General features: G+C 49.7%; 113 protein-coding genes and 6 pseudogenes (1 of these 119 cut by a window edge). 92 read left to right on the top strand and 27 right to left on the bottom strand.

Annotation, left to right across the window (positions count from 1 at the left end):
• Positions 1 to 283 precede the first annotated feature (283 nt).
• From AC0YN4_RS05755 to AC0YN4_RS05745, 3 genes are all read left to right on the top strand, one after another.
• Positions 284 to 745: an NUDIX domain-containing protein gene (locus AC0YN4_RS05755; protein WP_475780097.1), complete on the top strand. Its 462-nt coding sequence runs from the start codon at positions 284 to 286 to the stop codon at positions 743 to 745.
• 224 nt (positions 746 to 969) lie between these two features.
• Complete coding sequence (locus AC0YN4_RS05750) at positions 970 to 1,674, top strand: methyltransferase domain-containing protein (protein WP_475835382.1); 705 nt, start codon at positions 970 to 972, stop codon at positions 1,672 to 1,674.
• A 2-nt stretch (positions 1,675 to 1,676) separates the two neighbouring features.
• Positions 1,677 to 2,270 carry a GNAT family N-acetyltransferase gene (locus AC0YN4_RS05745; protein ID WP_475835381.1) on the top strand — a complete coding sequence of 198 codons (594 nt, stop codon included), beginning with the start codon at positions 1,677 to 1,679 and terminating at the stop codon, positions 2,268 to 2,270.
• 71 nt (positions 2,271 to 2,341) lie between these two features.
• Here AC0YN4_RS05745 and thrC read toward each other — a convergent pair whose 3' ends face one another.
• Positions 2,342 to 3,616: a threonine synthase gene (gene thrC / locus AC0YN4_RS05740; RefSeq protein ID WP_475835582.1), complete on the bottom strand. Its 1,275-nt coding sequence runs from the start codon at positions 3,614 to 3,616 to the stop codon at positions 2,342 to 2,344.
• Between the two features lie 187 nt (positions 3,617 to 3,803).
• Between thrC and AC0YN4_RS05735 the strand changes: the two genes are divergently transcribed.
• The 20 genes from AC0YN4_RS05735 to fosB all read left to right on the top strand — a co-directional run bounded on the left by AC0YN4_RS05735 (position 3,804) and on the right by fosB (position 18,605).
• Positions 3,804 to 4,700 carry a LysR family transcriptional regulator gene (locus AC0YN4_RS05735; protein ID WP_475835380.1) on the top strand — a complete coding sequence of 299 codons (897 nt, stop codon included), beginning with the start codon at positions 3,804 to 3,806 and terminating at the stop codon, positions 4,698 to 4,700.
• Positions 4,701 to 4,955: 255 nt separating this feature from the next.
• Positions 4,956 to 5,618, top strand: a complete 663-nt coding sequence (locus AC0YN4_RS05730) for an FMN-dependent NADH-azoreductase (RefSeq protein ID WP_475779627.1) — start codon at positions 4,956 to 4,958, stop codon at positions 5,616 to 5,618.
• Between the two features lie 264 nt (positions 5,619 to 5,882).
• Positions 5,883 to 8,288, top strand: coding sequence for an RNA polymerase recycling motor HelD (helD, locus tag AC0YN4_RS05725; protein ID WP_475835379.1), 2,406 nt, complete (start codon positions 5,883 to 5,885; stop codon positions 8,286 to 8,288).
• Positions 8,289 to 8,308: 20 nt separating this feature from the next.
• On the top strand, positions 8,309 to 8,746 hold the full coding sequence (locus AC0YN4_RS05720) for a GNAT family N-acetyltransferase (RefSeq protein ID WP_475779628.1): 438 nt from the start codon (positions 8,309 to 8,311) through the stop codon (positions 8,744 to 8,746).
• 167 nt (positions 8,747 to 8,913) lie between these two features.
• Positions 8,914 to 9,519, top strand: a complete 606-nt coding sequence (locus AC0YN4_RS05715) for a TVP38/TMEM64 family protein (protein WP_475780100.1) — start codon at positions 8,914 to 8,916, stop codon at positions 9,517 to 9,519.
• Between the two features lie 2 nt (positions 9,520 to 9,521).
• Positions 9,522 to 10,004, top strand: coding sequence for a tetratricopeptide repeat protein (locus tag AC0YN4_RS05710; RefSeq protein ID WP_475835378.1), 483 nt, complete (start codon positions 9,522 to 9,524; stop codon positions 10,002 to 10,004).
• Between the two features lie 32 nt (positions 10,005 to 10,036).
• On the top strand, positions 10,037 to 11,164 hold the full coding sequence (locus AC0YN4_RS05705; RefSeq protein WP_475835377.1) for an NADH:flavin oxidoreductase: 1,128 nt from the start codon (positions 10,037 to 10,039) through the stop codon (positions 11,162 to 11,164).
• A 174-nt stretch (positions 11,165 to 11,338) separates the two neighbouring features.
• On the top strand, positions 11,339 to 11,686 hold the full coding sequence (locus AC0YN4_RS05700) for a hypothetical protein (RefSeq protein WP_475779631.1): 348 nt from the start codon (positions 11,339 to 11,341) through the stop codon (positions 11,684 to 11,686).
• A 200-nt stretch (positions 11,687 to 11,886) separates the two neighbouring features.
• The gene (locus AC0YN4_RS05695; protein WP_475835376.1) at positions 11,887 to 12,303 is read left to right on the top strand and encodes a hypothetical protein; all 417 of its coding nucleotides are present in this window, start codon (positions 11,887 to 11,889) and stop codon (positions 12,301 to 12,303) included.
• Positions 12,304 to 12,391: 88 nt separating this feature from the next.
• Positions 12,392 to 12,823 carry an NUDIX domain-containing protein gene (locus AC0YN4_RS05690; protein ID WP_475779633.1) on the top strand — a complete coding sequence of 144 codons (432 nt, stop codon included), beginning with the start codon at positions 12,392 to 12,394 and terminating at the stop codon, positions 12,821 to 12,823.
• Between the two features lie 141 nt (positions 12,824 to 12,964).
• Positions 12,965 to 13,630 carry an HAD family hydrolase gene (locus tag AC0YN4_RS05685; RefSeq protein WP_475779634.1) on the top strand — a complete coding sequence of 222 codons (666 nt, stop codon included), beginning with the start codon at positions 12,965 to 12,967 and terminating at the stop codon, positions 13,628 to 13,630.
• Positions 13,631 to 13,667: 37 nt separating this feature from the next.
• The gene (locus tag AC0YN4_RS05680; protein WP_475779635.1) at positions 13,668 to 14,120 is read left to right on the top strand and encodes an NUDIX hydrolase; all 453 of its coding nucleotides are present in this window, start codon (positions 13,668 to 13,670) and stop codon (positions 14,118 to 14,120) included.
• A gap of 15 nt (positions 14,121 to 14,135) precedes the next feature.
• On the top strand, positions 14,136 to 14,804 hold the full coding sequence (locus tag AC0YN4_RS05675) for an HAD family hydrolase (protein WP_475779636.1): 669 nt from the start codon (positions 14,136 to 14,138) through the stop codon (positions 14,802 to 14,804).
• 37 nt (positions 14,805 to 14,841) lie between these two features.
• The gene (locus tag AC0YN4_RS05670; RefSeq protein ID WP_475779637.1) at positions 14,842 to 15,342 is read left to right on the top strand and encodes an NUDIX domain-containing protein; all 501 of its coding nucleotides are present in this window, start codon (positions 14,842 to 14,844) and stop codon (positions 15,340 to 15,342) included.
• Positions 15,343 to 15,408: 66 nt separating this feature from the next.
• Complete coding sequence (locus AC0YN4_RS05665; RefSeq protein WP_475779638.1) at positions 15,409 to 15,915, top strand: N-acetyltransferase family protein; 507 nt, start codon at positions 15,409 to 15,411, stop codon at positions 15,913 to 15,915.
• Positions 15,916 to 15,934: 19 nt separating this feature from the next.
• Entirely contained in the window at positions 15,935 to 16,423 is a 489-nt protein-coding gene (locus AC0YN4_RS05660) for an NUDIX domain-containing protein (protein ID WP_475779639.1), read from the top strand.
• 35 nt (positions 16,424 to 16,458) lie between these two features.
• Positions 16,459 to 16,938, top strand: coding sequence for an SRPBCC family protein (locus tag AC0YN4_RS05655; protein ID WP_475779640.1), 480 nt, complete (start codon positions 16,459 to 16,461; stop codon positions 16,936 to 16,938).
• Between the two features lie 35 nt (positions 16,939 to 16,973).
• Positions 16,974 to 17,561: a GNAT family N-acetyltransferase gene (locus AC0YN4_RS05650; RefSeq protein ID WP_475779641.1), complete on the top strand. Its 588-nt coding sequence runs from the start codon at positions 16,974 to 16,976 to the stop codon at positions 17,559 to 17,561.
• Positions 17,562 to 17,577: 16 nt separating this feature from the next.
• Entirely contained in the window at positions 17,578 to 18,165 is a 588-nt protein-coding gene (locus tag AC0YN4_RS05645) for a hypothetical protein (RefSeq protein WP_475779642.1), read from the top strand.
• A gap of 17 nt (positions 18,166 to 18,182) precedes the next feature.
• Entirely contained in the window at positions 18,183 to 18,605 is a 423-nt protein-coding gene (fosB, locus tag AC0YN4_RS05640; protein WP_475779643.1) for a metallothiol transferase FosB, read from the top strand.
• Between the two features lie 17 nt (positions 18,606 to 18,622).
• Here fosB and AC0YN4_RS05635 read toward each other — a convergent pair whose 3' ends face one another.
• Both AC0YN4_RS05635 and AC0YN4_RS05630 read right to left on the bottom strand, forming a co-directional pair.
• The gene (locus AC0YN4_RS05635) at positions 18,623 to 18,997 is read right to left on the bottom strand and encodes a VOC family protein (RefSeq protein WP_475779644.1); all 375 of its coding nucleotides are present in this window, start codon (positions 18,995 to 18,997) and stop codon (positions 18,623 to 18,625) included.
• A 166-nt stretch (positions 18,998 to 19,163) separates the two neighbouring features.
• Complete coding sequence (locus tag AC0YN4_RS05630) at positions 19,164 to 20,570, bottom strand: sulfatase family protein (RefSeq protein ID WP_475835375.1); 1,407 nt, start codon at positions 20,568 to 20,570, stop codon at positions 19,164 to 19,166.
• A gap of 129 nt (positions 20,571 to 20,699) precedes the next feature.
• Here AC0YN4_RS05630 and AC0YN4_RS05625 point away from each other — a divergent pair, with 129 nt between their 5' ends.
• Genes AC0YN4_RS05625 through AC0YN4_RS05595 form a run of 7 tightly spaced genes read left to right on the top strand, consistent with a single transcriptional unit; the run spans position 20,700 to position 24,963 of the window.
• Positions 20,700 to 21,716, top strand: a complete 1,017-nt coding sequence (locus tag AC0YN4_RS05625; RefSeq protein ID WP_475779646.1) for a formylglycine-generating enzyme family protein — start codon at positions 20,700 to 20,702, stop codon at positions 21,714 to 21,716.
• Positions 21,713 to 22,258: a GrpB family protein gene (locus tag AC0YN4_RS05620; RefSeq protein ID WP_475779647.1), complete on the top strand. Its 546-nt coding sequence runs from the start codon at positions 21,713 to 21,715 to the stop codon at positions 22,256 to 22,258. Before AC0YN4_RS05625 ends, AC0YN4_RS05620 begins: the two co-directional genes overlap by 4 nt.
• Entirely contained in the window at positions 22,255 to 23,001 is a 747-nt protein-coding gene (locus AC0YN4_RS05615) for a ferritin-like domain-containing protein (protein WP_475779648.1), read from the top strand. Before AC0YN4_RS05620 ends, AC0YN4_RS05615 begins: the two co-directional genes overlap by 4 nt.
• On the top strand, positions 22,998 to 23,468 hold the full coding sequence (locus AC0YN4_RS05610) for a GNAT family N-acetyltransferase (RefSeq protein ID WP_475779649.1): 471 nt from the start codon (positions 22,998 to 23,000) through the stop codon (positions 23,466 to 23,468). Before AC0YN4_RS05615 ends, AC0YN4_RS05610 begins: the two co-directional genes overlap by 4 nt.
• A gap of 31 nt (positions 23,469 to 23,499) precedes the next feature.
• Entirely contained in the window at positions 23,500 to 24,006 is a 507-nt protein-coding gene (locus AC0YN4_RS05605) for an N-acetyltransferase family protein (protein ID WP_475779650.1), read from the top strand.
• A gap of 24 nt (positions 24,007 to 24,030) precedes the next feature.
• Positions 24,031 to 24,474, top strand: coding sequence for an N-acetyltransferase family protein (locus tag AC0YN4_RS05600; protein WP_475835374.1), 444 nt, complete (start codon positions 24,031 to 24,033; stop codon positions 24,472 to 24,474).
• Between the two features lie 27 nt (positions 24,475 to 24,501).
• Complete coding sequence (locus tag AC0YN4_RS05595) at positions 24,502 to 24,963, top strand: GNAT family N-acetyltransferase (protein ID WP_475835373.1); 462 nt, start codon at positions 24,502 to 24,504, stop codon at positions 24,961 to 24,963.
• 64 nt (positions 24,964 to 25,027) lie between these two features.
• On the opposite strand, the gene AC0YN4_RS05590 is transcribed toward AC0YN4_RS05595, so the two are convergent.
• Genes AC0YN4_RS05590 through AC0YN4_RS05580 form a run of 3 tightly spaced genes read right to left on the bottom strand, consistent with a single transcriptional unit; the run spans position 25,028 to position 26,983 of the window.
• A complete protein-coding gene (locus AC0YN4_RS05590; protein ID WP_475779653.1) occupies positions 25,028 to 25,516 on the bottom strand; it encodes a YhjD family protein in 489 nt (162 codons plus the stop codon).
• Positions 25,513 to 26,778 carry a DNA polymerase IV gene (locus tag AC0YN4_RS05585; protein WP_475835372.1) on the bottom strand — a complete coding sequence of 422 codons (1,266 nt, stop codon included), beginning with the start codon at positions 26,776 to 26,778 and terminating at the stop codon, positions 25,513 to 25,515. The genes AC0YN4_RS05590 and AC0YN4_RS05585 overlap by 4 nt, the downstream gene beginning before the upstream one ends.
• Entirely contained in the window at positions 26,768 to 26,983 is a 216-nt protein-coding gene (locus tag AC0YN4_RS05580) for a hypothetical protein (protein WP_475779655.1), read from the bottom strand. Before AC0YN4_RS05580 ends, AC0YN4_RS05585 begins: the two co-directional genes overlap by 11 nt.
• Before the next feature lie 101 nt (positions 26,984 to 27,084).
• Between AC0YN4_RS05580 and AC0YN4_RS05575 the strand changes: the two genes are divergently transcribed.
• A complete protein-coding gene (locus tag AC0YN4_RS05575; RefSeq protein WP_475835581.1) occupies positions 27,085 to 27,774 on the top strand; it encodes an LLM class flavin-dependent oxidoreductase in 690 nt (229 codons plus the stop codon).
• Between the two features lie 240 nt (positions 27,775 to 28,014).
• Here the strand turns inward: AC0YN4_RS05575 and AC0YN4_RS05570 are convergent, their stop codons facing one another.
• A complete protein-coding gene (locus AC0YN4_RS05570) occupies positions 28,015 to 28,200 on the bottom strand; it encodes a hypothetical protein (protein ID WP_475835371.1) in 186 nt (61 codons plus the stop codon).
• Positions 28,201 to 28,592: 392 nt separating this feature from the next.
• Between AC0YN4_RS05570 and AC0YN4_RS05565 the strand changes: the two genes are divergently transcribed.
• The 6 genes and pseudogenes from AC0YN4_RS05565 (at position 28,593) to AC0YN4_RS05540 (ending at position 33,002) form a co-directional block, all read left to right on the top strand.
• Positions 28,593 to 28,769: a hypothetical protein gene (locus AC0YN4_RS05565; RefSeq protein WP_475779657.1), complete on the top strand. Its 177-nt coding sequence runs from the start codon at positions 28,593 to 28,595 to the stop codon at positions 28,767 to 28,769.
• A gap of 175 nt (positions 28,770 to 28,944) precedes the next feature.
• A pseudogene (locus AC0YN4_RS05560) lies at positions 28,945 to 29,202 on the top strand (MBL fold metallo-hydrolase); the annotation flags it as partial.
• Between the two features lie 265 nt (positions 29,203 to 29,467).
• A pseudogene (locus AC0YN4_RS05555) lies at positions 29,468 to 30,313 on the top strand (alcohol dehydrogenase catalytic domain-containing protein); the annotation flags it as partial.
• A gap of 15 nt (positions 30,314 to 30,328) precedes the next feature.
• Positions 30,329 to 31,077, top strand: a pseudogene (locus AC0YN4_RS05550) (manganese catalase family protein).
• Between the two features lie 507 nt (positions 31,078 to 31,584).
• Positions 31,585 to 31,884 carry a WGxxGxxG family protein gene (locus AC0YN4_RS05545; protein ID WP_475779659.1) on the top strand — a complete coding sequence of 100 codons (300 nt, stop codon included), beginning with the start codon at positions 31,585 to 31,587 and terminating at the stop codon, positions 31,882 to 31,884.
• A 164-nt stretch (positions 31,885 to 32,048) separates the two neighbouring features.
• Positions 32,049 to 33,002, top strand: a complete 954-nt coding sequence (locus AC0YN4_RS05540; RefSeq protein WP_475835580.1) for an MFS transporter — start codon at positions 32,049 to 32,051, stop codon at positions 33,000 to 33,002.
• A gap of 13 nt (positions 33,003 to 33,015) precedes the next feature.
• Here the strand turns inward: AC0YN4_RS05540 and AC0YN4_RS05535 are convergent.
• Positions 33,016 to 33,159, bottom strand: a pseudogene (locus AC0YN4_RS05535) (DUF3231 family protein); the annotation flags it as partial.
• Positions 33,160 to 33,183: 24 nt separating this feature from the next.
• Entirely contained in the window at positions 33,184 to 33,672 is a 489-nt protein-coding gene (locus AC0YN4_RS05530; protein WP_475779660.1) for a pyridoxamine 5'-phosphate oxidase family protein, read from the bottom strand.
• Between the two features lie 355 nt (positions 33,673 to 34,027).
• On the opposite strand from AC0YN4_RS05530, the gene AC0YN4_RS05525 reads away from it, so the two are divergent.
• Positions 34,028 to 34,150, top strand: coding sequence for a hypothetical protein (locus AC0YN4_RS05525; protein WP_475779661.1), 123 nt, complete (start codon positions 34,028 to 34,030; stop codon positions 34,148 to 34,150).
• 462 nt (positions 34,151 to 34,612) lie between these two features.
• On the opposite strand, the gene AC0YN4_RS05520 is transcribed toward AC0YN4_RS05525, so the two are convergent.
• Genes AC0YN4_RS05520 through AC0YN4_RS05510 form a run of 3 tightly spaced genes read right to left on the bottom strand, consistent with a single transcriptional unit; the run spans position 34,613 to position 38,411 of the window.
• Positions 34,613 to 35,710, bottom strand: coding sequence for a GerAB/ArcD/ProY family transporter (locus AC0YN4_RS05520; RefSeq protein ID WP_475835370.1), 1,098 nt, complete (start codon positions 35,708 to 35,710; stop codon positions 34,613 to 34,615).
• A complete protein-coding gene (locus AC0YN4_RS05515; RefSeq protein ID WP_475779663.1) occupies positions 35,707 to 36,876 on the bottom strand; it encodes a Ger(x)C family spore germination protein in 1,170 nt (389 codons plus the stop codon). Before AC0YN4_RS05515 ends, AC0YN4_RS05520 begins: the two co-directional genes overlap by 4 nt.
• Positions 36,873 to 38,411, bottom strand: coding sequence for a spore germination protein (locus AC0YN4_RS05510; RefSeq protein ID WP_475835369.1), 1,539 nt, complete (start codon positions 38,409 to 38,411; stop codon positions 36,873 to 36,875). The genes AC0YN4_RS05515 and AC0YN4_RS05510 overlap by 4 nt, the downstream gene beginning before the upstream one ends.
• A gap of 312 nt (positions 38,412 to 38,723) precedes the next feature.
• Between AC0YN4_RS05510 and AC0YN4_RS05505 the strand changes: the two genes are divergently transcribed.
• The 3 genes from AC0YN4_RS05505 (at position 38,724) to AC0YN4_RS05495 (ending at position 40,944) form a co-directional block, all read left to right on the top strand.
• Positions 38,724 to 39,260: a P-loop nucleotide/nucleoside kinase family protein gene (locus tag AC0YN4_RS05505; protein WP_475835368.1), complete on the top strand. Its 537-nt coding sequence runs from the start codon at positions 38,724 to 38,726 to the stop codon at positions 39,258 to 39,260.
• Positions 39,261 to 39,418: 158 nt separating this feature from the next.
• Positions 39,419 to 40,219: a DUF3221 domain-containing protein gene (locus AC0YN4_RS05500; protein ID WP_475835367.1), complete on the top strand. Its 801-nt coding sequence runs from the start codon at positions 39,419 to 39,421 to the stop codon at positions 40,217 to 40,219.
• A gap of 119 nt (positions 40,220 to 40,338) precedes the next feature.
• Positions 40,339 to 40,944, top strand: a complete 606-nt coding sequence (locus tag AC0YN4_RS05495) for a hypothetical protein (protein ID WP_475835366.1) — start codon at positions 40,339 to 40,341, stop codon at positions 40,942 to 40,944.
• A gap of 41 nt (positions 40,945 to 40,985) precedes the next feature.
• Here the strand turns inward: AC0YN4_RS05495 and AC0YN4_RS05490 are convergent, their stop codons facing one another.
• On the bottom strand, positions 40,986 to 42,239 hold the full coding sequence (locus tag AC0YN4_RS05490) for an ATP-binding protein (protein ID WP_475779668.1): 1,254 nt from the start codon (positions 42,237 to 42,239) through the stop codon (positions 40,986 to 40,988).
• An 81-nt stretch (positions 42,240 to 42,320) separates the two neighbouring features.
• Here AC0YN4_RS05490 and AC0YN4_RS05485 point away from each other — a divergent pair, with 81 nt between their 5' ends.
• The 3 genes from AC0YN4_RS05485 to AC0YN4_RS05475 are packed head-to-tail and all read left to right on the top strand — an operon-like array spanning position 42,321 to position 44,343.
• Positions 42,321 to 43,274 carry a phosphotriesterase family protein gene (locus AC0YN4_RS05485; protein WP_475835365.1) on the top strand — a complete coding sequence of 318 codons (954 nt, stop codon included), beginning with the start codon at positions 42,321 to 42,323 and terminating at the stop codon, positions 43,272 to 43,274.
• A 56-nt stretch (positions 43,275 to 43,330) separates the two neighbouring features.
• A complete protein-coding gene (locus AC0YN4_RS05480; protein WP_475835364.1) occupies positions 43,331 to 43,642 on the top strand; it encodes a DUF1806 family protein in 312 nt (103 codons plus the stop codon).
• Positions 43,639 to 44,343 (top strand): PIG-L family deacetylase, encoded by a 705-nt coding sequence (locus tag AC0YN4_RS05475; RefSeq protein ID WP_475835363.1) that lies wholly within the window; start codon positions 43,639 to 43,641, stop codon positions 44,341 to 44,343. The genes AC0YN4_RS05480 and AC0YN4_RS05475 overlap by 4 nt, the downstream gene beginning before the upstream one ends.
• Here AC0YN4_RS05475 and AC0YN4_RS05470 read toward each other — a convergent pair whose 3' ends face one another.
• A complete protein-coding gene (locus tag AC0YN4_RS05470) occupies positions 44,344 to 45,501 on the bottom strand; it encodes an acyl-CoA dehydrogenase family protein (RefSeq protein ID WP_475835362.1) in 1,158 nt (385 codons plus the stop codon).
• A 181-nt stretch (positions 45,502 to 45,682) separates the two neighbouring features.
• Here AC0YN4_RS05470 and AC0YN4_RS05465 point away from each other — a divergent pair, with 181 nt between their 5' ends.
• The 4 genes from AC0YN4_RS05465 (at position 45,683) to AC0YN4_RS05450 (ending at position 49,518) form a co-directional block, all read left to right on the top strand.
• Positions 45,683 to 47,026 carry a helix-turn-helix domain-containing protein gene (locus AC0YN4_RS05465; protein ID WP_475779673.1) on the top strand — a complete coding sequence of 448 codons (1,344 nt, stop codon included), beginning with the start codon at positions 45,683 to 45,685 and terminating at the stop codon, positions 47,024 to 47,026.
• A gap of 162 nt (positions 47,027 to 47,188) precedes the next feature.
• Complete coding sequence (locus tag AC0YN4_RS05460; protein WP_475779674.1) at positions 47,189 to 47,599, top strand: VOC family protein; 411 nt, start codon at positions 47,189 to 47,191, stop codon at positions 47,597 to 47,599.
• A gap of 67 nt (positions 47,600 to 47,666) precedes the next feature.
• Positions 47,667 to 48,173, top strand: a complete 507-nt coding sequence (locus tag AC0YN4_RS05455; RefSeq protein WP_475779675.1) for a DUF4362 domain-containing protein — start codon at positions 47,667 to 47,669, stop codon at positions 48,171 to 48,173.
• Between the two features lie 70 nt (positions 48,174 to 48,243).
• The gene (locus AC0YN4_RS05450) at positions 48,244 to 49,518 is read left to right on the top strand and encodes an MFS transporter (protein WP_475779676.1); all 1,275 of its coding nucleotides are present in this window, start codon (positions 48,244 to 48,246) and stop codon (positions 49,516 to 49,518) included.
• 35 nt (positions 49,519 to 49,553) lie between these two features.
• Here AC0YN4_RS05450 and AC0YN4_RS05445 read toward each other — a convergent pair whose 3' ends face one another.
• The 5 genes from AC0YN4_RS05445 to AC0YN4_RS05425 form a co-directional block, all read right to left on the bottom strand.
• Positions 49,554 to 50,069, bottom strand: a complete 516-nt coding sequence (locus AC0YN4_RS05445; RefSeq protein ID WP_475779677.1) for a hypothetical protein — start codon at positions 50,067 to 50,069, stop codon at positions 49,554 to 49,556.
• A 60-nt stretch (positions 50,070 to 50,129) separates the two neighbouring features.
• Positions 50,130 to 50,999, bottom strand: coding sequence for an SDR family oxidoreductase (locus AC0YN4_RS05440; protein WP_475779678.1), 870 nt, complete (start codon positions 50,997 to 50,999; stop codon positions 50,130 to 50,132).
• 89 nt (positions 51,000 to 51,088) lie between these two features.
• Positions 51,089 to 51,547, bottom strand: a complete 459-nt coding sequence (locus AC0YN4_RS05435) for a hypothetical protein (RefSeq protein ID WP_475779679.1) — start codon at positions 51,545 to 51,547, stop codon at positions 51,089 to 51,091.
• A gap of 92 nt (positions 51,548 to 51,639) precedes the next feature.
• On the bottom strand, positions 51,640 to 52,164 hold the full coding sequence (locus tag AC0YN4_RS05430) for a hypothetical protein (protein WP_475779680.1): 525 nt from the start codon (positions 52,162 to 52,164) through the stop codon (positions 51,640 to 51,642).
• Between the two features lie 171 nt (positions 52,165 to 52,335).
• A complete protein-coding gene (locus tag AC0YN4_RS05425) occupies positions 52,336 to 53,400 on the bottom strand; it encodes an HD-GYP domain-containing protein (RefSeq protein WP_475835361.1) in 1,065 nt (354 codons plus the stop codon).
• A 465-nt stretch (positions 53,401 to 53,865) separates the two neighbouring features.
• Between AC0YN4_RS05425 and AC0YN4_RS05420 the strand changes: the two genes are divergently transcribed.
• The 3 genes from AC0YN4_RS05420 to AC0YN4_RS05410 all read left to right on the top strand — a co-directional run bounded on the left by AC0YN4_RS05420 (position 53,866) and on the right by AC0YN4_RS05410 (position 56,165).
• Positions 53,866 to 54,474 (top strand): N-acyl amino acid synthase FeeM domain-containing protein, encoded by a 609-nt coding sequence (locus tag AC0YN4_RS05420; protein WP_475835360.1) that lies wholly within the window; start codon positions 53,866 to 53,868, stop codon positions 54,472 to 54,474.
• Positions 54,474 to 55,232 carry a ThiF family adenylyltransferase gene (locus AC0YN4_RS05415; RefSeq protein WP_475835359.1) on the top strand — a complete coding sequence of 253 codons (759 nt, stop codon included), beginning with the start codon at positions 54,474 to 54,476 and terminating at the stop codon, positions 55,230 to 55,232. The genes AC0YN4_RS05420 and AC0YN4_RS05415 overlap by 1 nt, the downstream gene beginning before the upstream one ends.
• A 165-nt stretch (positions 55,233 to 55,397) precedes the next feature.
• Positions 55,398 to 56,165, top strand: coding sequence for a class I SAM-dependent methyltransferase (locus tag AC0YN4_RS05410; RefSeq protein ID WP_475779684.1), 768 nt, complete (start codon positions 55,398 to 55,400; stop codon positions 56,163 to 56,165).
• A gap of 182 nt (positions 56,166 to 56,347) precedes the next feature.
• Here AC0YN4_RS05410 and AC0YN4_RS05405 read toward each other — a convergent pair whose 3' ends face one another.
• Positions 56,348 to 57,055, bottom strand: a complete 708-nt coding sequence (locus AC0YN4_RS05405; RefSeq protein ID WP_475779685.1) for a FadR/GntR family transcriptional regulator — start codon at positions 57,053 to 57,055, stop codon at positions 56,348 to 56,350.
• Positions 57,056 to 57,567: 512 nt separating this feature from the next.
• Between AC0YN4_RS05405 and AC0YN4_RS05400 the strand changes: the two genes are divergently transcribed.
• From AC0YN4_RS05400 to AC0YN4_RS05280, 25 genes are all read left to right on the top strand, one after another.
• On the top strand, positions 57,568 to 58,725 hold the full coding sequence (locus AC0YN4_RS05400) for an ABC transporter substrate-binding protein (RefSeq protein ID WP_475779686.1): 1,158 nt from the start codon (positions 57,568 to 57,570) through the stop codon (positions 58,723 to 58,725).
• Complete coding sequence (locus AC0YN4_RS05395; RefSeq protein WP_475835358.1) at positions 58,722 to 59,921, top strand: CaiB/BaiF CoA transferase family protein; 1,200 nt, start codon at positions 58,722 to 58,724, stop codon at positions 59,919 to 59,921. The genes AC0YN4_RS05400 and AC0YN4_RS05395 overlap by 4 nt, the downstream gene beginning before the upstream one ends.
• Positions 59,918 to 61,147 carry a CaiB/BaiF CoA transferase family protein gene (locus AC0YN4_RS05390; protein ID WP_475779688.1) on the top strand — a complete coding sequence of 410 codons (1,230 nt, stop codon included), beginning with the start codon at positions 59,918 to 59,920 and terminating at the stop codon, positions 61,145 to 61,147. The genes AC0YN4_RS05395 and AC0YN4_RS05390 overlap by 4 nt, the downstream gene beginning before the upstream one ends.
• 19 nt (positions 61,148 to 61,166) lie before the next feature.
• The gene (locus AC0YN4_RS05385) at positions 61,167 to 62,006 is read left to right on the top strand and encodes an amidohydrolase family protein (protein ID WP_475779689.1); all 840 of its coding nucleotides are present in this window, start codon (positions 61,167 to 61,169) and stop codon (positions 62,004 to 62,006) included.
• A gap of 12 nt (positions 62,007 to 62,018) precedes the next feature.
• Positions 62,019 to 62,168 carry an L-rhamnose mutarotase gene (locus tag AC0YN4_RS05380; protein ID WP_475779690.1) on the top strand — a complete coding sequence of 50 codons (150 nt, stop codon included), beginning with the start codon at positions 62,019 to 62,021 and terminating at the stop codon, positions 62,166 to 62,168.
• Positions 62,169 to 62,189: 21 nt separating this feature from the next.
• The gene (locus tag AC0YN4_RS05375; RefSeq protein ID WP_475779691.1) at positions 62,190 to 62,654 is read left to right on the top strand and encodes a MaoC family dehydratase; all 465 of its coding nucleotides are present in this window, start codon (positions 62,190 to 62,192) and stop codon (positions 62,652 to 62,654) included.
• Between the two features lie 85 nt (positions 62,655 to 62,739).
• On the top strand, positions 62,740 to 64,368 hold the full coding sequence (locus AC0YN4_RS05370) for a response regulator (protein WP_475779692.1): 1,629 nt from the start codon (positions 62,740 to 62,742) through the stop codon (positions 64,366 to 64,368).
• Entirely contained in the window at positions 64,365 to 66,203 is a 1,839-nt protein-coding gene (locus tag AC0YN4_RS05365) for a cache domain-containing sensor histidine kinase (protein WP_475835357.1), read from the top strand. The genes AC0YN4_RS05370 and AC0YN4_RS05365 overlap by 4 nt, the downstream gene beginning before the upstream one ends.
• A gap of 66 nt (positions 66,204 to 66,269) precedes the next feature.
• Positions 66,270 to 67,970 (top strand): extracellular solute-binding protein, encoded by a 1,701-nt coding sequence (locus AC0YN4_RS05360; RefSeq protein WP_475779694.1) that lies wholly within the window; start codon positions 66,270 to 66,272, stop codon positions 67,968 to 67,970.
• A gap of 152 nt (positions 67,971 to 68,122) precedes the next feature.
• Positions 68,123 to 69,028, top strand: a complete 906-nt coding sequence (locus tag AC0YN4_RS05355; protein WP_475835356.1) for an ABC transporter permease — start codon at positions 68,123 to 68,125, stop codon at positions 69,026 to 69,028.
• A 19-nt stretch (positions 69,029 to 69,047) separates the two neighbouring features.
• The gene (locus tag AC0YN4_RS05350; protein WP_090976105.1) at positions 69,048 to 69,926 is read left to right on the top strand and encodes a carbohydrate ABC transporter permease; all 879 of its coding nucleotides are present in this window, start codon (positions 69,048 to 69,050) and stop codon (positions 69,924 to 69,926) included.
• 73 nt (positions 69,927 to 69,999) lie between these two features.
• Entirely contained in the window at positions 70,000 to 71,757 is a 1,758-nt protein-coding gene (locus AC0YN4_RS05345; protein WP_475835355.1) for an extracellular solute-binding protein, read from the top strand.
• Positions 71,758 to 71,854: 97 nt separating this feature from the next.
• Complete coding sequence (locus tag AC0YN4_RS05340; RefSeq protein WP_475835354.1) at positions 71,855 to 74,344, top strand: glycoside hydrolase family 2 protein; 2,490 nt, start codon at positions 71,855 to 71,857, stop codon at positions 74,342 to 74,344.
• 546 nt (positions 74,345 to 74,890) lie between these two features.
• Entirely contained in the window at positions 74,891 to 79,522 is a 4,632-nt protein-coding gene (locus AC0YN4_RS05335) for a fibronectin type III domain-containing protein (protein ID WP_475835353.1), read from the top strand.
• A gap of 141 nt (positions 79,523 to 79,663) precedes the next feature.
• The gene (locus AC0YN4_RS05330) at positions 79,664 to 82,567 is read left to right on the top strand and encodes a beta-galactosidase (RefSeq protein ID WP_475835352.1); all 2,904 of its coding nucleotides are present in this window, start codon (positions 79,664 to 79,666) and stop codon (positions 82,565 to 82,567) included.
• Positions 82,568 to 82,574: 7 nt separating this feature from the next.
• Positions 82,575 to 84,554 (top strand): right-handed parallel beta-helix repeat-containing protein, encoded by a 1,980-nt coding sequence (locus AC0YN4_RS05325; RefSeq protein WP_475835351.1) that lies wholly within the window; start codon positions 82,575 to 82,577, stop codon positions 84,552 to 84,554.
• Positions 84,551 to 85,858 carry an alpha-L-fucosidase gene (locus AC0YN4_RS05320; RefSeq protein ID WP_475835350.1) on the top strand — a complete coding sequence of 436 codons (1,308 nt, stop codon included), beginning with the start codon at positions 84,551 to 84,553 and terminating at the stop codon, positions 85,856 to 85,858. Before AC0YN4_RS05325 ends, AC0YN4_RS05320 begins: the two co-directional genes overlap by 4 nt.
• Before the next feature lie 136 nt (positions 85,859 to 85,994).
• Positions 85,995 to 86,552, top strand: coding sequence for a QcrA and Rieske domain-containing protein (locus tag AC0YN4_RS05315; protein WP_475779702.1), 558 nt, complete (start codon positions 85,995 to 85,997; stop codon positions 86,550 to 86,552).
• An 80-nt stretch (positions 86,553 to 86,632) separates the two neighbouring features.
• A complete protein-coding gene (locus AC0YN4_RS05310) occupies positions 86,633 to 87,529 on the top strand; it encodes a proline iminopeptidase-family hydrolase (protein ID WP_475835349.1) in 897 nt (298 codons plus the stop codon).
• Entirely contained in the window at positions 87,519 to 88,331 is an 813-nt protein-coding gene (locus AC0YN4_RS05305; protein WP_475779704.1) for an AAC(3) family N-acetyltransferase, read from the top strand. The genes AC0YN4_RS05310 and AC0YN4_RS05305 overlap by 11 nt, the downstream gene beginning before the upstream one ends.
• A gap of 262 nt (positions 88,332 to 88,593) precedes the next feature.
• Positions 88,594 to 90,381, top strand: a complete 1,788-nt coding sequence (locus AC0YN4_RS05300) for an AAA family ATPase (RefSeq protein ID WP_475779705.1) — start codon at positions 88,594 to 88,596, stop codon at positions 90,379 to 90,381.
• Positions 90,382 to 90,615: 234 nt separating this feature from the next.
• Positions 90,616 to 91,431, top strand: coding sequence for a GNAT family N-acetyltransferase (locus tag AC0YN4_RS05295; protein ID WP_475835348.1), 816 nt, complete (start codon positions 90,616 to 90,618; stop codon positions 91,429 to 91,431).
• Between the two features lie 165 nt (positions 91,432 to 91,596).
• Positions 91,597 to 92,679, top strand: coding sequence for a tetratricopeptide repeat-containing glycosyltransferase family 2 protein (locus tag AC0YN4_RS05290; RefSeq protein ID WP_475835347.1), 1,083 nt, complete (start codon positions 91,597 to 91,599; stop codon positions 92,677 to 92,679).
• A 19-nt stretch (positions 92,680 to 92,698) separates the two neighbouring features.
• The gene (locus AC0YN4_RS05285; protein ID WP_475835346.1) at positions 92,699 to 93,406 is read left to right on the top strand and encodes a glycosyltransferase family 2 protein; all 708 of its coding nucleotides are present in this window, start codon (positions 92,699 to 92,701) and stop codon (positions 93,404 to 93,406) included.
• Between the two features lie 14 nt (positions 93,407 to 93,420).
• Positions 93,421 to 94,758, top strand: a complete 1,338-nt coding sequence (locus tag AC0YN4_RS05280) for a hypothetical protein (RefSeq protein WP_475835345.1) — start codon at positions 93,421 to 93,423, stop codon at positions 94,756 to 94,758.
• 57 nt (positions 94,759 to 94,815) lie between these two features.
• Here AC0YN4_RS05280 and AC0YN4_RS05275 read toward each other — a convergent pair whose 3' ends face one another.
• Positions 94,816 to 95,490, bottom strand: coding sequence for a class I SAM-dependent methyltransferase (locus AC0YN4_RS05275; RefSeq protein ID WP_475835344.1), 675 nt, complete (start codon positions 95,488 to 95,490; stop codon positions 94,816 to 94,818).
• Between the two features lie 181 nt (positions 95,491 to 95,671).
• Here AC0YN4_RS05275 and AC0YN4_RS05270 point away from each other — a divergent pair.
• The 6 genes and pseudogenes from AC0YN4_RS05270 to AC0YN4_RS05245 all read left to right on the top strand — a co-directional run.
• Positions 95,672 to 96,307 (top strand): annotated as a pseudogene (locus AC0YN4_RS05270) (ABC transporter ATP-binding protein); the annotation flags it as partial.
• Between the two features lie 163 nt (positions 96,308 to 96,470).
• Positions 96,471 to 97,172, top strand: a pseudogene (locus AC0YN4_RS05265) (ABC transporter permease); the annotation flags it as partial.
• 76 nt (positions 97,173 to 97,248) lie between these two features.
• Complete coding sequence (locus AC0YN4_RS05260; RefSeq protein ID WP_475779711.1) at positions 97,249 to 97,962, top strand: response regulator transcription factor; 714 nt, start codon at positions 97,249 to 97,251, stop codon at positions 97,960 to 97,962.
• A complete protein-coding gene (locus AC0YN4_RS05255) occupies positions 97,952 to 98,902 on the top strand; it encodes a sensor histidine kinase (protein WP_475779712.1) in 951 nt (316 codons plus the stop codon). The genes AC0YN4_RS05260 and AC0YN4_RS05255 overlap by 11 nt, the downstream gene beginning before the upstream one ends.
• Positions 98,903 to 98,918: 16 nt before the next feature.
• A complete protein-coding gene (locus AC0YN4_RS05250; RefSeq protein WP_475779713.1) occupies positions 98,919 to 99,869 on the top strand; it encodes an ATP-binding cassette domain-containing protein in 951 nt (316 codons plus the stop codon).
• Positions 99,838 to 100,521, top strand: a complete 684-nt coding sequence (locus AC0YN4_RS05245; RefSeq protein ID WP_475779714.1) for an ABC transporter permease — start codon at positions 99,838 to 99,840, stop codon at positions 100,519 to 100,521. The genes AC0YN4_RS05250 and AC0YN4_RS05245 overlap by 32 nt, the downstream gene beginning before the upstream one ends.
• Before the next feature lie 100 nt (positions 100,522 to 100,621).
• On the opposite strand, the gene AC0YN4_RS05240 is transcribed toward AC0YN4_RS05245, so the two are convergent.
• Positions 100,622 to 101,269 carry a ThuA domain-containing protein gene (locus AC0YN4_RS05240; protein WP_475835343.1) on the bottom strand — a complete coding sequence of 216 codons (648 nt, stop codon included), beginning with the start codon at positions 101,267 to 101,269 and terminating at the stop codon, positions 100,622 to 100,624.
• A 25-nt stretch (positions 101,270 to 101,294) separates the two neighbouring features.
• Positions 101,295 to 102,017 (bottom strand): SDR family oxidoreductase, encoded by a 723-nt coding sequence (locus AC0YN4_RS05235; RefSeq protein WP_475779716.1) that lies wholly within the window; start codon positions 102,015 to 102,017, stop codon positions 101,295 to 101,297.
• Positions 102,018 to 102,166: 149 nt separating this feature from the next.
• Between AC0YN4_RS05235 and AC0YN4_RS05230 the strand changes: the two genes are divergently transcribed.
• Entirely contained in the window at positions 102,167 to 102,904 is a 738-nt protein-coding gene (locus tag AC0YN4_RS05230; RefSeq protein ID WP_475835342.1) for a WecB/TagA/CpsF family glycosyltransferase, read from the top strand.
• 10 nt (positions 102,905 to 102,914) lie between these two features.
• Here AC0YN4_RS05230 and dapA read toward each other — a convergent pair whose 3' ends face one another.
• Entirely contained in the window at positions 102,915 to 103,799 is an 885-nt protein-coding gene (gene dapA / locus AC0YN4_RS05225; protein ID WP_475779719.1) for a 4-hydroxy-tetrahydrodipicolinate synthase, read from the bottom strand.
• 109 nt (positions 103,800 to 103,908) lie between these two features.
• Between dapA and AC0YN4_RS05220 the strand changes: the two genes are divergently transcribed.
• Both AC0YN4_RS05220 and AC0YN4_RS05215 read left to right on the top strand, forming a co-directional pair.
• Positions 103,909 to 104,775, top strand: a complete 867-nt coding sequence (locus AC0YN4_RS05220) for a LysR family transcriptional regulator (RefSeq protein ID WP_475779720.1) — start codon at positions 103,909 to 103,911, stop codon at positions 104,773 to 104,775.
• A 21-nt stretch (positions 104,776 to 104,796) separates the two neighbouring features.
• Entirely contained in the window at positions 104,797 to 105,681 is an 885-nt protein-coding gene (locus AC0YN4_RS05215) for a polysaccharide deacetylase family protein (RefSeq protein ID WP_475835341.1), read from the top strand.
• Between the two features lie 10 nt (positions 105,682 to 105,691).
• Here AC0YN4_RS05215 and AC0YN4_RS05210 read toward each other — a convergent pair whose 3' ends face one another.
• From AC0YN4_RS05210 to AC0YN4_RS05200, 3 genes are all read right to left on the bottom strand, one after another.
• Entirely contained in the window at positions 105,692 to 106,483 is a 792-nt protein-coding gene (locus AC0YN4_RS05210; protein WP_475835340.1) for a Cof-type HAD-IIB family hydrolase, read from the bottom strand.
• A 69-nt stretch (positions 106,484 to 106,552) separates the two neighbouring features.
• Positions 106,553 to 107,848, bottom strand: a complete 1,296-nt coding sequence (gene murA / locus AC0YN4_RS05205; protein WP_475779723.1) for a UDP-N-acetylglucosamine 1-carboxyvinyltransferase — start codon at positions 107,846 to 107,848, stop codon at positions 106,553 to 106,555.
• Positions 107,835 to 108,653: a DeoR/GlpR family DNA-binding transcription regulator gene (locus AC0YN4_RS05200; protein WP_475779724.1), complete on the bottom strand. Its 819-nt coding sequence runs from the start codon at positions 108,651 to 108,653 to the stop codon at positions 107,835 to 107,837. Before AC0YN4_RS05200 ends, murA begins: the two co-directional genes overlap by 14 nt.
• A gap of 134 nt (positions 108,654 to 108,787) precedes the next feature.
• On the opposite strand from AC0YN4_RS05200, the gene AC0YN4_RS05195 reads away from it, so the two are divergent.
• From AC0YN4_RS05195 to AC0YN4_RS05165, 7 genes are all read left to right on the top strand, one after another.
• Entirely contained in the window at positions 108,788 to 109,789 is a 1,002-nt protein-coding gene (locus AC0YN4_RS05195) for an aminoglycoside phosphotransferase family protein (protein ID WP_475835339.1), read from the top strand.
• Positions 109,790 to 109,897: 108 nt separating this feature from the next.
• Positions 109,898 to 110,446, top strand: coding sequence for a GNAT family N-acetyltransferase (locus AC0YN4_RS05190; protein ID WP_475835338.1), 549 nt, complete (start codon positions 109,898 to 109,900; stop codon positions 110,444 to 110,446).
• A 24-nt stretch (positions 110,447 to 110,470) separates the two neighbouring features.
• Positions 110,471 to 111,082, top strand: coding sequence for a nucleotidyltransferase family protein (locus AC0YN4_RS05185; RefSeq protein WP_475835337.1), 612 nt, complete (start codon positions 110,471 to 110,473; stop codon positions 111,080 to 111,082).
• A gap of 24 nt (positions 111,083 to 111,106) precedes the next feature.
• Positions 111,107 to 111,802, top strand: a complete 696-nt coding sequence (locus AC0YN4_RS05180) for a P-loop NTPase family protein (RefSeq protein WP_475835336.1) — start codon at positions 111,107 to 111,109, stop codon at positions 111,800 to 111,802.
• A gap of 70 nt (positions 111,803 to 111,872) precedes the next feature.
• Positions 111,873 to 113,153 (top strand): erythromycin esterase family protein, encoded by a 1,281-nt coding sequence (locus AC0YN4_RS05175; protein ID WP_475779729.1) that lies wholly within the window; start codon positions 111,873 to 111,875, stop codon positions 113,151 to 113,153.
• A gap of 163 nt (positions 113,154 to 113,316) precedes the next feature.
• Entirely contained in the window at positions 113,317 to 114,861 is a 1,545-nt protein-coding gene (locus AC0YN4_RS05170) for a spore germination protein (protein ID WP_475779730.1), read from the top strand.
• Positions 114,858 to 115,343: the 5' portion of a GerAB/ArcD/ProY family transporter gene (locus AC0YN4_RS05165; protein WP_475779731.1), read on the top strand. It continues 624 nt past the right edge of the window; the window shows 486 of its 1,110 coding nt (coding positions 1–486); its start codon is at positions 114,858 to 114,860; its stop codon lies beyond the right edge, outside the window. Before AC0YN4_RS05170 ends, AC0YN4_RS05165 begins: the two co-directional genes overlap by 4 nt.

The following is a 115,343-nucleotide window of genomic DNA, read 5'->3' as shown; positions in this document are numbered from 1 at the left end:
ATCTTCTACCTACGAGCTAGCTAGAGTTAAACAAGTCAGTGAAGATGAGATCACTGTAGTGAATTTAGGGAAACGAGAACGAACAATAGAGATACCTATAGACATTTCAAAACTAATTGAAGTAAACAAGGATTACATCATTTCCTATGAAAAGAGATTCGGGGACAAATACAGACTTAAATCTATTCATCCTGCTTACAAATAACCCGATATGCAGCAGCAGTTTCAACTTTGATTGGAGTGAATCAGTTTGCCAGCGAATGTCACACACAAAATCTATACGATGTGTATGGTGCAGAACGGAACGAAAGTGCTTTTAATGAATCGACCCGATAAACGCGGATTTCCTGGCTACATAGCTCCTGGAGGCAAGGTTGATTTTCCGGAAAGTATCGTTGATGGGGCAATACGAGAAGTGAGAGAAGAGACGGGTTTGATCATAAAAGAGATCATCTATAAAGGGCTGGATGAGTTTTGCGAACCTGATCAAGGCTTACGGTATATGGTGTTTAATTATTTGGCCACTTCGTATGAGGGGGAGCTGCTCAGAAATCCACCGGAAGGGGAGCTGATGTGGGTGGAAATTGATGAAGCGCTGAAGCTGCCTATGCAGGATTGGTTCAAGCGAAGATTTCCGTTGTTCTTTGAACCGGGGACGTTCGAATTAAGCTTCGTATGGGATGAGAAAAGCGATGAAACCATAGGGCAGACGATCAAGAATTATGGCTTAGGGTTCGGAAAATGAAATCCTATACATTCGGTTATTTTCTCCTTTCCGTTGTGATTACTGTCATTTTGTTCATGATACTTGCAGTAAGCTTTCAATTTTCAGGTGACGAAGGACTTATGATTATTATTGGGATCATCGTTTCTCTTCAACTCTCTTTTCTAACGGGATGGACCATCAACAAATTAAATCAAATACAGAGTAAGCGCTAATAAAGCGCGAAGAAAGCGAGTGAATCCGCCATGTCGAACACAAATGTAGGACTCGATCTTGAACGCATTATTTTCATTGGAAGAACGTTTGAAGAATATAGCGATATCTTCAACCTTTCGAAGGAAGAACTAATGGATAATAAGATATTGGATTGTCCGTCCGGCGCGTGCTCGTTTACTGCGATTGCTAATCAGCTCGGTGGAGACGTTACAGCTGCAGATATTGCCTATTATCATCCAGTCCAATCGCTTAAAGAGAAAGGGCTTCAAGATCTGGAACACGGAATCGCGCACATTGAGAAAGTGAAACAAAATTACAAGTGGGACTATTTCGAGTCTACGGACGAGCTGCATGCTACAAGATCGAAAGCTTTAGTAGACTGCACGACCGATATGATTGCAAATTCACAACGTTATGTTGCTGCAACATTACCTCAATTACCGTTTGCAGATAAGCAATTCGATTTGACGTTATCGGCGCATTTCTTATTTATGTATGCAGATCGATTGGATCTCAGCTTCCACAAAGCTACACTTGCCGAGCTTATGAGGGTAACAAGAAGAGAAATTCGTATATTCCCACTCGTTGATCAAACCAGTGAACGATCTGAATTTGTTGACGAGCTGCTGAGTTATATACAAGAGATGGACTGGAGCTATGAGATTCAAGATACAAGCTACGAGTTTCAACGCAATGCCAATCAAATGCTGATTATTCAAGCTGCGGGAGTCTAATAATGAACTTATTTACGATTGATTGTAAGGACGTTTTATTAAGAGAATTTATAGCTGAAGATTTGGAGTCGTTTCATTCGCTGACTTGGCAGCCGGAGATCTATGAGTTCCTGCCAGGCTGGAATGCACCTCGAGAACAGCGGGAAGATTGGTTTATCAACTACGAGCTGCCAGAGAACATCGCATTTCTACGTGCTGTATCAGACGAAGATGGGGACATCGGTGAATTGCGCCTGCGTTTGGGCATTATTCATAAAGAATCGGGGGAGCTTATCGGCTGGTGCTGCACGGGAATTAAGGATGAACTGCCCGTACCTAACAGAGAGATTATGTATGCGATATCGAAGGATCATCGGGGTAAGGGGTATACGACGCAGGCAGCACGAGGGTTAATCGAGTACTTATTTGAGCAAACCGATGTAGAGGTGTTGAATGCACTAGCGCTTCTGCGAAATGAACCTTCGAATAAAGTCATCCTTAAATGTGGATTCACCTATCAGGGTATCGTTGAAATCGAAGATGAGCGATTCAATACTTACACGCTAAATAAGCAGGATTGGTCTTTTATGCAAAATAACTGCTGTCACAACCGTTAAAATTTTGAATGTAGTCGTTTTGAATGTTGGGGTTATGAGGCTGAGCTGAGATTGCCGCTCAGCCTGTTTGTCTACACCACTAGGCCATCGCCGCCGCGGCCAAGTGAAACGGAGCGGATCCCGTTTCGAAGGTGCGGGGCGCTCAGCTTCCCGTCGATATGGTATTCGCTGATGGCATCGGTATCCTTGAGCATGCTGCCGGTGAGGATGCATGCCGCCGATTCTTCTGGCGCGATGACTCCTTCACGAACAAGCTTGCGCAGCCCGGCAACGGCCGCGGCGGAAGCCGGTTCGCAGCCAATGCCGCTGCGATCGATGTGGGCTTTGGCCGCCATGATCTCCGCGTCACTGACAGCTGCGGTTACGCCCTCTGTCATATCGAGCATACGCAGCGCTTTGAGCCAGCTAGGCGGATTGCCGATATTTAGCGCAGACGCCCGCGTCGAAGGCTTCAGCTCCGGTGTGATCGTCCGAAGGGAGGCTGCTGCCATGCGGTGGAAGGGGCTGGCACCTACTGCTTGAATGACGGCTACTTTGGGTAACTTATCAATGAACCCTAGTGTATAGAGATCATGTAATCCTTGTCCAAGTGCGGCTGCGTTGCTGAGTGCGCCTCCCGGCAGGATGATCCATTCAGGCAGTTTCCAATCAAGATCATGGGCGAGCTCGAAAATAATGCTTTTCTGACCTTCAATTCGCAAGGGGTTAATGGAATTGCACACATACATGCTTTGCAGATCAGCGTTGTTGCTTAACCACTCAATCCCATCGTCATAGGTACCGCTGAACGTATTCACCGTTGCCCCATACGCCAGGGTTTGCAACACTTTATTGGGTGACACCTCATTGCTTGGAACAAGAACCATCGCCTGCTTGCCAGCCGCAGCTGCATACATAGCTAGTGACGATGAAGTGTTCCCAGTTGAGGTGCAGGCGAAGGTAGAATAGCCGAGCCACTTGCCATGCGACACGGCAACGGTCATGCCATTGTCTTTGAAGGAGCCGCTCGGATTCTCGCTTTGAGCCTTCAAGTACAGACGGCGAATACCGGCAAACTCCCTTACCGATGTTGGTTCGTACAACCCTGTATTACCTTCGTTTCTGGTCACAATTGCGGTGTTCGGCAGCTCCGGAGCAATGAGCTCCTTATACCGCCACACGCCGCTGGCCGCAGTACAGTTCCGCATCCCGCGCCGCTTATCGAATTTTCGCTTCAATCGCGCAGAATCCACCTGACTGAAATCATGAACGATTCGCAGTAATCCCCCGCATAACTCACAATGATAATGCAACGGTTTACGATCCAGCATCACCTGGGCACTACATGCTATACAAGCTCCCTGCATCATCCTGCCTCCCTTTAGCTGTTCTTTAATGTTTGTTCGCTTGTGAAGCCGCTTCATACTTCATACAATAAATTGGAATGATTAATAATTCCAATACAGAGTTTTATGGTAATCATAATTAATAGTTATGATATATATATATAGGCTTAGGTTAGCTCTGTCTCAATAGGGAGGCTCCAACGAAACGATGAACCTGTATGGACTTATTGTCTTTCACCATGTCGCTGCTTCGGGCAGCGTTACGAGGGCGGCTGAAATTCTTCGTATCAGCCAGCCAGCGGTTACCGCTCATGTGCGCAATATGGCAGCAGAAATTGGACTCACGCTGTTAGCGCCTAAAGGAAGAGGGATTTTGCTCACCGAAGCAGGCGAGCGTCTGGCAAAACACGCGGCTAAGGTATTCGCGCTTCAGAATGAGATCATGCGCGATCTCGACCTTTACTGCTCCGGTGAAGCAGGGGAGCTTCGCATTGCGGCAACCTCTTTGCCTGCGAACTTTCTGCTTCCCGAACAATTGGTTTCCTTCAGAGCCGAATGCCCAGCTGTCCAAGTCACCATGCAGACGCTGAACGCAAGCGATGCCCTTGGTGCACTTCAGCATTATAAAGCCGATATCGCTGTAATTGGTGGCGGGGGAGAGTCTCGCCCAGGACTGGAGCGGAAGCTGCTGCTGGAGGATGAGCTCTGGTTTGTCGTAGCAGCGCATCACCGTTATGCGGGGAAGCGAATAGCTTGTGCAACACTGATGGAAGAGCCATTCATTATGCGCGAACCCGGCAGTGCAGCGCGCGATAGACTACTCTCATTATGCCGCGTTCAAGGAACGAACTTGCCTAGAGCTGCCTTGCAGGTGAACGGTGTACATGAATCACTTCATGCCGCTGCGGCCGGACTTGGCGTATCATTCGTATCTTCGCTTGAAGCAAAACGAGCCGTCATGCGCGGCGAGCTGGCCCGAGTTGAAGTGGAAGGCGTGGACCTGCGCAATCCCATCGTGCTATATACGAGGGAAGGGGAAGCGCCGCCGCCTGCTGCACAGCATTTTATCCATGTGATTATGAAGCAAGTGGAGGTGATGGTCTGATCGAAGTCGTTTGTCGATGGAATGCGGACCATCATGTGCGAGGATGAATTTAATTTGCTCCATTTAACGTTCCGTTATGTACTTGCATAACGAGGAGTCCACGTTAGTTGACCGTAAGACTCACGTACTTTTTGACATTGTATCCAATAAAACTTACTGACATGCGGCGATTTGCCATACATCGTTCGTCCCCAGCCGGCACACTCTAATCAGCGTGTTCGTCAATCTAACGAAGAGGCGAGGGATCACTACCTTATGGCAAAGCTCCTGTATATTACTGCTCATCCTCATGATCACCAGGCTTCGTATAGTATGGCTGTCGGCAAAGCATTTATCGATTCCTACAAAGAATCTCACCCGCAAGACGAGGTTGAACATTTGGATCTGTACAACACCCAAATCCCCAATATCGATGCTGATGTGTTCAGTGGTTGGGGCAAGCTTGGGGGCGGGAGCAGCTTTGATAAACTGAGTTCGGAGGAGCAGCAGAAGGTAGCACGGCTGGGCGAATTGTCAGATCAGTTTGTTGGGGCGGACAAGTATGTGTTCGTCACGCCGATGTGGAACTTCTCTTACCCGCCAATTATGAAGTCTTATATTGATGCGATCTGCGTTGCGGGCAAGACATTCAAATATACGGCGGAAGGTCCTGTTGGTCTCCTGCCGGACAGATCAGCTATTCATATACAGGCTAGCGGTGGTATATATACGGAAGGTCCGGCTATGGATTTCGAAAGCGGGCATAGACATTTGTCCAAGATTATGCAGTTCATCGGCATTACGGATTTCAAAGGCATCTTCGTTGAAGGCATGGCCGCAAAGCCCGATCAGGCTGCCTCCATTAAGGAGAAGGCGATCGCAGAGGCGCAGAAGGAAGCCAAAGTATTCGGCAAGCAAACAACAGGCGCAGGGAAATAACAAACCCGAACTCCTTCCGCTACAGGTGCAGATTTCAGAGCACTTGTAGTGAAGGGAGTTCTTGTGTATACATATAAGAAGATACGGCTGTCGCCGGAACCTGATTAATTCTATAATAGTACTAACAAGAGACACTGATCAGTTCGGCGTCTCGGTGATGTAAGATATGCATCGTATCTTTCTCTACAGGCTGAAGATGAAATCGGCAGCGGCTCTGCTGATACTCGGCGGGTTGATTTTATCTCAAGAGAGGATGGGTTTAGGTTGAGTCAAGACGCGGTATGGAAGTCAGAACAAGATCGTGTAGTCTCGGTCGTCAAACAGATCGGGCAGCGGATTGAAACGCTGGAACAACAAACAGCGGATACAAGAGAAGAAATGGTCGATATTCGCAAAAACTTCTGGGATGAAGTAACCGTCAACTTCGAAGATTCGGTTGAAATGGCGGAATCCTTTGCAAGCTTGAAGCAACAGGCGGAGGTTCTCTCGGAGCGTGAACGGACGCATCGTCAAGCTGCGATGCAGCTTAAGACGCTGAGGAAGCTGAAGTCGTCGCCATATTTTGGACGGATTGATTTTCAAGAGGATGGCGAGGGTGTTGATCAAGTATACCTCGGCATAGCATCGCTTCGTGATGCTGCGGATGAGGATTATCTTATTTATGATTGGCGTGCGCCCATTGCGAGTCTCTATTACGATTATCCCCCAGGTCCGGCTCAGGTGGAGACGCCCATGGGAACGGTTCACGGAGAGCTGAAGCTGAAGCGACAGTTTGTCATCCGGGACGGGGAGATTCGCAGCTTATTTGATACAGGTGTGACAATCGGTGACGAGCTGCTGCAAGAGGTGTTGGGCAAACAGTCGGATGCAGCCATGAAGAGCATCGTCGGCACCATTCAGCGGGAGCAGAATCGAATCATCCGTGATGAGCGCAGCCGTCTGTTGCTCGTTCAAGGTGCAGCGGGGAGCGGTAAGACTTCTGCAGCGCTGCAGCGCGTGGCCTATTTGTTGTACCGGTTCCGTGGAACACTGAGCGCCGATCAAATCGTGCTGTTCTCACCGAACCCGATGTTCAACAGCTACGTTTCGACGGTATTGCCTGAGCTTGGTGAAGAAAACATGCAGCAAACGACTTTTCAAGAATACTTAGCGATTCGAATGGGAAAATCGTTCAAGCTGGAAAATCCATACGCACAGCTGGAGTACGCTCTAACGGCGGAGCAGGAAGCCGGTTATCAGGCCCGGATGGCGGGTATTGGCTTCAAAGCATCGACTGACTTTGTCGCGATAATTGAGCGGTATTTAGGTGTTCTGTCGAACGAGGGGCTGAAGTTCCGCGATGTTACTTTTCGAGATGAACTGCTTGTTTCAGCGGATCAGATTAGTGAGTACTTCTATGCGATTGATGGCTCTGTAGCGATTCCGAATCGGCTTCGCCTCGTTGCGGAATGGCTGCTCGGTTTATTGAAGGAGCGGCAGCAAGCTGCTCTGGAAGAGACGTGGGTGGATGAAGCGGTCGAGCTGCTGGATAAAGATACGTATATGAAGGCTCACCAAAGCTTGAAGCGGCAAAATCGTAAAAACAGAGAAGATACGTTCGACGATTTCGACCGGGAACGTGAGCTGCTCGGTCACTATGTCGTTCAAGAGCAGTTTAAGCCAATTCGCGCTCGCGTGCGGAAACTTGCTTTTGTCGATTTGAAGGCAGCGTATGTGAAGCTGTTCAGTGATCCTGCATTCGCAGCGAATTTGTCTGATTCCATTGGCAAGTCATTGCCTCAGGAGTGGACTCAAATATGTAAGCAAACGACATCGCGGCTGCATAATCGGACCATGGCTTATGAGGATGCCACGCCGTTCTTATACGTTATCGAGCGAATTCGTGGATTCCAAACGAATACATCAGTGCGTCATATCCTTGTGGATGAGGCGCAGGATTATACCGCTTTCCAATTTGCGTATTTGAAGCGGTTGTTTCCGTTTAGCCGTGTAACCGCGTTGGGTGATCTTAATCAATCGATTAATGCGCATGCAGCATCGGATGAGAGTACAGGTTTTGCCGCGCTTGGAGCACTGTATCCGCAGGAAGAAACGGAAACGGTGGTGCTCAAGCGAAGCTACCGCTCCACGCGTCCCATCGTGGAATTTACCAGCCAGCTCATACCCGGGGGCAGCGAAATCCAGCCATTCAATCGGGATGGCAATCGGCCGACTTTAACGGTAGCGGCTGACTATGAGGATTTGCATCGTCGCCTTAAGGCTCGCATCGTTGACCTGGTGGCAGAAGGAAACCAGACGATTGCCGTTATTTGCAAGACAGCCGTGCAAAGCGCAATCGCTTACGATGCACTTCGTGATGATGGTAAGGTCAGGTTGATTGAAAAAGAAACAACGACCTTCGAACCTGGCGTTGTCGTCATCCCATCCTACCTTGCCAAAGGGGTGGAGTTTGATGCGGTTCTGGTGTATGATGCATCTGCTGCCTCCTCAGGCTACACAAGGGAGAGCGAGCGCCGGTTGTTCTATACCGTGTGTACACGCGCGATGCATGAGCTGCATCTGTTTGCTGTAGGTAGCACACGAAGTCCGTTTCTGAGTGAAGAAGCGGCAAAATACTACGATGTTCCAGGCACTAGGTCTTCTGACAACACGCCGGTTCATACTTTATAAATGTGAAAGAGGTATTATTCGTGGATTATATACGAGCTACTACTACTGATTTGTTAGAAGAAGCGATTGCCGTACGATTCAATGTGTTTGTGGATGAGCAGAAGGTGCCTGCGGATTTGGAGCGGGATGAATACGATGATTCACCTGAAGCCTGTCATCATTTTGTCGTGAAGGATGACGGCAAAGCTATCGCAGCCGGAAGATGGAAAGAATATGAGCCAGGCGTAGCGAAGCTGCAGCGTATTGCCGTTCTGCTGCCTTACCGTGGGCACGGTATAGGTAAGAAACTAATCGAAGTGATGGAGCAGGATGCTCGCGAGTCCGGCTACACTTCATCCATATTAGGCGCGCAATGTACAGCTGAAGGCTTTTATCAGAAGCTGGGTTATGTGACGGAATCGGAAGAGCCCTTCCTTGACGCCAACATCCCGCATGTGAATATGCGCAAAGTATTCTAATACGGAAGTCATTTGACAGATAAGACACCTATAGAGAAGCCGGCAGTTGATGCCGTGTCTCTATGGGTGTTTTTTTATACTTGAAACCAGATTACCATTTCTTGCATCCTACAAATCGAATATGCGATAATCGCGAATAGAAAGCAGGTGTAGGTTCGTTGAAGCGCGTGTTGATTATCGGCGGGTATGCTTTAATTATTGCGATTGTTTGGTATAACAAAACCGAGCTTCTGAGTTGGATGAAAGAAGGGGATGCGCCGCTTCTGTTGATCATGCTGCTTGTAACCGGCCTTGCATGCATACCCATCGTCCCGTTCAGTGTTGTCATTGGAACGATGGGATTTCTGTACGGGCCTTTGCTTGGCGCACTGCTTAGTTTACTCTGTGCATGGCTTGCCGCGCTCTTCATGTATGGCTTGTTCCGTTACGCCCTTCGTGAGCGAGGGCGAGAGCTGCTTCGTCGTTATAAACTGACTGATCGCTGGACGACGATGGTGGAGCGGCACCCGTTCCGATCCATTCTGCTTGCAAGGCTGATGCCGATTCTGCCGCAAACGGCAGTGAATTTGTATGCAGCCGTTGCAGCGCTCCCATTCTTGCCCTACATGCTTGCAACTTTATTCGGCAAAATACCGGCGATGCTCATATTTGCTTTCATCGGTGATCACATTTCGGGGGATTGGCAGTCGCTGCTGCTTGTGGCAGGCATATATGTCCTATTTCTGCTCACGGTTTATGGTTCTTTTCGGTATTGGCAAGCAAGGGGGGCCTGACGATGAATGACTTACATCAAGCTATTGTGCTGCGAGAGGCAGGGCAATTAGAAGAGGCGCGTCAGCTGCTGCTTAAATTGGTGAAGAAGGACATAGACGATCCGCAAGTATGGTATCAGTGCGCATGGGCACATGATGTATTGGAGCTCGAACGAGAAGCCGTACCCTATTACCAGCAGGCGCTTGCACTTGGAATCTCTGGCAAAGACAGACAAGGCGCTTATCTGGGACTTGGCAGCACGTTTCGAGTGTTAGGGCAGTACGTGGAGGCTAAAGCGATCTTCGAGCAAGGACTCGCCGAATTTCCGGAGTGCCGAGAGCTTCACGTCTTCTATGCGATGGTGCTGTACAACTTGAAGGATTACGGCGGGGCAATGGCAATCATGATGCGAGAGCTCGCTGAGACGAGCGAGGATGCAGGTATTCGCGATTATAAGCGAGCTATTCTCTATTACTCGAGCAAGCTGGATGAAGTGTTGGACTAACCGAGTGCCACTGAATAATAAGGAGGACTAACATGACGCAATCAAACTCATCTAACCAACCAACAGACATGGAAGTGTTATTTAGACCACTTAAGCTGGGAAATTTGACTTTACCGAATCGTATCGTGATGGCACCGATGACTAGAGGGTTCTCTCCTGATGGAGTGCCGGGACAGAATGTCGCTGACTATTACCGTCGCAGAGCTGAAGGTGGCGTAGGACTGATCATCACAGAAGGCACGCTAATTAATCATCCTGCTGCGTCAAGCAGTCCCAATTATCCTAGTTTCTTCGGTGAAGCAGCGCTGCAAGGCTGGGCTCAAGTTGTCAAAGCTGTGCATGATGTCGGCGGCCTTATATTTCCACAGCTGTGGCATCAAGGTACTGTCCGACAAATCGGCAATCTTCCTAATGTGAATGCATTACCTGTTGGTCCGTCAGGACTTACTGCTGAAGGTGTTAAAGTAAATGAACCGTTGACGCAAGCGGAGATCACTGAAATTGTTCAGGCTTTTGCCCAGGGAGCTGCTGATGCGAAGAGGCTTGGATTTGATGGAATTGAAATTCATGGCGCCCACGGATATTTAATCGATCAGTTTTTCTGGGACAAAACAAATCAGCGTACGGATGAATATGGGGGAAGCCTTGTAGCTCGCACGCGATTCGCGGCTGAAATCATTGCAGCCTGTCGTCTTGCGGTAGGTCCTCATTTCCCTATCTGTCTGCGCATCTCGCAATGGAAGGTTACGGATTACAATTATAAATTGGCTGCCAATGCAGATGAGCTTGCACAGTTCTTAGCGCCATTAGTTGAAGCCGGCGTTGATATGTTTCATTGCTCTACACGCCGATTCTGGGAACCGGAGTTTGAAGGATCCGAGCTTAATCTGGCCGGATGGGTCAAGAAAATAACCGGAAAACCGACGATTACTGTCGGATCTGTTGGACTTGACGGCGAGTTCCTCGGGTCCTTTGCAGGGAAAAGTTCCGGTAATGAAAGTATCGACAAAGTGCTTGAGCATTTGGGACGGGAAGAATTTGATCTAGTTGCCGTAGGGAGGGCTATTCTTGTTGATCCAGAGTGGCCGCGGAAAATAAGAGAAGGCAGGAAGGATGAACTGCTGCCCTTTACTTCGAATGCATTACGTACATTATCTTAATCGATATGACTTCTTACGCAATCCCTTCAAGTAATGGAGGGGTTGCTTTTTTTATTCTAAATTGTGTGCATCTTTATAAAAAAGTAAAATTTTAGAATTAATTAAGTTCGAAGCTGGTGAGTTTCGTTTAGGATAGAGATATAAACTAGGTGATCCCACTGGAGGTGGAGCAGCGTGTTGAACAAGATCACGAATCCGTATATTGAAATCGTCGGTTATGCCGCATCCATCTTCACGACTGTGCTTTGGCTGGTGTTAGTTTGGAAAGACCCTTACTTCGAGGGGATGAACAAGGTTGACCCCACCGATTCCTTTCTGATGTTAGTTCTGCCCGCTTGTTTATTTGGCATTGGATTATTGCAATCTCGGGTCATCCTCATGCTCGCTGCGTTTCTTTGGAGTGTCCCGTTCAGCATTTTTATGTTATTCTCTTCCAGTATGTATGTCTTGTTTGGCGTTTGCTGCATCCTCTATTTGATTTGTGCTGTTCTTTCACGCATGAATAAGATTCGATATTGGTAGAGACGAGAGACCCAGTGAAACATTATTGCAGATCAAGACGTTGGTAGGATATAAACCGAAATGGGGTTTCCTCCCAATGGAAGGCGAGGTGTACGATGAGTCGAATCCGCAGTTTGAATCCCATACCCGATCCTTATTCGAGAAGGCGTTCGGGCATAAGTTCTAAGCGAGTGATGCGTAGTCTCGCGTCGGTTATTGTTTTGACACTTCTCGCAGTCATCCTGCTTATTCACTCCCTGTATCTATTTAATCCAGTAACGTTTCATCGAGATAATGTGACGTTATACAGCTGGTGGCATTATCCCAAATCAATGGTGATGGAAATCGCAGATATTGATAAAGCGTGGAAGACCGTAGTCGTTACCGATCCGGATGAGATTCGGCAGATTTATATGGAGCTTAAGTCTGCTACGGAAACAGAGAGTACTAGTACGAAGCAGCTAGGCAAACACTTCGTCATCACCACGCGACACGCCGGCACTTCTGGGAATGTAGGCTGGATTGATCAGTTTAGCGGATATACGGAAGGCCGTACACAGATTAATAATGGGAAGCAAGTCGTAAACGGAAGTACGCTTAAGACAATGCTGGAGATACTGATGACGGAGCAGGAGTGAGGCGGGACGATCTGTTTTAAAGGCGTGGCTGAGCAACCGTAACGATTATAAAACTCCGATTCTTATCTAGTTCGAAAAGAGGGATTCCATGCCAAAAGGTCAGGATGCTTCAGGAATCATTATCATTAATGAGCAGAACAGAGTACTGCTGGTTCGTCAAACGTATGGGAAGAAGAAATGGTCCATTCCCGGCGGCATGGTCGAAGATGGCGAATCCGCATGGCATGCGGCCGAGCGGGAGCTGCAAGAAGAAGCTAATATTAGAGTTCGCGACATGGAGCTGTCCGGGCTCTATTTTCAACCGCATAAGAACCGATACATTTACACGTTTAAGGCAGATCATTATGTTGGAACCATACGCGTAGATAATACGGAGATTGATCAGTATGGATTTTTCGATCTGGAAGCGCTGCCGAGGCCGATCTCCAGCTTCACCATTCAACGACTTAAGGATGCGATCACACATACGAAAGCTGTCTTCATAGAAGAGATGATTGATAAGTATGAGATTTTGTATTAATAGCATTGTGCAGCATTAGACTGCATCTAGCCAGTAGAACTTCTAGAATGTTATATACTTTGCAACATTGTCTCTGGATGCCCAAGGATAAGATTGATTTCATAGATTAGTTTCAATTGGACAACGATCCGGGAGGCGCCAATGCAGAATTCGATTAAAGCTGTTATTTTTGATTTGGATAATACGATTCTCGATCGAACCCGAATGTTTAGCGATTTTACGAATGCGTTCCTGGGTCATTACTTCAATCACCTTGAATCGACTCAGCCCGTCTATGACCGGATGATGGAGCTGGATCTGGATGGCTACAAGGACAGAAATGTGTTATTTGCTGAGCTGCTTGCAGAACTGCCATGGCAAGATACGCACACCCATGCGGACTTAGCAGAGTACTATAAACGTGAGTTTATCAAACATGCCATCTTAATGGATCAAGCTACGGACGTCATCTCTCACATAAGAGAAAAATATCGAACAGGGTTAATCACCAATGGGAGAAATGCCGTCCAATATGGAAAGATAGAGCAATTGGGCATTCGGGATGCGTTTGAGTTCATTCTTGTGTCGGAAGAGGCAGGGGTGAAGAAGCCGGATGCGCGAATTTTCCAAATGGCGATCGATAAACTTCAAGTGACAGCTGAAGAATGCATCTATGTCGGAGACCATCCGATCAATGATATTGAAGGAGCATCAATTGCCGGGATGCGAACGATATGGATTAGAGGCAAGCATAACTGGATAGATGATTTGAAAGCCAAACCATTACATACGATTGATCAACTCAGTGAACTGATTGAGCTTCTGTGAGGAGGACGCTGATTAATCAATCAGGGAGGACAATACCATGTTGACGTTCATTACGGAGCTTCCGACGGATTATCCGATTGGCGGCGTACATTGTGTACCCATTATGGAGAATGGCAACTTGATCATGGTTTGGGATCGTGAGGAGAAGGTGCTGACAACCGTCGGAGGCAGGTTGGAAACGAATGAGTCTTTAGATGAGGCTTTGAATCGGGAAGTGCTGGAGGAAGCGGGGATTGAACTGACCGAGCGACGGATTCCTTTTGCCAGCTGGTTCTGGAAGGAGTCTGGCGGATATACGATCTATTATTTAGTTGAGGTGAAGAGGTTTGTCGCTATGCCCGAAGGGTTCGAGAAGACGGGCTACGTGATCATGAATTTCGAAACCGCCATCGATATGATAGCGAGTATTGAAGGCAGACAGGAAAGGATTGCTATTATTCGTCGAGCTGGGGTATTGTCAGGACTGCTCAAAGAAGATGCTCAATCTTAGTTTGGAGGCGATGACGTGACGGTTAAAGCTGTTTTCTTCGATTTATTCGAAACCTTAATCACTGAATTTGAGCAGGGCAAGAGAATGTCGAATCGGAACTATGATTACAGTACGTTACTCGGCATCTCAAACGCAGACTTTAAGAAAGAGTGGAGCCTTCGCCAAGAGAAGCGCATGAATGGGCATTTTGATACGTACGAGGAAGTGCTTAGAGATATTGCGTTATCCAGAAACCTGGAGATGAATGAGGAATCTATCCGATATCTGTACCAATCCAGAATAGAAGAGAAGAGGCTCCCCTTCCATGCGATTCAAGATGAAATTATCGAACTGTTGACGGTGCTTCGCAGCCATCCAGTCAAGCTCGGCTTAATAAGTAACTGCACGGAAGAAGAAGTGCCCTATTGGCCCGATTCCCCGATATCGGCATTCTTCGATGATGTTGTGTTCTCTTTCGACGTCAAATGCAGCAAGCCGGATGCCAGAATCTATGAGATCGCTTGTGAGCGATTGAATGTGAAGCCTGAAGAATGTGTATTCGTTGGTGACGGTGGCTCGAATGAATTGGAAGGGGCATCTCGAGCGGGAATGCGCGTGTATCATGCCTTCTGGTTCAACACTTATGTGCAAAGTGATTATCGTAAACTACGAAGCCCGAAAGATCTCGTTAATGAACTTTGGTAGGCGCGCGGTTATAGTATGATCGAGAGAGGAAGTCCCCATGGAGCTAAGGCAAATGGCAACGGTGTTCTTGTTTCATGACAATCATGTTCTAATGATGAAGAAAACAAGCAGCAGGCTCTATCAGCATGAGTTTTATTCGGGGTTAGGCGGGCATCTGGAGCCAAGTGAGCTTAATGACCCGAAGACAGCCTGCCTCCGTGAGGTTCAGGAGGAGTCGGGAATTCCGGAGCTGAACATCCATGATTTGAAGCTCAGATATGTGTTGCTGCGCGTGAAGGATGGAGAGATTCGGCAGCAGTTTGTCTATTTTGGACGGACAAGCGACAGGCAATGTGTGCCTTCTGAGGAAGGCGAACTGTTGTGGGTTGAAGAGGCGGAATTGCTGAATCTCCGAACCTCCTCAATCATTCATTTCATGCTGCAGCATTACTTCGCTCATCGTCAATCCGACGAAGTCATGGTTGGAACAATCGCCTTAAACGATGAACAAGAGCCTATTATGCAATGGGCACGAATGCAGGATCCGATTGTTTTCTAGTTGTGCGAAATACCGTTACCAAACCTGGTAATGGTATATTTATTTCCGAAGAGGTGTGTGGGTCGAATGAACATTCGCGAAGCCTCGATTGATGACTGTGAAGGAATCGCCAAGGTCCACCTGGAAAGCTGGCGGACAACCTATGCCGGTTTGGTTTCCGATTCCTATTTGGCAGGGTTGACATTGGAAGGTCGTACGCGTAACCGGATTTGGACATTCAATAATCCCAATCCTGATCAAATTACGCTCGTTGCCGAAGAGGAGAACGGCCGTATTGTCGGTTTTGTCGATGCTGGGAAGAGCCGTGAGCCGGATTGGGGCTATGAAGCCGAAGTGTATGCCATCTATCTCTTGAAAGAAGCACAGGGTCAAGGCTACGGAAGCCGTCTGTTCGGCGCTGCTCGGGACGAGATGAAGTCAAGATCTTATTCCTCGCTCATGCTCTGGGTATTGAAAGACAACCCATCCCTGCAGTTCTATACTAAGCTTGGCGGTGAAGTGATCGGAAGCAAAGACATTCAAATTGGTGAGCAGTTTCTGTTGGAATCGGCGATTGGTTGGAAAACCATATAAAGGGAAGGTGCAGAGCAAGATGTCGTTTCCTATTCGAATCAGACCTACCGCTTTGATTATCGAAAATGATCATGTATTGCTTATTGAATACAGCGAACAAAAGGATCGGTTCCATTATAATCTTCCCGGCGGAGGTGCCGAGCCGGGGGAATCGGTAACGGAAACGCTGGTTCGCGAATTGTGCGAAGAAGCCAATATCGAGATCGATATTGGTCCGATCGCGTTCGTGTACGAGTTTGCACCGCATCGACAGTCGGGGGAGTATGATTCGGTAACGCCATGTCTTAATCTTATTTTTGACTGCTCGATTCAAGAGGGATCCGTGCCAAGATTGCCGGATATCCCCGATCCGACGCAGGTAGGCGTTCGCTGGGTTAGTCTTCAAGAACTCGAAACCATTACGCTGTATCCCAACATGAGTACACTTATTATCGAATACGCCCGTACGAAGAGATCCATTGCATTGGTTGAAGACCATCAATTAGAACGGTATGCTAATAACAGGTAATAACTTGACCAATTACAAAAGGAGCTGTTGGCAAAATGATTCAAACGACATTGATTGCTGAACCAGGTAAACAGGAGTATTTCATGAGCGTTACGTTCAACGCGCCGCGGGAGCTTGTTTTCAAGACTTATACCGATCCGAATACGATTGCAGAATGGTGGGGGCCAAGACGCCTAACTACGACTGTCGACCAAATGGATGTCCGAAAAGGCGGCGTATGGCGATATGTACAGCATGACAGCAAAGGGAATGAATATGCGTTTAGCGGGGTTTATCATGAGAGCGTTGCACCTGAGCGCCTTGTACAGACGTTCGAATTTGAAGGTATGCCAGGTCAAGCCGGGCTTATTGTAGTGACTTTCGAAGAGCTCCCAGATGGCAAAACAAAGCTGACGGAGCAATCGATTTTCCCGTCGCTTGCCGCCCGCGATGGCGTGCTTCAATCCGGCATGGAGGCAGGGGCGAAGGAGCTTTTTGAACGTTTTGCCGAGCTGCTGGCGAAGCTTCAAGCGTAACTTGAATGATTAACCGGAACGAGGGTGATATAACCTTGTTAGACAAATCGGTTCCTTACTTTAACATCATTATGAAGCGGTCACCGGGTAAGCCGATCGCTGAGGCTGTGCTACCGCCGGGCTATTCTTTTGTCCCTTATGCGTCTGGCCTTGAGCAGGCTTGGGCCGAAATTGAGACTTCGGTGGGGGAATTCGATGATCCCGCGGCGGCGATGGCTTATTTTCAGAACGAATATATCATTCATCCGGCGGAGCTTGCGGAGCGGTTGACGCTGCTTCAGAATCCGGACGGGCAGTTCGTTGGTACGGTCATGGCGTGGTGGAATGGCGATGGGGACGAGAGAGTCCCTTCTCTGCACTGGCTGTCGGTAAAGCCGGGCTATCAAGGATTAGGTCTTGGTCGGGCGCTTGTGTGTCAGTGTCTGCAACGGTTGCTCGAAACAGAAGGCGACGAGAATGTTTACTTACATACGCAAACATGGAGCTATCCCGCAGTCGGATTATATCTCAGCATGGGATTTGAGCTTGTACGAACGGGGAGCTTCGGCCGCTATCGGAATGATTTTGAATTGGCGGAACCTATCTTGCTCCAGCATCTGAAGGGATATCGAATAAGTGACTGAGTGAGGTGGGAGCGGGATGTTGCCATCCTTGACGATGAAAAGTGAAACGGCCTACACCTTGAATTTTCTTGTGTACATTCAAAATCTGTATCTAAACCAACGAAGCGGACAGGGCGATGAGCGCTATAAATTTCCTTTTCTTTCGGAACGAGAGATTCCGTTCTTGGCTGATTTTGAGAGGGAATTTGCGAAGGTGTGGGCGGAAGCCGCTACAGCACGTATAGCCGAGGTGCCCTTTCATGATCTGAACATGTTCAAAGCGCATCGGGAGCTGGTGTACGAGAGGCTGTTCGTGCAGGAGGAAGACAATGATCGCCACTATGACGAAATCCATCAATCTTTCCTTGCTTGGTGGAACAGCATGGCCGGGAGGTTCGCGCTGGAGAATGCTTTTGACATTCGGAGGCTATATGCAGCACTGACCACTGCTGTTCAAGCGAGCGGCTGCGAAATTCGCAAAACGTTCGATATTAGCATTTTGTATGACGCTTGCACACTAGGGGACGAAGAGGTATTTTCGTATTTTGCGATTATGCCTTATGCGGATTGCTTATTGAGAGAGGATGTCCTTGTGGATAAATTGATGGCTTGTTTACATAACTAGAGGTTGGAGAGAGAGCTATGCAGCTTGAACGTATAAATCATCTTTGTTTCTCTGTAAGCAGTTTAGAGCGTTCCGTTTCCTTCTATGAGCAAGTGTTCGGTGCCAAGCTGCTGGTGGTCGGGCGCTCACTTGCTTATTTTGACTTGTTCGGTTTGTGGATTGCTTTAAATGAAGAGCGGGACATCCCCCGAAATGAGATTCATCAGTCGTACACGCATATGGCCTTTACGATTGCGGAATCAGACTTTGATGCTTGGCTTGCGAAGCTGGAAGGGCTTGGTGCGAACATATTGCCGGGCCGGTCAAGGGAAGCGGAGGATCGTCAATCCATTTATTTCACCGACCCGGACGGACATAAATTCGAGCTTCACACAGGAACGCTGGAGGAGCGGTTGGAGCATTACCGAAACACAAAGCCGCATATGACGTTCTACACGTAGGCTGTCCCGTGACTTGATTACTGCCACTCTAGAAACTCTAGACGATTGCCGAAAGGATCAACGACATAGAATCGTGTGACGCCCTCGTCTACCCGCGCCTCATCATCGATGACATGAATCTGATTGCGGAGCAAATGATTGCGCAATTCATGAATGCCGCGAACGTGGAAGGCCGGATGCGCTTTGGTGGCGGGGACAAAATCACGCTGCACCCCGATATGGACTTGGTGGATGCCGCATTGAAACCATACGCCGCCGCGCTGTCGCAGCGGCTCAGGCTTGGGCAGCTCCGGCCAGCCGAGCACATCGGTGTAGAAGCTGCGAGCTGCTGATTCACAGCCTTCGGGTGCTGCAAGCTGAACATGGTCAATGCCTTCGTAATGGTAGGACATAGAAGGTTCCTCCTTGTCGTTGTAGCTTGAAAATGGTTTCATTCTGCGAAACTTAGTTTCAAAAATAATCATCTCAATCATAGTGGAATTCGATAAAACGGTCCAGCATAAAAAAGCTCAGCCCCGACTTGCGGAGCTGAGCTTCATAGTAACGAATGGCCTTACGCTAGTGCAGCGCCTCGTCTCCGACATCGCGCATTAATTGTTCCATCTCAAGCGTGAGCGATTTAACAATCTGCTCATAGTCCGGAGAATGGTATACGTTGCGAAGCTCGTAGGGATCCTCGGCAAGATCAAACAATTCCCATTCCGGCGGCTTCGATTCGTCGCGGGAACCTGTTGTACCGAGTGCCTCGGCGTAGTAATAAATAATCTTATAGCGCTGCGTTCTCATCCCGTAATGGGCGTACACCTCATGTGCACCGTCAAGATGCATCCAATAACGGTAGTACATAGATGTTCTCCAGTCCGCCGGTGTTTCGGCGTTCAGTACGGATCTGAAGCTGCGGCCTTGCATCGTCTCCGGGATCGGGTGGGCGGCGTAGTCCAAGAAGGTTGGCGCGAAATCGACATTCAAGATCATGGTGTCGCTGGAGGTTCCGGCTTGAATGGCCCGAGGATAACGGATCAGGAATGGCATGCGCAGCGATTCTTCATACATAAATCGTTTATCGAACCAGCCATGATCACCCAAGAAGAAGCCTTGGTCGGATGTGTAGATGATAATCGTATCGTTTGTTTCGTCTTCTTCATCCAAATAATCGAGCAAACGTCCCACGTTGTCGTCAACGGAGGCAATGCAGCGTAAGTAATCCTTGATGTACCGCTGATATTTCCACTTCTTTTCCTGCTCCGGTGTTAGCCCCGCGGGCGGTGCGCCTTTGGTATCTAGTTCATGCAGATCTTCGATGCGCATCTTTGCGTTTACGGCAGCTTGAGAGCGAGTGGCATAATCGTCGTAAAAGGTTTCCGGCTCCGGAATGTCGATGGCCTCGTATAAGTGCATATGCTTCTGATCCGGCTCCCAGTGACGATGAGGCGCCTTGTGGTGGCACATGAGCATGAACGGCCGCTCTTTATCCCGGTTCTTCAGCCAATCTAATGATTTGTCGGTAATAATATCAGTTACATAGCCGTCAACTTGCTGGGACACGCCCATCTCGATCATGACGGGATTGTGGTACTCTCCTTGGTCGGGAAGGACGCTCCAATAGTCGAAGCCGGTCGGATCGTAGTTGCCGCCGTGACCGAGATGCCATTTGCCGACAATTGCGGTTTGGTAGCCAGCCTTCTGCAACAGCTTCGGAAAGGTTGTCATGCGCCCATCGAGTGGGTCGGCGAGCGTCTTGACGCCGTTCATATGATTGTATTGCCCGGTTAGTATGGCTGCGCGGCTCGGCGTGCAAATCGAGTTGGTGCAGAAGCAATTATCCAAACGCATGCCGCCTTCCGCGATGCGGTCTATATTCGGCGTTTCATTGATTTGGCTCCCATAGGCGCTGATGGCGTGGGAGGCATGGTCATCTGACATGATGAACAGAATGTTCGGTCGTTTCGGAGTATTCGTGGTCAATTTTCATCTCTCCTATCCTCTTAGAAACGTTTCGATAGACTCAAAGGTATTGTATAATATTCCCTTGGAAGCGTCTACAACGGTGCCGATACGGGCAGACCGATTACGATATGCAAGGAGATGACAAAGATGGATGAACAACTTAAATCCTGCTGCTGTGCAAGCAGGGGTAATGTTTCCATAGTGGCTCCGGAATCCACTGCGTCAATCGGGCGCAGCGTAAGTGCGGATCAACAACAACGATTACCGGAGCTTGCGTCGTCATCGCAGGCGAACGAGAATATGGTGCTCATCCCCGGAGGGGAATTTCTGATGGGAACGGATGATGCGGAAGGTTTTGCGCAGGACGGAGAAGGTCCAATCCGAAATGTGAAGCTGGATGCATTCTACATCTCTCGTTATGCGGTTACGAATGAGCAGTATGCTCAGTTTGTGACAGCTACCGGCTATGTGACGGAAGCGGAGAAGTTCGGTTGGTCTTATGTGTTTCATCTACTGGCCACTGACGCTGTTCGTGAAGCGGCGGCTGGTTCACCTCAAGGCACGCCATGGTGGCTGGCGGTTAATGGCGCGTATTGGGCACAGCCGGAAGGACCGGACTCCAACATCCTGGAGCGTGCGGATCATCCGGTTGTGCATGTGTCTTGGAACGATGCGACAGCGTATTGCTCGTGGCGCGGAGGGCGACTGCCTACCGAGGCGGAATGGGAGTATGCGGCAAGAGGCGGTCTCGTACAGAGGCGTTACCCGTGGGGGGATTTGCTGAAGCCGGATACCGAACATCTCTGCAACATTTGGCAGGGGAAGTTTCCTATCAAAAATAATGCAAGCGACGGCTACCATGGAACCGCGCCTGTACATGCTTATAAGCCGAACGGTTACGGGCTGTATAACATGTCCGGCAACGTGTGGGAGTGGTGCAGTGACTGGTTCACTCCGCAGTATCACCGAGTTACATCGGCGGTCAGTCCTCATTATTCGAAGCCGACGCATGCGCGCTCCATGCGCGGGGGCTCCTATTTGTGTCACAAATCGTACTGCAACCGATACCGGGTAGCCGCGCGAAATTCCAATACACCGGACAGCTCTACCGGCAATTGTGGTTTTCGCATCGTTGTTGCAGGCGAGGGAGGCAATCAGCAGTGAGTGATCCGATCATTGTTGTTCCTTATGATGCAGAGTGGGTAAACGAGTTTCAGGAGATTGGTCTGCGACTGCGCGAGGCACTTGGCGAAACAGCGCTGCGAATTGACCATATCGGTTCAACGTCGGTTCCCGGATTGGCTGCCAAACCTGTAATCGATATTCAAGTTTCGGTCCGCTCACTTGAGCCGGTGGACTTGTATCGCCATGGTTTTGAACTGCTGGGTTACAAGTTCAGAGCGGATAATCCGGAGCTCACCAAACGCTATTTCAGAGAAGGAGCAGGTATGCGGCGCACGCATATCCATGTCCGAGAAGCGGGCAGTTTTGGGGAACAATTCGCCCTGCTTTTCCGCGATTACCTGAGAGTCCATCAAGATGAAGCAGACGGCTATGCGAATGTGAAAAAGAACCTGATGGCGCAATTCTCGCAAGATCGGCAGCGCTACGTCGATGAGAAAGATCCTTATATCTGGGCTATCATGCGCAAAGCCAGCGATTGGAGTCAACGTATGGGCTGGAAGCCGGGGGATTCGGATCTATGATGAAGGTTGATTTTGTAGTCTGGAGGCATTATTTTCTGCATAACCAGCAGAACTTGAGAGCGATTGATTGGGACGATTCGTATCGGCTGACGGAGGCTGAGCGAGGGTGCATTCAGAAATCCATTCAGCAGTTTCAGCTCGGCGAGAGCTCCGAAGGCAAACATCTGATTCATCAGGCGAAGCGTTATGCGGTGCGAACCGGGAATCATGATTATTATGAGGCGGTTACTGCTTTCATCCGTGAGGAGCAGCGTCATGCCAGAGACCTGGCTCAGTTTATGAGAGGTCAGCAATTGCCGTTAATTCGCGGTCACTGGGTAGATCATGTCTTTCGCAAAATGCGCCAATTTGCCGGGCTAGAGCTCTCTGTCATGGTGCTGATCACCGCTGAAATTATCGCGAAGGTCTATTATATTGCACTTCAGCGAAGCACGAGGTCGAAAATGCTGCGGGACTTATGCGATCAGATTTTGCAGGATGAGGAGAAGCATGTCGAGTTTCAATCGGAGACGCTCTACAAGCTGGGTGAGGGCAGGCTGTCAGTTATGAATCGCTCCTATAGGCTAGCCCATCGTCTGCTTCTTGAAGGTACGCTCGTCGTGGTTTGGCATCAGCATCGAAGTGTTTTTCGGGCCGGCGGGTACCGATTTCGTGACTTTCTGGCAGCGTGTCGAAAGGAATTTCGCTTATCAAGCAGCATAGCCGCCGGAATCACACAATCGGGGAGGACGTTTGAGGGATGATTCGGATTATGGAGCTGAGTGATCAGCCGCAAGCTTTTATCGATGAGGCGATTACCTATATCTGGCGTCAATGGGGTACCGAGCATAATTATGTGTTTTATCGCGACTGTATCGTTCACGCGCTGCAAGGTGATGTGGATGTGCCGAAATTTTATGTAGCCGTTGATCAGGAGAAGGAGCAGTTTATCGGCATATGCGGCGTGCTGCGCAACGATCTAATTAGCCGGCAGGACCTGTTTCCTTGGCTCGCTTGTCTCTATGTAGATCCGGGCCACCGGGGCAAAGGGCTTGGCAGTCGTCTAATGTTGCATCTGGAAGAGGAGCTTGTCGGCAAGGGTTATACGCAGCTTTACTTAAGCACGACACTTGACGATTATTACGAGCGATACGGGTGGAGCTACTTCAGCCAGGGTTATTACATGGATGGGAGCGGCACGAAAGTGTATCGCAAACAGCTAGGCGGATAAGTCTATGGCAATAGGAGGGAGAGGGCAAAGTATGATCGTGGTCAAAACGATTACACCTGAAGACGTGGAGTTGTACTGGCGATTACGGCTGGAAGCGCTCCTTGACAGTCCGGAAGCGTTCGGAGCGACGTATGAGGCATCGGTTGACACGCCGATTGAATCGGTTAGAGCACGGATTCAAGTGACCGAGGATCAGTATGTATTAGGAGCGTTCACGGAATCTGGTGACCTAGTCGGCATGGTCGGATTTCGGAGGGAAGAGTCCGTCAAAGTGAAGCATAAAGGCTTCGTGTGGGGGATGTATGTATCTCCGATCGCACGCCAGCAAGGTGTCGGACGTCTGTTACTGCAGGAGTTGCTGAACCGGGGGCGTGAGTTGGACGGGCTGGAGCAAATCAATCTCATGGTCGTTACGGGGAACGAGCGGGCGAGAGGTTTATATCTGTCGCTGGGCTTCGAGGTGTACGGCTTGGAGCGCAGAGCGCTTAAGTATAGAGGGATCTATTACGATGAAGAACTGATGGTGTATACGATCTGATTTGGATAAAGGGAGGTTATCAGGATGGTGATTGTACGTCCATATGAGTCGGAGTCGGATTTGGAGCCGCTTACCGCGCTGATGTCTGATCTGGGATCGCCGTCGACGCTTGAGGATATGAGGCTTCGAATGGCGCATATTGAGGGGAGTCCGAATTATTTTACATTTATGGCGGAGCTTGAAGGTACTGTAGTCGGGATGGTCGGTCTGAGGATGCAGTTCAGCTACGTCAGCAATGAAATTAAGACTCAAGTATCTTCGCTGGTCACTAAGAAGGAGTTCCAGGGTCGCGGCGTCGGCCGAGCCTTGCTTGCGCATGTGGAGCAGTGGGTGCAGGAGCAAGGCGGGCATTTTATCTACTTGAACAGCGGGATTAAGGAAGAACGATTGGAAGCTCATGAATTTTACAAGAAGCGGGGCTACAGTATTACGGGGTATCGGTTTGCAAAGAAGCTGCAGCGTTCGTAGAACAAATTGCGGGGGACGTAGAACAGGATGACGATTCGTCAATTAAGCGCGGATGAAGAGCTGCCGTATGAGTTGCTGCTTCTGGCTGATCCGGAACGTGCCGCGATTGATGCTTATGCTGGGAGGAGTATCTGTACGGTACTGGAAGAGGACGGACAGGTGATCGGTGCTTATCTGCTGCTCGCGACTCGGCCGAAGACAGCTGAAATTATGAACATCGCCGTGCGGGAGGACTGCCAGGGCAGAGGTCTCGGCAGGAAGTTGATCGAGCATGCCGTAGCGCAATGCAAGGAGCAGCGGTATCGCGCGGTTGAGATTGGGACGGGCAATTCGAGCATAAATCAGCTTGGATTGTATCAGAAATGCGGGTTTCGCGTGATTGGCGTGGAGACGGATTATTTCGTCAAGCATTATGCGGAGCCGATTGTGGAGAACGGGATTCCATGCCGGGATATGATCCGGCTGCGGATGGAATTGGCGTTAGTGTAGAAAGGCAGCGATAATAGCTGCCTTTTCTTACTACAATGGGTATGTTAAATGTTATTGTTAACAGTCATTTCTTAGGGGTAAGCCCGTTGAAAAGTTTCTCGAGTTGAGCGATATAGCTGCCTAAACGTGTACTAATCTCAGACCTCACTAAAAACCTCATTAATGCAAACTGATGTTCATAGCCTCGATAGTAAAATTTATAGTGTGCGGCATCGTCGACGCGTTCTTCCTCAATGACTTTAATTTGATTTCCCCTTAATTCTTTGCGGATTCCGGCCAAGTCTGAATGGATGGCATTTAACAGTGTGTTTGCTGCTGCCGCATAAATTGTCTTCAAGGAGTGGTTCGATCTCTCGATCTCAAGCCGATTGTTCTCAACCACCGTCATCATAATCGGTAAAAGTACGGAGTCACGTACCAAGATCAGTATCTGTTGAGGGACCTTCTGGGATGCTCCTTTATCAGGTTCGCTAAGCTCGTTCAGCTGATCACGATGCTCCGGAGAAATAAACTTCGTGCTCCAACGACCGTTCCCCTCGAGAAATTTGCTCATTTATAGTGCCCTCCAATTTTGTGAGCCCGCTCACGCGCCTGCCCAGATTTAAGGAGCGATGCGGCGCTTAAAATGGCCGCCTCGCCGAACCGTTCTTTGATGTTATCCTTGGTTGCGGCGAGTGCGTGCTGTCTGGGTAAGTCTTCAAACAGGTCCAGCTGGTACACGCTATTGTCTGTTAACTGGGAGAGGTCCACGGCAAGATGTGTCAATGGATTGCCGTCCCAGTACGACATAAACAGTTTCTGTGCAGCTGCGAGTATGTGATGCTCCAAGCAACTGGAACTATTCAGTGTTGTTTGGCGGCTGAAGCCGTTAGTTTTAACCCCGTCCGTTGTACCCGCACTGACAGTGACTGTTCGCCCTTTATACTTGTGGTATCGGCTTGTGCGGCATACCTCGATCACGAGTTCGAGCAAGAGCGGCTCAATGTCCTCTAAGGTTTGGTAAAGCACCCAAGGCAAAGCGCGGCCTCTTGTGACCGACTTCGGCTTGCCAAACGCTCCGGTCACGACAGGGCTAGGGTCAATGCCGCGAGCAGTCTGCCAGTAATAGATGGCCTTAATATCGCTCTGTTTGCCCATCCTCTGCTGCATCCGCCGTTTAAAGTCATGAAGCTCCATCCTGGCTAAGTCGCCAATCGTATAAATCCCCATTCGTATAAAGTGCACGGTCATGCGAGAGGCGACCATAAACATACTGCTGATCGGCAGGGGCCATAACTCGGATTCCATATTGTCGTAATCAAGTGTGAAAATCCCGTCCTGCTGCTTTTTGGCGAAATTGTCCGTTGCTGTCTTGGCTAATATCTTGGTTGGCCCACAGCCAATACGCGTCCAAACGCCGGTGGAGAGCAGCACCTTGCTTTGCATTTGGTTCGCAATCTCGAGTGGAGATCCGTAGAGCGAGACTGATCCGGTGACATCCAGAAACTGTTCATCAATCGAGAACGGCTCAACAAGCGGGGTGAATGACTTGTATATTTCCGTAATGAGCAGCGACACGTTGATATACGTCTGCATCCTTGGCCGAATCACGACGAGGTGAGGACACTTAATAACGGCTTCACCCAACCGCATGGCTGTAGAAACACCGTAAGATTTGGCAAGCGGGCAAGCAGCCAATACGATACCCGATTTACGATTGGGATCGGCGCCTACAATGACAGGCTTATTCGCATGTTCAGGATGCGAAGCCTTCTCTACCGACGCATAGAAGCTTTGGCAATCCGCCAACATGATGATCCGATCTTTAACCGACATCGCGGATCACCGGCTCGTGTGCCAAAATATTTTGCAGCTTAAACAGACGAGGTCCGCCTGATTCTAAGCAAGTTGCTCGTACATGCGTATGGGTAACGGATCGTATTAGGATTTGTCTCTTGGTTATCCGGTCGTTTCTGTCCTGATAAATGATAACTACGGCCATCCCGATATATTTGCTGAGATTTGATTGTAATGATGGCATTCCTATTCGCCTCCATACGAACGTTTGTTCTTTATTATACTACAAACATATGTTCGATATGCAAGGTGTGTTTCTGGAATTTTTCGGATTGATGACATTATATAGATAGAGCAACCGCGAAACTGGCAGATGAAGCCGTCATAATTCTTTCGGCAGTCGCTCAAGCGACAAAGAACATTCGCGTAATAAGTACCTTGTCTGTCATCAGTACGGCTGACCCGGTACGCGTATTTGAAGACTTTGCAATACTTGACCTTGAATCCGGTGGACGTGTGGAACTTATTGCCGGTCGCGGAGCTTTTTTGGAATCATTCGAGCTCTTTGGAGCGGACTTGCGAAGTTATGACGATCTATTTGAAAATAAGCTTGACCTGTTGCTGAAGTTAAATGAGCAAGAACGTGTAACCTGGAATGGTCAATTCAGATCTGCACTATTTGATGCGCAGATTGCGCCCCGACCGTATCAGTCCAAGCTTCCAGTGTGGGTTGGAGTCGGAGGTACGCCAGAGAGCGCCGCTAGAGCCGGAAGATTAGGTTTTAACCTGGCACTTGGCATATTGGGCGGAGATTCAAGAAGATTCAAGCCGTTGGTGGATATTTATCGAGCTGCCGGCAAAGCTGCGGGGCATGATTCATCGAAGCTACGGGTTTCGGTCACTGGTCACTCCTATATTGCTCAGACATCCACTCAGGCGTTGGACGAGTTTCACATCGTAACGGGAGACATCGAGAAACTATCCGGTCGCCTAGCGCAAAATCTTGAATCTATTCTTTCAAGCGCCTTCAAGTAAAATAACACTACACAATGTGCAAAACAAAACAGGTCACGATATAACCTTACAAGTGATATCGTGACCTGTTTATAGTTGAACAATATTTTGATAAGGAAGCATGCACACGGTTTGGCAAACTGAGTCATAAAATAGTAATACAATAAATTCCATTTGAGCCAAATAAGAAACAAGCCGCGGTTTTGCGGCTTGTTTCTTATTCTATCAACTAGCAAGTCTTAGCAAAAAGCAACTGCTTATTTATTCTTCGTTATGCGTGTCAATGACTTCATTTAACACAGAGGAATGCTCGTTGCTAGCTGCAACAAACTCTTGATCAACGTCATGCTGGCCTTGGATTTCTGCGGCTGCCTTGGCCTGTTGATTTAATTGTTTCTCGGCTTGCCCGATTCCGGTTGCACCTTGATGGCCACTACTGGATGTCATTATTTACTACCCTCTTTCCCTATATGCATTAAAAGCACCTATATCATGTGTAAAATTAGCCGAATGATACGTTTTTTGATGTTTATCGGTTGAAAAGAACATTGTCCGAATGTCGACGATAAAGTTTAATGATGTCATGAAATTAATAGGAAGTTCAGCACAACGGAAAGGGACAGGATATATCAAATATAAATCATATTTTATGAAGCTGCAGAGTTGCAGCTTTTTTATTTGTCCATCTGAAGTTGGACAGATACGATGGACTGCCACTAGTTCTTCATAATAACGAATGGCACGATATAACTGCTGTAACAGCCCTAAATCCTTGGAATGTATAATTAAATTAGGAATACACAATCTAGATTTAACTTTTCGAAAGGGTGAATGAATAAATGGCTAATAACAAGAACTATAATCATAACCAACATAATCGTACCGATAATAACGGACAGCGACAGAATAAAGTTCATGGTGGCGAGTTCCGAAATGGGCGTCTCAGCCAGATCAAAAATAATAATCCTGATGGTGATGCTGTGCAAAATGAATTTTTAAGTCAAAAAGAAGAATAATGGCATTAGCGTATGTTGATTGTTGGGTAAAATAAATTCATCCCATCAACTCTCCCATGAAACCGTACCAAGTATCCTACTTGGTACGGTTTTTAACTTCAATTAATTCAGTACTTTTCTACAAAATAAAATTGCTTTACAAACGCCTTAAATCACGAGAATAGAGGTAAGCAATTTGGATACTGAGATGCATTACGGAAGCGATTATCATGGTTTTCCGGTTACTTCCATACGAAGTGGAGAGGGTACCGAAGTAAGGCAAGACTTGTTCCAGCTGACGGTTCAAATCGCAAATGTGGCATTCATCGGCAATCCGGAAACAAAAGATTGGATACTGGTGGATGCTGGAATGCCGAATTCTGCAGATTCTATCATTGCAGAAGACAGGTTCGGAATCAATTCCCCTCCGAGAGCGATCGTTCTGACACATGGTCGCCATCACAGGGCATGGGAAGCCGGTGGAAGGAGAGACCTTAACAAACGGACTACGTAGACTGGCTATCAATTTCGATCAGATGGCCTTACCGAATTAATTTCTCAAAACAAGCCCGCCAATATGGTCTTCATGCCCATAGGAAACGATCATAGCCCGAATTTGTCTTGGTTCTTGAGCAAAAAGGAAATATTTAGAGGTGAGTTTCTAAAGCGTTTAATGGGAATGCTTCGGACGTTATTATCAACGGAAAAGTGGTGGAACTATGAAAGCCTTAACTTATCAAGGGATGAAAAAAGTAAAGGTTAAAGAAGTAGAGGATGCCAAACTCATTAAAGCCGATGATGTCCTTGTGCGCATTACGACAACATCCATTTGTGGTTCGGATCTGCATATCTATAATGGGGAAATTCCTAATATGCCTGACAATTTCATTATCGGTCATGAGCCAATGGGGATAGTGGAAGAGGTAGGAAAAGAGGTAACGCGTGTCAAGAAAGGTGACCGCGTGATTATTCCGTTTAATGTCGCCTGTGGTCAGTGTTGGTATTGCAACCATCAACTAGAAAGCCAATGCGACAATTCAAACGAGTTTTTACATGGTGACACAGGGGGTTATTTCGGTTATTCCGACACCTATGGCGGATACGCAGGCGGCCAAGCTGAGCTTATGCGGGTGCCATATGGTAATTTCGTTCCCTTTAAGGTTCCTGAAGACGCGGAGATGGAAGACGAGAAGATATTGTTTCTATCCGATATTGTTCCAACTGCTTACTGGAGCGTCGAAAACGCCGGAGTAAAACAAGGCGACACCGTCATTATTCTTGGTTGCGGGCCTGTCGGTCTTCTGGCTCAAAAATTCGCATGGCTTAAAGGTGCGAAAAGGGTCATTGCCGTGGATCATGTAGGCTATCGTCTGGAGCATGCTCGAAAGACCAATAAAGTAGAGACGTTCAACTTCAAGGAAACGGATAATCTTCTTGGCCATTTGCAAGAAATAACAGCAGGTGGAGCGGACGTCGTGATCGATGCAGTAGGGCTGGATTCCGAGAAGACGCTCTTGGAAAAAGTGGAAACACTGCTTAAGCTACAAGGCGGTGGACTCGGTGCAGAGGGCAATAACGACATGTATTACTACAAAGAAGAATTAATAAACAAGATTGAAGTGGATCAACCTGATCCTGCAGCTGCGAAAGTTTTGCAAGAGACTCTTGGTGGTCAGTTTGGTGAGATGCGAACAATGATGCAATATTTCTTCCAAAGCTCGAATTTCAGAGGCAAAGAGAAACAATTCCGCGATTTGCTGCGAGGTGTGTTCCTGGAGGAAATCGCTCATGTTGAGCTCGTTCAAAACACGATTAACCAACTGCTGAACGGGGCGGGAGAATCGGCACCGGGTAATGCAGGCGTTGATGCTGCACCATTGGATGAAGCGGTCAAACATGCGAACCCGCATCATTTCATCATGGGGGCAAAAAGTTCTCTTCCAGTTGATGCTGGCGGTAACCCCTGGAATGGATCTTGGGTCTACAGTCACGGAAACTTAATCAGCGATATGCTAAACAACGTCGTTCTGGAATCAACGGGGGTTTTGCAAAAAACAAGAATATATGAGATGAGCTCAAATAAGACTTTCCCTAACTACGACATCAATAAATATCCTGAATGTCGTAAATACGTGGACATGGGATATCATAATGTTCAGTTTAATTTCAGAATGGATCAGACCCGCATTGGGGAAGTGCTTAATGGCAAGTCACCAAGTCGTAATGTCAAGAATTCAGCGTAACGCCTCCACCGGTTGGATTTACAGTGCCTCAACTGCCTGACATGCCTAACGAACATAGCCCAGGTTTGGTAGATATGATGAGATAAGGAAGTTAGGCGTACAAAGGATGTGACATAACGGATGAAATGTGTATATTGTGAAAACTTGAAGCAATTCAAAGGAACAAAACATAAGTGTTATATTTGCTCTATTATAAAGACGCGTTAGTGGAATAGCCTCTAGATCCTTTAATAGTTCGTTTAATATGGTTCTAGGGGCTAATTAGTTATGGAGGAGGGGGACAGTGTTCTTCTTTAGTAATATATCAGGTAAAGGATGCTTATATAGTTTAATCATTATGTTGGTATGTTGTGGATTGTCCTTATTGATTAGTAGAGCATTTGGTTTTTCCTTCTTTCTTTTCATTCCATTTATCTTACTGCCATTTATGTTTAAAGGAAAATAGCTGCTTGTTCCGGAACCGTTCGAGGGAAGATCTCTTACTAACGTACGTATGAATGGGTTTTCTTGGTCAGGTAGATTCCGAATAAAATCTCACATCGAGGGCAAGCTTTGCATAGCAGTATAATCTAATTCAAAAGGAGTGCGGCGAAATGAAAAAGATATTCTATACATTTGTGGTTGTAAGTTGTTTTGCTTTGATGCTGGGAATGGGCATTGTGAGTGCGACTGGAACAACGACAAACGGATACGGTACTGGGGTTCGTACAAATAGCACAGATATGGCAAGGAACGATTATAACGCGACCTCAGTAAATAACGGTGGGGACTACAGAGCTACAGCTTTAGCTGATGATGACAATGACATGGACTGGGGATGGCTAGGTCTTCTTGGCTTAATTGGCTTAGCAGGACTAAGAAGTCGCAATCGTGAACGCGACGGAGCGCGTTAACACCCGCTACGACTAAAAATTAGAAGACGATGGCCGCTCATTATTGAGCGGCTTTTTCCATGCAATACATACTCAACGACTTAGCTGGTCAAGGATAAACCACACTAAACTTATAGGTTCATTTTGGTGGGGAGAATCGTTCAGGGCATTGGAGCTGCTGGTGCATTTCCGATCGTAATCCACTGGTCGGCGATATGTTTGATACCAAGGAAGAAGAAAGTAGTGGGCTTGGCATTATCGAAACCTCCAACACCTTTGGTAAAGTACTGAGTCCTGTTTTGGGTTCTGCACTTGCCCTGGTCGTCTGGTTCCTGCCACTTGCTGTAATTCCTTTCATATCCTTTATATCTATTGTTTCTGTAATTTTCCTGGTTAAAATGCCAAGTCCAAGCAGTTCGACTGATGATAGTGATTCAGTCAAGGATAAGGATAACCGGTTTAGTACGTTCGTCCGTACCACTGTATCGTTACTAGTGGAAAAAGGACATTGGGTCTACGCCATATTTGCAATTGGCTGCTTGGTCATGTTCATTATGTTTGGCTTTCTTTATGACCTATCATCCGTACTGGAAGACCATTATCGAATTCATGGCATCAAGAAAGGATTATTACTTGCAATACCCTTAAGCGCAATTTGTGGATTATCTTATGTGACTGGAAAATTCGTCGGAGAAAATAAGCACCGGATGAAGGTATTCAGCGTTATTAGGCTTATTGCTTTATTGGCAGCAATGCTGATTTGTGCGCTTGTTAATAGCAAAAGCCTGTGGTTTCTTATTTCAATGATGTTCGTAAGCGGAGGTGGCATTGGCCTCGTGCTTCCAAGTCTAGATGCACTTATTACAGAAGGAGTTGAGAAGGAGCAACGTGGAACGATTACTTCCCTGTATAGTAGCGCACGCTTCATTGGCGTTGCTCTAGGCCCATTAATTGCTTCGGTAATGATCCAGCATCAAGAATGGCTATTCTATTTATTCGCCGCTTGTGCGCTCATCTGCTCGGCTTTGGATATATTTATGCTTAAGCCGAAAGATGCAAAGAGTAAGAAAGAGATGGATAAGCAAAAGAATAAACATAGTAATAAACATAAGAAAAAGAAAGGAAGCCCGTCGTTATGACGGGCTTCATTTCTTATTTTCGACTCTCTTCAGGCTGAGGCCTATTGATAACAAAAGGAGGAGGAACAAGCCATCCCTTTTCCTTGCTTAATCGAAGGGCCTTTAATCCAATTACCGCTTTCGTGTCATGGTATTTCGCAAACAAAGCACCGATGTCTTATATGCTTCGGCTCACTGCTTACTAATTCAAATTTACGATCTGATTGATATCCGTACCTTCCGTATTTTTTCCCAACAGCCTGCTGAACAGAAACTTGGCCATCTTAAACTTGTTGCCAGTATCCCAATACTCGGCGGTTTCGGCTATTACCTTAATCAGAACGAGGTTCGGATCGTCATAGGTTGTCTCCAGCAGTTTCTCGTAAGCTACGTTCCAAAATTCTTTTATTTTCTCGGTACTGCCCACGAGTTCTGCTTGACCTCGAATGGAGACGAATGATTTACCCGCATATGAAACGTTAACCTGCCGGTTGTGAAGCAGTTCTTCAAACTTGCCGGTATCTTTCTTGGTTAGAAACCAAAGGTTACCGTCGAACTCGACATCCTGAGTCTTCATGGGACGTGAAACCAGTCCATCCTCCGATACTGTTGTTAGCATCGCTATTTCAATGTCTTTGATTAATTCACTTACTTTTGTAATCGCTTCTTGTTTGTTAGCAATTGTCTCCATAGGCAAATCCCCTTCTGTAATAATTAGTCTGAGGATTATATTCCCAAGCTCAATCACACTTTATTCATTTTAGGCAAGAACGCACCGGAAGGATCGCTGATTTTTTTCGTAAGTATTTATCATGCCATTTCTTCGTGTTTATCAGATTCTCCAGTCTCTTATTGAGATTTTTGAGTATGGACAAAAGGAAGAAAATAGCTTTGGAGCTTTCCAGCCCGAATTATTGGCTATTCTGGTAAGAAGAGTGCGATTGACACTTTGAGTGGGCGAATTGCAAAAGATGGAATTTAAGATATACACCGTACCATTGAGGAGACAGTCCATACATTCAATTTAGCAACGAGGTGTGATAATAATGAAAAAGATTCAAAAAGACGCAATGCAAATTACCGGAATTGTTCTGAGTCTAATCGGTCTTGCAACAGTTATACAGCCGCTCGCTAATCCGCTTGAACGAGAAGAACACCACTATAATTGATAGCAGGTTTTTGAAGTTCAGAATATTAGCTATGAATTTAGTCCTTTTGAAGGTTAAGTCAATTCAGTGAAGTACAATTTCTTGTTTCGGAATATACTGGTTTTTGAAGTAAAGTGCCGGTGGAAATTAGTTGGGCACGATAGAACAACAAGAACCTGATATCGCTTAAATCATAAGGCTGGAGGGGGTTGACGTACAAAAGGCCCATATAGCGGGGCTACGCCGAAGTGAACGATCAGAGCAACTGTTCGTAAGCGGGAGCAAAAAGCAAATGTACGTCAAAAAGCCGCTCCGATCGGTCGCGAGACCTTTCGGTACGGCTTTCTCATTTTCAACACCCGGCAGCAACCGCCGCTACTTGCCGTTCTCAAGAATTTCCTCGGTGCGATCTTTATACTCGTTGCTTCCTTCGATTACGATAATCTTTTTTAAGTACATCATAGTTGTATTGTTACTCTAAATTCATCTTTCTTGTGTCCGCTGTCTGAAAGCCGCCAATCCCCACATCAATAGAGGCAGACCGATCATGAAAATAGGCAGCATAATACGGACGGCGATCTTTTGCGGGAAAACAATCGAGGTTTCCACGACGTTTAGCGGAATAAACGTTACTCCGTAAGCGATGCATGCTATAATCCAGGTCATTCTCTTCCAATTACGGACGCCGAACAGTTGAGCGGAGCCGTGTCCGGATATGAACAAGTACAGCGCGAGCTTCGTAAAGACGCTCATAATCCAAATCGTAACCGCGATGGCATCCAAATTCTCGATGATTCCGCCGAGGGAGACGGCCCGCACTAGCATCATCAAGGGATAATTGTTGCTCTGGCTCACCATGGGGCCAAATGAAAGCAAGCTGGCGAAAATCGAAAGCATCGTGAACAATCCGGACACAAGTACGCCGCTCACGGCATACTTTACCGTTTTGCCCTTGGATTTCACGAAGGCGATGATCATAACCAATAAGACGCAGTCGCCGAGAAACGTGAGCGTGGGAATGGAGCCCTTCAGAATGACGAACACGCTGACATCGCCGAAGAATGGCCGAATGGACTGTAACTCCATATTATTGACCGACAGGATGACGGGGAAAATAACGCCAGCCATGACAATCGGTCCGATGACCTCGCAGCAGCGAGCGATCACGCCGACACCGTGGAGGGTTGGATATAGAATCACGGCCAGCATCATGGCGATGATGACAGACATCGGCGTTTCAGGCAATATCGTTTCGGAGAGGAAGAAAGCGAACTGCTTCAAGATCACCGTGAGCAATACGAGCCAGAAGATCATATAGAGAAAACCGATGGCTCGGCCAATCCATCTGCCGAATAGAATATCGCCATAATGTATGACCGTCATTCCCGGGAAGCGAAGAGCCGTCTTGGCGCATACGAGCGCGATCAGGAGCCCGGCTCCCGTCGCGATTAACGCCGATATCCAAGCATCCTGACTGGCGATCTGTATCGTCGGCGCAGTCGTAAGCAGCAGCGTCATCGTAATTTGCGTACTGGTCATAATCCAGAACAGCTGTCTTTCGGCTATGTTCATGTCCGTCATTGGGCGTCCTCATTCTTTCTGGTTGCTTGAATGCTCGTTTTTCCCGGCTGCCTGATGAATACGTCAACGTCAAAGTCGACCTCGACTTGCGTAAACCGTTCGTCCCAGCTGTTCATCACCTTGCGCCATTGTCCGGGATAGCGGATATGGAAAGCTTTCGCAAATCCAATGGCGTCCGTGCGGAAACGATGCTGCGCCTGCCACAAGGCGCTTCTCAGCTGCTTGGTCATATCCTCCTCGAATCGCTTACCCAGCTTTCTCAATCGATCGTCATCTTTCATGAGGTTGTAATGCGTACTGTTCATCAGGACGTCGCCGTCTACGCGTATCCGAATCGTCATCTTCCATTTTCCGTCTTGAATGCGCGGCTTCCACTTCATCCGGTAATGCCTCATTCGAATGGCGACGATGCCGCCGTTCTCTGTAACGGACATGGTCGCGAATCTGCTGAGCTGCGTATTGGTCAGCCATTTGAAGCCTTGCACATGCGGAGCATCCACGAATCCGACCAGCTTTAAATCCTTAATAACCGCCATGCCTTCAACGCTTATGATGGCCTTCTTGGTTCCGTTCGAGGCGAGCATCATTGTGGTTGCGACGGGAATAACGAATGATCCGGACTCGCCGCTGTTCAACTCCTCCACGATGTGAAGCGTCGAATGCTGCAGGGAAGGCTTTTGGGATATTTTAATCAGCGTTTCGTACGTATTGGGATCTTGGAGCGATTGAATCAATTCCTTTGCCGTTCCCTTGCAGATGAAGAGATTGGCCTGTTCCCGAGGCTGAATATCTCGAACGAGAAAATCCATCTCATCTCGTAACCCGTCCCTGGCAAGCGCCTCTCCGAAAAAATAAGCCTTGGCATGGCTCCACGAGAACCTTCTCGGCAATTGGGCTTGCAGCTCCGCGAGCGCATCCGGCACCGTTTTGCCCGTATTGGTTGCCGTGTATAGCCTGCCTTGGCCGCCACCGTCAGCGCCCCCCGATGAAGAGGGGTTCGGTATGAACACTTGAATCGTCAGAGACACCATGCCATTCTTTTCTTTATCGATCCCGGCGGAAATGATTAAAGCCATATTATTGACCTCTTCCCGATCCCAGCAACCTGTAAGGAGGAACGCGAACAGGCATGGGAGGAGCAAGCGGCGAATAGACGCTAGTTTCACTGGTCTTCCCCTTTCGCCGGCTCCCCTTGACGCTTCGAATTGCCCGGACTCGCGAAAGCGGCTGGACGCCGTTTCATAAATCCGATTGGCGCGCGTATGAGCGTATCCTTAAAGCTGTCGGTTTGTATAGGAGCGATAGGAGTCAGATATGGGACGTCGAAGGAGCGAAGGATGCATAAATGGCTAATGATGACCAAGATGCACAGGATCAACCCGTAGAGGCCGAACATGCCTGACATGATCATGATGGGAAATCGCAAGATGCGGAGCGCGATATTAAAGGCGTATTGCGGAAGCATGAAAGAAGCGATCCCCGTAATCGCGACGATCATGACCATAGGCGCCGACACGAGTCCCGCTTGAATGGCAGCCTGTCCAATCACGAGCGCGCCTACGATGCTGACCGCCGACCCGATCTGCTTGGGCAGCCGAACGCCGGCCTCGCGAAGCGCTTCGAAGGTGATCTCCATGATGAGCGCCTCCATGAGCGCGGGAAAAGGAATCTCTTCCCTGGATTGGGTGATGCGCAGCAGCAGGGTGGTCGGTACCATCTCCTGGTGAAACGTTAACGTGGCTACATACACGGACGGAGCAAGGAGCGCGAACAGGAAGAAGAGATAGCGAAGCCACCGGATCAGCGTACCGATCAGAAAGCGCTCATAATAGTCCTCCGGCGACTGCAGCATGGACCACAGGGTAGTCGGAGCGATCATGACGAAGGGCGTATGATCGGTGATAATCAGCACTCGGCCCTCCAGCATGGCCGCGACCGCCACATCGGGGCGTTCCGTCGTTTGCAGCTGCGGAAACGGGGAAAAGACGCTGTCCTCGATGAGCTCTTCGATCATTCCGCTCTCGACAATGCCGTCGATCTCGATTCGTTGCAGCCGGTGTTTGACGCTGGCTACGATCTCTTCTTTTGCGATGCCTTGCAAAAACGCGACGCTTATATTGGTCTCGGAATATCGGCCGAGCGGAAACGTATCGATTTTCAGAGCAGGCGTCTTCAGACGCTTGCGCAGCAGCGTCAAATTGACGATTAGCGTCTCGGTAAAGCCGTCCCGAGCTCCCCGAATGACCGATTCCGCTTGCGGTTCTTCCACGCCTCTTTTCTCGCAATGGATAAGCCCTAGGCTTAGCGCCCCCGGGATGCCATCTACAAGGAGAAGGGGCCGGCCGCTGAATAATTCAGGCACCATTTCTTCATAGGTAACATGCTCCTTGCTGTCCATAACAGTAAGCCAGGCACGCAATTCCGTCAGCGAGGACGCGGTGAGCGCATTATCCGGCTCCATCATTCGCTTTAACACATCGTGATCGATCGAAATGACGTCGGCAAGCCCGTTAATGTAGACGATCACAGCCTCTCGGGAGTCGGAAGCGCGGAACCGGTGATAAAGAACGTCGCCGCAGCCTTCAAACTGCGCTTGAAGCCGCGGCAATACAACGGCTAATTCCGCGGCAAGCGGCCCTCGGATCGTCGGCTCGGCTTGTACCCGTTGGCCGATGCGATCGGCTAGACTTCGTTTCTTCATCCTTTCTCGCCCTCCGTTCCCACGTTCTGGATATCCTATGTTTTGCTCTAAAAACAGTCAAATTATCCGAGTTTGGAAACGATGTACTTCTTTTGGAGTTACAAACAAAGCCAACAAAACAATTCACTTGAGTTGGGCGTGTTACTGGCTCGTTTTAACTCAGTAGGCGACGTCTACTATGGCGCCGGACTTGAGGTTGAACGAGAGACGAACTATTATTAGCATGATGAGCGGTGAAACATGGATGCCTGCTGCTTAGTAACATCGACAAAGTTGATCAACTATTAGGGTAGTTTAGAGGAGGTGTTGGGGGTGAAACCGAATATGCAGAATAGAAGCGTCATTTACTTGATTTCAGGCCCTCTTGGAGCCGGCAAATCCACGACTTCAAAAGAACTGGCACGCAAAGTCGGGCAATGCGTGTTGATTGAGGGGGATATGTTGCTTCATTTGCTCAAGGACGAGCTGCCCCTCTCATGGGAAGATAAATTACGCCTCACTTGGGATAACATTTTAGCTTTAACGAGAAATGTGATACGGGATCATATAAGCGTCGTCATCGATTTCGTCGTCGAAGATGAATTTGATTGGTTCTGCGAACAAATTGCCGACCTGGACGTAGTCCTTAAGTATATTGTGCTCCTAGCCGATCAAGAAACCATCATCGAAAGGTTGACGATTAGAGGGGATCTGGATGCTTTGGAACGTTCATTGTTTTTAATGAACAAAATGGAGCAATCGCCATCCGCAAACCGCTTTGGTTACAATACGACGGGAAGCCGGCCCACGGAAACGGCAGATGAAATCCTAAAGAATACCCGGTATCAGGTTGAGCTTAAACCATTGTAAATTCAAGCGATTGCACGCGTCCATTTAGATTTAACATCGCCTAAAGAGCCTGCAAGGTCGCAGGTTTTTGTCAGTTCTGAAGATTTATTGCTGCAGAGCAACTAATGCATAGATTCTTGCGTTAAAGGTGTAAAAAGCGACGAAGGGAAGCGTGCCCCATGAAGCGAATGACCCTTACTGTACTACTGGCTATTCTACTGTTAACGAGCTGCGGCCGCCACATGGAGCCTAGTGGCAATGTGCAAGGCGGCAACGCCAATAATTCCGTTCAAGTAACCGACAATGAAGTGAAAGGTTCCGGGACCATCGATCCGCTGAGCGAGCCAGGTGAAGTTCGCAGCTTTCTCCAAGACAATGAGATTCCGAACGGCGATATTTATTTGAAGGACGGGCTTCTCTATATCAATCTCGTCAAACCGACCGAAAGTGGCGAGCAGTTGCTTGCGGACCGCTATAAAGCGGGGACATACAAGACGGTGCGCGTTACGCATTCGATTGAGGAGCTGCAGGCAGCACAAGATAAGCTAGGCAATCAGGAGCTGTTCAGTAGACTAAACCTATATTCGACTAGTATGGATGTCATCAAAAACAAAATCACCATATCGATGCCGGATTCGAGCGAAGCTGAAGCAAAGCGAGAAATCGAGAAGCTGATTGATCCCGCTCTGATTGAATACGACATTCAAAAGCTAAGCGAGAAGCCCGACGTCGTCGGCACAATCTCGAAAATCGACAACGAGTCGCATCGCATCCTAGTTCTGGAAGACGGCAAGGCCGAGCCGAGCTACTGGTTTAGCTTCAACGATCATTCGGAGATGGTAGACAGCACCGGGCGCACAGTCACCTTTGACGATTTAAAGGAAAAGGGCAAAGTGCGGGTATGGATCAACGGCGCAGTCATGGATTCCTTCCCGGCGCAGGCGGGAACCCGCAGACTTGAGCTCGTTGCCTCGAATTAAGGCGCGGATGGATAGGGGGTCTGGTCTGCTTCAGTAATTTATGATTTTGAAGCATGGGCTGATCATTATAGTACACGACAACACTAGAGTTGTTTCTTTTAACAGATTCGGAGGGTCTAATGAAACGTCGAACTAAACGGATCAGCGCGATTATCAGTGCGGCTGCGGTTGTATTTTTATTTTACTGGCTTGTCGGCATTCCGGCCGCATGGTCGATGCAAATGGCGGATATCGCGAATAACACGGAGAAGTTTACGGATAAGCACGGTTATGCCGTTCCGGGGGAGTATTCCGTTTCCGTCGATTTGGGCGATTTGGAGAGCAACTTGGGTAAAGAGCTGTACAATGACGGGGCGCACCGCATCTATGTGATGTGGATGGATAATGTCGACTTGAAAGGTGGAGGTTATCGGATCGGATTTCGATCGGTCGGAACTTATTCGCGTAACGGAGCCTCATTAATATCAGGTACGCATCACAAGACGGTAGGCGAACATGAGTTCACCTACGATATGACTGCAAAGATGACAGCCGAATATAAGGGAAACATGTATGAAAGCGCCACGTATGGCACCGGCGGTCTAAATTTCAAGGATGGGGATGAATTTTCTTTCTATCTTTTTCCGAATGATGCGTATACGAAGGATGGGATCACGCAAGACGAAAAAGGCATTGTCCGGTTGACGGTCACGGGACTTTATCAAAATCTATGGTCCAGAAAATAGGAAGATTAGGCTAGCGATGTATAACTGATTAAGTGCCATGCCTAATCTTTAGCATGTTGCATCAACGGCAGCGTGATGAAATACGTGGTACCTTCTCCTTCTTTGCTGCGAACCTCGATCTTGCCGTTCATGCCCCGGATGACGCTGAATATTACCATGGTGCCAAGACCGGTACCCTTGTCTTTGGTGGTGTAATAGGGCGACCCTAGTCGGTTAAGCTGTTGCTCATTCATGCCGATCCCGGTATCGGCGATCGTGATGGTAACGATTTGTTTAGGCTCATTGACCATATAAGTCAAGGTCAACATGCCCCCGCCGGGCATCGCCTCGATGGCGTTCTTGCCGATATTGATGATGGCTTGTCTGAACTTAGACTTGCTGCCGTATACCGTTGCGGGGAGCTTGATGTCCGTGACGATCTCGACGTTCTGTAAATTCGCGTAGGAGTTCAGGATTTGGGATGCCTTGATAAGCGCTTCCTCCAGGACAATTGGTTCCAGCCTCTCGTTCTGCGGTTTAGCGAGCGACAAGTAATCGGAAATGATCGATTCAGCTCGGTCCAGCTCCTCGAGCGTAATGGCGGAGAACTCTTGACGCTTCCGATCGCTGAGTGCCGGATCGGACATTAATTGGATGAAGCCGCGGACGGACGTTAACGGGTTGCGGACTTCATGCGCTACGGACGCCGCAATTTCGCTGACGACCTTCATTTTCTCGGCGTGGATGATCTCGTCTTGCATCCGAATTTGAGTGTGTATCATTTCAATGATGAAGACCAACATCACCGCCATAATGCACTGAACGAAGATGATGGGCAAACTCGGAACAAACGACGCTATAAAAAAGGAAGTATTCCCTTCGAGCAGGGCATACAGATTGACGACCGTCACGCGCAAGAAGAAGCATGAACCGGCAACAAGCAGCATTCTCTTCTTAGCGCCGGCTTTCTCGTACAACCTGATTAGGATCAGCAGCAGCACGATTGTCGGCAATAGCGAAAGGAAGTAATGAAATAGATCGATATCGCCCAGAATCTGCCGGTAAGCAAGCAGACTGCCGAATAAGAGCAGCATCGTATAAAGGCCGCCGTAGAGAGAGCCAATCACGAGTGGAATACCTCTTAGGTCGAGCACAGAATCGAAGATTCTAACCGGAAAGGTCATGGTAATGATCATGGGAATCAAGAATAATACAAATACGAAGAGCGGGTGCTTGCGTTTATAGAAAGGACGGTAGAAAATCAAAGGCAGGAAGATAATGAATGCATTGAGGATGAATGCGGAATGTGAGAGCATGAGGTTGCTCCTTTTCTGTGTGCTTCCTCTTAATTTCGAGAAAAGGTCCGTAATTTCCTTCAAATTAAGGAGAGAATTTACGTGCAAGAAGCCAAATTCACGAAAAGAGGTGCTGCTGTGCTGCAAACGGTTTTAGGTCGAATTTCAGCCAAGGATGCAGGACGAATTTTAGAACATGAGCATGTCATGGTAGGGTTTGTTGAAGACGCGAAGCTTACACCGAACATGTATGACCGTGACGAGGTGGTCACATCCGTCCTTCCGTCCTTGTTAAAGTTGAAGGAAGCCGGATGCAGCACCATGGTGGACTGCGCACCGGAGTATTTAGGGCGGGATCCTTACATTCTGCGGCAGCTGTCGGAATTGTCCGGAGTCCATCTAATCACGAACACCGGATTGTATAAGAAGCCGTATTTGCCTTCATTCGTTTATGAGATTTCAGAACATCATCTAGCCGATATATGGATTCGAGAAGCGCGGGACGGTATCGGAGAGAGTAAGGTGTTGCCGGGTTTTATCAAAATCGCGCTTAATGACGGCAGGGCAATCGACGATATTCAATTGAAAATCCTCCGTGCTGCTATGCGAACTTCACTGGAAACCGGCCTGCCGATTCAGTGTCACACGATAGGCCATGATATCGCCCTGCATGCTTACGAGATTATGAAACATGCGCAATTCGATCAGGAACGGTTCATTTGGGTGCATGCACAAACCTTTAAAGTCACTGATGTTTACAAGCGGCTTGCGGAGGCAGGAGGCTGGATTTCCATCGACTCCATATTGCCGGGGACGTATGAGGAGCATGTGGATTTGTTAGGGCAGCTGCTCAACGACGGCGTTGGTGACCGAGTGCTTCTGTCACAGGATACCGGCTGGTACAATGTAGGACAGCACAAAGGCGGAAATTTGCGTCCCTATCATCACTTATTTACCGACTTCTTCCCTGCAGCGGCGGCCGGTGGTCTCGAACCGCATTGGCTCGAGCGATGCGTTACGAGTCATGCTTTTCAAGCCATGAGTAGGCGCTCCTAAACCGAATAAGGGGAGAAGTTTTATCACACATTCCTTAAAGAAAAGAGATCTGCGCCATGATGCCTATTAAAAGAATGGAAGTGGAAGCCGAGCTCCGGAACTTTGTCGGGGCGGAGGTATATATTCACAGCGAAGCGACATCGTTTATGTTTGTGCGCAACTTCAAGGTGTGGGTTACGCATGCTTTTATCGCCGGTGAAGGGTCTTTCCGCGCCGCGCTCCGTTTCGACGGCCACGGCTGGCTGCGGATGGAGGCGCTTACGCATTTCGAGGTGGACGGGCAGGGTTGTCTGCTGCTAGCTGGCTATGACGACAGAGGTCGCATGAATGTCGCGCTGCATCTAGGAAGGGAGCCGTTTCCGGAATGAGCCATGAACAAGTGCTGAAACGCAAGCTGCTTGCTGTATTCGCCCATCCCGACGACGAGTCGTTTATTTGCGGGGGTACGCTGGCGAAATATGCTGCCGAAGGCGTCGAGATCACGCTAGTGAGCGCAACGAAAGGCGATATGGGACGCCGGATGGGTAATCCGCCGTACCTTAATCGCGAAACGATGGCTGCCGCCCGCGAGCAGGAGCTGCGGGAAGCCTGTGACTGCCTCGGCATCGGCAGGCTGATCTTCTTCGGCCTCCGCGACAAAACCGTTGAATTCGAAGACGAAGCATCGCTTATCGAGCGGATTGAAGCGCTTTTCCGCGAAATAGAGCCGGATGTCGTGCTGACGTTCCATGAACGGTATGGCGGTCATCCGGACCACTGCGCGATTGGCAAGGCCGCGACGGCCGCCTTCCAGCGTTCCGCGGATAAGGGAGCGCTGTATTTCATTACGTTCGGGGACGCGCTGGAGCATCCGGAGCATTACGGACACACCAAGAACGACGTCATCCGTGTCGACGTGAAGCCGCACAACGCAGCTAAGTTAGCCGCTTTCCGCGCTCACCGCTGCCAGACCGAAATCGACGAGTGGGTATGGCAGTCCGATAAAGCCGCGCTGTCCAGGCTCGGAAAATATGAGTATTTCCTGAAAGGGAACGTCAACTCGCCGCAACGGGCTGACGATTTGTTCTGATTATGTTCCTTCGCCAAGCGCGGAAGCGGCCAGCGTCTGGATAACCGAGCTGTCCATCGGCGGGTTGTGCAAGCCGGCACGGACGTCGCGGTAATAGCGCTCAAGCGGGTTCGTGCGCGATAGGCTGGTGGCGCCGACGATTCGCATCGCGAGATCGACGACGCGGATGGCGTTGTTCGTTACCGTATATTTCGCCAAGCCGAGCTCCGGCTTCATCGCGGTTCGTTTCGTCGGTTCCTTGTCCCATCTGTCGGCCGCCGCATACAGCAGTGTGCGGGCGGTGCGAAGCTCGATCTCCATCTCCCCGATCGTTTGTTGAACGGAAGGGAGGGCAGCAATCGGTTTATCCAAGGAATTAGGCTTATAAGAGCGGGCGAATGCCAGTGCATAGTCGCGTGCGGCAAGGGCAATGCCCATATAACAAGCCGGAATATGCAGCAGCCAACCGCCGCCGTCATCCGTGCCTTTGCCGGTCAGTCGGCCGTCCGCGCCGGTGAAAGCGCCGTCCAGCACTACGTCATGGCTGCCTGTTGCGCGCATGCCAAGCGTGTCCCATGTCTCCACGATTGACACTCGGTCCGACTTATGGACAAGAAAATCGGCCGTACAATCTTCGTCCGGGAGATAGGCGGACACGACGAAACGGTCAAGAATTGGCGCCAGCGTGCTGAACGTTTTGCGTCCCGTGATCCGCCAGCCGCCGTCCGAGGCAACCGCGATCGTTTCCGGACGGCCGCCGCGGCTCGGACTGCCGGAGGACGCCTCGCTGGCGAACGTGTTAATCATCGTGCCATCCTTCACGACAGAGCGGCAAAGTGCTTCAAACGTCTCCGCCGGCCACTTTCCGGTCGTGCGCAAATGCATAATTTGGCCGAGGTGCCAGCCGACGGCAAGCGCAGTCGAACCATCCCCGTATGCAAGCCTTTCTTGCAGCAGAACGAACTCGTACAGAGAGATTTCGTCGCCACCGAAAGCCCGAGGAACGGTCAGCTTTAAATAGCCGTCCTTGCGCAGGTCGGCAAAATTATCAAATGGAAACGAGCCCTCGCGATCATACCTGGGCGCTCGCTCCGCGAAACGGGCTGCCAGTCGCTCGACGAGCGCAGCTCGATTGCGTTCTTCATCGTTGCGAATGGGGCTGTCAATGAATCGTTTCATTACGGCTCACTCCTTCTCCTCGTAGTATAACAACCTAATCAAGGATAGCGCGAGCACGTATATAAGCTGATTCATGTTCACTATGTTGAAGGTTTTCGGTTTCTGAGAATTTTGAACATTGTGGGAGAAATTACCTTTGCTATAATTAGGCTAAGAAAACCTAAGCAGCAGGTGATGAAGCATGCGTTACCAGGAATCCGTGCAGCGAGCGATTGATTATATCGAAACCCATTTAGAGGAGGAAATTGATCTCGCAGGCTTGTCAGAACGGTCCTATCTCTCTGTCGCACAATTGTACCGAGTCTTCTCCGCGCTTACCGGGCACCCGATTAAGGACTATATACGAAAAAGAAGAATGAGCGTAGCTGCCGATCACCTGAGAAACTCGAAGCGATCCATCGAGGATCTCGCATGGGAAAGCGGGTTCGAGTCCTATCACTCATTCGCAAAGGTATTCAAGAAGATTGTCGGGCTGACTCCATCAGCGTATCGCCAAGCTGACATTTATTTCAGCTTCGAACCGATTCGGTTGGAGGAACGGGTCGCTTACATGGAGGATAGGGAGCAGAGCGAACGTTTTCCGGACGTCAAAGTGATCCGGTTCATGCCGGAGAAAGTCTATGCCTACTTGCATATTTCGGAACAGAAACTGGAAATGGAGAATGAGGCTTTCCGAGTCGTTAATGAATTCTTAGTTGATTCCAAATCAGTTTCAAAGATGAGGATTTTCGGTCACAACGTCGATCTTCCGGAAACAGAAGGCAAGACGCAATTCGGTTACCAGGTGCTTGTGTTCTGCGAAGAAGGGCAAATTCGGCATCATGCTTTCGCGGAGGAGGCATTCGTCGGAGGTCTCTATGCCGTGAGAAAAGTCTCCGCCAAATCCCCGAAGATCGTTCAAGAGAGTTGGAACCAGCTGCTATCCGAATGGTTACCTAAGAGCACGTTCGAAATCGGTACGCATGCGTACGTCGAAGAATTCATCGCCTACAACGGCAAAGTTGCGCGAATGAACCTCTATCTCCCGGTACAGCGAAAGCTGCGCAACGAATCCATTGTAATCGTGAGTCTTCCGTCGACGGAAGCGTACTTCTGCAAAGAACAGGGGTTTGGGGCTCAAGAGGTCGCCGAATGTCGATTAATCGACTGGTATGGCAAGCAGTCTTCCGGCCCTAGCTGGAATGATGAAGGTTATTATTACATGTCGTACCACTATGGCGCCGGCGATTCCGAGACTTACTGGTGGGAGAATGGAATCCTTGTAAACGCTGAGGTAAATGTGCCAGAGACGGGTCTCGAGCGTAAGTGCATGGGAGCGGGATTGTATGCTTGCCGTGTATCCAAGACTTACGGACAGCTAACCGGCATACTGGATACGATGCATCGGTGGATTGCGGTTAACGCAGCGTATCGGTTCGATGAAGCCAGGCAATGGTTTGCCTCCTATCATCCATTGGAAGACGGGGATATCGAGCGGGATACGCTCGTTAACATATATATTCCAATCCTATTGATAGAGGAGTGAATTTAAGATGGGGTCTGTTACTTTGAAAACTCCAATTCGGACGGCTACAAACCAGAAAGGGTGCGAACAATGAGTCGCGATCCATTACGCACAGATATACCGAAAGACTATCGGCCGTTGATGGTACCGAAGGCTTTTAAATTGATTAGTGGAGGAAAAATCATGAAAGAACAACAGCAATCCATAGCGGAATCATTATCATCGAGTCCTATCAAGAACAAAGTCGGAAGCGTGTTCGTCCCGGTTCGGGATATAGAGAAGTCGCGCGATTGGTATTGCACGATTCTTGGGCTCAACGCAGCCGACGTTTCAATTTTATCCGGTCACCTGTGCCCGCTGCCGATGGAAGGCACCGGCCTCATATTGGATACGATGCCGCAATGGGGTGGGCAAGAGCCGGGTGGAGCACCATCAATCGAGACGCCGGCGTTTATGCTGATGACGGAGGATTTGCAAGGTTCCCTGGACTACATGAAGAAACTCGGGGTCGAGCTTGTCACGGAAATTGAGCATGACCATTGGTTCGTCGTGAAGGATCCGGACGGGAACAAGTTGATGATTTGCCGGGAATGATGCTAATGGCCGCCCCTTGCAACTTTCGCGGGAGTCTTCCCGTCGATAGGCATGAGGTGATGATCAGATGATGAGAAAAGCGGCAATTATTGGATTAGCTTTGCTGCTGCTGACGGCTTGCGGCCGAGTGGGAAGCAGCGGTCATACCGAAAGCGGTCAGACGTATGAGGCCGGAGATGATTTTCCAAAGGTGACTGAACCTTACGAACCCGAACAGGCGATACAGAACGGTGACGTTGTTAATCTGCATGGGAAATACTCGAATTTGGAGAAATGGAATCAATTTGTGAAGCATGTGAACGAAAAACAAGCCGGTCGCATGAATGTGCGGATTACCCAATATACGATTGAAGGGAGTCCGATTTTCTATGAGCTTACCTACGACGGGAAGCAGATTCATTATACGTTTGACAATAGCATGGATGCCTTCGGAAGTGATCTGGGCAGACCGAGTACGACATGTGAGGGCTTGGACACGAAGGAGAACGATCAAGGACAGTCGTTTGTTGTGCTGTCTGGCTGTGTAGACCAGAAGACGGCGGATACGTTCTACTTCGCAGCTAATGCCAAATGATCATTACGGTTGAAGGTGGCCTCTGCTTCCATTAGAATAGGAGGACATCAGCAAGAGGAAAGGCGTTCACATGTGGAAGTATACGTATCATCTATTTCGTGATCTATCTCCGGGGGTTAAGCGATTTATTGCCACGGAAAGTCTGTTTGGCATCGGGGCAGGCATCCTCAGCCTCATACTCAATCTGCATCTGCTTGATCTCGGATTCTCCAAAGGTGCAGTCGGTCAAATAACGTCGCTCGGGGCGCTCACCATCGGGCTGACAAGCTTGCCGGTTGGTCTCATCGTACAGCGTGTCGGACGCAAACGAATGCTGGTTATTGGGATGCTGCTCTCCTTTGTTTCGCTCGTTGTGTTTGGTTTCGGTACGAGCAGGGCAGCCGTCACAGCGGCGCAGCTCATCTGGTCGCTTGGGGTTACAGCCATCGTGAATTCAGAGATTCAACTGATCTTCCAATATTGCAAGAGCAAGAAGGAAGAGACGAATGCTTACTCCCTGTTATTTGCCGTATTCACGCTGTTCACGGGGATCGGCACACTGCTTGGCGGGTTTCTGCCGAACTGGATTCAGGGCAGTACGACGGTGTATCAATATGCGTTCTTCGTAGCAGCAGGCTGTTTTGCACTATCTGCGATCCTAAGAGGAATCTTATTACCGACGCCTAGCCAGGCACCGAAAGTAGGGCAAGAGAAGCAGAAGGAAGACGTGAAGGGAGAGGTCGGCAGACGGCAAAAGAAGCGGCATGCTGTTTATTTTCTGCTTGCGCTTTCGCTGCTCATCTTTAATTCCGGCTTCACCTACGGATTGCTCAGTCCGTTCTTGAATGTCATTCTGAAATTCCGGTTTGAGATGAATGATGACACCATCTCCGGTTTGCTGGCACTATCCGGATTCTTCTTCTTCATTGGCTCGATCATAATGCCGTATTTCATCGAGAAGCTGGGAAGCCGCAGAAGCTTCATCATTCTGTTTCTCTACAACATTCTGATTGTGGCGTTGATGGCTGTAGCAATTCCGGCGGCGCCATTTGCAATTCTGCTCATGCTGCGCGGGACAGGCTTTACAATGTTAAACAACCTCATAGACAGTAATTCCATGTCCGCAGTAGCCGAGGAAGACCGCAATTTATTCGCGGGCATGCGAACGGTATCCCGCAGCATCGGCAATACGATTGCTTCCTTCTGGGCCGGGTATATTCTGGCCGGCGATCATTATTCGCTGCCCTTCGTACTGACGGCGGCAGCTACGCTGCTTGGTTTTATCGGCTATACGTGGTTTATTCAAGGGATGCTGGAGCGAAGAGGGCAGAGTGATCAGGCAAGACAAGGAACGGTTGAAGCGTAAGCGAGAACACGCAAATAAACGGCAAAGGCGAACAATCAGCCTTTGCCATTTATTTGTGAATCCAGCAATTGATTCGTCTTGGATTTCATGGCCGAAACGACCATTCGCTTGTGACGAACCGCGAGAAGCAGCACTTGTGCCTGCTGCCTGTGGGAGAGTTGTTTGAAACGGTGATCCTCCTTCAAGTAAGCACGCACGATTACCCAACTGGAAGGGGTTAACCGTTTGAGCATATTCTTCGAAGAAGCAGGTTCAGCCGCAGGCGGTTTGCGGGAGAAACGCTGCAGCCAATACTGAAGGCCGGCTCCAAGCTTCGATTCATTGACGATACAAGGAGCCGTCAATTTCTTCGTATGGTTGCGCAAATATTCGTAACGGTCATTGCCGAGCAGGATTCGATATTGGCCGTCCTTACGGTCTCTCTGCACGACGATGAGATGCAGGCCATCCCACATCAAATGGCGCAAATACCGAAGGCGGGCGGTCATGCCGACTGGCAAGCCGGGTTTGATTTTGCTCAGCGGGATGTAGCGGACTGTGAAACGCATCATGATCCCCTCCCTTATTGGAGGATATGGGGGCATCCATTGTCCTAGTCCTCGCGGCATACGCTACTTGCCTTTGCGAGACAATGCAGCAAGTGTGTCCCATTGTTCATCGGTGACATCGGCTAGACCGTTGAACTGGCCTGCACCTTGCAGCCATTCACCACCGTCGATCGTTACGACCTCGCCGTTGATGTAGCCGGCGTAGTCGGAGATCAGATAAGCAGCGAGATTGGCGAGCTCCTCCGGATCGCCGACTCGCCCGAGCGGAATTCGGCTGAGCAAGCGCTGCTCAATCTCCGGCGTAGGCATCAGGCGCGACCAGGCACCTTCCGTTGGAAAAGGTCCAGGTGCAATAGCCACCTGCCGAATTCCGTGTGGTGCCCATTCGGCAGCAAGCGAGCGGGTGAGCGCAAGCACGCCGGCTTTGGCCGCGGCTGAAGGCACGACGTAGCCGGAACCGCTGGAAGAAGAGGCGTAGGTGGTCACGATATTGAGCATCGTTCCAGAGCTGCCTTGCGCAATCCAGCGTTTACCGAGTTCTAGCATCGTGTAGAAGGTGCCGTGCAGCACGGTTCCGAGCACGGCATCCACTGCACGGTGGGAGAGGCGTTCGGTTGGACTGATAAAATTGCCGGCAGCATTATTGACAAGAACGTCGATATGGCCGAAATGACCTTCAACTGCATCCATCAGCGCTTGCACGGCAGCAGGATCACGAACATCACAGCTGTGGTAGTACACAGGTTCCGCTGCAGTCCAGGCAGAGCTCATTTCCAAACTTGCTCGCTGCAGCACCTCTTCTCGGCGGCCGGAAATGGCCAGTTTAGCGCCGAGGGAGAGAAATTTGTCCCCCATCGCACGGCCGAGACCGGTGGCTCCGCCTGTAATGAGCACGACTTTCCCATTCAATAAATCAGGTACAAAAGGTCCCATAAGCCGATTCTCCTTTATATCAGACATGCGGCAATTATGGTTATAGGTATGTCAGTAGGGCAAGCGGCATGACTGCATGCGCTCCAATGTTAAGTGGCGATTTGGCGAAGCTCCGGATAGTCCTCCAAATAACCGGCATGCTTCAGCTCAAGCAGCGCTTTGCGGATCGTTGACTCATTCTCATCGGATTGATCGGATAGGGCAATAAGCTCGGCTACGCTAGTGCTTGGATGTTCCTTGCAGTAGGTGAGCAACCCTTTCGCGGACCAGGACAGTCGATCGTCCTGAAATTCGCCGATTAAATGCCGAAACACTTTATGGGAGATCAGCTTCTGCTCGGTAAGATCCTGCATGGCTTTAATGACCTGCTTAATGGTCATTCGGCCCTTGCGGGCCATGTCAGGCACGCTCAAGGATAACGAGTCTGACGCGCCGGAACTGAGCACGATGTACGTCATTTGGGCATAAATATCGAGATTGGGCATCGAGAAAATTTCTCCGGAAACCGTGAAGCTGCGCGCCGAGGCTGCAGAGGATTCTTGCGACATATTGATCTTCCTCCATTTGGCAGAATAGATGGTATGCCTATACAATACGCGCAAGCAGCCTTGAATCAGGGGTATATGAAAAGTTTCTAACCTTACTTACCGATACATTTTCGCGCGGCATTGTGAGCCATGCGGTGCAGGGCGTTGTTCGTCTTATGACGGTGCATATGCGTGATACGGATCTCAATTTCCGGGTGCTGGGCACGCAAGCGCTTAAGGATTGCATGAATGGCATCTCGAACCACGGCATAGCGAGCATCGGCAAAATAAGCCTTCGTGAGCAGCCGCTCTATGGCGTGACAATCGGTGAAAACAACGGCAGATTTGGGCATGGGATGGAGCTGTTCCTCTGTTAAGGCATGTGCAAGCCATTCCAGACTGTAATAAATCGCCTGCAGTTCGCCATAATCGGAGCCGAGCGCATAATCATATTCGAGCCTCTTAGCCTGCACGCGAAGGGTTCGGTTGAAAACAAACGTGCAGGCAACCGCATGATTATGCTGCTCGGAACCGGAGTAGTCGCAATACAGCGAAATCATGCCGGAGTTGACTAGGTTCGCTCGGACTGCCGGCGTAGAATAAGCTTGTCTGGTTAAAGCATCCATCGTAGAATCCATCGTGATTGAGCACCGCCTTTTGCATTTTCTCAGTACCGGTGAGTGGCGTTGGCACTTACAATAGTTAGCATGGACAACAAAGCTGAGGGGCAAAACCGTGTCATGTGACAAAACAAAAAAGGGACAACCGATGCAACTCCGGTTGTCCCTTTTCTCCATGTCATCCACGACCTAAGGCAAATCAAGCAGCGTCTCAAACTCCGATAGATCCTCGCTATTTTCTTTATATATTCTTCTCCAGCTCATCACGACTTCATCAATAATACTAATTAATGCGGGATCGAATTGCGTTCCGCACGCCTCTTTGATTCGTTCAATCGCATCGTTAACCGATGCGGCTTGGCGGTACGACCGGCTTGATGTTATAGCATCGAATGTATCGGCTATGCTTAATATCCTTGCTTCAAGCGGAATATCAAGACCTGCGGCTCCGGTCGGATACCCTTTTCCATCCCACCGCTCATGATGATAGAGAACGCCGGGTTTTAATTGTCCCAGACCTGGAATTTTCTCCACCATCCGGCCACCGACAACCGTATGCGACTTAATGATCTCGTATTCTTCCTCCGTTAGTTTCCCAGCTTTCGTCAGCACCGATTCGGGAATGTTAATCTTTCCGATATCATGAAGCAAGCCGGATAACCGAAGCGTCTGCATACGCTGCTTATCCTGAAACTCGGGAAGTCTTGCGGCCAGCTCGACTGCATATTTGCTCACTCGCTCGCTGTGACCGAAGGTATAGCTGTCTTTGGCCTCGATCGATACAATGAACGTTTTGACAACCTGCTCAATCGTTGTTTCCATGGAATGAATAATCAGATTAACTTGATTGTTGTACAGCTGATCCAATTGTTTCGGCAGCAAGTAGCTGAATGTTCCGACGACCACATAAAGCAGTGCCCGATTGGATATGTCGATGGAGTCAAACACGCCGCTAACGAGAGGGTGGTTCAGATCTACGCCGAGCATCATGACAAAGCCAACAGCCGAATAAACGAACAATACTCTCAAATTACCATACATGCCCGCCAGAATAGGGATGACTAGAAAATAGCCCCATGCCTCTCTGTAACCGGACCCATAATATAAGCAGCAAATGACAAGAACACTAAAGGATAGAACGACATGCTGCATAATGATCGGCTTGATTTTGATAAACCGGTTGAGCGTTAGTATAACGACCAGAATAGCAATCGGAATGAGCAGAAATTTGATCTCGGCTCTCGAATACGGCATATGGAGCAGACGAAAAACGGAATTCCATCCAATGCTTAGAAGCAAATAGATGAGTGCAATCTTCAATATGTTTAAGCTGAGATTTCGCTGATGTGTTTTGTAGTACGAAGACAGTAGTTTTTTTCGTTCGCTCAGCATACGTCCATCCCATCCGGAGTAGTAGACTCCAATTCTTAAATCATACGATCACGTACACCTGATAACCTCTATGAATACGACAAACCTTTGGTATAGTGGATATATAATCCATTTGAACTAGGAGATGATAGATGAGGAGAGAAAAGTCCTATAGCAATCGACAACCTTGAGCCATTCAATCGCAGCATGAGATATACAGATTATTAAAATCAGTGTATCACTCAGCATTCGACAATAAAAGACCAAATGCAGAAAGAAGCAGCCGAACTTTTCATACTATTTTGCTGAAATATCGTACAAAAATCCAAAATAAGGGAGATTATACTTATGAAAACATATAATCAATATTTTTACAGCGTTGCAAGAGGTAAATTACGTGAAAAAGCGATTAAGCTGCATGTCGAAAGATATATTGAAGTTGGTTTTTTTAAAAAAAACGAGAAAGATCCCTATCAAGCAAATTCTACCTATTTTACTTCGCAATCTATAGATTCGGATGAGGTGGTTGGTGTTACCCGTTTAATTTTCGAAAAGCTGGATGAGTTGCCTACTCTGCAAAACTTTCGCATATTTGACATTGAGCGAATCAAACTTCAACAGCTTGATCTGATTCGGTATGCCGAACTGAGCGCATTTACTAAATTGCCTGCACATGACGTAGCGCTTGGCTTGCTGAAGACTGCCTTGCAACATTCACTTCATATTGGCATTACCCACTGGGTTTGCTGCGTTGATGAGAGAGTCTATAATTATATGAATCGGATTTTCAAATTCCCATTCCGACTTATCGGGGAATCACGCGTCTATCTGGGCTCGAATACGATCCCATGCGTTCTCGTGCTGGATGATGTATTGAAGACGGTTAGAGAAGAGCGTCCTGCGCTATACGATTATTTAGTTGAACAGGAAACTCGCTATTTGGAGGTGCTTAATTAATGAAAGAGCAATTTACCCGTAATTTAGGCATTATGTCTGAAATCGACGTGGACAAGCTTCAGCATTCGACCATTGCGATTGCCGGCTGCGGCTGCATTGGCGGCTTCTCGGCTGAACTGCTTGCGCGTATGGGAATTGGTCGCCTCCTGTTGGCGGATCCCGACACCTTTGATATTTCCAACATTAACCGCCAGTGCGCAGCTACCTATCATACCGTCGGTATATCCAAAGTGACTGCACTGAAAAATCATCTGCTGGCTATTAACCCGGACCTGGAAATGATTGAATATCCTAACGGCGTCACGGAAGCAAATGTTGGCGAATTCGTTCAAGATGCTGATTATGTCATCGATGCGATCGATTATTTCGCCTTTCCCGATGCGGTTGCGCTGCACCGCGCAGCCCGCAGCCATGGCAAGTATATTATTACGGCAGCGGCGCTTGGGTTTGGCACTACCGTACTCACATTTGCACCGGATGGGATGACGCTCGAACAAATCGCCGGCATCCCGGAAGACATGCCGATCGAGCAGTTGATAGGCGCAACATTCCCGCCGTCCAGCTATGCGGATAAGCTGCCTTCTTACGTGACGGCTGCCCATCTCCAAGAATGGCTGACGAATAGGACGATCCCAACGATCAGCGTCGGCCAAGCCTTAGGTCCGGGTGTGCTCGTATCGCAGCTTGTTCTCCATCTGCTAGGCAGGAAGAAGCCGCTGCTTGTGCCGGAATCTTTTCAATTGCAATTTGAAATGTAGTTTTAATATTGACCAAAAATTACCTTGCGCATATAGTTGAATTAATTTAATGAAGGTGAGTGATTCTTATGCAAATGCGTCCATTCCTGAACAAAACGGTGCGGAAGGGATAATCCAAAATGAGTCCCTTTCGTGAACAATGCAAACTCATGGAGGGAAGAATCGATGTCGTATAGCTATTATGGGAAATTATGTACCGAGGTTTATGATTTAACGAAGCGGGTCGGTCAGTCTATAGGCGGCGATCTGGAATATTATCAAGAACGGCTGAGCTCTTGCAAAGGGAAAATTCTCGAAGCTATGGTGGGTTCGGGGCGCGTCATTATTCCTCTGCTGGAGGCGGGAATGCCTGTTGACGGCGTGGATTATTCACCCGAAATGCTGGCATCTTGCCGCAAACGGTGCGAAGACCGAGGGCTGAACGTCAGATTATTCGAATCCAATCTCGTAGAGCTTGACTTGCCCGATCGCTATGAAGCGATCATTATACCAGCCGGCTCGTTCTTATTAATTGAGAATCGAGAGCAATCTATTGCCGCGTTAAAGCGGTTGTATGAGCATCTGCAGCCGGGCGGCAGACTGTTGGTGGATCTATTTCTGCCGGATACTCATTTTGAAAGTGGTGGGTTCAGCGGATCATCGACCTTTCATTTGCCGGATGGGGATCTGATCACGATGGAGGGCAAGCTGCTGGAAGCGAACTTCTTTGATCAGTACAAAGTGTCCTTATTGAAATACGAGAAGTGGCGCAAGGGTGCTTTGATCGAGACGGAGCTGCAGCGTTTTGCCTTGCGGTGGTACGGCGTTCACGAGTTTAAGCTCGTGCTGGAGAGTATCGGTTTCACGGATGTGGTCGTGTCGGCAGATTACGAGTATGGCCGGGCTCCAAGTAATGGGAAGCAGAGCTATGTGTACGAGGCGATAAGGAAATAAAAGATGAGGGCTGATTCAAAAGCGGGGTTGTGGCTTTTGGAGCGGCCCTTTTTTATGGTGAGGTGAATCTTAGTCGCCGAGTTGGTGGGGGGAGTAGTGGCGGCTTATCGAGAGTCGGATGTGGCGACTCTCAGCTGCAGATAGAGGGCGGTGGATACGAAAGAGAGGGGGCATGCACCCCCTTAGTCGGTTTTCATAATGTTCGCGTAGAACTGCTTCGAGGAAGTGAACAGCCCCTTGAGTGCGGCGTTCAGCTGTTTCTTATCACGCGAGGTAAGCGCGGCGAGTATGGCGGACCGCTGCTTGACGCTGTTTTCTTTGGCTCCCGGTACGCGGAGCAGCTTCAGGCTCGTTTCTCGTCTGAGGTGAATGCTCATTTGCATCAGCTTGTTGAAGATTCGATTGTCGGAGCGTTCGCCGATGCGAAGGTCGAAATCATCAAGCAGCTGGAGAAAAGCATCCGCCTCCATATGAACCGACTCGGTCATATGGGCGAGCTTACTGTCAAGCAAAGCAAGCTCCTCCTCGGTGAGCTGTCCGGCGGCGGAAAGGTAAACCTCGGTTTCAATAAGCTGCCTAGCCGCATAAACCTCATCGAGGTTATGCTTCTCCCGATGGAACATCCATGCAATCGTGTCCGAAGGAATCGGCTCTTCCTGTTTATTCACAAAGCTGCCTTCACCCGCTTTGATGGTGATGAGGCCGATAAGTGCAAGAGCTCGAAGCGCCTCGCGGACACGCCCGCGGGTAACGCTGAACCGCTCGGCCAGATCTCGCTCGTTAGGCAGCTGCGCACCAGGCTCAAGATGACCGTTCGTAATCAGCTGCGCGATCTGCTCCATAATTTGTTCGGTAACCGTGAGTCGTTTGACAGGTTCAATCTGTATCATGAGAGGTAGTCTCCTTAATTGGCACATGGGATTGAAAATTAACATTGATGGATGATCATGGTTCGTGATACGCTGGTCTCGTGGTACTACCAGAGAACCGAGCTTGGAAAAAGCTTAACACGAAACAGAAACCGAGTAAAGAACAGCCAGTCAGCCAATTAGCCAATTAGCCATTCAGTCAGTCATCCGCAAGTTATCCAGCTATCCAGCCATCCAACCAGGCATCGAGTCATCCAGATATCGATCCAGCTATCCATCCAACCAACCAGGCATCGAGACATCCAGCTATCGATCCAACCAACCAGCCATCCAGCCATCCAACCATCCAACCATCCAACCAGTCATCCAGTCATCCAGTATCCCATTCATTAATCTCTAAATTTATATGTACTCAATCCATCAATCCATCAATCCATCAATCCATCAATCCATCAATCCATCAATCCATCAATCGTGGTACTACCAGAGTACCGCGCTATTACTAGTCAATCATGATGAAAGGTGATGACAAATTGACGACAACATTAAGAGGCATTACATGGAACCATAGCAGAGGGTATGTGCCGAAGGTGGCGACCGCGCAGCGTTTTATGGAAACGCATCCAGGCGTGGAAATCACTTGGGAGAAAAGGTCGCTGCAGGAATTCGCAGATGCTCCAATCGAGCGGCTGGCCGAGCGGTATGACCTGCTCATTATCGATCATCCATGGGCGGGTTTCGCAGCGGATAAAGGAATCCTCGTTCCGCTGGAGCAGCATGTGTCGGCGGCTTTTCTCGCCGATCAAGCGATAAATTCGGTCGGTCGCTCGCATGAGAGCTACCGCTTCGATGGTGTGCAGACAGCGTTCGCCGTAGATGCAGCGACTCCGGTAGCTTCGTATCGGCAGGATTTACTTGCGGCTTCAGACGAAGAGGTGCCGCAGACATGGGATGAGCTGTTAGCATTAGCGAAGAAGGGCAGGGTTGCTTTTGCAGGGATTCCGGTCGATACGTTAATGAATTTCTATATGCTCTGCGTCACGCAGGGTGAGGAACCTTGCAGCAACAACAGCGAACAAGTAGTGAGCGAGGAAACCGGCGTCCGAGCATTGGAGCTGCTTCGCGAATTAACGGCTCTATGCCCCGAAGAGATGCTGCAATGGAATCCGATCCGAGTATACGAAGCCATGTCCTCGGGGGATCAAATCGCTTATTGCCCGTTCGCTTATGGTTACTCCAATTACGCTCGTGTTGGGTATGCGCGGTATTTGCTTCATTTTGCCGATATGGTGTCGCTCGGTTCATACGGGCCGCTTCGGTCCACGCTTGGCGGAACGGGAATCGGCGTCTCGGCACGATGCGCGAATATCGATCTGGCGGTCGAATATGCTGCCTACATGGCTAGCCCGGTGATTCAGCGAACCGTATTCGCGGAGAATGGTGGTCAGCCTGGACACCGTGCTGCTTGGGTTGACGAAGAGCTCAATCGGCGCACGAATAGCTATTTCCAGGCTACATTACCGGCACTTGACCGCGCCTACTTGAGGCCGCGCTACAGCGGATACTTGGATTTCCAAGACCATGCGGGCGACGCGGTTCGCGATTATATCATTTCCGGCGGGCGGCCGCAGGAAGTACTAGAACGCCTTAATAAGCTTTACCGATCATCCAGAATGGAGGCGGCGAAATGAAACCATTAGAAGGGCTGCTGGTATTGGATTTCAGTCAGTTTCTGGCCGGACCTTCGGCTGCGCTGAGGCTCGGTGATTTGGGTGCGCGGGTCATCAAGATCGAGAAGCCGGGGACTGGAGAATTGAATAGGCAGCTGTCGATCAAGAATCAGATGGTGGACGGCGACAGTATGCTGTTTCATACGATTAATCGGGGAAAAGAGAGCTATGCGGCGAACTTGAAGGACAGTGAGGATGCAGCAAGTGTAAAGGCATTGATTGCGCGAGCGGATGTGCTGATTGAGAATTTTCGGCCGGGGACCATGGAGAAGCTTGGTCTTGGTTATGATGCGGTCAAGGGGTTGAACAGCGGCATCGTATATGCCTCTGTGACAGGTTATGGTCAGGAAGGACCTTGGCGGGATAAGCCCGGGCAAGACCTGTTGATCCAATCATTATCAGGACTCGCATGGCTGAACGGGAATGCGGATCAGCCGCCCGTACCTTTCGGGCTCGCGGTCGCGGACATGTTCGCAGGTGCTCATCTGGTGCAAGGGATTCTAGCCTGCCTAGTGCGCAGAGGCCGAACCGGTCAAGGGGGACGAGTGGAGGTCAGCCTTCTGGAATCCGCGCTGGATCTCCAGTTTGAAGTACTGACGACACACTTAAACGACGGCGGGGAGCTTCCCCAGCGAAGTGCGGTGAACAATGCGCATGCATATTTGGGAGCACCTTATGGGATCTACGAAACGAAGAATGGCTATTTGGCACTTGCGATGGGCTCCGTTGTGCGGCTGGGTGAGCTGTTGGCGTGCGAGTCGCTGACAGCTTTTCAAGATTCGAAGAGGTGGTTTACGCAGCGAGATGAGATTAAACAAATTCTCGTAGCACATATCCGGACGCGCAGCACCGAAGAGTGGCTGCAAATATTGGAGCCGGCGGATTATTGGTGCGCCGATGTGCTGACGTGGGAGCGTTTGTTTGCGCATGAAGGATTTAAGGCGCTTGGCATGGTTCAAGAAGTAGGGTATGAAGATGGCGGCCGCCGACTTCAGACGACGCGTTGTCCGATTCGAATCAATGGCGAGCGGCTATTCGATACGAATGCGGCACCGAAGGTGGGGGAGCACAATGCGGCAATCGAGCAGGAATTTCAACTGCGCGATGCACAGTCTCCCGAGGGACAACAGGAGCCTAACGGAGGCGAGAGAGCTTGATCGACTTCAGCAGCAAGAGCGAAACCGAGCCTGGTGCAATGATGCTTCAACGACCATTGGAAGGGATGCTCGTACTTGATTTTGGGCAGTTTCTGTCTGCTCCTTCCGCCGCGCTAAGGCTGGCTGACCTTGGCGCACGCGTGATCAAAGTGGAGCGGGCAGGCAGCGGAGATATTTGCCGAAGCTTGTATATCTCCAATATGGAGCTGGACGGAGACAGCACGCTGTTCCATTCGATCAACCGCAACAAAGAGAGCTTCGCCGCCGATCTGCGCGATCCGATCGATGCAGCCGAAGTGCATGCGCTAATCCGGCAAGCGGATGTGCTCATACAGAACTTCCGCCCGGGTGTCATGGAACGGCTGGGTCTTCATTACGATGCCGTCAAGGCGATTAATCCAGCCATTGTCTATGGAGAAATTACAGGCTACGGGAACGAAGGTCCGTGGGTAGGCAAGCCGGGTCAGGATTTGCTCGTACAATCGATGTCCGGATTGACGAATGAAGGAGGTCTCCGCCGCGGATCGCCAATGCCGCTCGGGCTCGCGGTTACGGATATGATTGCCGGTGCGCATCTGGTTCAAGGCCTATTAAGCTGCCTTGTGCGAAGAGCAGTTACCGGAGTCGGAGCGAGAGTAGAGGTCAGCTTGCTGGAATCGGCGCTTGATCTACAAGTAGAGTCGCTGACTGCGTATATGAATCGCGAAGATGAGAAGACAAAGCCGCAATTTCAGCCGGAGTCCCAGTCGCACTCCCAATCCCAATCCCAATCCTCACACATTGCCATACCTAACAGCGGCATCTATGCCACGAGTAATGGCTACGTCACTGTGCTGCCGCGGGAGCAAGAAGCAGCTGAGGCAGAAAACGATGCAAACGATGCAAACGAAGTTGCTGCAAATGCTGCAAATGCAGTAAATGCTGCATCCCCAGAATCCTACCTGCTCGCCGCCCACACCATGACGTCGCAGCAGTTAACCGAAGCGCTTGAGCCCATCGGATACGAAGCTGCAACGGTGCTGAATTGGCGGCAGCTGCTGGAGGAGGAACATGTTCAAGGGCTGAATATGGTGCAATCCATCACGCGCGGCAACGGAACCACGATGCGGACAACTTGCTGTCCGATTCGCATAGACGGCATACAGTTTAGGTCAGCGAAAGGCTCACCGAAGGTGGGCGAAGATACAGCAGCAATCCGGAAACAGTTGATGGATCCAACACCTTAAAGGAGGATGTCGCACAAAGATGATGAAAATCGACGCGCACCAACACTTTTGGCATTTGGAGAAGGTCGCTTATCCGTGGCTTGATCCTGCATTCGGCACGATTTGCCGCACAATCGAGGCGCCAGAGCTGGAACCGCTCCTTAAGGAAGCGGGCATTGATAAGACCGTAATCGTACAAGCGATGAACAGCTACGAGGATACGGAATATATGCTGCAAGTTGCGGAGGAGAAGGATTGGGTGGCCGGGGTCGTGGGCTGGGTGCCGCTCAATATCCCTGATATCGCAGATAAGAAACTGAAGCAATTGAAGCATAACCCCTATTTCAAAGGCGTCCGTCACTTAATCCACGAAGAGAAGGATCCGGACTATATCATTCGCGATTCCGTGATTGATGGTCTCCGCGTGCTTGCCTCCTACGACCTCACTTTCGATCTCGTGGCCGTATTCCCGGATCATCTCAAGCATGCTCCGCGTCTGGCCAAGGAAGTACCGAACCTCAGAATCGTCATCGATCATCTGGCCAAACCGCCCATAAAAGACAGAACGATGGGCGAGTGGGCGGAGCAGCTCGCGCGAGCCGCGCAGTTCGAGAATGTCTACGCCAAGGTGTCGGGGCTGAATACAGCCGCAGATCACGACAATTGGTCGGCCGAGGATTTGCAGCCATACATCGATTACGCTAAGGAACAGTTCGGTGCAGATCGCCTCATGTTCGGCAGCGATTGGCCGGTTGCGAACTTAGCCGGTACTTACGGCAAAGTATGGAGAGAAACGAACCGCGCTATCGCCGCTTATTCGGAAGCGGAGCGGGATGCGATCCTCGGCGGTACTGCAGCGAAATTTTATCAAATCAAATAGACCGGGAAGCATGTGCGTATACAGCGATATGGCAGTGTAATCCAAGTGAAGCCTGAGATGCTGGAGGAATTCAAGCGTCTGCATGCAGCGGTTTGGCTGGATGTGCTGGAGTGCCAAGGCGAATGGTTGGCGGACATGGAAGAAGTATTACATCTGGACTAACACTTAGGAGGAACGATTACGATGAGAAGCTTATTTTACGACGATTACGAGATTGGGACAGCAAGAAGCACGTTCGGACGCACGATCACGGAGACGGATATTGTGCTGCATGCCGGCCAAACCGGAGATTTCTATCCGCATCATATGGATGCCGAATGGTGCAAAACGCAACCGTTCGGCCAGCGAATCGCTCACGGCACGTTGGTGTTCAGTGTCGGTGTCGGAATGTCAGCAGGTGAACTGAATCCGGAGGCGTTCTCCTATGGGTACGACAAGCTGCGTTTCACCAAGCCGGTGTTTATTGGGGATACGATCTCGGTGCGCATTACCATCTCGGAGAAGCGTGATTATCCGAAACGTCCGGAATACGGCGTCGTTGTGGAACATGTGGAGGTCCTCAATCAGAATAACGAAACCGTTCTGGTCTGTGACCATCTGCTGCTGGTTAACAGAAATAAACCGGCTTCCCTATATACGGAAATCTAGCGTACAGTAGAAACGATTGACCATCTGCCAGACAAAATAGTATGGTAGGCTTGCAGCACCATCAGAGGGGCTAGGAGGCTTCTGCATGTTCAACGTCATGATTGTTGAAGACGAAATGCTCGTACGTTTGGGATTCAAAAACTCCGTGCAATGGGACAATTACGGGATGACCGTATGCGCTGATGCGGCCAATGGCAGGGAAGCGTGGGAATATTACACGAACAGCGTGCGACCGGACGTCATCATTACCGACCTTCGCATGCCGATCATGGGCGGGATTGAGCTCATCAAGAAGATTCGGGAGCAGGATGCGCAGACCCGTATTGTCATCTTGTCGTGCATGGAGGATTTTGACTTAATTCGCCAGGCCATGCAGCTTGGCATCTCCAGTTATATTCTGAAGCTGACGATGACGGAGGAGGAGATCCATCATGTGCTGATGCGTGTGCGCGAGGAGCTTGGCACGCAGATGACGCTCGGTTCATCCAAAGGGATCATCCGTAACCCGGATCTGCTGAAGGAAAACATTATCAAGAACTTCGTCTTCTACCATCTCTACTCCAAAGACGAGTTCGTTCATCATATCGATCAATTGAAGCTGCGGCTGAACCCGGAGCGGCTCATCGTTTCGATGATGGAAATCGATCATTTCGAGCTGGTGCAGACGAAATTCAATGACGAGAAGGGCGAGCTGATACGCGTTACCTTCTTGAATGTCTTGAATGAGCTGCTCGTGCAGTCGCAGCGCGGCGAGGTCGTATCCGATGAAGACAAGCGATATCTCTTCATCTTCAGCTTCCGTGATATCGCGAGCGAATATCAAATTCGCGAGGAAATGATCGGGATTATGACCCAGATCCAGAAGGTGCTGAGTCGGTTCTTCAACATTTCCGCAACGTTCGGCGTGAGCGGGATGAAGAGCGGATACGCGTCGCTGCACACGCTTTACAAGGAAAGCGAACGAGCGGTTGCGCAGAAATTCTTCTATGGCACGGAGCGATTGCTGTTTCTCCGTGATGTAGATTCCGATGCGACCGAGGAGCTCGTGCGCAGGAAGCTGCAGCAGTTTCATGAGAAATGGTCGATGATCGAAGAAGCGGCACAGAAGGATGTGGAAGCCATTGTGCAATCCTTCCTCACATCCGGTAGGCTGAGCCATGAGCAGGATATCAGGAAGCTGTTCGTCAGGCTGCTGCACTGCCCATCCGTCACTGCTTCGCTTAGCGAATCCGAAGTAACAGCGCTTGTCTCCACCTATGGGGAAGAGATGCAGAAATGCGAAACGCTGGATGAAGCAGCGACAGCTTATAGTAAATTTCTAACCGAAATCATCTCCAGAGGCGGCATCAAGAAGCAGCTGAGCAAAGACATTGCGCGTGCCGTAAGGTTCATTCAAGATCGATTCCACGAGGATATCTCCTTGCAGCAAATTGCGCAGTACTTGGAACTGACGCCGAACTACTTAAGCGTATTGTTCAAGAAAGAGCTGCAAATGAATTTCTCCGAATATCTCAACCGCATTCGCTTGGAGAAAGCGAAGGAGCTGCTGCTCGGCACCAATCTCCGATCCTATGAGGTGGCGCAGCAGGTCGGATTTACCGATGACAGCTACTTCAGCCGCGCCTTCAAGAAGCACACAGGCGTCAGGCCGAACGGCTTTCGCAGATTGTGGATCAATGACTGGACAGGCACGGCGGAGGCGGAGGACAAATGATCGCTAAAGCATCGAAGTTGAGGTTCAAGTTTAGACTCTCCGGCATCTCGCTCAAGGCACAGCTGATTTTCTCCTTTATGGCGGTTACGCTGCTTGTCCTGTCCGTCAGCTCCTATTACAGCTATAAGAAAACACTGGATATTTTCCAAACGAGAACACAGGAGACCACCTTATCGCAATTTCGTCAGATTGAAATGAATACGCTTACTTTACTCCATGAGGTGGATAAGCTGTCGAAGACCTTCCTCATGGAAACGAAGGTCCAGTCGTTTCTGCAAAGCGACAAGCTCTCGCACCTCGAATTTATTGCGCTGGAACGCGACATTATGGATCGGATCAATCAATATTTAACGACTTATAATTATTTGGATTCGGTGTATATCTTCGCTGAGAACGGCACGGTTATCGGGGGAACGCTTTCTCAGAATCAGAGTACGGCGGAGGTAGGCAAGAATTATCCGTTCTACGCTACTCCGTTGTACGAGCAAGTGAAATCCAGTTTCCCGCAAACGATCTGGACAGGCGGCTTGGAGACGATTGACTTTATGCGCAGCTCGATTCCGGATGGGCTGTCCAATTCCAGAGTCATCTCTTCGCTGCGCGGCGTCAGATGGATCGGGGGCAGTCAGATGAGCGCAGAGCTCGTCTTTAATGTGAATGAGCGGTATTTCAATTCCGGCTATGGAAGTTTGCAGAGCACGCCAGGCGGCTCCATGCATATCATTGATCGCTACGGCAAAGTGATTTCAAGCACGATTGAGGATACGATCGATCGGACGTATCCGTTCATCACCAAGCTCACGCCGGAGCATGCATTCGGCAGTTTCGCAGATAGCCGGGCCGGAACGCATGAACAAATTATTTATTATCGGATGAAAGAAACCGGCTGGACCTTGGTGAATGAGGTGCCAACCGAGCTGTATACGAAAGATATTAGCCAGATTGGGCGATTTACGGCTGCGGTCTTCCTGCTGTCGCTCATTCTGATCGTCGTCTTCGCATCGTTATGGATGGACCGCATTATGAAATCGCTGCATCAGCTGATTAAAGGGATGAAGAATGTCGGCCGAGGGAACATCGGCATGACCTTGCCGCAAGCGTCCAATAAAGAAATCGGACTGCTGATCGAGCAGTTCAACAGCATGTCTACCGGTATTCTGGAGCTGATGAATCAGAATGAGGAGACCGAGAAGACGAAGCGCCAGCTAGAGATCGAAGCGCTCCAATCGCAGATTAATCCTCACTTCTTGTACAACACGCTGAATACGGTGAAGTGGATGGCGGCTATCGCCAAGGCACCTAACATCATGGAGTGCATGACCAGCTTAGGCAATATGCTTAGGCCGATTTACTATGATCCTTCGCCACTCTGGTCGATTAAAGAGGAAATCGCGTTCGTTCAGAGTTATATCAACATCATGAATTTCAGGTACGGCGAGGAAATGAGGTTCGAGTTTGACGTGCCGGAGCAGCTGCTGCAATGCCAGACGCTCCGATTCATGATTCAGCCTTCCATCGAGAACGCGCTGATCCATGGCGAGATGCATAAAGGGGTCATTCAAATCTCGGTCTCCGAGCATGGCGGAGATTTGCTTGTCGTTGTGCATGACACATGCGGCGGTATGGCAGCGGATAAAGTGATCGAAGTCAATCGGAAGATTCAATCCCAATTGAATGGGGATCGGGCATCGAAGGGGATCGGGCTGAACAATGTGAACAAGCGGATCAGGCTGCATTTTGGCGAACGATACGGCATTGAAGTGCAAAGCAAGGAAGGGGTCGAGACGAAAGTATTCATGACCATTCCCGCGATCTATGACAGTGCGGCTTCGTGATGACCGGAATCGCGAGCAACCAACCGACTAACCAAACAACCTCACTGATTACTGGAGGCGAACAGCTTGAACCCGATATTTAGGCCGCGAATCATGTTGACGATGACGATCATGCTTGCCTTGTTGACCGCTTGCAGCGGAACCGGCGAGCCGCAGCAGCAAACGCAGGATGTGCAGACAGCAGAAAACAACGAAACTGTCGTGCCGGCCAAACAGCCGGTAACGCTTAAGGTTCAGCTGAACAGCGTAGGCAAAGATTTCGAGCATACCGAGGTGTTTAACGAGATTACGAGACAGACCGGCGTGACGATGAATCTTGAATTGTATGATGAACAGAAATTCAAGGTCGAGCTGGCGGGCGGCGATTTACCGGATATTATCCAGGTGCCGAATAAGAACATCAAGGAGCTAATAGCAGGCAATAACATCATTCCGCTGGACGAGCTGCTGAAGACGAACGGGCCTGACTTGCAGCTCCCGGTATATGAGAAAAGCTTCGAGTACATACGGAAATTCTGGAGCGATAATACGAACAAGCTGTACATGGTTCCGGTTCAAATCGGCACCAGTGATTTTGGCTTTGAGCAGCAGGTCGGTTTTAATGTGCGCTGGGATTATTACAAGGAGCTCGGGTATCCGAAGGTCGAATCCATCGACGATATGGTGAATGTGCTGGCCGATATGGTACAGAGGCATGGGACGACGAAGGACGGCAAGAAAGTGTACGGGGTCAGCATGTGGAATGACTGGGCAACATGGGGCATTCGAAGTATGGGGCTGATTACCGGAAACGGAATGTTCAACACAAATTTGATGCAGCTGATCAACACCTATACCGATACGACTCACAGTGAAATCTGGGACACCGCGAAGTTCATGTACAAGGCGCAGCAGAAGGGGATACTGGACCCGGATGCTTTTACAGCCAAATATAACGATATTGTAGCCAAAGCTTCAGAGGGCACACTGCTCTCGGCTGTCGCGACTTGGCCGTTTACACAGGTGAATGCGGATCTGCTGAAGGAAGGATCTGATAAAGGATTTGTCACGATTCCGCTGGACTGGGGATTCTCGAATGTCGGAGGCACGACGATAGCGGGCTGGAACGATCGCGCTTTTGCCATTTCGGCGAACTGCAAGTATCCGGAGCGTGCAATGGATCTCATCAATTTCCTTGTGTCCGAGCAAGGCTCGCGGCTGATTGCCAGCGGCATTGAAGGTGAACATTGGACCTATGTGGATGGCAAACCGGCGATGAAACCAGAGACGGTCACACTTGCGGCAGCCGGTGGAGACAACTGGAAGAAGACGGGAATTGGCATGATCGCCAACCAGCAAGGCCTAGCCGATTATACGAAGCTCAGCGACGGAGGAATTGTCAACCTGTTCAATACGCCTGAGGTATTCGCAACCAAGGTGAATTCGCTGAACAAGGATTATGACGAGTACTATGATGTTTCTTACCCGGCAGAGGCGTACAAGCGGCTCGTAGATCAAGGGAAAGTGAAAACGCTGTCCCATATGCCGCAGGATGTGCTGAGTGCAATGCCTTCGCCGCCGGATGACATCAAGCGCATTCAGACCAAACTCGATGAGCTGCTCGTAAAAGGAATGCCGATCCTCGTGCTCGGTTCCAAGGACGATGAAGCCTTCAAAGTCAATCAGCAGGAATTAATAGATGAATTAATAGACGCAGGCGCAGATAACTATTTCGCCTGGTATAAACGTTCCTATGAGGAAACAAAAGCACGCCTTGCAGGCGGATAAATGTTCATGCAATCATTCCAGGCTCTTCCAAAGCAGCATTCAGCTGCCGCGGGGGAGCCTATTTTAGTCCAGAAATCGTAGAAAACTTCATATTTACGTCTTTGGCGATTTCTTATACTGAGGATAGAAAAAGAGATGGAGTGATACGAGAGATGAAATTTAAAGCTAGCCGAGTCACATTGTTCATCATGGTTGTGCCGTTTATCCTCCTGGTATTCGCCTTCAACTACATTCCATTGTTCGGATGGGTATACGCGTTCTACGATTACAAGCCAGGCATTCCGTTATCGAAAACGCCGTTTGTCGGATTGAAGTTCTTCCGCTGGGCGATTGAGGAGAAGGAGGATTTGTTCCGAGTGCTCACCAATACGCTCGCGCTCAGCTTCTTATCGATTCTAGCTTCTCCGCTGTCTGTCATCTTTGCGATCATGCTGAACGAGTTGAGAAGCAAACGCTTCCGCAAAATCGTGCAAACGCTGACGACGCTGCCGAATTTTATAAGCTGGATTATCGTGTATTCCCTTGCTTTCTTCATGTTCTCCTCCGGTGGCTTGCTCAATGAAATACTGATGAAACTCCATTGGATTGATGAGCCGACGACTTTGCTTGGCAACTCCGCAGCGACCTGGTGGTTTCAAACCGGGATTACGATTTGGAAAAGCTTAGGCTGGGGCGCCATTATCTACTTGGCCGCGATAGCGGGCATTGATCCCGAGTTGTATGATGCAGCCAAGGTCGATGGCGCGGGCCGCTTTCAACGGATTATGGCCATTACGGTTCCGGGGATCATGCCAACCTTTTTCGTTCTGCTGCTGCTCAACATTGCAAGCGTTCTCTCTAACGGGGCATCCGGCTTTGAGCAGAACTTCGTCTTCTACAATTCGCTGGTAGCAGATCGAATAGAAGCCCTTGATTACTACGTCTACCGCGTCGGGATTACGACAGGCGACATCTCCTTCGGTACGGCAATCGGCATAGCCAAATCGATCATCAGCATCCTGTTATTGTTCTCCATGAACGCGCTGTCCAAGAAAGTAAGAGGCCATTCCGTATTCTAGCTGGAGGTATTGACGACTTATGAAAAATGATTCCTCGCTTGTGTTCGATGTGTTCAACTACACGGTACAGATTCTATTCACGATCATGTGCATTTATCCGTTCTACTATATCTTAATCTACTCCTTTAGTGAGCCACAGGAAGCGCTGAAAGGGGTGCTGCTGATACCTAGAGGGTTCACATTCGTCAACTATACAACAATCTTTAAGCTAGACGACATGCTGCACTCCTTCTTCATCTCCGTACTTCGTACGGTCATTGGAACCGCGCTCACGATAGCCTGTTGTTCGTGGTTTGCTTATGCCGTAACGAAGAACGAGCTGTATCTGCGCAAATATATCTACCGGTTCCTGGTCATCACAATGTACTTCAACGCCGGTCTGATTCCGTGGTATATCACGATGAAGGAGCTGGGGCTGAAAAACAACTTCCTGCTCTACATTCTGCCAGGTGCTGTTGTCGCTTATTATGTTGTGCTGCTGAAGACGTTCATCGAACAGCTTCCGCAAGCGCTGGAAGAGTCCGCAATGATCGACGGCGCCGGACATTTTAAAATCTTCACAAATGTCATCTTCCCGCTCTCCATGCCGATTGTCGCTACTATTGCCGTCTTCGCTTCGGTGGGGCAGTGGAACACCTGGTATGACAATTATTTTCTCGTATCGAGCGATAGACTGCAGACGCTGCAGTTGATCCTATACAACTATTTGACGGATGCGCAGCGTATCGTGGCAAGCAGCAGCATGCAGGATTTAAACCGAGGCATAGCCTCCAAAATATCGCCGGATTCGATTCGAATCACCATTACGATGGTGGTTACCCTGCCCGTGATGCTCGTATATCCGTTCCTGCAGCGTTTTTTTGTCAAAGGACTCATGCTTGGCGCTATCAAAGGCTAGTAAGTCCATAGCGTTGGATGTAATAGCTCATTAGAAGCTATCATCATAGAACATAATTTCAGGAGGTCATGGTATGAAGGTAAAGAAAGCACGAGGCAAAGCAGCTCTCATGCTTGCCGCAATGCTGGTTGTATTGTCAGGCTGCGGCGGCAATTCAGGTAACAATGCCAATAATACGGCTTCGACGAACACACCTGCAACGACAGAAACAGAGAACACCACTGCAGAAGCTGCGAACAACGCCGCAGCGACAGATGAGACTGCTGCCAATGCTCCGGCCGAGAACGCCAAAGCACCTATTACGTTTAAAGTACAAGTAAACAGCACGACTAAGGATTTTGAGAGCACCGAGGTATACGCCGAAATTACGAAGCAAACAGGCGTCACGATGGATCTTGAAACTTTCGATGAAGAGAAGTTTAAGGTTGAATTGGCAGGCGGCGATTTGCCGGATATCATTCAAGTGAAGAACATCAATACCTCATACTTGAAGCAGCTGATTGAGGGCAACAATATCATTCCACTTGATGATTTGGTTGCGTCGAACGGCCCGGATATTCAGAAGCCGCTCTTCGAGAAAAGCTTGGCGTACAGCAAGAAGTTCTGGAGTAACGACACAGGCAAGCTGTATGTGATTCCGGTTCAAATCGGCCAAAAGGGATGGGGCTTCGAGCAGGGGACCGGCTTCGTCGTCCGTTGGGATTATTACAAAGAGCTCGGCTTCCCGCAAGTGAAGAGCATTGATGATATGGTAAACGTGCTGGCAGACATGGTTGCCAAGCATCCGAAAACAGCAGACGGCAAGAAAGTATACGGTACTTCGCTTTGGAACGATTGGGGCACTTGGGGCTTAACCAGCATGGGCATGCTGACCGGCTCCGGCGATCCGATTGTAAATGACTACACGGATCTGGAGAAAAGCGGTGTCTGGGCAAATGCGGAGTTCCTGTATAAATCGAAGCAAAAAGGGATTCTCGATCCGGATGCGTTCACAGCCAAATACGAGGACCTTGTAACGAAGGCTTCCCAGGGCACGCTTCTGAACGCGATTGCGACATGGCCGTTCCAAAACGCGAATGCAGAATTGCTCAAAGAAGGACCTGACAAAGGCTTTGTTACCCTTCCGCTCGACTGGGGCTTCGCATGGGCAGCCGGAACTACGGTTGCAGGATGGGGCGACCGCGCATGGGCGATTACATCTAACTGTAAAGATCCTGCGCGTGCAATGGATTTGATTAACTACCTGTCCTCAGAGCAAGGCTCCCGTCTAATCGAGAGCGGCATTCAAAGCGTTCACTGGGATATGGTTGACGGCAAACCGCAAATGAAGCCTGAGATTGTTGAACTTTCCAAAGCCGGCGGCGATCCTTGGAAGAAAACAGGCATTAACATGATGGCGAACCAACAAGGTCTTTCCGACGATACGATGCTTAGCGATGGCGGTCCTGTAAATCTGTTCAATACGCCTGAAGTGTTCACAACGAAGATGAATTCATTGCAAAAAGACTACGCCGACCACTTTGGAGTTCCATATCCAGCGGCTGCTTACTCTAAGTATGAGGATGCAGGATCGGTCAAAACACTTAATGTCATGCCGCAAGACGAGCAGGCTGCAATGGCACCGCTGACGGATGATATGAAACGGATTCAAACGAAGCTGGATGACTTAATTACGAAAGGCATTCCGGATATCGTCTTGCATGCGAAGAACGAAGAAGATTATAAAGCAAGACAGCAGAAGCTGATTGATAAGCTGAACGATGCAGGCGCAGAGGAGTTTTACCAATGGCGTCTCAAAGCGTTTGACGAAGCGAAAGCGAAATTCGAATAAGCGGCTAATGTTTAGTTCATAGAAACAGCGCCGGACTGTTGAGAGGATTCAACTTGTCCGGCGCTTGTTTTTTTGCCGTTTAGAAAGGGAGACGAACATGGGCATTGGCAGACAGGAACTGAATGGGGCATGGAAGCTGCGGGGAGCAGACGGACAGCGAGGCGCAGTGAAGACGCATCACCTATTCGAAACGGATGCAGCGAAGTGGATGGACGCAACCGTCCCTGGCGAAGTCCATCTGGAGTTAATGAAGCAAGGACTGATTGAGGAACCGACAGAAGGACTGAATGCCTTGTCTGCTCGGTGGGTCGAAGAGAACCTGTGGAGCTACAGAAGAAGCTTCACCGCTACGGATGAAGCCATCGAGAATCATGCTTGGTTGATTTTCGAAGGGCTGGATTATCATGCGAAGATTTATCTCAACGAGGAGCTGATTGGCGAACACGCCAATTTCTATCGCCCTTGTAAGGTTTCTGTGTCCGGCAAGCTGCGCAAGGAGAATCTGCTCGTCATCGTACTCGACAGCGGATTGCATTTGGCTGGGAACAAGTCCATCGAAGGCTACTACGAGAATTCACAGGATCATGAGCTCCATAAGCGGATCTGGCTTCGTAAGCCGCAAAGCTCATTCGGTTGGGATTGGTCAACTCGCCTCGTGAATGTCGGTATTCATAAGCCTATTGCGCTTGAATGGGCGACGAGTGTCCGGCTGGATGACGTCGTTATTCTGTCTCAGGTGAGTGAAACGATGGATGAAGCGGTCGTGACTGTTCGTGCATTCGTTGAAGGGTGCGGGGAACATCCTGTTTCTGGTAAATTAACGGTTCAAATCGGCGAGGATACGAGTGCCGTTCAGTCGTTTGACTATACAATCGAACCCGGCATGCAGCGGCTCGAAGCGAAATGCACGGTAACGCAGCCGAAGCTGTGGTGGCCGGCGGGTCAAGGGGAGCCGCATCTCCTTGAAGTGGCAGTGGAGCTGCTCGTGGATGGTGAGGTCGCCGGTTGCCGCTCGAAGCGAATCGGGCTGCGCAAGCTGCGGATTAACCAAGATCCGCATCCGACCGGCGGCAGTTACTTCTATCTTGAAGTTAACGATCGTCCGGTGTTCGCGAAAGGTGCGAATGCCATTCCGCCGGATATGATTTTCTATCGTGCGGATCGTGCTCGTTATGAGGGGCTAATCAGTCGCGCGCTCGAAGCCAACTTTAATTTCCTGCGGGTCTGGGGCGGCGGCATCTATGAGACGGATGATTTCTATGAACTGTGTGATGAACATGGCATCATGGTCTGGCAAGATTTTGTATTCGCCTGCGCGGATTATCCGGTGACAGATGCGTCATTCATGAGCAATGTAAAGCAGGAGGCTATTCATAATGTTCGGCGGCTTGCGCATCATCCGAGTCTTGTGATGTACTGCGGCAACAATGAGAACGAATGGCACACCTTCTACCGGGAGGAAGGCATTATTTATCCGGACTATGCCCTCTATCATCATATTCTTCCGCGTATCGTGCAGGAGGAGGCCCCCGGTCGGTATTATCAGCCGAGCAGCCCATTCTCGCCGGATCATCAGTATCCGAATGCGAATGATCGCGGCGATCAGCATCCATGGGCGGTTGGTTTTGAAAATAACGACTTCCGCGATTATCGCGAGATGATCTGCCGCTTCCCGAATGAAGGCGGCGTTCTGGGCACGACCAGTTTGCCTGCCACCGAAGCTTGCCTGCCTGAGAGCGGACGCTACGTGCAATCCTATGCGTGGCAGCAGCATGACAATGCGGTTGACTCGTGGTTTGCGCTCTCGGCACCGGATAAGCAAATCAGCGACTGGACTGGACTTGATCCGCGGGCGATGTCCATCGAGCAATACGTCTATTACGGAGGCTTGATTCAAGGGGAGGGCTTGCGGGAGTATATCGATAATTTCCGTCGGCGCATGTTCGACTGCGCATCGGCGATCTTCTGGATGTTCAATGATTGTTGGCCGGCGACGCGCAGCTGGACAATCGTCGATTATTATTTGAACCGGACCCCGGCGTTCTACCCGGTGAAGCGGGCTTTCCAGCCGCTTTCGGTCGTGGCAGCCAAAGAAGGGCAGACGGTTCGTGTATTCGGAATCAATGAGACCGATCAAACCTGGGTGGGGCAGCTGCAGGTTGGTTTGTTCCGATTCTCCGGCGATTATGTGATGGATGAACATCGGACTGTGGAATTGCCGCCGAATACATCGGTTTGTGTGATGCAATTCAGCGATGCGCAGTGGGAGGAAGCAGGTATTTCCGATACGGCTGCTTTCGCAAGACTGCTGAATGAGCAGGGGGAGACAGTGGCGCGGAATCGGTTGATTTTACCTCGGTTTGTGGAGATGAAATGGAGTAAACCTCGGATTGAAGTGTCTAGAGAGGATTCATTCGCGGTGTTCCGAAGCGACGTGTTTGCGTGGGGTGTATGTATCGATTTGGACGGAACCGAGCCGCTGTCCGATAACTTCTTCGACGTTTGGCCGGGGATGGCTCATCGGATTCCATGGCCGGAGGGTCGAGCGCTGCCGGTTGTGCAGTTTGTAGGGAACTTGGTTGAATAACTTGGTGTGGGGCGGCAGTGCGCGAATGGAGCGTATTGCCGCCTTTTCTGCGTGGTGACAATCGGCTCCAAACCGTATGCTAACCGCCAAATGAAGTCACCACACACGGTTCGTCAGCGGTTCCCGCGAGAATCAAAACGAAACGTGGGGGAGTTTATAGGCTGGATTGCTGGGTTCAGAAGATCTAACGAACCGAGGGGAGTTTATAGGCCGGATTGCTGGGTTCAGATAATCTAACGAACCTTAGGTGCGGTAAATGGCTGCCGTGGTTCAATTCAACTGTCCAAAAACAGTAGAAATCTTCATTTCACCAACCAGCGCTGAAACGCTATACTTTATCTGTATAAGAAAGCGCTTTCAATTTGAGTTGTCGAACGACGATAATCACTTCATAAAGTCGACGATACTCGCTTCTTTATACGTCCTTCATAGCTTCTTAAGTCATAGGAGGTAGGTAGCTTCAAGTGTAGGCATCGGCTCGGCTGATTTCAAGTCCGCCATCTGAGGGGTTTGAGATACAATTTTTTAGGAGGAAGGGTGTAATTGATGAAGAGAAGGTTGATCTCATATCTTCTGATTGCGGCTTTGCTGTTGACCGGTTATGTTACGGCAGCCCCGCAGAAGGTATCCGCAGCAGGCAACACGTACTATGTCGATGGCGTGAATGGCAACGACACAACCGGAACAGGCAGCACGGGCAGTCCGTGGAAAACGATCAGCAAAGCGGCAAGCATCATGACAGCAGGTGATACAGCCAAGATCCGTACCGGCGTCTATCGCGAAACGGTCAAACCGACGAATTCGGGCACACCGGGCAATGAAATTACGTTCCAGCCCGATACCGGAGCAGATGTCACGATCAGCGGCGCGAATCTCGTAACCGGCTCGTGGTCGGTTCACTCCGGTAGTATTTATAAGGCAAGTGCCTCGCTGCCGATGGGCGACTACCTGGATTCGGTGTACGTCGATGGGATAGCCAACAACTTGGCTCGATCCCCGAACACAGCCGTCGGCAACCTGTACGACCCAGCCCTCTATCAGTATAACAACACCTCAAACCGTGGACTGCTCGTCGATTCCACCAATCTGACACAAGCTGCGGGCTATTGGGATAACGCTTCTGTCTTCGTGGAGGATTCCGGCGAATGGAACTTCAGTAACGCGCTGGCAACCACTTATACTCCTGGCAATCTGAATCTCAAAACCTCGCAAAATGCATACAGCCTTAAATTTTCCACCTATGATAATACACTCAAACTGCTTGGCGTAGGCGGGGCCGTATTAGGCTCCTACAATGTCACAATTGCTCAGAACACCACTTACAACCTGAAGGTTACGACCTCCGGAAGCTCCATTAATGTCTATCTGAATAATGGAGCATCGCCAGTCATCACAGCGACGGATACGAATTTGAAGGAAGGAAGCTTCGGCTTAGGCGTGGAATCGAGCAGTTCATCGACTGCAGCGAAGGCGGAGTTTACAAATGTTAACGCAACCATTACAAGTCAAGATCCGAATCAAGCGACTGGCCGGGAGGCAGCGTCTTTCACCAGTAACATCAAAGGCTGGTACGCACCGGAAGCTTCCGGCTACTGGAAGCCAAGCGGAGCTACATTGTTTGGCTACACGCAGCCTCAAACTTCAGGAACAACCGCGTGGTATGAGTCCACAACCACGGCCAAAGATTTCATCTACTCTGCAGATGTGAAGCTGACAAGTGCGGGTACGGCATATCTCGTGTTCCGCAAGGAAATGCCTCCCGGCAGCGTAATCGATTTGTCCAACTGGGGATATGGAGCAGCGGAATATTTTATCATGGGCAAGCTTGCCGCGCTCGATTATCCGGGGGAATGGAATTATGACAGAACAGCCGGTCAGCTGTACTTGCGCACAACGGCCAGCAACAGCCCGGCATCCCATACGGTAGAGTATAAAGCGAGGAATTTGGCTTTCGACCTGACGGGCAAATCCAATATCGTCATCAAGAACGTGAAGCTGTTCGCAGCGGCTATTGATACGACAGACGGTTCGAACAATGTCATCGACGGCATCAATGCCAAATACGTATCGGAGTTCAACCGCGCCATTACCTATTCGGCAGGTGTCTGTCTTTGCGGAACGAACAATACGTTGAAGAATAGCGAGCTGCAATATTCATCCGGTGCTATCGTGACAATCGAGGGCGATAGCAACAAGCTCATTAATAACTCGATCCATGACGGAACGTATGGTCCGATCGTCTTTAACTCTGTCGTCGATATTACCGGCAGAGGCCACCTGATCAGCCATAATACGGTTTACAATTCAGGAAGATCGCTTATTGGCGGTGAATTCTTCGCTACGGTTATCCAATATAACGATTTTCATCACGGGAACTATTTTGCCAAGGATACCGCGATGCTGTATACGGCCCATAATGATCTCGGGAACTCCGAGATTCATCATAATTACTGGCATGATTCCGTCAGCCGTGCGAATGCGGATGCCAATGGTTCGGGAGGATGGACCGGCGGGATCTACTTGGATGAATCATCGGCCAACGCCTTAATCTATAAGAACGTGACATGGAATTTGTCCTGGGTCGGCGTTATCGTCAATCATCTCTCCGACTATGTCATGGTCTATAACAACACGACGCATAACTTCTCCGGTATCCGGATTTCGGAACCGACTTACGGCATTGATGCTTACAAGGATCGGATTGCCAACAACATAGCGCTGCAAGAGTTCGGCACGGGCGCTTCCGCCATTGGAGCGGTTTTCAGCAACAATATGACTTCCGGTTCACCGCTATACGTGAATACGGCGACGAATAATTTCCAGCTGCAATCTGGTTCAGGCGCCAAAGATATAGGGCTTGCGATCAGAGGAATCACGGATGGATATACCGGTACTGCACCGGATGCGGGGGCTTATGAATACGGCGGCACAGCCTGGACGGCCGGCGTCAATTTTGCCAGTCCGCCAAGTCCTGTCTATCAGCTTGCGGACACGGATTACAAGAATCTGGTCGTAAACGGCAGCTTAGATATGAATCGGATGCATCATCCGGTGATGGATAGTTTATATGGCTGGACAAAGACAAATTCACAGACTGCGCAGCCTGCCTATGATTATTCCGGAGGCAAGGTATCGAGTAGATTCAGCTATGAGACCGGTGCCAGCTTGGGTTCGGGGGCGGATGGAATCGAGCAGACGATTACGGGCTTGACGCCAAATACGACCTATGAGCTTTCAGGATATCTGCGGGCCGGAACATCTGGGCAAACCGTCCGACTAGGCGTCAAGAATTACGGCGGCAGCGACACCTACCAAGAGAACACCACGACAGCGTGGGTGAATAAGACGTTTACCTTTACAACCGGTGCCGCTAATACGAGTGCGACGATTTATGGGCTTAAGCCTACAACCGGCGGTTATGCTTTCGTCGACGATGTCATGCTGTCCGCGACGACTGCGCTATCGGGCAGCGACACGACCGCTCCTAGTGCGCCAACGAGCCTGGCTGTAGCATCAGTTACCGATACTACCGCATCGCTGACGTGGACGGCATCCACGGATAATGTAGGTGTAACGGGATACCGAGTTTACCGTAACGGCGCGCAAGTGGGCACGCCAACCGGAACCAGCTTCACGGATAGTGGATTATCGGCAAGCACGACCTATACGTATACGGTAAAAGCCATCGATGCCGCAACCAATTTATCAGCGGCCAGCAACTCGGTTTCTGCTACAACTTCTGCCAGCGGTTCCAGCGGCTATTCGGAAAATTTCGAAAGCACGACAATCGGGCAAGTACCTGCCGGCTGGACGATCAACGCTACAGGCGGTGCGGTGTCCGTTCAACAAGTCGCGGACGGAGCCAATACAACGAATCGCGCCTTGACTTTAACGCAATCGGCAGGGAGCTATGGCGTGGCGGATGTCAGCGCCACAAAGTCTTTCACAGCCGCGACAGGAACCGTAACGATTGATACGCGGATGAAGGCGAATCAGACGAACGCTCTCACTGCCAGCCCCGTCTTGATGAACAGCAGCGGAACTCCGATCGTGCAGCTCGGCTTCCGAGATAACGGGAAATTCGCTTACGTTAGTTCAAGCATGGCATGGACAGACACGACGATGACGTACGCGGCGAATCAATGGTACGACGTTCATATCGTGGTGAATCTGCCCGCGGGAACGTACAGTCTGACGATTAACGGCACGTCTGTATTAACGAATGTGCCTGTAATGGCTTCATCCAGTAATCTGTCGTCAATTAATTTCTCATCTAACATGTGGTATACGGGAACGGTTTCTTACGATAATATCCAAGTCGGTACCGGCGGCGGGTCCGGCGATACACAAGCGCCGACAGCTCCAACCGGATTGACCGCAGCTTCGGTGACTGCAACAACCGCTTCGCTCACGTGGACGGCATCGACCGATAATGTTGGCGTGACCGGCTACAAGGTTTACCGAAATGGCGTCGAAGTGGGCACCGCTTCCGGTACCAGCTATACGGACAGCGGATTGACGGCGAATACAACCTACACGTATACGGTCAAAGCGTACGATGCCGCAACCAATCTGTCAGCGGCCAGCGGTTCGGTAAATGCCAAAACAAACATCTTCTCGGAGTTCTTTGATGCCACAACGATTGGGCAAATGCCTGCCGGGTGGACGGTTGCCACTTCCGGCGGCGCAGCATCGGTACAGCAGGTTGCTGACGGAGCGAATACGACGAATCGTGCGTTAACCTTGACGCAATCGAACTACGGGGTCGCGGATGTCAGCGCCGTGAAGACGTTCACCTCCACGTCGGGAACGGTCACGATCGATACGCGGATGAAAGCGAATCAAACCAATGCGCTCCTCTCCGGCCCGATCCTGTTGAATAGCAGCGGAACACCGATCGTGCAGTTCGCCTTCCGCGAGAACGGGAAGTTCGGCTATGTCAGTTCAAGCATCGCTTGGACGGATACAACGATGACCTATGCGGCGAACCAATGGTACGATGTTCGTCTCGTCGTGAATTTAACTGGAGGAACGTTTAATCTGTCGATCAACGGAACGTCTGTACTAACGAATGTGCCTACAATGGCAGCAGCAACCAGCGTTTCACAGCTTTCTTTTGTCTCCAACATGTGGTATTCCGGCGTGGCTTCTTTCGATAAAATTCAGATCTCGCAGTAACGATAGGGAGAGCGGTTAGTGCATTCGTGCGCTAGCCGCTTTTTCGATAGAGTTGCGGGGAATTCGTCCAAAAATCGTAGATTACTTCATATTTGGTCCTGCCTCCGGCTCGTATACTCGAAAGTGTGAGAGTGGGATTCCATGACTATTGAAGATAGAGGTGTAGGGATGAAGCTGACGTATGACGGCAAATCATTTATGAAGGACGGCGAGCGGATCTGGGTTATAGGCGGTGAAATCCATTATTTCCGTCATCCTCGAAGGGAATGGAGAGAGGTATTACTACGGGCCAAGCGTGCCGGGTTGAATACGATATGCACGTATGTGGCATGGAATTTTCATGAAGAGAAGGAAGGTCAGGTGGATTTCGCGGGCGATAAGGATCTTGCCGCATACATTGACCTCATTGGGGAGCTGGGCATGTATGCCATGCTGCGGCCCGGTCCATATATTTGCAGTGAATGGGATGGCGGCGGAATACCGGCATGGCTGTGCGCGAATCCGGTTCTGCGGTTCCGCGAGGACGATCCTGTCTATATGGCTGCCGTTGAAAGCTGGTTCGATCAGCTCATTCCGATCATTAGCGAACGCCAGATTACGCGTGGCGGTCCTGTCATTACCATTCAGAACGAGAATGAATATCCGGGCGGCTGGGATGAATCCATGCGTCGTTATCTCTACAAGATAAATGAAATCTACTATGGACATGGCATCAATATTCCGATTCTGGCCTGTAATGTACATGGCGCCACCCCAACAACCGTTAAAATCAATGATTCCACGGAAGCAGCCGATCAGCTAATCGATGAAAGTATGATTCTGACTTACAACCATCATGTTGAGGTTGAGCCGGTGTACGACCTAAAGAGCAAGCAGCCGAACGCGCCATTGATTACGACCGAGTTCTGGTGCGGTGCTCCGATTTATTGGGGCAATCAAGTCAGCGACTGGCCGAATCGGCTCGATCTGGCACGAGCGGTGTATGAGTATACGTCATCTGCCACTCAGGTTTGTTATTACATGTTCGAGGGCGGAACGAACTTCGGGTTCTGGGGCGGTAACAACATTGCTACCTCGTATGCCTCCGGCTACCCAGTAGGAGAAGGCGGGAAGCTGACGGACAAATATTATGCGGTGCGGCCGGCTAATTTGTTTATCGCGCATTTCAGCGAATACATCATGGATAGCATGGAGCTTCAGGATCGCGGCGGTATGACAAGCGAGGAAGGCGTGCGACTAATTGTTCGCGAGAGCGAGAAAGGCTCGCTTGCGTTTGTGTCGACAGCTGATGCGAGGCGCGAGCTTCTGGTTACGACCAAAGCCGGGAAGCAGCTGAACATTCATCTTGGGGAGGTCGCTGCCGCGGTTCTTCCGGTGGAGCTGCAGCTGTTTGGAACTACCGGTGGCGTAACGATTAATTACAGCAGTCTATGCCTGCTGGCTTGCAATGAATCGAGGAAAACCATTCTATTGTACGGTCCGGCTGGGACAGATGGTGTAATAAGCGTGAACGGGATCGAGTACGACTTGTCCGTAAAACGGCGGAAGGTACAGCATACGGCAATAGACGGCATTACGATCATCGTTGTTGATGAAGAAATGGCCAGAAAATGCTGGATCGTCGAAGATCAGATTGTCTTCGGACCCGATTATGCAGCTGAGCTGCAGCAGGATGGTTCGTTAGATATTCGGGTAAGTGACGGAACGCCGGAGGTGGTTTATCTCGATGCGAACGGAATGCCGGTTAGTCGCAATTTCCAACATAAAGCCCTGCAAATCACCTTGCCAGAGCTTCATTCGTGGCAAATAGCGCCTTGTCCTGAACTGCATACAAGGGGAGAAGCAGCCGGTTGGACTGCACTCGATAAGCCTCGATCCCATGAGGATTTAGGTGTCGTTCAAGGGTATCTCTGGTACAGTGCAGAGCTGGAGTGGGACACAGACGGCGTGGAGACCATGCTGCTCAGTCATACGCCAACCCGAGCAACGGTATTCGTGAATGGTCAACTATGCGGCGTTCATGCCGAGCGCCGGTCTGTGCGCATGAGAGACGAATACGGTCATCCTGCGGATTGGGCGTTCGAAGAAATTACGGTAACGCTGAAGAGGGGGGTAAACCGATTCGTCTTCTTGTCCGATGATCTCGGTCACAATTACGACGTGCCCATTGCAGTCGGTATTCAAGGGCCGGTGGTTGTTGGATCGCGCAGGGTTCAGATCGAGACATTCCGTGAAGTGAGCCCGCAGCCGATGTCCGCACAAGCCTTCCATTTCTTATATAACCGCTTCTATCGCGAACAAGAGCCGCTTCCGGCAATTGAATTCGACCTTTCACTTCAGTCCGATCAGCAAGCTTTCATTATGATTCATGGCGTGAAGGCATGGGTGACGGTGAATGGCGAGGAAGTACTGCCATTATCTTATCCGGACTCGCCGTGGACGATGTTTTCCCAAATCAAGCGCTGGATCACGTGGCAGATTCCCGTGCCATCGGAAGTCGGCGGCAGCCTCAAAGTCCGGATACATTACGCGGAGAATGTGCCAGATGCCGTGAAGGAGAATTTGGCTGTCTATGTGGCGCCTCAATCAGGTCAACTATCCAACTGGCAGTGGAAGCCTTGGGAGGAAAGCGGGGACTTCTCGGCTTCGCAGCTCATGAACGGGCAGGCCAAGGAAGAAGAAGGACTTGTCGTGCTGCTTCCGGTCGGTAACAGGGTTGCTCGGAAAGGCCGGGCATTGAAACCGGCCTATCTGCAAACGCAATTCAAGCTGCCGGAAGGGGATCGACCCGTTTACCTTCAGATTGGGGAGCTGCAGAAAGGACAAATTTTCTTAAACGGACATAATGTCGGCCGGTTGTGGGCTTATGGCGGCACGCAGGATCGTTATTATTTACCAAGGAGCTGGATGAAGGCGGATAATGAGCTGATTATCTTCGAGGAGCTCGGGTTAAATCCGCAGAACACGTCGCTGGTGTTTGGCGAAGCTGGCGACTGGAGCAGCGTAAAGCTGCAATTCGAGCAGTTAGAAGCGCACAAGGGGTGAATTCGGAGTGACCATTGACTCTATTTATGTGGCAACGAATGGGCTGGACTCCAATCCCGGTACGGAGGCGCGGCCGGTAGCTACGCTTGGCGAAGCGCTGAATCGCACTAGGGCAAAGAAGTTCGATGAAGCAGCAACAGCAGCTGCTGCAAAACGCATTGTCGTTCGCGGCGGACATTATTACGACGTCAGCTTGTCGCTTACTAACGAAGATGCGGGACTTCAACTTGTCGCCTATCCGGAGGAGAGCCCGATTCTGTTCGGCGGTGCTCCAGTGACATCCTGGCAGCGGGAAGGAGATTGGCTCACGACACCGCTTGCCGGCGTGCATAATCGGGAGTTGGATTTCCGCCTCATTGAAGTGGATGGAAGTTACCGACAGCGCTCGCGACTGCCGGAGCAGGGTGCATTCCGTCATTTGAACGAGTTTAAAGTAGAATGGCTGTCGACCTTCGCCGGTGGTTGGAAGCGACCGCCGAGGGAGGACGAAATGATGTCATTGCGCGTGAAACGAGAGGATGTCTCAGACTGGCTCGATACGCGTAATGCAGAACTGACCATTTATCATGAATGGGATGAGTCGCTTGTCGGTGTTGCGAGTATTCGGTCCGAAGGCGATGAAACTGACATTCAGTTCTTAGCTGCGCCGGGTCATCCGCCGGGTGCGTTCTACGAACGTAATGCCAACGCAAGAACCTATGTGGTTTGGAATGTGCGCGAGGGCTTGAAGCAGCCGGGACAATGGTACTTAGATCGATCGAACGAGAAGCTAGTCTACTGGCCGCTGCCCGGTGAGGAGGCGGATCGCATCCAGCTGATTGTCCCTTCGAAGGAGCATATCCTCTATCTGGAACCAGGAACTCAAGATGTTCGCTTGGAAGGACTAACCTTCGCTTGTGCGGCAACGCCGTTATCGGCAGGAGGCTTTGGGGCAATCTCCGTGAGCGCCGCCATCCACGGCGAAGAAGTGCAGAAGATCGTATTCGATCGTGTAACCGTGCGGAATACAGGCGGATGGGCGTTCAATCTTAGCGGTAAAGAGATTCACCTGAACGAGTGCCACATTCATCACACCGGAGCGGGAGGCATCAAGTGGAAAGGTGAAGGGGTTCGACTGGAGCGATCAAGGATTCATGATATCGGGCTTACTTATCAGAGTTCAATCGCCGTTAATAGCGACGGAACGAATCATACCCTTGTCCATAACGAGATCTACAATACGCCTTATAGCGGGATCGCCAGCAGCAGTCCGAATACGGTGATCAGCGGCAATTTGCTGTATAACACGATGCAATTTATGAAAGACGGCTCAGCCATATATATCTGTTGGTACAGCGATCATGTGACAGTTAGCGGAAATGCGGTTTTTGCAGCGTATAACGCCTCGGAGAAGGTTCGTAGATATGCCTATTACTTAGATGAGAAATGTACGAATTGTTCCGTGCAAGACAATTTGGCCGTTAATCTCGGTGTGCCTATGCTCAGTCATATGACGCGAGATTGCAGCTTCGAGAACAATATTTTTATGGATCAAGGGCTGCAGGTGGTATCGGTATTAAATTCGTCCGGCACAAGGTTCGAACGGAATATTCTCATGGCTGACGCGATCGAAATTCATTCCCCGCAGGGGAATCCGGAAGGTTTAATCTCGGAGGAATATGACTCGCATCCCTATATGAGCACGTTCTCCACGTCGGATGGGATCGTTTCCTTCCGGAACAATATGTTGTTCAGTCGGAATCAATCGAGACGTTTCAAGCGGTTTTTTCATTATAAGGCGATCCATGAACATGAGCTGAAGGAGATTGAAGGTAACGCGTTTGCTGACCCCTTGTTAACAGGAGCCGATGCTGGCGAGTATTCGTTCGATGCGGATTCTGTGGTTTGGTCACGCGGCATACGGCCGTTATCGTTCGTTCATGTAGGCTGTGATGGACGATTTACGGAGATATTTGATCATTTTAATAATGCTGACCATAGATCATGACGAGAGGACGAATGGAAATGACAAGCAACGCGGCACCACATATGAAATGGTTTATGGACGATCGCTTCGGCCTGTTTATCCACTGGGGACTCTACGCGATTCCGGCGCGCGGCGAGTGGGTGCGCAGTTTGGAGAAACTGTCTGTAGCCGATTACGAGCCGTTCTTCGAAGAATTTAACCCAGTTAAATATAATCCGAAAGCATGGGCCAAAGCTGCAAAAGCAGCAGGGATGAAGTACGCGGTTATGACGGCAAAGCACCATGACGGCTTCTGCTTGTTCGACAGTAAGCTGACAGAATACAAAGCTGCCCATACTCCGGCAGGCAGAGATCTGATCCGCGAATATATTGAAGCATTCCGTGAAGAGGGGCTGCGCGTAGGGCTCTATTATTCCATTATCGATTGGCATCATGAAGATTATCCGCACTTTGGGGACAAAATTCATCCGATGCGCGATCACGAAGACTATCGGAATCATCGGATTGAATTCGACCGTTATCTGACATACATGCACGGACAAGTGAAGGAATTGCTTACGAATTACGGGACGATTGATGTGATGTGGTTCGACTTCTCCTACGATGACATGACCGGCGAGAAATGGAAAGCTACAGAGCTCGTGCGGATGATGCGCAGCCTGCAGCCGGACATCGTAATCGATAATCGGCTTGGCGGCGATAAGAAATCGGCCGAACCTGAAGTGTATGCAGGCGATTTTATGAGTCCGGAACAGCTGCTCCCGCCGGAAGGCGTCGTGAATGAAGCCGGCGAACCGCTGCCTTGGGAAGCGTGCATTACGTTGAATGATCACTGGGGGTATTGCGCGGGGGACAACAACTACAAATCGCCTAAGACCGTCATTCGCGGGCTGGTCGAATGCGTAAGTAAAGGCGGCAACCTGCTGCTTAATGTCGGTCCGAATGCCAAAGGCGAAATTCCGCGGCAATCCCTAGAAATTCTGGCCGAAGTCGGCCAATGGATGGATGACAATGGCGCCAGCCTGTATGGCTGCGGGCCTGCCAAGCTGGAGAAGCCCGAATGGGGCCGCTATACGCAGAATGGCAACTACCTGTATGCGCATATTTATGATCGTGGCATGGGACCGATTAACTTCCGTGGCTTGAATGGCAAAATCAAGCGCGCACGCCTGCTCGCAGACGGCACGGAGATCAAAGTAGAAACGCCTTGGAATGCTTGGGAATATCCGCATGATGCATTCATTAGCTTCACCGGTGCCTCGCTCCCGGACGAAGTGAATACGGTCGTAGAGCTGGAATTATGGGAGAACGTCTTAGATAATTAATTGCATTAATCATTCCATGGACAGGATTAGCGTTTGAGAATCGGTTCGAGCAATAGGGGCCGATACTTACATCGTAATCCTGTTCTTCTTTTTCATAGATGTGTGGGGTATTATGGAAGAAGTGGAGGTGATTGTTATGGACGAGATCAGACCTAATCAAATATCGCGCAGAGCATTTATCGGCACTACAGGCAAGCTCGCCATTGGAGTCGTTGGCGCACTGGCAGGAACGAGCGGCTTGTTCTATTACGGAGCGATTAAGCACCGTGGGAATGGTAATGAAGGTTTGCCGCAGAGCTATGCGCTGCTCGGTGATCATAATTGGTTAATGTCATTAAATGACGTGGTGAAAATCAATTACAGCGCCATCTACGACGATGCTTGGAACTCCAAGCCGGTGAACGGAGTTGTCTATGTTGCAATTGATGATCAAGGCATGCTGCGGATCATGTCGCCTGCCTGCTCGCATCTCGGGTGTACGATTGAGCCGGCTACAGCTGCGCAGATCAATGCGGCGAAGGACAAATCGACGTACTTTAATTGTCCCTGTCATGGTGCACAATTCGATCGATTCGGAAATGCTACCTTTGCCGTAACAAGAGGCCTTGATTTATATGAACCGATCCTCTCCGGCGGCAACGTATATATGGATATTATGAAACCGATTGTGCAGCAAGACGCTCAGCGGACTTAATATCATGTAGTTGCAGTGTTGCAGAATTCCTCTTCAATCAGGTAGGATCTAATAGATGTGAGATGTAGGAGGAAATCATTGTGATCACGAAAGAAGGATATATTGAAGTACCCGGTGGGAAAGTCTGGTATGTGCAAGTAGGCAATACGGGTAAAACACCGCTCTTAGTGCTCCATGGCGGGCCCGGAAATGTACATGATCCCTTAAAATCGGCGTTAAGTGCGTTAGCGGATGAGCGTCCGGTTATTTTCTATGATCAGCTGGGCTCCGGTAATTCGGATCATCCTGAGGACCCGTCATTATGGCATACCGATCGGTTCGTAGAAGAGCTTGCTTGCATTCGCGAAGCGCTCCATCTGGATGATGTGCATGTACTTGGGCATTCCTGGGGTACGATGCTGGCATCCTCTTATTGTATAGAGCGGAGACCGACAGGAATCCGAAGCTTGATATTGTCCAGCCCTTGCTTGAGCGCGCTTCGTTGGAAACAAGATGCGGACCGTTTGCTTGCACAGCTGCCGGAAGAAATGCGGCAAGCTATTGAAGCGCATGAGGCGGAAGGGACAACTGATTCCGAAGCCTATGGGGAAGCCATTAAAGCCTATTACAATCGGCATGTATGCAGACTTGATCCTTGGCCGGACATTATGGCGGAGAGCAGACCGAAAGGGAACAAAGAAGTCTATCTGTCCATGTGGGGACCATCCGAATTTTGTCCGACCGGCAGCTTGAAGACCTACGATGTCACGGCACAGCTGCATGAAATCAATGCGCCGACATTGTTCCTTTGCGGCCGATACGATGAAGCGACTCCGGAGGCAACGCAGTATTATCAATCTCTCGTCCCGGGAGCGAAGCTGCATGTATTCGAGGAAAGCTCGCATATGGGCTATTTGGAAGAAACGGATGCCTACTTGCAAGTGGTTCGTCAATTTATTCGCGATGTAGAAGAAGAAGAAGGCAGTCATGGTCATTAATGAATCGGAGCTTCCGCTGACTCGGACGTCCATCGCTGCAGCGATGAGACAATTAGGCGTACAACCGGGAATGACGTTACTCCTTCACTCCTCGCTGAAATCATTTAACCGCTGGATTGTCGGCGGCGCTGAAGCTGTCTTACTGGGATTAGAGGATGCCATCGGCGAAGAAGGTACGCTGGTTATGCCGACGCATAGCAGTGATTTATCCGATCCTGCGTTATGGGCCAATCCCCCGGTACCGCAGGATTGGTGGCCTATCATAAGGAATGAAATGCCTGCATTCTCGCCGGATCTTACGGTAACAAGCGGGATGGGCCAGCTGGCAGAATGCTTCCGCAAACAGAATGGAACGCTCCGCAGCCGGCATCCGCAAGTTTCTTTCGCCGCGCGAGGGCCGAAGGCAGCGTTTATTACGGAAGGACATTCGCTCGAATTCGGCCTTGGCGAACACTCTCCGCTTGGCAAACTCTATGCATGCGAAGCATTCGTGCTGCTGCTTGGGGTAGGCCATGGCAATAATACTTCGCTTCATTTAAGCGAGTACCGGTCAAGCTATCCGGGCAAGAGCGAAATTACGCAAGGAGCACCGATTCAAGTGGAAGGCACCAGAGAATGGGTGACATTCCGGGATATTAACGTCAATTCGGATGACTTCACTGAGCTAGGCGCAGCGTTCGAAGCACATGCCGGCCTCTCTATGAAGTCGGCTCTCCTGGGAGAAGCTGAGGTGAAACTGATGTCGCAGCGCGAGCTTGTTGATTTCGGTATACACTGGCTTGTTAGCTTCCGGAAACAGTAGCCAAGTCTACGAGGATACGAACCGCATAAACCCCCTATCCATAAGCGGATAGGGGGTTTTGTATATATGTCAATATTAGCTTATTTTAGCGTTCCCGTTCTATTTGGAGATGTGAGGTTTTCTAGTATTTCATTTATATTACAGATGCTTGCAAGGGACTTTCTTCTCTCGATCCCACGCATATTTTCAAATATTACTAAGTAAAAATGAGTATCGCAATAAATACGAGCGAGCACATTTCGTGTGAAAAGGAAGTGTAGCCATGAGGAGTTATCAGTGGATCAAGTGGCGCAAATTCCTCATAAGGCTCACCGTCATCGTCATCATTGGCGTGTTGGTGTGGTCAGGAGGGCCCCAAGTATGGGGGATTACACTGAGCATAGTCAGTCTCCTATTCCAGCTGTTATTTGCCATGATGTTCATGATTATTCAATTCGCAGCACTGTTCTGGTTTCTCGCGAGGGGGCGAACGTATTGGATTCTGCCCGGTGAGACCGGTGCCACCTGGGATGATTACAGGGGGAATCCCGAAATCGTAGAGAATGCAAAGCGGATTGTAATCCTGCTCAAAGGGGTTAAAGAGTTCAAGGAGATGGGAGGAGAGGCGATCCGGGGATTCTTGCTATGCGGGCCTCCGGGTACAGGTAAATCCTACTTGGCACAAGTTATTGCGAATGAAGCTCAGGTTCCCTTCGCCTACGCGTCAGCGCCGAGCTTCCAGAATATGTTCTTTGGGGTCGGTAACCTCAAAGTCATGCGCATTTACAAGAAGGCTAGGAAGCTTGCCAAAATGTACGGCGCCTGTATTATCTTCATCGACGAAATTGACGCCATCGGTATGAAACGCCAAGGTGGCGCAGGTGCAATGGGCGGGATGATGGGGATGGGCGGCGGTTCAGGCCTGCTTAATGAGCTGCTCCTTCAGATGGATCCGCCGAATATCGATAATACGAGAATTGCGAAGATGATGCGTATGCTCGGGCTGCGCCGCAAGAAAGCGGATCGACCGGCCGTGCTTACGGTCGCCGCGACGAACTTGCCGGATGTGCTCGACTCCGCACTGCTGAGGCCGGGGCGGTTCGACAGACAGCTATGGATCGATACGCCGGATTATGACGGCCGTGTGGACGTCTTCCAATACTATCTCAAGAAAGTAAAGCATGATTCCTCCCTGACGCCGGAGAAGGCCGCATTGGATACGATCGGTTACAGCCCGGCTCAAATTAAGCATATCGTCAATGAAGCTGTCGTCATCGCTCATCAGCGCGGTGTCTTTGTCGCCGAATATCCGGATTTCCGCGTTGCCATGGAGACGTATGAGTGGGGACTTAAACAGCCGCTGCGATCCATGCGTCCCGATGAGAAACGAAACGTGGCTTACCATGAGGCGGGTCATGCGGTTGCCCAGTATTTGTTGAAGCCGCATGATCGGGTATGGAAAGTAACGATCGTTCGGCGCGGCAATGCGCTCGGTCTTGCTGCCACCAAGCCGACGCACGAGCGGTATAATCGAAGCGACAGTGAAATCTTGGCGAGTATTCAAGTCTGTTTGGCTGCCAGGGCGGTTGAAGAGCTGTTCTTAGGCAAGAAGCTAAATGGCGTCACTTCCGATTTGCAGCAGGCTACGAATATGGCAGGTGCCTATCTCGGAGCGGTTGGTATGGGCGATGAGTTGTTCAGCTTCCTGGCTGTCGGTTCGCAAGCGGATGCGCTTAGATCCCTGCGACCGAAAATCAACGAGCTGCTCAAGGATATGATGAATCAGGTGAAGAAGCTCGTATCGGACCATACTGATTTTGTGCATGCAATCGCGGAGCAGCTGCTGAGTCAAGAAGATCTGACCGGCGAGGAGATCGAGCAAATCTATATCCGTCTATACGATCAGGACAGACCGGATCCTTCAACTATTCGGACGATCATATTCGACCAGCCGTCTAAGAATAAAGAAGTAGAGGCACCTGTGGAATCCGAAGACGAAGACGAATTGGCCCAAGAAGAGAAGGAAGCTACAGACGAGGACGACGATACGGAGAAACCGGAAGAGTCTTAAGTGTTACGTAGTTGTGACGAAATCGCGAGAACCCAAACAAGCAACAGCTGCTCAGAAGCAGCTGTTGCTTGTTTGGTGTTGTGTTGTCAGGAAAGAGAAGCGAAAACGACAAAGGAAAATCCAGATTCAAGCACGAATGTAAATAGTAGGTGAAGCAAACAGGAAGTTCGGTGTTCTGACAGATAGGAAGCTGCGCGCAGTACCGCAACATTAATCTCGTCAAGGAGGTCAAACATGTTTGTGCGATGGGGTCAACATCATAACGATTTAGAGACAATACCGTTTATTCACGATGAAGTCCGGTACAATCTGCTTCATCGGATTACAGAGATAAAAGATTCCATATGTATTCGATCCGATAATGGTCAGCTGCTGTTTGCGCAATCGCCGGGACAGAACGGTTGGTTATGGATGGCAAGGTCGCTGGCAGGGGATGAGGAGAAGCGGATGCTTCAAGAGCTGGTTAATCATCTGGATGGCCATTCGCTGCCAGGCATATCCGGTGCTCCGCAGACGGCGTATCCTTTTGCCGTGGAATATTCAAGGGCGAACAACTTGCGTCACTCGACTCAAATGACGATGGAGGCTTATCATTGTCCTCAGGTGAACAAGCCCTCGAATGTGAGAGGGGATGCGAGTGTCGCGACGCTGCAAGATGTTGAAGTGATTGCGCAATATCTGGCCGGATTCTCGGAGGACGCACACGGAAGAACAGTCGATCCGGAGAGCCAGCTGGAGTCAGCTCGGGGGTTGGTTGCTTCGCGCAAGCTGTATTTGTGGCGCGTTGATGGTGAAGCGGTTTCTATGGCTAATATAGCTCATCGTTCGCGGAGACACGGTCGTATTAACGCTGTATTCACGCCGCTGCGGCTGCGGAAGAAAGGTTACGCAAGTGCGGTTGTTGCTGCCGTCACCGAGCAGTTATTACAGGAGAATTTAACTCCGATGCTGTATGCCGATTTACGTAATCCCAGCGCTAACAAGGTATATCGAAACATCGGCTTCATGCCAAACGGCCAAATTTCGGATATCGGATTCAGTCCGAACTAAATATATGGTTTGCAATAAGGCATCTCGATCCTAGTAAAGGATGGTCGAGGTGTCTTTTAATATGTCCATACGATCGCCCTTGCAACTGCCGGGAGAGAAGCATAGATATAAGAAAGGATTGAAGAAGCTACCTTGGCTGATTAAAGGGGGAAGCAGCGCGGACATATGGTTACGATAAGCCTTTGCATGATCGTGCGTGACGAAGAGTTGGCATTGGAACGATGCCTATTAACCATTCATGATATTGTCGATGAGATTAACATCATTGATACCGGATCCATTGACCGTACGAAACAAATTGCACGGAAGTATACGGACAATATTTATGATTTTGGTTGGATAGATGACTTCGCTGCTGCGCGCAACTTCGCCTTTCAGACAGCAACGAAGGATTATATATTATGGCTGGATGCCGATGACACCATCGAAGAAGAAGATCGGATCCGCTTTAAGCTTCTGAAGCAAGCACTTACGACCGCTGTTGACAGAGTGACGATGCCCTACAATCTTGGATTTGATCATGCAGGCAACGTAACGTCCAGTTTAAGGCGCAATCGACTTGTCCGAAGGGAATGCCAATTTCAGTGGATTGGACCTGTTCATGAGTATTTGAATGCTTGGGGGCCGGTACTGGATAGTGATGTTTGTATCACGCATAAGAAAGAGAAAACATACACCGATCGGAATCTGCAAATCTATCAGAAGCGTCAGAAGGCCGGCGAGGATTTCTCCATTCGCGATTTGTATTACTATGCCAATGAGCTTCGTGACCATCGCATGGATGCAGAGGCCGTCGTTTATTATGACAAGATGCTAAGTTCCGGCCAAGGATGGATAGAAGACAACATCCAGGCATGCCTCAAGATGTCGGAATGTTATCAACGACTGGCAAACAAGGAACTGCAGTTCCATTCCCTCACTCGCGCGCTCCTATACGAACGTCCACGACCCGATGTGTCCTGTGCACTTGGAGCTTATTTTCTCGAGGAGAAACAATACGAAACCGCGATCTTCTGGTACCGCCAAGCAACGGAAGTCACTCAGCCCGCGACGATGGGAATGGTGAACAACGCAACCTCGACTTGGTTCCCGCATCTGCAGCTCTGTTTGTGTTATGACAGGCTAGGGCAGTATGAGGCTGCATTTGCTCATAATGAGACTGCGCTGCGTTACAATCCGTCACATCCGAGTTTATTGTATAATCGCGATTATTTTAAGGATGTTCGCAAGCTCGGCGGGACGTCTTAAGCGAAGGAGGTAGTGGCAAATGACAGATAGACTGGGGAGGATAACACTCTCTATGGTTGTGCGAAACGAAGCAGGACGTTATCTTCGCAGAGCGCTCTTGCAGCATCGTGAGTTTATAGATGCAGCCGTCATTATCGATGACTGCAGCGACGATGAGACCGTTGCGATTTGTATGGAAATGCTGGCGGGCTTACCGCTCAGAATTGTGAGCAACCAACGTTCGGAGTTTAGCAACGAGATCGAGCTTCGCAAACAGCAATGGCAAGAAACGGTGGCTACGAATCCAGAGTGGATTCTTAATCTGGACGCCGATGAAATCTTCGAAACGAATATGCGTGATTATGTGCCGGCCATGGTGAATCAGCATGTGGTCGATACGTTTGGGTTCCGCTTATACGATATGTGGAGTGAAACTCATTACAGGGAAGACAGCTGCTGGCAGGCTCACCTCTTCTATCGTCCGTTCCTGGTTCGATATCGGCCGGACATCGATTACAGATGGAAGGAAACACCGCAGCACTGTGGCCGCTTCCCTCTCAATGTACTCGAATTTCCTTTCGGCATCCACGAAGCGAGGTTGAAGCATTACGGCTGGGCGACTCCGGAAGATCGACAAAACAAATACAATAGATATATGCAGCTTGATCCCGATGCCCGTTATGGGTGGAGAGAGCAATATGATTCCATTCTCGACCAGGCACCTCCGCTTAAGGAATGGACGGATTAAGGAGAGTGACTTTGTTGAGCAAGAAGCGCGTGCTGATCGCAAGTCCCGTCAATCAGGTCAGGATTATCTTGGAACCCTTCTTGGAATCGTTGATGACACTTGCGAAGAGCGAACTCATCGTTTCGTATTTGTTTATCGACGATAACCAGGATCCGGCCTCCGGCCTCCTCTTGCAGCAGTTTCAACAGACGGCAGGGAACACCGAGCTTCTGCGTTACTCGAATCTCACTTTCCCGGACGCCCGAGTTCATTTCTATCATAAGGACGAGAATACCCATTATTGGAAAGAAGATTTGATTTGGAAGGTCGCAGACATGAAGGACTATATGATCCGAAAGGCGATCGAGCAACAGTTCGATTACATCTTCCTGATCGATTCCGATCTCGTCCTGCATCCCGGCACGTTGGAACAGCTTGTCCTGGCACAGCGGGATGTGATCTCCAATGTCTTCTGGACGAAGTGGGATCGAAGCGGGATGGAGCTTCCTCAGGTGTGGTTGTCGGATGAATACATCCTTTACGATAAGAAGCGAGAGGAACATTTGCTGCCAACCGAAATTACGGCCCGCACGCAGCAGTTTATAGAGCGACTTTGGGTACCTGGTGTATATGAGGTAGGTGGTTTGGGCGCATGCACGTTGATCAGTCGGCATGCTCTTAGCGCGGGGCTTCGATTTGCCAAAATACCTAATCTGAATTTCTGGGGCGAAGATCGACATTTCTGTATTCGGGCAGCAGCCATGGGCTTTCCTTTGTATGTAGATACTCATTATCCGGCGTATCACATCTATCGAGAGGCGAATTTGACTGGATTGGAAGCTTTTGCGGCAAATGGGTATCGAACGATGCGCGACCGATTAGGGAATGCGCATTGGCTGCAGCAGCAAGAATGTTATGATCTGGCTTGCGTGCAATATGAGGCTTATTTGGATGAGAAGCTCGGATTACCCGAGCAGATGCTCGGCGCGGCCAAGAGCCTTGCAGCTTGCTGGGAGAAATTAGGGGAAACCGATAATCAAGTTAAGACGCTGCGCCGTGCGCTTGAATTAGGAGGACTTCCGCAGCCAGACTGTTATTGCCAGCTCGGAGCCGTACATGTGGAACGGAAGGAATGGCAGCAAGCGATCGAGGCTTACACGGCTGCCGCGAACATGAGCGACAAAGATATGCCGTTTGAACTATGGAACACGTATTGCACATGGCTCCCTCATTTGCAGCTTAGTTTATGCTATGACCGTCTGGGGTTGCTGGAGGCTGGAAACCGACACAATGAAATTGCTTATTCCTATCATCCGGATCATCCTGCTATCCTGTACAATAAAGCTTACTTTACAGAGGTGTTGAAGAGTTAGAATGGCAACGATTAAGGCGACGTTCACCGCGTATATGGCGGTAAGCGTCGCCTTCTGTTATTCAGATGTTCTTCGCTTCTTCAGCAACACGCGGAAACAACTCAGGCCGCCCCATTGCTCGGTGTATAGGACATTTGCCGGCAATGTCGTATCAATGGAGCCAACAAATTCAAAACCTGTTAGCATCATGATCATTTGAAAGAATGCAAAATCGACGGTCGGGTAATCCAGTGTAATTACGACTGCGCCGTCATCTTTCAGTGTGCGATGAAATTCATGCATGGCAAGAAGTGCGTCTGATGGGCTTAAATGCTCCATCACAGAGATGCAAAATATTCTGTCAAAGAAGCGGTCACTGTATGGAAGCTCAGTCAGGCTTGCTTGCTGAAGATGGATTCTTGAGCGGAATTGCGAGTCGATTAACTTAGCTGCCTCATCGCCGATATCTGTGCGGACTCCTTCTACGATGTTGTCAAAGGAGGTTATAAGCGGGTCCCAATCGCAGGCATAGGTTTGTTTGCAATGCCGTGCCAAGTAAAACTTAAAGGGGTGTGAAATGCCGCAAGCGGCATCCAGTACAATGTCATCGGCTTCGGCAAAAGCAGAGCACCACCGATATTCATAAGGTCGGCTCCACCAGGAGCTCGGAAGCGGGAAGACGATTTCGCTGGCATAAGGATCACTCTCCAGTATGAACCTGGATGTGAGGTCAGACGGAGACAGATGCTTCAAGCGTTCACACTCCTTCTCGGACGATCATTCTGATATTGCTGATAGTGTATGAGTGATAGGTTCGTTTGTGTACAGCCGTTTGCGGAGCATTTCGAAAGACTTTCGTAACATTTGGGAAAGGGTCAGGTATGGTTTCTCCATTACGATTAGAGCAATGAATGAGTGATGGAGGGGTTGCACAATGAACGAACCTATTGTTGAGGTCCATAATCTAACGAAGCAAATACGCGGAAAAACGATCGTGCATCATCTTAACTTTCAGCTAAACCGCGGCGAAGTGTTTGGTTTACTCGGACCTAACGGAGCGGGCAAAACGACAACGATTCGCATGATGGTTGGCTTAATAGCCATGAGCGATGGCGATGTCCGAATTGGCGGGAGCAGCATTCGAAGTCAGTTTAAGGAAGCGATTCGGCATGTCGGCGCAATCGTGGAGAACCCTGAGCTGTATAAGCATCTCACAGGATTGCAGAATTTGATGCAATATGCCCGCATGGGCGATGGGATTACGCTGAGACGGATCGAGGAGGTTGTCGCACTGGTGGGACTCCCTTCTCGCATCCAAGACAAAGTGAAAACCTATTCGCTGGGCATGCGCCAACGACTAGGCATCGCGCAAGCGCTGCTGCACAAGCCGGCCGTACTCATACTCGATGAACCGACCAACGGCCTTGATCCCGCAGGGATCCGCGAGATGAGGCGACTCGTTCGTAAGCTTGCTCATGAAGAGGGCATCGCGGTTATGGTTTCGTCACATTTGCTCGCTGAGATGGAGCAGCTGTGTGATCGATTCGGCGTCATGGTGGATGGCCGACTGCACGCGACCTTTGCGCTGGAGGATCTGACCCATTCACAAACTTTAGAAGAGAAATACATGCAGCTGACGGAGGGCGAAAATCATGCAACAAGTAGTACGCAAACTGCTCGTTAACGAACTGCATAAGCTTTATACGCGGATGGGGACCAAGATCATGGTTCTGCTCGTTCCTGTGATGGCAATTGCTGCGGGACTGCTTTGTTTCTATTCAAGCGAGCAGGAGATTCAAGTAAAGGATGCATGGGAGTTTCTCGATCTGGTCTTAACCGCGATTCCGAACCTCATGGATATTGTGACCTTGTGTACGATTATTGTTGGGGCAGGCATCGTCGCGTCTGAATTCTCCGGCGGTACCATCAAGCTGCTGCTCATTCGACCTTATAGTCGTTCGCAAATCTTACTGGCCAAATACGCAGCGATGCTCTTGTTCGGACTATCGCTCGCACTAGTCATGTTGGTTGCAGCTTTGATCACCGGCGGTTTATTGTTCGGTTTCGGAGCTGGTGATCCTGCAGAAGGTGTTCTGGGTAACTTGTTGAAAGCAGCAGCCTATGGCGGAGTTGAGCTTGTGGTTATGGCGACATTCGCTTTCATGATCTCATCCGTTCTTCGCTCAAGCGCAGTCGCGATCGGAGTATCGATCTTCTTCCTGCTGAGCGGACCGCAGCTTGCCTATATGCTGAAATCATTCGGCTGGACCAAATATCTGCTGTTTGCCAATCTGGATTTATATTCGTATACGGCGGGTAGACCGTTCCTCAGCGATATGACGTTGATCTTCTCGCTGCTCATTCTGGCAGGTTATACGGCCTTATTCGGTATTTTCGCATGGGGCGTATTTGCGAAGCGGGATGTCGCGAACTGACGATTCAGCTCTGACTGTTCATGGATTGGCAGAAAACGGTATACTGGTAGCAACTAATAGCCAAGGTGGTAGCAGCATGCAAAGTCAACTTTTACTCATAGAGGATGATTACGCGATAGCAGATATGGTTCAGCGGCATTTGTCCAAGGAAGGCTTTGTCATCCGCCATGCGGCAGATGGGGAAGAAGCAATTCGGCTGCTGACTAACGAAACGTATCAGCTCATCCTGCTTGATCTGATGCTGCCAGGCGTCGATGGCATGGAAGTACTGCGTCACGTGAGGGGAAGCAGCACCGTACCGGTCTTGATTCTCTCTGCCAAAGACAGCGATGTGGATAAGGCGCTCGGGCTCGGGTTTGGAGCGGATGATTATTTGGCCAAGCCGTTCTCGCTTATTGAACTTACTGCCAGGGTGAAAGCGGCGCTGAGAAGAGCATCGCAATATGCAGGTACAGCATCGGTTACCGCACAGCAGCAGGTGCTTCGCGTTCATGAGCTGACGCTGCATACCGAAGAGCATCTGGTGATGAAACGCGATCATCCCATTAATCTAACGGCCAAAGAGCTGCTCATTCTGAAGCTGTTGATGACGTATCCGAAACGTGCGTTTTCGAAAGAACAAATTTATCGTGCGGTGTGGAATGATGATTATTTGAACGACGTAAATGCGATCCAGGTTCATATATCACGCCTTCGGGACAAGATCGAGGACGAGCCCGCCAGTCCGAAATACATTAAGACGGTATGGGGGATCGGCTACAAAATGGGGGAGTTCCAGCATGATGCTTGATCTTGTGCTCGTTCTAGCCGGACTTGTGCTGGCTCTGCTTGTGCTCGTTCTTATGCTGCTCAAGCGTGGAAGGGCTCTCACTCATGATCTTCGTTATGTGCAGCACAAACTAAATGCCATTATCGATCAGGATTCCACGGAGAAGGTGCTTCGGCATACGGAGGCCAGGCAGGTTCAAGAGCTGCTTATTGCTGTAAATCGACTACTTGATGCCAATCGGAAAACAAAGTCAGATTACATCCGGATGGAGAATGCGCTGAAGAAAATGATCGCCAACATGTCGCATGATTTGAAGACACCGCTGACGGTCGTACTTGGATTGACAGAGACGATGGCGCGGGGGACATCGGCGGATGATCCCGGCGAACAACGCAGACTCTCCCTTAAGGTTCATGAGAAAACGCTCGATATCATCAATCTGACGAATCAGTTCTTCGATCTGGCTAGGCTGGAATCCGGTGATCGACCCGTTCCGTTGTCCAAAATCAACCTAAGCAGCTCCTGTCGCAGCAGCATCCTGTTCTATTATGAGGAAATTGAGTCACAGGGATTGCAAGTGGAGGCTGATATTCCGGAGGAGCCGATTTATGTCTATGGGAATGAAGACGCGATTGGACGTGTATTACATAATCTCTTATCTAATGCCATAAGGTACGGTCATGATGGCGGAATTGTCGGAATTGCGATCGTTGAGCAAGGAGATCATGTGCTTATTGAGGTATGGGATCGCGGGAAAGGAATTCGGCAGCAGGATCAAGCGAGTGTATTCGACCGGCTGTATACGTTGTCGGATTCCAGAAATCAATCGCACCAAGGAAGCGGTCTCGGTTTAACGATTTCGAAACGGCTTGCGGAGCTGATGGAAGCGGAAATTTCGCTTAAGAGTGTGCCGAATGAGAGGACGGTTTTCACGATTCGATTCATGAAAGTCCGTTTCTAAGGAGGGGGAAACACGCATGAGCATAATCATGCAAACGAAGCAGCTATCAAAGACCTATAAGAAGAAAGAAGTCATCTCAGGCGTAAACATGAGCGTGCGGCAAGGGGAAATCTATGGATTTCTCGGACCGAACGGAGCCGGCAAAACAACCGTCATGCGTATGGTGACAGGACTTGTGCAGGCGACAAGCGGCGAAATCGAGCTGTTTGGCGAGAAGCAAACACCGGGGTCCTATGAATGGATGAAACGGATGGGCAGCATTATTGAATATCCCATCTTCTATGACCACCTGTCTGCACATGCCAATCTGGAGCTGCACTGCGAGTACATGGGCTATTATGACAAAGCTGCGATCGTAAACGCGCTGGAGCTGACCGGGTTATCCGATGTTGATCGGAGAAAGCCGGTCAACCATTTCTCGCTTGGCATGAAACAGCGACTTGGGATTGCCCGTGCGATATGCACGAAACCGGAGCTGCTCATCCTCGATGAGCCGGTTAATGGCATGGACCCGTCAGGAATCAGGGAGCTGCGGGATCTGTTTCGGATGCTCAGCAAGGAGTATGGGATGACGCTGTTGATCTCCAGTCATATTTTGCAGGAAATCGAGCAGTTGGCGGATACGATTGGCGTAATCAATCATGGGCGGCTGATCGAAGAAGTGTCCATGGAGCGGGTAAGAGAAAGGCAGAATGAATACGTGGAAGTAACGGTCACGGACAGCAAGCAGGCGGTGCTTGTTCTGGAAGACAAGCTGTCCATCGCCAACTATAAAGTGATGGGGCAGGGGGCAATTCGCATCTATGACTCCGGCGTAACACCTGTGGAGCTGAATCGACTGTTGGTACAGCACGACATCGGCGTTGAGTCGCTGAACAAGAAGTCGCGTTCGCTGGAAGAGTATTTCCTCGGATTGATCGAAGGAGGCAGCGGGCATGTTATGGAAGCTGATCAAGCTGGAGCTTAAGAAGACGCGATGGCGCGGACTGCTGCTCTCTGCCGTGGTTACGATTCTGATGCTGGTGCTTTGGGTGGTAGGCAGCGATATCCCTAATAATGATGTCGATTCGTATGATCGCGCTTTTCAAAGCATTATGAATTACGTGGGCATTACGTTTGTAATCTTCGCATCCGTGTTGATGTCGAGAATGGTCATTGATGAATATCGCAACAAAACGGTGACGATTCTGTTCGTATATCCGGTGTCACGCAACATGGTCTTCGTGGCTAAATTGATTATTATCGGCGTCTGGACTTTTCTGACGGTCATTATCGGACATCTTGTGGTTTCAGGTGCGCTGTTGGTTGCCAATTCCCATTATCACTATATTACCGAGCCGTTAACGAGAGATCGGCTCTGGGAGGAAGCAGTGCGAATCATCATTATTGCGGTTATCGCTGCCGGGTTGTCCCTCGTACCGCTCTTCTTCGGTATGCTTCGCAAGACGATGCCGGCGCTGATCATCAGTTCGTTTATCATCTCCAATTCGGGGATGGTCGTTATGAATAACGATGTCCTGTATCAGAGCCTGCAGTCCATGTCGATACTGGCTTTGGTCAGCGTTGGTTTCGGTTCATTCATGGCTTATTTGGGGGTAAGGCGGAGCGGAGAGTTATAGGGAGTAGGGTAATCAAATAAGCCGGAGAGTATCGCTCGCCTTGTGATCCATCGATTACATGAGCGAGTCAAATACCCTCCGGCACAAATGCATGAATGTATTAGAGCTGATCTGTCAGCCAATTCGAGCTGTTGCGGATCAATTGTCGGCAGGCCGGATGCAGGAAAGAGGGCTTATGATGCCCGGGCATCAGATAGACCAACCTGCCTCGACCGCGGTTAGCGGTCCAAGCGGCCGGATAACGTTGACCTTCCATTGCATATTCCATCAACACGCTGACGCTGCTTGCCGGATGAAATTCGAACCTGTACGGCTCTTCTTCAAGGAAGAAGGGGACGACGCCACTTGTGACGGGATGCTCCGTATCGGAGAAATGAAATTCAAGGCTTTGATAGTCCGGATGTCCGGTGAAGCGCGCACCGATGAGCTCGACGCATTCCTCTCGGGACTGAAGCGAGATTCCGTTATGGATAACCAGCAGACTGCCTCCTTGATGTACATATTGCATCAAAGCAGCAGCTTGGTCCGTTTCAATTGGTGAGCTCCAACAGTCCGTGTAGGAGATAAACAGATCGCAGGCATGCAGAATATCGACATCCAATGTATTGTAATTATCGGTGTAACTGATTTCATATTGTTCCTCGCCAAGAATGGCAGAGAGTTCCTCTTGAATGTTGATCAGTGGATGGTAAGGCGCCTTTGCATTATCGCCAAGCACGAGCACATGCTTCCGAGTATTTACAGTCATCGCATTATCCCTCGCTTTCTCGTTCTCACCAAGGCATTTCATTTCCTAAGTAGTCTCTGTACAGCGGCTTATCGGACGGTTCATTCGGTTTGAGCTCAAGGATGCGTTGGATAATATGAGCTGCAGATTGATCTGCAGTGAGGGTCGCTTCGGTATTTAACGTCCCGCTCATGTACGATTGTACCCAGCCTGGATGGAGGAGCAGGACTTGCCCGAAGGCCTTCTTCACTTCGTTATGGATAAGTGCACCTTGCATATTCAGCGCTGTCTTCGACATGCAATAGCCAAACCAGCTTGTACGTTCGCAATCGGCAATGCTGCCGGCTTCCGAGGAGATCGTGACGAACAGCTTGGATTCGCTGCGCAGCACCATAGGAGCAAGCGCATTGGTGACGCGCAGCGGTCCGAGCGTGTTTACATTGTACACCTGCTGCATGTCGGCAAATGGAAGCGGATCCAGAATGGTCGCCTGAATGTCGCCTAATATACCGGCATTATTGAGCACCAGATCCAAGGTGTCGGTCATGGCGGCTATTTGTGCTGCCGCTTCGGCCACGCTTCGATCACTCGCGACGTCCAGCTTCACTAAGCTGAGGGAATCCTGAACCTCAGACGCGAGCTGTTCAAGCTGCGGACTTTGATCCAAATAGTGACCAGCTATCACGTGAAACTGTTCTTGAAGAAGTCCTTTCACAAGCGCAAAGCCAAGCCCGCGATCAGCGCCTGTTACGAAGGCAAATCGTTTCATCTGAGCAGCCATCTCCTTATGCGATCGAGTAGTAGTGGTGGAAATAATCGTGCCTATTTCCATTTTACTCTTTTTCTGGTTGCTGCTAAAGGGTAATATTGGCTATGTAAGCGAATTCTAACTTTCGGCAAAAGGTGGCTTCACGACGAATGAAGAGCTATTCAAGGGTTATGGGAATTCCGGTTCCTAAGCTGACGATGAAAGAAACGATTGCCATTATTGATCAAACTATAGACGAACGTCGATCTGAATTATTTCATGTTGTTACGCTTAACCCCGAAATTACAATGTCCTGTCAGCATGATGCGCAGCTGCGCAGTATTGTAGAAGAAGCGGGACTGCTCACAGCGGACGGCATGGGCATCGTAATGGTTTCCCGGCTGAAGGGAAATCCGCTTCCTGAACGCGTAACCGGCTGCGACCTGCTCCTGCAGCTGCTGCAGTCAAAAGGGCCGGTTGCCAGAACCTATTACTTGCTTGGTGCGAGTGAAGAGACCAATCAATTAGCGGCGGAAGAGATTGAACGGAGCTATTCCGGTGCGAAGGTTATTGGCAGACATCATGGCTTCTATGGCGAACACGAAGAAGGAGGCATTATCGCAGAGATTGGGAGGCTGAGACCGGATATCCTGGTCGTGGCTTTAGGTGCGCCTAGATCGGAACAGCTAATCTACCGCTATAAGAGCATGCTTAACGCGAGGATTGCCATGGGGGTCGGCGGCAGCTTGGATATTATCGCCGGAACGGTGAAGCGAGCGCCGGCGATCTGGCAGAAGTGGAACGTGGAGTGGCTGTATCGACTGCTTAACCAGCCTTCCAGATGGCGCAGACAGTTGATATTGCCGCGTTTTGCAATTCGTGCATTGATGTATAAGGACAAGAATTAGAGCAGTGTACTCAGCGCTGCAGCAGCAATCGGTTTAATTGTTGAGCTAAACCGGCACTAATCGGACTCATAGGCAAGCGCAGCGAAGGTGAGGCAAGAAGGCCTTGCTCAGCCAGGATCCATTTGAGCGGTGCGGGATTAGACTCTTGAAACAGGGCATGAATCATAGGAGTGAGCGAATGGAATAGGTTCTGCGCTTCGATCATTTCTCCTTGTGACACGTGGTTGAATAATCGCACAAACCGTTCGGTATGAACATTCGCCGATGCTAATATGCCTCCGGTTGCTCCGTTGGCTAACATCTCCAAGTAGGTTTGATCATTGCCGCAGAGGATCGGTTTCGTATCCGATTGTACAAACTGGGTCAGGAGCTGTGTGTTGCTTGTGCTGTCCTTTAATCCAATGACACCTTGTAGATCTAAGATTCTGCGAACCGTTTCCGAAGTTAACTGCAGCCCAGTTCGAGCAGGTACTTCGTATGCAATAACGGGCACGCCGACTTCGGCAGCTCTGCGAAAATGCTCGATCACGCCTTCCTGCGAAGGACGGCTGTAATATGGCGTTACAACGAGGACGGCATCTGCGCCCAGCTCAGCGGCTAATTCGGTCCGCTGAACGGTGGAGCGGGTGCTGTTCGTTCCCGTACCGACAATGATCGGCAGTTCATGATTGCACCGTGTCATCGTCTGTTTGGTCGCTGAGAAGATTGTTGCTACTTCGTCCCAGCTTACAGTCGGTGCTTCACCGGTGGTTCCGTTAACGACAATGCCTTGTATATGATGTTGCAGCAAATTCGACAGATAACGCTGGTAGGATTCCAAATCCAGCTCTTCCGTAGGCAAGAATGGTGTAAGCGTAGGTACATAAGTTCCCCTTAAATCGCGTTCATTCAGCATGACAGCATCCTCCTAAAGTGTAGTTGCTATCACTTTAACATGTTCTTTCGCATCACAGTTATCTATAATAAGTGATGAGTGTTATCAATAATATTGAAGTGGTGACGATATGGATCTTACTTATTTCCAGACCTTTCGGGAGGTCGCATTCCATCAAAGCTACACGAAAGCAGCGGGAGAGCTTGGCTATGCGCAGTCCAGCGTGACGATGCAAATCCAGAAGCTGGAGCAGCTGTACGGGGTAAAGCTGTTCGAAAGGTTTGGTCGCAGCTTGCGGCTGACATTGGCAGGAGAAGAGCTGCTCAAGATCTCTGTTCAGATGCTGAATTTGTTTGATCAGTCCAAGGGGATGCTTGCCGTTCAAGGCGGGGGAACTTTGACGATCGGGACGATTGACTCGCTTGCTTCGTATTATCTTCCACCCTTTATTCAGCAGATGAGGCAGCGGTATCCGGCACTTACAATCCGGATTCAGCCGGATCGCGAAGCTGCGATTGTGGAGAAGGTGCGAGAAGGGGAGTATGATCTGGGACTCTTACTGGAAAATAAACCTGCTCATTCCCCGCTAACTTGGACGGCTATACGTGAAGAACCGCTGGTTCTGGTTACAGGTGCCGATCATCCGGTTACATCGATCGGAGCCATTCAATTAGAACAGCTTCAAGACGCAGAGTGGCTGATGTCCGAGCCCACCTGCAATTATCGGACGATGCTGGAACGGGTCCTGCAGGAGCAAGGCATTTCGTACCGCGTTGGCTTGGAGCTCGGTAATCCGGAAGCGATTAAGCGCTGCTTAAAGGCTGGCTCAGGTATCGCTTTGCTGCCTCGAATGGCTGTGCAAGAAGAGATTGAACGTGGCGAACTGGCTGTACTGCCATTCTCTCATGCAGATATCAGACTGGACCTGCAGCTTATCCTTCACCCGAAGAAATGGATCTCTCATGCCTTGCAAGACTTTATCGATTTGTTGTATTAAGGGGTGGTTGGCGTACTTCACATGTTGGGTTGTACAGCAGAGGATCGCTTGTTAATTATTAACGCGGATGACTTGGGAATTACGCAGGGGACGAATGAGGCTGTCTCGGAGCTGTTTGCAAGCCGCGCCATTGCATCGGCTTCCATTATGATGCCATGTCCAGGTGCGAGAGAGGCGGCTCGGCTCTGCTTGCAAGATGACAATAGTCATATTGGCATTCATCTAACCTTATCCAGCGAGCAAACCCATCCATATCGACCTGTGTATCAATCAGAGAGGCTGTCCAGTTTAGTGACAGCGGACGGTTTCTTGCATAGCGACTTATCGTATATTGGGCAGCATGGCGACCCGGAAGAAATTCGCTGCGAGCTAGAGTCGCAGATCCAGCTTGCCCTAACCCTCGGCATCGACCCGACCCATCTGGACAGTCATGGGGGCACGATTATGGGACTGACAGGAGGGCGAGATTTTCTGGAGATTGTGTTTGATTTATGCGCGAAGTACCGACTTCCCTTTAACTTGCCGACACGCATCGTGGAGCAGTCATTTATTACATCAGAGCTGAAGATGATGTTTCAGGCCAGGATCGAGACTGCAAGGAAGCGAGGGATCTTGCTAATCGACGATTTGATTTCTTTGCCGTACTGCATGGACGAATCGATGGGATACGAGACAGCAAAGGATCAACTCATGAAGCTGATGGAGAATCTAAAACCGGGAGTCACGCAATGGACGGTTCATCCTTCCATACGCACACCTGAGCTTAAACCGTATACATCCTGCGCACGTGAAAGGGAGATCGAATTTCGATTGCTGCTGGACGAGGATGTCAGGCGTCACATGATGAGAGATGGCATACGTCTCGTTTCTTGGAAAGAAATTCGAGACATGCAGAGAAGTCAGTAATACACAACTACTAGGCTTCTGCTTCTAATAGAAGTTGTTCCAGTACAAGAGCGACCCCATCATTATCGTTCGTATCCGTTACTCGATAGGCAATCTCATGCAGCTCTTGGATGGCATTCCCCATAGCGATCGGATAACCGCAGATTCGGAACAAACCAAGGTCATTATAATCATCGCCAAAGACGATAACCTGTTCAGGAGTGATGTTGAGACGCGAGCAAACCATCTTCAGCGCTTCTTCTTTGGTTGCTTGGGTGGACATGATCTGTATGAGTTGTCCGGCATCTGTGTGAAGAATATTCGCGCGCTTGCCATACTGGCTTTCCAGCTCATCAATAGCTTTGAAGTGCGTCACCAATAATTTAGAAGCAACAAGTGCAGTAAGCTCCTCCAATGGGATTAACTCCGGTCTATCTTGGACCTTAATTATGGTGCTGTAATCGGATTCCGTATGGCTATACCATCGATCACTGGATTCCACTGAAATTTGAGGCGAATATTCAAACGACTGTAAATAGGTGATGAGCTCACCGAGAAGCAATGGATCAAGTGGAAAATGTTCATGAATGTCCAGACGCTCACTAACAACCAGCGCTCCATTGTAATAAATCATAATCCCCAGATCTAACAATTCCGCAGGCAGCAGCTGCATAATCGCACGAGGCGGTCTTGCCGTAGCGATAATGACAGGAATATTACGCTCACGGCACTGCCTCACAGCGCGCAGATTGCGAGGACTGACTTCTCTATTCGAATTTAATAACGTACCGTCTAAATCTAGTACAATAGCAGCTGCTTGCATGTCTTCTCCCATCTCCATTCGACAGAGAGCAGCCCGCCACATGCGGCAAGCTGCTCTCGGACAGATTCTTTATTTAGTGCCGGTGATCCAATTGTGGGCTGGCATTTCGCTGCTATCGTACATGCTGATGTTCGCGCCGAGTGAGCGGAAGGAGCCAACCACATCCTCATAACCGCGATCGATATGCTGAACACCGGCAATTGTGGTTGTGCCTTCCGCGCGTAGACCGGCAAGAATCAAGCATATGCCGGCTCTAACATCTGAAGCGTGTACCAATGTACCGTGCAATACGCTTCCGCCTATGATTGAGGCTACGCCAGAGCGGATCTTAATATCCGCACCCATGCGAATAAGCTGATGGGCATGATTGAATCGAGCCGGATAGATCCGCTCGCCGATGATGCTTTTGCCGCGGGCTTGGGTAAGTAACGCCGTCAATGGCTGCTGCAGATCAGTTGCAAAACCCGGATACATGGCCGTACGCACTCTCGTAGCACGAAGGATTCCGGTTGAGTGTGCGGTAATGGCGTTATCGTGCACATCCAGCTCCATCCCAATTTCACGCAGCTTCGCTAAGCAGGAAGAAAGATGCTCGGGGATCACATTATCCACGGTAACCGATCCGCCTGTAACGCCGGCTGCCATCAGGAATGCACCGGCAATCAGCCGATCCGGAATGACTGTATAGGTACCGCCGTGCAGGGATGTAACACCTTCTATGCGAATGGTATCTGTGCCGGCTCCGGTTATTCTGGCACCTAATCGATTGAGCAGATTTGCGGTATCTGTAACTTCCGGATCACGAGCCGCATTGAGCAATACCGTTGTGCCTTTCGCACGCACGGCTGCCATCATGACGTTAATCGTTGCGCCGGATGTAATCATGTCAAAGTAAATTGTCGCACCATGCAGCTCTTTAGCTTCTACAGTGTAGGAGGTCGGTTGAAACGTGAACGTTGCGCCCATCATCTGGAGTGCTTTGATATGCTGATCCATGGGACGGCTGACAAAGTCATCACCGCCGGGATATCCGACAGAAACTTTGCCAAATTTGGCTAGAAGTGAACCGACGAAATAATAGGCAGCACGGAAAGAAGACGATTTAACGGGATCAAGCACCGTGCTCGCGATATTTCGCGGGTCCAATGTAATGGCACCTGATTCATGACGCTCGACCTGAAGTCCGATTTCACGGCTCATTTCATAGATCACTCGCAAATCAGCAATGTCCGGTATACCGAGCAGCGTGACTGGTTCATCGGCCAAACAAACTGCTGCAAGCAGTGCTAGTGAGCTATTCTTGGAACCGGGGATTTGAACGCTGCCATGAAGAGAGTTGGACCATTCCACACTAATTGCTTTCATCGGTTACGCCTCCGCTTGAATAGTGTTCATCGGCAATGATGACATTGATGTTACGGTTCTCACATTCCTGTATAAAGGGATCGGGAGCCTTCTGGTCGGTAATAAGCAAATTAATCTGCTGCAAGGGGACAGAGGTGGCAAAGCTACGGACGCCAATCTTCTCGTGAGGCGCAAGACAAATGGTTGACTGAGAGGCATCAGCTACTGCTCGAATCAGTGCAGCATTCTCCGGAGTTGCGACGCAAATGCCGTTCTGTGCTATTCCGCCGCCGGTAATAAATCCGATATCGTAATTAAATCTGCTGATCATTTCGACGGCAATGACGTCAATCAAACTTTCACCGGCAGCTCTAAGCTTACCGCCGACAAGGTAGGCTTCAATATGAGTCATGGATCGAATGGATTCTGCGATCATAAGAGAATTCGTAACGACGGTGAAAGGAAAGTCGTTGGGGAGATATTTCAACATGCCGTACTGAATCCCGGCTCCGCCAATGAAGATCGTATCGTTCCGTTGAATGTAAGAAGCGGCTAATTTAGAAATGGCATTCTGGTGCGGCGCGCCTTCCCCGTACCGAATATTCTTCGGCTGCGGTTTGGCACGTACTTTATGCGATTCATTCGGAGCTAGCGGTATCGCGCCTCCGTATGTTTTCTGAAGGAGGCCTTGCTCCTTCATAATGGTTAAATCACGGCGAATCGAATCAATAGAAAGCTGAAATTGTTGTGCCAGCTCCTGTGCAACGACTCGGCCGTCCTTGGCAAGCATCTCCAGGATGCGCTGCCTTCGTTCCTCTGCGAGCATGGTGACCTCCGCGGCTTTTACTAACTAATAGAACTCTTTTGCCTATATCCTATTCCGTATTGTTCATTGTTGTCAATTGATTTATTCGGTTTTCTTCATGGTTGTTCATTATTCGTGACGAAAGGGAGAAGAACATGAACATTGAACGTAACGAAACCCTTATTCGGCAGTGGGCGGAGTCGAATGCAGCCTCGTTAGGGCTGCAGCAGGGGACTGAAGTGCAGGTTACTTATATTTACAATCCCGGTGGATTTGTGAATCAGTCCTATCGGGTAACGGATGGGAAGACGATGAGGCATCTCAAACTCGCACCTCATGCGAAAATGCATCGCCTTCAGCAATGGGCTGTTGTCAGCCAGCAGTTGTCGAGCCGCTATAACGCCCCACGGCTAATCCTCGAAATTCGAGAGGAAATCATACCCGATTATCGATATGGGCTGGTGTTCGAATATATTCGTGGCGATTCTTTGTCATCGATCTCGAATGCATCAGCTGCGATTTCGAAGGTGTTGATCAAGTTACAGCAGTTGCATCGTGATCAAGAGCTCGCGACGGCTCTTGTTCGCAGAGACGAAACGTTTACTTATGCAGATGCCTTCGCTGATGCTTACATTTCTCGTTTCGAGGGAGATATGGTTACGATTAGGGAAGGGAAGCATTTGCTTCATTTTGTAACGGAGGAGACCTTGGATTGGTTTGATGCTGAGATTCGAGCGTTGCGAGAGACGGTATATGCCCATCCGGCTTTCCGGAAAACAGCGAACGATGTTGTCCATAATGATCTGGGCTGGAACAATGTGCTGGTGGATGAGCGCGGTGAGATTTGGATGATTGACTGGGATGACTTATCGGCAAACGGAGATGCGGCGATGGATTATTCCGTCCTGTTATGGCCGCTATATAAGTCAGCTGATTGGCCTAATTGGGAGGGGAAAGTGATCGAGCAGGCAGGCGAAGAGCTCTATGAGCGACTATCGATATATTTTCGAGCCAGTTTGCTGGATGACGTCATCGACATCCTTGCTGATTACGTTGATGCGGAGACGATCCCGGAGCTGAGAGAGAAGACGCAAGCAAGGGCACAAGCGACACATCTTCGTGCTTATCCGGAATATTTGAGGTTGTACTCGGTTTAGGTTCAACCTGTAACTTAGCTGTTTATCTCGAGCTCAGACTATGTAGATTTCAGCTCTATTTTTCTCGAAATAACACCGCTACGGTTCGTTAGATTGTCGGAATCAACAATGATGCAAAATTTGGCCAAGAAGGAGGAGAACCCGTTGAACCTTGAAGTAACTGTACTCCCATACGAGGACAAAACGATCCTCTACCAGCTCATTCAACTATACCGTTATGATAGCAGCGAGTTTGATGGACATGTGCTGAATGAGCATGGCTTCTATTTATACAAATACTTCGATCATCAGTGGACAGACGACTATCGGCGTCCATATCTAATCAAGGTAGACGGCGAGATTGCGGGATTTGCTCTTGTAAGCCTGGAAGTGCCACCTGAGTATATGAAGCTGAGTACTGCTGAACGTACGCATACCATCGGTGATTTCTTCATCATGCGAAAATATCGGCGAAAAGGCGTTGGGAGGAAGGTGGCTCTCTACATCATGGAGCAGCATCGCGGTTGTTGGGAAATACGGCAAACATCCGGCAATACATACGCGCATACCTTTTGGAAACAAGTTATTTCAGATTATATCGGGGAAGGCAATTATCAGGTAGAGTGGATTCAGAATGATCAGTGGCATGGGCCGGTGTTTGTATTTCGCAATGAATAATATAAAGCCGAGGAGTTAGATGGAATGATCGTGAAGTCATACGTTGCTCAGAATCAAGATATTGCAACGCAGATGGACAGTCTTATCCGGATTGTTCTAATGAATCCTGTACTGGTGCAAGTGTTGGCGAAGGCATCGTCGTTCCAATTGGAGCACTATTACATAGGGGCAGGCTGCGTGACGCAGACGGTCTGGAATTATCTGTGCGGGCGTCCGCTGAATGATGGGATAAAGGATCTTGACTTTGTGTATTATGACGAGGATTTGTCGTACGACAAAGAAGGAGAGATCATCGACAGAGTCAGAGAATCGTTCGGCGAACTGCCCTATCAGCTGGATGTGAAGAATCAAGCTCGCGTTCATCTTTGGTATGAAAACCATTACGGCTATCCGATCCAGCCCTATCGATCATTAGAAGCAGCCATAAACTGTTGGCCGACAACGGCGACGGCAATTGGGCTCAGAAGGGCTGAAGATGGCACCTGGAAGATCTATGCGCCATTCGGATTGAATGATCTGTTCGGGCTAATCGTACGAGCCAATAAGGCACAGATCACGGAACCATTCTATCTGCAGAAAGCGGCGAAATGGAAGGCCAACTGGCCGGCATTGACGGTCATTCCATGGGATAAATAGCGACGCCTAAGGGGGAGACGTGCGATGACGAATACAAAGCTTATTCTGCTTGAAGGGATTCCGGGATCGGGCAAATCGACCTCTGCACAATTTATCTCAGGAGCACTTACCCGTGCCGGGTTGAAGCATAGATGGTGGTATGAAGAAGAGGTCGGTCATCCTGTTTATGTCTTCGAGGATTCGGCTTCGCTGCATCAGGTTGTGCACGACCTCGAGAACGGGAGCTATCAGAAAGTCATCGATGCCGCTCTTGCCAAATGGCAACAATTCAGCAACGCAGTTCAATCATCGGATGAGATTGTAATCATAGACAGCTGCCTGTTCGGCAACACGGAAGGGGCTTGGTCGGAAGACGAGCAGAAGCTGTTGGCTTTTATGGGACTGGAGGCCGGCACGAATAACGAGGCTGTGACTGTGGATTTGCAGCGATTTGCAGGGGTTTATTATGCGAAGTCAGAGGATGATGAGCATACTTGCGAGGTGCGATTCGATCTTGATTCCGCCTCGCTTATCGTTGACCGACTTCCACAGGTTTGGACGCAAACGCCATTAATTCAGCGCGGTGACAATGTCTTCGATGTTCAGTCTTTACCGTTACAGGTTCACTTCGAAGAAGGTGACAACGAACAAGGTATTCGCTTGCACTTAACCGGACCAACGCTGCTGAGTGGGAAGGTAGATGTTGTATTAATGAAGCGGCCTTACCAGCGTAGCTCATAACTCTTGCGCAAATTGGAAAATATAAACACTATATTTTCTAGTTTGCGAGAAGAGAAGGGGACATTCTACGATGAGCATTAAAGGACGAACGAACGATCGACAGGAAATAGTCGATGCGATCAAGCAACGAGCAAACCGCTTGGATCAGCCTGTGGATCTTCTGCATCTTGCGAACGCATCGGCCGGCTCGAAATATGTATTGCTGGGCGAAGCGAGTCATGGAACGAGTGAGTTTTACACGAATCGAACGGCGCTCTCCCAAATGCTGATTGAACAGTATCAATTTAGTTTCATCGCAGTCGAGGGTGACTGGCCCTCCTGTTATGAAGTAAACAAGTACGTCAAGCATCACCCAGAGGCACTAGGCTCCGTCGACGAAGTGCTGCAATCCTTCGATCGCTGGCCGTCGTGGATGTGGGCGAACCGGGAAACGGCGGAGCTCATATCTTGGCTGCGCGAGTATAATCGCGAACTGCCTGAGGAATATCGGATTGGATTCTATGGTATTGATGTGTACAGTCTCTGGGAGTCGATGGACGAAATTATCAAGCATCTGAAGAGGACGAATTCGCCGGAGCTTGCTGCAGCGCTGAACGCCTTCTCCTGTTTCGAGCCTCACAGCCGGGATGGCCAGAACTATGGCATGTCTGCCGCATTCTTCTCCGAGATGTGCCAGGATGAAGTGCTTCAACTGTTGAGAGAGCTGGAAGCTAAGCGCAATCGAGCAGGCGGCACGCATGAAGCGCTGTTGAATGATGAGATCAATGCGCTCGTTGCCGTTAATGCCGAGCGTTATTACCAGGCCATGGTGAAGGGCGGACCTGATTCGTGGAACATTCGGGATCGGCATATGGTCGAGGCGCTTAATCGAGTCATGCATTTCTACGGTCCTTCTGCAAAAGCAATCGTATGGGAGCACAACACTCACATCGGAGACGCGCGTGCTACAGATATGGAAGCAGACCGAATGGTGAATGTGGGTCAGCTTCTCCGCGAGCAGAGCGAAGATATGGAAGTCTTCGCCATCGGATTCGGGACACATAGCGGTACAGTCATCGCAGCTGATGCCTGGGAATCTCCGCTTGAGGTGCTGCGTGTACCGGAAGCGCAGCGCGGCAGCTGGGAGGATCTGATGCACGAAGCAGGTGCATACGATCAATGGTTGATTTTCCGAGGGACGGATACGGAGGTCTTCCATCATACGTACGGCCATCGCGCGATTGGCGTGGTCTATCATCCGCATTACGAGCGAGGAAATTATGTCCCGAGCGTCATGGCGGAACGCTATGATGCCTTCGTGTTTATCGACCGATCGAACGCGCTTCAGCCGTTAATTCCGGCCACGGTTTAAAGATGTAAGCAAAAGAAGGAGCTAAGCCTGCGTGTGCTTAGCTCCTTCTTCTATGAAGGCGGCAGGCGCGCATACTCACGATGGAATTGGGAAATCCTGCATAGAGATGTCGAACGAGCGTCATAGGACGGAAACTACCAACGAGATATGAGGATGAACTTTCATGAAGGCGTATCGTCAACCACCCATCGATTCGCAACACCAAGAATTGAAACGCCCTCTGTCCGCGAACCTCGATGAAACTTTGCAAATGCTTCGCTCTATCTACGATAAATGCGAATATGTGACTATTCACGAATTCGTCCTGTCTAATAGACGGAATGCCGCCCTGATCTATATTGAGAACTTATCCGGTAAAGAAGCCATAGACGAATTTGTGCTTGCCCCACTCATCGCGCAAAGCTCCTGGCTGGAAGCCGGCGAATCTATAAAGGCTATTCAAGAGAAAATTCCGGTTTCCAAAATATATACCGTATGCCAGATTGCAGACGTCATTGAACGAGTATCCATTGGATATCCAGTTCTGCTTGTTGATCTGGAAGATCAAGGCCTCGCACTTGGTTTATCCCAATCAACCAATCGTTCTATCGAAGAACCGATCGCAGAATCCATCGTCAGAGGATCAAGAGACGGATTCACGGAAAACTTGATGACCAATACGTCTTTATTGCTAAGGAGAATCAGGAGCCCGAAGCTGAAGATGAACTGCATCAAGATCGGAAGATATACGCAGACGGACGTAGTAATTACCTACATCGATGGAATAGCTGATTCTGCCTTAGTGAGTGAGATAACTGCGCGTTTAAAGCAAATTGACGTTGACGGGATTTTGGAAAGCGGTTATCTTGAAGAATTTCTGGAAGGAAACCCTTATTCCCCGTTTCCTCAATTTATTGCTACCGAACGCCCAGACGTAACTTGCTCGAATTTATTAGAAGGGCGCGTTGCAATACTGGTGGACGGGACACCATTCACGATAATCGCGCCGACAACGTTCTTTTCCTTGCTGCAGTCGCCGGAGGACTATAATAATAGGTTCATAATCGGCACGATGGTTCGCTGGCTTCGTTACCTCTTCATCGGAATCAGTTTGTTAGGGCCTTCGGCTTATATAGCCATACTTACGTACCATCATGAAATGATCCCCACGATCTTGCTGCTGAGTATTGTGGAATCACGAGAGGATATCCCATTTCCGGCATTAATTGAGGCTTTGTTAATGGAAATCACGTTCGAGGCGCTCCGCGAAGCCGGTTTACGACTTCCCAAACAGGTCGGTCCCGCCGTCAGCATTGTCGGAGCGCTCGTAATTGGACAAGCCGCAACGGCGGCCGGTCTCGTATCATTTCCGATGGTTATGGTCGTAGCCATTACCGGAATCGCTTCTTTCTTAACGCCGCATTACACGCTGGGCATTACGATTCGAATGCTTCGCTTTCCGATTATGTTTATGGCCGGGATGTTGGGTTTACTGGGGATCATTCTCTCGCTCATTCTCATCGTGGTCCATCTGAGCACGCTGCGTTCATTCGGTATTCCATATTTGACGCCGCTCGCGCCATTCAAACCTCACGAACTGAAGGATGTGCTTATTCGTGCTCCCTGGTGGAGGATGACTACCCGTCCGTCCCTGGCCGGCGCAATAAACAAGTATCGACAAGCTCCCGGACAAAGGCGTAACAAGAAAGAAGGGGAGGGGTCGGAATGATTGAAAAAGGCAAAATATCCGCGCTGCAATTGGCTATGATCATGTATCCGGCTATAGTCGCTACCGGCGACCTCATTATTCCAGCCTTTACGGCCAGACTCGCTAAACGGGATTTGTGGATGTCTCCGATTTGGGCGATCGTTGTCGGTTTTATTGTACTATCTATCATGTATCGGCTATATAAGTTATATCCGAACGAGACACTTATTCAACAGCTCGAACGCATATTCGGCAGCGTACTTGGAAAAGCCATCGGAGCTTGTTATCTATTCGCCATTCTTCATATTAACGGAATGATCGTCAGGCAATACGCGGATTTCGTCACGAGTGTTTTTCTGCGCAATACGCCGATTCTGTTTATCATCGCAAGCATGGTGTTGGTTTGCGCGATTACCGTGCGTGGAGGTATCGAAGCGATCGCAAGAAGTGCTCAGATTTTAGTGCCGCTGCTCATCCTTTCCTGGATCATCATTCTCGTCTTG

It is taken from the genome of Paenibacillus sp. J22R3 (assembly GCF_056269305.1).
The sequence above is the reverse complement of the archived record's forward strand: the minus strand, read 5'-3'. Positions and strand labels throughout refer to the sequence as shown.

Coding starts and splice junctions, on each gene's coding strand:
- AC0YN4_RS05755 (WP_475780097.1), top strand. CDS start 284: ATGTGTATGGTGCAGAACGGAACGAAAGTGCTTTTAATGAATCGACCC.
- AC0YN4_RS05750 (WP_475835382.1), top strand. CDS start 970: ATGTCGAACACAAATGTAGGACTCGATCTTGAACGCATTATTTTCATT.
- AC0YN4_RS05745 (WP_475835381.1), top strand. CDS start 1,677: ATGAACTTATTTACGATTGATTGTAAGGACGTTTTATTAAGAGAATTT.
- thrC (WP_475835582.1), bottom strand. CDS start 3,616: ATGCAGGGAGCTTGTATAGCATGTAGTGCCCAGGTGATGCTGGATCGT.
- AC0YN4_RS05735 (WP_475835380.1), top strand. CDS start 3,804: ATGAACCTGTATGGACTTATTGTCTTTCACCATGTCGCTGCTTCGGGC.
- AC0YN4_RS05730 (WP_475779627.1), top strand. CDS start 4,956: ATGGCAAAGCTCCTGTATATTACTGCTCATCCTCATGATCACCAGGCT.
- AC0YN4_RS05710 (WP_475835378.1), top strand. CDS start 9,522: ATGAATGACTTACATCAAGCTATTGTGCTGCGAGAGGCAGGGCAATTA.
- AC0YN4_RS05705 (WP_475835377.1), top strand. CDS start 10,037: ATGACGCAATCAAACTCATCTAACCAACCAACAGACATGGAAGTGTTA.
- AC0YN4_RS05690 (WP_475779633.1), top strand. CDS start 12,392: ATGCCAAAAGGTCAGGATGCTTCAGGAATCATTATCATTAATGAGCAG.
- AC0YN4_RS05685 (WP_475779634.1), top strand. CDS start 12,965: ATGCAGAATTCGATTAAAGCTGTTATTTTTGATTTGGATAATACGATT.
- AC0YN4_RS05680 (WP_475779635.1), top strand. CDS start 13,668: ATGTTGACGTTCATTACGGAGCTTCCGACGGATTATCCGATTGGCGGC.
- AC0YN4_RS05670 (WP_475779637.1), top strand. CDS start 14,842: ATGGAGCTAAGGCAAATGGCAACGGTGTTCTTGTTTCATGACAATCAT.
- AC0YN4_RS05665 (WP_475779638.1), top strand. CDS start 15,409: ATGAACATTCGCGAAGCCTCGATTGATGACTGTGAAGGAATCGCCAAG.
- AC0YN4_RS05660 (WP_475779639.1), top strand. CDS start 15,935: ATGTCGTTTCCTATTCGAATCAGACCTACCGCTTTGATTATCGAAAAT.
- AC0YN4_RS05655 (WP_475779640.1), top strand. CDS start 16,459: ATGATTCAAACGACATTGATTGCTGAACCAGGTAAACAGGAGTATTTC.
- AC0YN4_RS05645 (WP_475779642.1), top strand. CDS start 17,578: ATGTTGCCATCCTTGACGATGAAAAGTGAAACGGCCTACACCTTGAAT.
- fosB (WP_475779643.1), top strand. CDS start 18,183: ATGCAGCTTGAACGTATAAATCATCTTTGTTTCTCTGTAAGCAGTTTA.
- AC0YN4_RS05635 (WP_475779644.1), bottom strand. CDS start 18,997: ATGTCCTACCATTACGAAGGCATTGACCATGTTCAGCTTGCAGCACCC.
- AC0YN4_RS05625 (WP_475779646.1), top strand. CDS start 20,700: ATGGATGAACAACTTAAATCCTGCTGCTGTGCAAGCAGGGGTAATGTT.
- AC0YN4_RS05615 (WP_475779648.1), top strand. CDS start 22,255: ATGATGAAGGTTGATTTTGTAGTCTGGAGGCATTATTTTCTGCATAAC.
- AC0YN4_RS05610 (WP_475779649.1), top strand. CDS start 22,998: ATGATTCGGATTATGGAGCTGAGTGATCAGCCGCAAGCTTTTATCGAT.
- AC0YN4_RS05605 (WP_475779650.1), top strand. CDS start 23,500: ATGATCGTGGTCAAAACGATTACACCTGAAGACGTGGAGTTGTACTGG.
- AC0YN4_RS05600 (WP_475835374.1), top strand. CDS start 24,031: ATGGTGATTGTACGTCCATATGAGTCGGAGTCGGATTTGGAGCCGCTT.
- AC0YN4_RS05595 (WP_475835373.1), top strand. CDS start 24,502: ATGACGATTCGTCAATTAAGCGCGGATGAAGAGCTGCCGTATGAGTTG.
- AC0YN4_RS05590 (WP_475779653.1), bottom strand. CDS start 25,516: ATGAGCAAATTTCTCGAGGGGAACGGTCGTTGGAGCACGAAGTTTATT.
- AC0YN4_RS05585 (WP_475835372.1), bottom strand. CDS start 26,778: ATGTCGGTTAAAGATCGGATCATCATGTTGGCGGATTGCCAAAGCTTC.
- AC0YN4_RS05580 (WP_475779655.1), bottom strand. CDS start 26,983: ATGCCATCATTACAATCAAATCTCAGCAAATATATCGGGATGGCCGTA.
- AC0YN4_RS05570 (WP_475835371.1), bottom strand. CDS start 28,200: ATGACATCCAGTAGTGGCCATCAAGGTGCAACCGGAATCGGGCAAGCC.
- AC0YN4_RS05565 (WP_475779657.1), top strand. CDS start 28,593: ATGGCTAATAACAAGAACTATAATCATAACCAACATAATCGTACCGAT.
- AC0YN4_RS05545 (WP_475779659.1), top strand. CDS start 31,585: ATGAAAAAGATATTCTATACATTTGTGGTTGTAAGTTGTTTTGCTTTG.
- AC0YN4_RS05530 (WP_475779660.1), bottom strand. CDS start 33,672: ATGGAGACAATTGCTAACAAACAAGAAGCGATTACAAAAGTAAGTGAA.
- AC0YN4_RS05525 (WP_475779661.1), top strand. CDS start 34,028: ATGAAAAAGATTCAAAAAGACGCAATGCAAATTACCGGAATTGTTCTG.
- AC0YN4_RS05520 (WP_475835370.1), bottom strand. CDS start 35,710: ATGACGGACATGAACATAGCCGAAAGACAGCTGTTCTGGATTATGACC.
- AC0YN4_RS05510 (WP_475835369.1), bottom strand. CDS start 38,411: ATGAAGAAACGAAGTCTAGCCGATCGCATCGGCCAACGGGTACAAGCC.
- AC0YN4_RS05500 (WP_475835367.1), top strand. CDS start 39,419: ATGAAGCGAATGACCCTTACTGTACTACTGGCTATTCTACTGTTAACG.
- AC0YN4_RS05495 (WP_475835366.1), top strand. CDS start 40,339: ATGAAACGTCGAACTAAACGGATCAGCGCGATTATCAGTGCGGCTGCG.
- AC0YN4_RS05490 (WP_475779668.1), bottom strand. CDS start 42,239: ATGCTCTCACATTCCGCATTCATCCTCAATGCATTCATTATCTTCCTG.
- AC0YN4_RS05480 (WP_475835364.1), top strand. CDS start 43,331: ATGATGCCTATTAAAAGAATGGAAGTGGAAGCCGAGCTCCGGAACTTT.
- AC0YN4_RS05475 (WP_475835363.1), top strand. CDS start 43,639: ATGAGCCATGAACAAGTGCTGAAACGCAAGCTGCTTGCTGTATTCGCC.
- AC0YN4_RS05470 (WP_475835362.1), bottom strand. CDS start 45,501: ATGAAACGATTCATTGACAGCCCCATTCGCAACGATGAAGAACGCAAT.
- AC0YN4_RS05465 (WP_475779673.1), top strand. CDS start 45,683: ATGCGTTACCAGGAATCCGTGCAGCGAGCGATTGATTATATCGAAACC.
- AC0YN4_RS05460 (WP_475779674.1), top strand. CDS start 47,189: ATGAAAGAACAACAGCAATCCATAGCGGAATCATTATCATCGAGTCCT.
- AC0YN4_RS05455 (WP_475779675.1), top strand. CDS start 47,667: ATGATGAGAAAAGCGGCAATTATTGGATTAGCTTTGCTGCTGCTGACG.
- AC0YN4_RS05450 (WP_475779676.1), top strand. CDS start 48,244: ATGTGGAAGTATACGTATCATCTATTTCGTGATCTATCTCCGGGGGTT.
- AC0YN4_RS05445 (WP_475779677.1), bottom strand. CDS start 50,069: ATGATGCGTTTCACAGTCCGCTACATCCCGCTGAGCAAAATCAAACCC.
- AC0YN4_RS05440 (WP_475779678.1), bottom strand. CDS start 50,999: ATGGGACCTTTTGTACCTGATTTATTGAATGGGAAAGTCGTGCTCATT.
- AC0YN4_RS05435 (WP_475779679.1), bottom strand. CDS start 51,547: ATGTCGCAAGAATCCTCTGCAGCCTCGGCGCGCAGCTTCACGGTTTCC.
- AC0YN4_RS05430 (WP_475779680.1), bottom strand. CDS start 52,164: ATGGATTCTACGATGGATGCTTTAACCAGACAAGCTTATTCTACGCCG.
- AC0YN4_RS05425 (WP_475835361.1), bottom strand. CDS start 53,400: ATGCCGTATTCGAGAGCCGAGATCAAATTTCTGCTCATTCCGATTGCT.
- AC0YN4_RS05420 (WP_475835360.1), top strand. CDS start 53,866: ATGAAAACATATAATCAATATTTTTACAGCGTTGCAAGAGGTAAATTA.
- AC0YN4_RS05415 (WP_475835359.1), top strand. CDS start 54,474: ATGAAAGAGCAATTTACCCGTAATTTAGGCATTATGTCTGAAATCGAC.
- AC0YN4_RS05410 (WP_475779684.1), top strand. CDS start 55,398: ATGTCGTATAGCTATTATGGGAAATTATGTACCGAGGTTTATGATTTA.
- AC0YN4_RS05405 (WP_475779685.1), bottom strand. CDS start 57,055: ATGATACAGATTGAACCTGTCAAACGACTCACGGTTACCGAACAAATT.
- AC0YN4_RS05395 (WP_475835358.1), top strand. CDS start 58,722: ATGAAACCATTAGAAGGGCTGCTGGTATTGGATTTCAGTCAGTTTCTG.
- AC0YN4_RS05385 (WP_475779689.1), top strand. CDS start 61,167: ATGATGAAAATCGACGCGCACCAACACTTTTGGCATTTGGAGAAGGTC.
- AC0YN4_RS05375 (WP_475779691.1), top strand. CDS start 62,190: ATGAGAAGCTTATTTTACGACGATTACGAGATTGGGACAGCAAGAAGC.
- AC0YN4_RS05370 (WP_475779692.1), top strand. CDS start 62,740: ATGTTCAACGTCATGATTGTTGAAGACGAAATGCTCGTACGTTTGGGA.
- AC0YN4_RS05365 (WP_475835357.1), top strand. CDS start 64,365: ATGATCGCTAAAGCATCGAAGTTGAGGTTCAAGTTTAGACTCTCCGGC.
- AC0YN4_RS05355 (WP_475835356.1), top strand. CDS start 68,123: ATGAAATTTAAAGCTAGCCGAGTCACATTGTTCATCATGGTTGTGCCG.
- AC0YN4_RS05350 (WP_090976105.1), top strand. CDS start 69,048: ATGAAAAATGATTCCTCGCTTGTGTTCGATGTGTTCAACTACACGGTA.
- AC0YN4_RS05345 (WP_475835355.1), top strand. CDS start 70,000: ATGAAGGTAAAGAAAGCACGAGGCAAAGCAGCTCTCATGCTTGCCGCA.
- AC0YN4_RS05340 (WP_475835354.1), top strand. CDS start 71,855: ATGGGCATTGGCAGACAGGAACTGAATGGGGCATGGAAGCTGCGGGGA.
- AC0YN4_RS05335 (WP_475835353.1), top strand. CDS start 74,891: ATGAAGAGAAGGTTGATCTCATATCTTCTGATTGCGGCTTTGCTGTTG.
- AC0YN4_RS05330 (WP_475835352.1), top strand. CDS start 79,664: ATGACTATTGAAGATAGAGGTGTAGGGATGAAGCTGACGTATGACGGC.
- AC0YN4_RS05320 (WP_475835350.1), top strand. CDS start 84,551: ATGACGAGAGGACGAATGGAAATGACAAGCAACGCGGCACCACATATG.
- AC0YN4_RS05315 (WP_475779702.1), top strand. CDS start 85,995: ATGGACGAGATCAGACCTAATCAAATATCGCGCAGAGCATTTATCGGC.
- AC0YN4_RS05305 (WP_475779704.1), top strand. CDS start 87,519: ATGGTCATTAATGAATCGGAGCTTCCGCTGACTCGGACGTCCATCGCT.
- AC0YN4_RS05300 (WP_475779705.1), top strand. CDS start 88,594: ATGAGGAGTTATCAGTGGATCAAGTGGCGCAAATTCCTCATAAGGCTC.
- AC0YN4_RS05295 (WP_475835348.1), top strand. CDS start 90,616: ATGTTTGTGCGATGGGGTCAACATCATAACGATTTAGAGACAATACCG.
- AC0YN4_RS05290 (WP_475835347.1), top strand. CDS start 91,597: ATGGTTACGATAAGCCTTTGCATGATCGTGCGTGACGAAGAGTTGGCA.
- AC0YN4_RS05285 (WP_475835346.1), top strand. CDS start 92,699: ATGACAGATAGACTGGGGAGGATAACACTCTCTATGGTTGTGCGAAAC.
- AC0YN4_RS05260 (WP_475779711.1), top strand. CDS start 97,249: ATGCAAAGTCAACTTTTACTCATAGAGGATGATTACGCGATAGCAGAT.
- AC0YN4_RS05255 (WP_475779712.1), top strand. CDS start 97,952: ATGATGCTTGATCTTGTGCTCGTTCTAGCCGGACTTGTGCTGGCTCTG.
- AC0YN4_RS05250 (WP_475779713.1), top strand. CDS start 98,919: ATGAGCATAATCATGCAAACGAAGCAGCTATCAAAGACCTATAAGAAG.
- AC0YN4_RS05245 (WP_475779714.1), top strand. CDS start 99,838: ATGTTATGGAAGCTGATCAAGCTGGAGCTTAAGAAGACGCGATGGCGC.
- AC0YN4_RS05240 (WP_475835343.1), bottom strand. CDS start 101,269: ATGACTGTAAATACTCGGAAGCATGTGCTCGTGCTTGGCGATAATGCA.
- AC0YN4_RS05235 (WP_475779716.1), bottom strand. CDS start 102,017: ATGAAACGATTTGCCTTCGTAACAGGCGCTGATCGCGGGCTTGGCTTT.
- AC0YN4_RS05230 (WP_475835342.1), top strand. CDS start 102,167: ATGAAGAGCTATTCAAGGGTTATGGGAATTCCGGTTCCTAAGCTGACG.
- dapA (WP_475779719.1), bottom strand. CDS start 103,799: ATGCTGAATGAACGCGATTTAAGGGGAACTTATGTACCTACGCTTACA.
- AC0YN4_RS05220 (WP_475779720.1), top strand. CDS start 103,909: ATGGATCTTACTTATTTCCAGACCTTTCGGGAGGTCGCATTCCATCAA.
- AC0YN4_RS05215 (WP_475835341.1), top strand. CDS start 104,797: ATGTTGGGTTGTACAGCAGAGGATCGCTTGTTAATTATTAACGCGGAT.
- AC0YN4_RS05210 (WP_475835340.1), bottom strand. CDS start 106,483: ATGCAAGCAGCTGCTATTGTACTAGATTTAGACGGTACGTTATTAAAT.
- murA (WP_475779723.1), bottom strand. CDS start 107,848: ATGAAAGCAATTAGTGTGGAATGGTCCAACTCTCTTCATGGCAGCGTT.
- AC0YN4_RS05200 (WP_475779724.1), bottom strand. CDS start 108,653: ATGCTCGCAGAGGAACGAAGGCAGCGCATCCTGGAGATGCTTGCCAAG.
- AC0YN4_RS05195 (WP_475835339.1), top strand. CDS start 108,788: ATGAACATTGAACGTAACGAAACCCTTATTCGGCAGTGGGCGGAGTCG.
- AC0YN4_RS05190 (WP_475835338.1), top strand. CDS start 109,898: ATGATGCAAAATTTGGCCAAGAAGGAGGAGAACCCGTTGAACCTTGAA.
- AC0YN4_RS05185 (WP_475835337.1), top strand. CDS start 110,471: ATGATCGTGAAGTCATACGTTGCTCAGAATCAAGATATTGCAACGCAG.
- AC0YN4_RS05180 (WP_475835336.1), top strand. CDS start 111,107: ATGACGAATACAAAGCTTATTCTGCTTGAAGGGATTCCGGGATCGGGC.
- AC0YN4_RS05175 (WP_475779729.1), top strand. CDS start 111,873: ATGAGCATTAAAGGACGAACGAACGATCGACAGGAAATAGTCGATGCG.
- AC0YN4_RS05170 (WP_475779730.1), top strand. CDS start 113,317: ATGAAGGCGTATCGTCAACCACCCATCGATTCGCAACACCAAGAATTG.